The 111865-nt window shown below is 75.5% G+C and carries 110 protein-coding genes, 3 tRNA genes, 3 pseudogenes and 2 riboswitches (2 of these 118 only partly in view); of the genes and pseudogenes, 60 read left to right on the forward strand and 56 right to left on the reverse strand.

The features are described from left to right. Positions 1 to 5908 carry the 5' portion of a MobF family relaxase gene (gene mobF, locus SJY06_RS03920; protein ID WP_380164838.1) on the reverse strand. 458 nt of this gene lie to the left of the window's left edge, so the window shows 5908 of its 6366 coding nt (coding positions 1–5908); it begins with the start codon at positions 5906 to 5908; its stop codon lies off the left edge, out of view. A gap of 660 nt (positions 5909 to 6568) precedes the next feature. Here mobF and SJY06_RS03925 point away from each other — a divergent pair. From SJY06_RS03925 to SJY06_RS03935, 3 genes are read left to right on the forward strand one after another with little or no spacing between them, the layout of a single operon-like run. Continuing rightward, on the forward strand, positions 6569 to 6769 hold the full coding sequence (locus SJY06_RS03925; RefSeq protein ID WP_380164840.1) for a helix-turn-helix domain-containing protein: 201 nt from the start codon (positions 6569 to 6571) through the stop codon (positions 6767 to 6769). Then, on the forward strand, positions 6770 to 7591 hold the full coding sequence (gene xerC / locus SJY06_RS03930; RefSeq protein ID WP_380164842.1) for a tyrosine recombinase XerC: 822 nt from the start codon (positions 6770 to 6772) through the stop codon (positions 7589 to 7591). Beyond that, positions 7554 to 7898 (forward strand): tyrosine-type recombinase/integrase, encoded by a 345-nt coding sequence (locus SJY06_RS03935; RefSeq protein WP_380169668.1) that lies wholly within the window; start codon positions 7554 to 7556, stop codon positions 7896 to 7898. The genes xerC and SJY06_RS03935 overlap by 38 nt, the downstream gene beginning before the upstream one ends. 56 nt (positions 7899 to 7954) lie before the next feature. Here the strand turns inward: SJY06_RS03935 and SJY06_RS03940 are convergent, their stop codons facing one another. The 10 genes from SJY06_RS03940 to SJY06_RS03985 all read right to left on the reverse strand — a co-directional run bounded on the left by SJY06_RS03940 (position 7955) and on the right by SJY06_RS03985 (position 13906). Continuing rightward, positions 7955 to 8305, reverse strand: a complete 351-nt coding sequence (locus SJY06_RS03940) for an ADP-ribosylation/crystallin J1 (protein ID WP_380164844.1) — start codon at positions 8303 to 8305, stop codon at positions 7955 to 7957. Positions 8306 to 8444: 139 nt separating this feature from the next. Beyond that, a tRNA-Phe gene (locus tag SJY06_RS03945) sits at positions 8445 to 8517 on the reverse strand. 26 nt (positions 8518 to 8543) lie between these two features. Next, positions 8544 to 8617, reverse strand: a tRNA-Asp gene (locus SJY06_RS03950). A 24-nt stretch (positions 8618 to 8641) separates the two neighbouring features. After that, positions 8642 to 8714 (reverse strand) — tRNA-Glu (locus SJY06_RS03955). Between the two features lie 106 nt (positions 8715 to 8820). Then, entirely contained in the window at positions 8821 to 9462 is a 642-nt protein-coding gene (locus SJY06_RS03960; protein ID WP_380164846.1) for a response regulator, read from the reverse strand. Beyond that, complete coding sequence (locus tag SJY06_RS03965; RefSeq protein WP_380164848.1) at positions 9453 to 10721, reverse strand: sensor histidine kinase; 1269 nt, start codon at positions 10719 to 10721, stop codon at positions 9453 to 9455. Before SJY06_RS03965 ends, SJY06_RS03960 begins: the two co-directional genes overlap by 10 nt. Before the next feature lie 113 nt (positions 10722 to 10834). Next, positions 10835 to 11191: a metallopeptidase family protein gene (locus SJY06_RS03970; protein WP_380164850.1), complete on the reverse strand. Its 357-nt coding sequence runs from the start codon at positions 11189 to 11191 to the stop codon at positions 10835 to 10837. Continuing rightward, positions 11188 to 11820, reverse strand: a complete 633-nt coding sequence (locus SJY06_RS03975; protein WP_380164852.1) for an antibiotic biosynthesis monooxygenase — start codon at positions 11818 to 11820, stop codon at positions 11188 to 11190. Before SJY06_RS03975 ends, SJY06_RS03970 begins: the two co-directional genes overlap by 4 nt. 57 nt (positions 11821 to 11877) lie before the next feature. Beyond that, entirely contained in the window at positions 11878 to 12414 is a 537-nt protein-coding gene (locus SJY06_RS03980; RefSeq protein WP_380164854.1) for a nucleoside deaminase, read from the reverse strand. Between the two features lie 178 nt (positions 12415 to 12592). Then, positions 12593 to 13906, reverse strand: a complete 1314-nt coding sequence (locus SJY06_RS03985) for a M14 family zinc carboxypeptidase (RefSeq protein WP_380164856.1) — start codon at positions 13904 to 13906, stop codon at positions 12593 to 12595. 273 nt (positions 13907 to 14179) lie between these two features. Here SJY06_RS03985 and SJY06_RS03990 point away from each other — a divergent pair, with 273 nt between their 5' ends. The 6 genes from SJY06_RS03990 (at position 14180) to SJY06_RS04015 (ending at position 20285) form a co-directional block, all read left to right on the forward strand. Then, the gene (locus SJY06_RS03990) at positions 14180 to 14428 is read left to right on the forward strand and encodes a metal-sensitive transcriptional regulator (protein ID WP_380169669.1); all 249 of its coding nucleotides are present in this window, start codon (positions 14180 to 14182) and stop codon (positions 14426 to 14428) included. A gap of 46 nt (positions 14429 to 14474) precedes the next feature. Beyond that, entirely contained in the window at positions 14475 to 14693 is a 219-nt protein-coding gene (locus SJY06_RS03995) for a heavy-metal-associated domain-containing protein (RefSeq protein WP_380164858.1), read from the forward strand. Then, positions 14693 to 17014, forward strand: coding sequence for a heavy metal translocating P-type ATPase (locus tag SJY06_RS04000; RefSeq protein WP_380164860.1), 2322 nt, complete (start codon positions 14693 to 14695; stop codon positions 17012 to 17014). The genes SJY06_RS03995 and SJY06_RS04000 overlap by 1 nt, the downstream gene beginning before the upstream one ends. Next, positions 16982 to 17086, forward strand: a riboswitch (TPP riboswitch). Its footprint overlaps the gene before it by 33 nt. Before the next feature lie 54 nt (positions 17087 to 17140). Further along, on the forward strand, positions 17141 to 17980 hold the full coding sequence (locus SJY06_RS04005; protein ID WP_380164862.1) for an ECF transporter S component: 840 nt from the start codon (positions 17141 to 17143) through the stop codon (positions 17978 to 17980). After that, positions 17902 to 19473 (forward strand): ABC transporter ATP-binding protein, encoded by a 1572-nt coding sequence (locus tag SJY06_RS04010; protein ID WP_380164864.1) that lies wholly within the window; start codon positions 17902 to 17904, stop codon positions 19471 to 19473. The genes SJY06_RS04005 and SJY06_RS04010 overlap by 79 nt, the downstream gene beginning before the upstream one ends. Then, positions 19470 to 20285, forward strand: a complete 816-nt coding sequence (locus tag SJY06_RS04015; RefSeq protein ID WP_380164866.1) for an energy-coupling factor transporter transmembrane component T family protein — start codon at positions 19470 to 19472, stop codon at positions 20283 to 20285. The genes SJY06_RS04010 and SJY06_RS04015 overlap by 4 nt, the downstream gene beginning before the upstream one ends. Positions 20286 to 20358: 73 nt before the next feature. Here SJY06_RS04015 and SJY06_RS04020 read toward each other — a convergent pair. From SJY06_RS04020 to SJY06_RS04030, 3 genes and pseudogenes are all read right to left on the reverse strand, one after another. Next, a pseudogene (locus SJY06_RS04020) lies at positions 20359 to 20865 on the reverse strand (HDOD domain-containing protein); the annotation flags it as partial. Between the two features lie 52 nt (positions 20866 to 20917). Beyond that, positions 20918 to 21340 (reverse strand): annotated as a pseudogene (locus tag SJY06_RS04025) (HDOD domain-containing protein); the annotation flags it as partial. Further along, complete coding sequence (locus SJY06_RS04030; protein ID WP_380164868.1) at positions 21253 to 23454, reverse strand: putative bifunctional diguanylate cyclase/phosphodiesterase; 2202 nt, start codon at positions 23452 to 23454, stop codon at positions 21253 to 21255. The gene SJY06_RS04030 and the pseudogene SJY06_RS04025, both read right to left, overlap by 88 nt. A 140-nt stretch (positions 23455 to 23594) precedes the next feature. Between SJY06_RS04030 and SJY06_RS04035 the strand changes: the two genes are divergently transcribed. Continuing rightward, complete coding sequence (locus SJY06_RS04035) at positions 23595 to 24539, forward strand: aldo/keto reductase (RefSeq protein ID WP_380164870.1); 945 nt, start codon at positions 23595 to 23597, stop codon at positions 24537 to 24539. Here SJY06_RS04035 and SJY06_RS04040 read toward each other — a convergent pair. Beyond that, positions 24448 to 25026, reverse strand: coding sequence for an RDD family protein (locus SJY06_RS04040; protein WP_380164872.1), 579 nt, complete (start codon positions 25024 to 25026; stop codon positions 24448 to 24450). The two genes, SJY06_RS04035 and SJY06_RS04040, sit on opposite strands and share 92 nt — an antisense overlap. 230 nt (positions 25027 to 25256) lie before the next feature. On the opposite strand from SJY06_RS04040, the gene SJY06_RS04045 reads away from it, so the two are divergent. Continuing rightward, the gene (locus SJY06_RS04045) at positions 25257 to 26066 is read left to right on the forward strand and encodes a sigma-70 family RNA polymerase sigma factor (protein WP_380164874.1); all 810 of its coding nucleotides are present in this window, start codon (positions 25257 to 25259) and stop codon (positions 26064 to 26066) included. A gap of 42 nt (positions 26067 to 26108) precedes the next feature. Beyond that, complete coding sequence (locus SJY06_RS04050; RefSeq protein ID WP_380164876.1) at positions 26109 to 26813, forward strand: ANTAR domain-containing protein; 705 nt, start codon at positions 26109 to 26111, stop codon at positions 26811 to 26813. 30 nt (positions 26814 to 26843) lie between these two features. Here the strand turns inward: SJY06_RS04050 and SJY06_RS04055 are convergent, their stop codons facing one another. Further along, positions 26844 to 27890 carry an NAD-dependent epimerase/dehydratase family protein gene (locus tag SJY06_RS04055; protein WP_380164878.1) on the reverse strand — a complete coding sequence of 349 codons (1047 nt, stop codon included), beginning with the start codon at positions 27888 to 27890 and terminating at the stop codon, positions 26844 to 26846. Between the two features lie 162 nt (positions 27891 to 28052). Between SJY06_RS04055 and SJY06_RS04060 the strand changes: the two genes are divergently transcribed. Next, positions 28053 to 28226: a CsbD family protein gene (locus tag SJY06_RS04060; RefSeq protein WP_380164880.1), complete on the forward strand. Its 174-nt coding sequence runs from the start codon at positions 28053 to 28055 to the stop codon at positions 28224 to 28226. Positions 28227 to 28345: 119 nt separating this feature from the next. Here the strand turns inward: SJY06_RS04060 and hppD are convergent, their stop codons facing one another. Continuing rightward, positions 28346 to 29542, reverse strand: a complete 1197-nt coding sequence (gene hppD / locus SJY06_RS04065) for a 4-hydroxyphenylpyruvate dioxygenase (protein WP_380164882.1) — start codon at positions 29540 to 29542, stop codon at positions 28346 to 28348. Positions 29543 to 29714: 172 nt separating this feature from the next. Between hppD and SJY06_RS04070 the strand changes: the two genes are divergently transcribed. From SJY06_RS04070 to SJY06_RS04085, 4 genes are all read left to right on the forward strand, one after another. Further along, positions 29715 to 30209 carry an Lrp/AsnC family transcriptional regulator gene (locus tag SJY06_RS04070; protein ID WP_380164884.1) on the forward strand — a complete coding sequence of 165 codons (495 nt, stop codon included), beginning with the start codon at positions 29715 to 29717 and terminating at the stop codon, positions 30207 to 30209. Positions 30210 to 30391: 182 nt separating this feature from the next. Beyond that, the gene (locus SJY06_RS04075; protein WP_380164886.1) at positions 30392 to 30952 is read left to right on the forward strand and encodes an RNA polymerase sigma factor; all 561 of its coding nucleotides are present in this window, start codon (positions 30392 to 30394) and stop codon (positions 30950 to 30952) included. Next, entirely contained in the window at positions 30939 to 31748 is an 810-nt protein-coding gene (locus SJY06_RS04080; protein WP_380164888.1) for a hypothetical protein, read from the forward strand. Before SJY06_RS04075 ends, SJY06_RS04080 begins: the two co-directional genes overlap by 14 nt. 166 nt (positions 31749 to 31914) lie before the next feature. After that, positions 31915 to 32910, forward strand: a complete 996-nt coding sequence (locus tag SJY06_RS04085) for a LysR family transcriptional regulator (protein WP_380164890.1) — start codon at positions 31915 to 31917, stop codon at positions 32908 to 32910. Here the strand turns inward: SJY06_RS04085 and SJY06_RS04090 are convergent. From SJY06_RS04090 to SJY06_RS04110, 5 genes are all read right to left on the reverse strand, one after another. After that, complete coding sequence (locus tag SJY06_RS04090; protein WP_380164892.1) at positions 32806 to 34164, reverse strand: vanadium-dependent haloperoxidase; 1359 nt, start codon at positions 34162 to 34164, stop codon at positions 32806 to 32808. The genes SJY06_RS04085 and SJY06_RS04090 overlap by 105 nt on opposite strands. Further along, a complete protein-coding gene (locus SJY06_RS04095; RefSeq protein WP_380164894.1) occupies positions 34161 to 35222 on the reverse strand; it encodes a peptidylprolyl isomerase in 1062 nt (353 codons plus the stop codon). Before SJY06_RS04095 ends, SJY06_RS04090 begins: the two co-directional genes overlap by 4 nt. A gap of 112 nt (positions 35223 to 35334) precedes the next feature. After that, a complete protein-coding gene (locus tag SJY06_RS04100; protein WP_380164896.1) occupies positions 35335 to 35889 on the reverse strand; it encodes a hypothetical protein in 555 nt (184 codons plus the stop codon). A gap of 173 nt (positions 35890 to 36062) precedes the next feature. Further along, positions 36063 to 36755, reverse strand: coding sequence for an ANTAR domain-containing protein (locus SJY06_RS04105; RefSeq protein ID WP_380164898.1), 693 nt, complete (start codon positions 36753 to 36755; stop codon positions 36063 to 36065). A 181-nt stretch (positions 36756 to 36936) separates the two neighbouring features. Next, complete coding sequence (locus tag SJY06_RS04110) at positions 36937 to 37212, reverse strand: hypothetical protein (RefSeq protein WP_380164900.1); 276 nt, start codon at positions 37210 to 37212, stop codon at positions 36937 to 36939. A 176-nt stretch (positions 37213 to 37388) separates the two neighbouring features. On the opposite strand from SJY06_RS04110, the gene SJY06_RS04115 reads away from it, so the two are divergent. Continuing rightward, positions 37389 to 38348: a universal stress protein gene (locus SJY06_RS04115; RefSeq protein ID WP_380164902.1), complete on the forward strand. Its 960-nt coding sequence runs from the start codon at positions 37389 to 37391 to the stop codon at positions 38346 to 38348. Positions 38349 to 38387: 39 nt separating this feature from the next. On the opposite strand, the gene SJY06_RS04120 is transcribed toward SJY06_RS04115, so the two are convergent. Both SJY06_RS04120 and SJY06_RS04125 read right to left on the reverse strand, forming a co-directional pair. Further along, entirely contained in the window at positions 38388 to 39251 is an 864-nt protein-coding gene (locus tag SJY06_RS04120; RefSeq protein WP_380164904.1) for a DUF1206 domain-containing protein, read from the reverse strand. Between the two features lie 44 nt (positions 39252 to 39295). Beyond that, entirely contained in the window at positions 39296 to 39979 is a 684-nt protein-coding gene (locus tag SJY06_RS04125; protein ID WP_380164906.1) for a metal-dependent transcriptional regulator, read from the reverse strand. A gap of 108 nt (positions 39980 to 40087) precedes the next feature. Between SJY06_RS04125 and SJY06_RS04130 the strand changes: the two genes are divergently transcribed. The 12 genes from SJY06_RS04130 to SJY06_RS04185 all read left to right on the forward strand — a co-directional run bounded on the left by SJY06_RS04130 (position 40088) and on the right by SJY06_RS04185 (position 55129). Beyond that, positions 40088 to 41155, forward strand: coding sequence for a FecCD family ABC transporter permease (locus tag SJY06_RS04130; protein WP_380164908.1), 1068 nt, complete (start codon positions 40088 to 40090; stop codon positions 41153 to 41155). After that, the gene (locus tag SJY06_RS04135) at positions 41152 to 42276 is read left to right on the forward strand and encodes a FecCD family ABC transporter permease (protein WP_380164910.1); all 1125 of its coding nucleotides are present in this window, start codon (positions 41152 to 41154) and stop codon (positions 42274 to 42276) included. Before SJY06_RS04130 ends, SJY06_RS04135 begins: the two co-directional genes overlap by 4 nt. Further along, positions 42276 to 43145, forward strand: coding sequence for an ABC transporter ATP-binding protein (locus SJY06_RS04140; protein WP_380164912.1), 870 nt, complete (start codon positions 42276 to 42278; stop codon positions 43143 to 43145). Before SJY06_RS04135 ends, SJY06_RS04140 begins: the two co-directional genes overlap by 1 nt. Further along, positions 43142 to 44116, forward strand: a complete 975-nt coding sequence (locus tag SJY06_RS04145) for a hypothetical protein (RefSeq protein WP_380164914.1) — start codon at positions 43142 to 43144, stop codon at positions 44114 to 44116. The genes SJY06_RS04140 and SJY06_RS04145 overlap by 4 nt, the downstream gene beginning before the upstream one ends. A 59-nt stretch (positions 44117 to 44175) precedes the next feature. Further along, complete coding sequence (locus SJY06_RS04150) at positions 44176 to 45183, forward strand: ABC transporter substrate-binding protein (protein WP_380164916.1); 1008 nt, start codon at positions 44176 to 44178, stop codon at positions 45181 to 45183. Between the two features lie 42 nt (positions 45184 to 45225). Then, complete coding sequence (locus SJY06_RS04155; RefSeq protein WP_380164918.1) at positions 45226 to 46044, forward strand: siderophore-interacting protein; 819 nt, start codon at positions 45226 to 45228, stop codon at positions 46042 to 46044. A 101-nt stretch (positions 46045 to 46145) separates the two neighbouring features. Next, positions 46146 to 46547, forward strand: a complete 402-nt coding sequence (locus SJY06_RS04160; RefSeq protein WP_380164920.1) for a pyridoxamine 5'-phosphate oxidase family protein — start codon at positions 46146 to 46148, stop codon at positions 46545 to 46547. Positions 46548 to 46664: 117 nt separating this feature from the next. Next, entirely contained in the window at positions 46665 to 47813 is a 1149-nt protein-coding gene (locus SJY06_RS04165; protein ID WP_380164922.1) for a PP2C family protein-serine/threonine phosphatase, read from the forward strand. Between the two features lie 53 nt (positions 47814 to 47866). Beyond that, a riboswitch (cobalamin riboswitch) is annotated at positions 47867 to 48083 on the forward strand. 134 nt (positions 48084 to 48217) lie between these two features. Continuing rightward, the gene (locus SJY06_RS04170; RefSeq protein ID WP_380164924.1) at positions 48218 to 50803 is read left to right on the forward strand and encodes a ribonucleoside-diphosphate reductase subunit alpha; all 2586 of its coding nucleotides are present in this window, start codon (positions 48218 to 48220) and stop codon (positions 50801 to 50803) included. Then, complete coding sequence (locus SJY06_RS04175) at positions 50800 to 51783, forward strand: ribonucleotide-diphosphate reductase subunit beta (protein WP_380164926.1); 984 nt, start codon at positions 50800 to 50802, stop codon at positions 51781 to 51783. The genes SJY06_RS04170 and SJY06_RS04175 overlap by 4 nt, the downstream gene beginning before the upstream one ends. A 12-nt stretch (positions 51784 to 51795) precedes the next feature. Continuing rightward, a complete protein-coding gene (locus tag SJY06_RS04180) occupies positions 51796 to 52818 on the forward strand; it encodes a hypothetical protein (RefSeq protein ID WP_380164928.1) in 1023 nt (340 codons plus the stop codon). A gap of 49 nt (positions 52819 to 52867) precedes the next feature. Next, positions 52868 to 55129 carry a putative bifunctional diguanylate cyclase/phosphodiesterase gene (locus SJY06_RS04185; RefSeq protein ID WP_380164930.1) on the forward strand — a complete coding sequence of 754 codons (2262 nt, stop codon included), beginning with the start codon at positions 52868 to 52870 and terminating at the stop codon, positions 55127 to 55129. Between the two features lie 15 nt (positions 55130 to 55144). On the opposite strand, the gene SJY06_RS04190 is transcribed toward SJY06_RS04185, so the two are convergent. Next, positions 55145 to 55858, reverse strand: a complete 714-nt coding sequence (locus SJY06_RS04190; protein WP_380164932.1) for a maleylpyruvate isomerase N-terminal domain-containing protein — start codon at positions 55856 to 55858, stop codon at positions 55145 to 55147. Positions 55859 to 55958: 100 nt separating this feature from the next. On the opposite strand from SJY06_RS04190, the gene SJY06_RS04195 reads away from it, so the two are divergent. After that, positions 55959 to 56867: a cation diffusion facilitator family transporter gene (locus tag SJY06_RS04195; RefSeq protein ID WP_380164934.1), complete on the forward strand. Its 909-nt coding sequence runs from the start codon at positions 55959 to 55961 to the stop codon at positions 56865 to 56867. Positions 56868 to 56877: 10 nt separating this feature from the next. On the opposite strand, the gene efeB is transcribed toward SJY06_RS04195, so the two are convergent. The 5 genes and pseudogenes from efeB to SJY06_RS04220 form a co-directional block, all read right to left on the reverse strand. Continuing rightward, on the reverse strand, positions 56878 to 58167 hold the full coding sequence (efeB, locus tag SJY06_RS04200) for an iron uptake transporter deferrochelatase/peroxidase subunit (protein ID WP_380164936.1): 1290 nt from the start codon (positions 58165 to 58167) through the stop codon (positions 56878 to 56880). A gap of 42 nt (positions 58168 to 58209) precedes the next feature. Further along, positions 58210 to 58473, reverse strand: coding sequence for an imelysin family protein (locus tag SJY06_RS04205; protein ID WP_380169670.1), 264 nt, complete (start codon positions 58471 to 58473; stop codon positions 58210 to 58212). A 76-nt stretch (positions 58474 to 58549) separates the two neighbouring features. Continuing rightward, positions 58550 to 59386, reverse strand: a pseudogene (gene efeO, locus SJY06_RS04210) (iron uptake system protein EfeO); the annotation flags it as partial. A gap of 10 nt (positions 59387 to 59396) precedes the next feature. Further along, positions 59397 to 60257: an iron uptake transporter permease EfeU gene (efeU, locus tag SJY06_RS04215; RefSeq protein ID WP_380164938.1), complete on the reverse strand. Its 861-nt coding sequence runs from the start codon at positions 60255 to 60257 to the stop codon at positions 59397 to 59399. A gap of 49 nt (positions 60258 to 60306) precedes the next feature. Then, positions 60307 to 60933: a TMEM165/GDT1 family protein gene (locus SJY06_RS04220; protein WP_380164940.1), complete on the reverse strand. Its 627-nt coding sequence runs from the start codon at positions 60931 to 60933 to the stop codon at positions 60307 to 60309. 335 nt (positions 60934 to 61268) lie between these two features. Between SJY06_RS04220 and SJY06_RS04225 the strand changes: the two genes are divergently transcribed. Next, positions 61269 to 62078, forward strand: a complete 810-nt coding sequence (locus SJY06_RS04225; RefSeq protein WP_380164942.1) for an endonuclease/exonuclease/phosphatase family protein — start codon at positions 61269 to 61271, stop codon at positions 62076 to 62078. A 60-nt stretch (positions 62079 to 62138) separates the two neighbouring features. Here SJY06_RS04225 and SJY06_RS04230 read toward each other — a convergent pair whose 3' ends face one another. The 3 genes from SJY06_RS04230 to SJY06_RS04240 all read right to left on the reverse strand — a co-directional run bounded on the left by SJY06_RS04230 (position 62139) and on the right by SJY06_RS04240 (position 65828). Continuing rightward, a complete protein-coding gene (locus SJY06_RS04230; protein WP_380164944.1) occupies positions 62139 to 63974 on the reverse strand; it encodes an ABC transporter ATP-binding protein in 1836 nt (611 codons plus the stop codon). Between the two features lie 94 nt (positions 63975 to 64068). Next, positions 64069 to 64908: a class F sortase gene (locus tag SJY06_RS04235; protein ID WP_380169671.1), complete on the reverse strand. Its 840-nt coding sequence runs from the start codon at positions 64906 to 64908 to the stop codon at positions 64069 to 64071. Positions 64909 to 64910: 2 nt separating this feature from the next. Then, complete coding sequence (locus tag SJY06_RS04240) at positions 64911 to 65828, reverse strand: DUF4397 domain-containing protein (protein ID WP_380164946.1); 918 nt, start codon at positions 65826 to 65828, stop codon at positions 64911 to 64913. 278 nt (positions 65829 to 66106) lie between these two features. Between SJY06_RS04240 and SJY06_RS04245 the strand changes: the two genes are divergently transcribed. Beyond that, positions 66107 to 66322, forward strand: a complete 216-nt coding sequence (locus SJY06_RS04245) for a hypothetical protein (protein WP_380164950.1) — start codon at positions 66107 to 66109, stop codon at positions 66320 to 66322. After that, on the forward strand, positions 66322 to 66939 hold the full coding sequence (locus SJY06_RS04250) for an OmpA family protein (protein WP_380164952.1): 618 nt from the start codon (positions 66322 to 66324) through the stop codon (positions 66937 to 66939). Before SJY06_RS04245 ends, SJY06_RS04250 begins: the two co-directional genes overlap by 1 nt. A gap of 15 nt (positions 66940 to 66954) precedes the next feature. Here the strand turns inward: SJY06_RS04250 and rpsD are convergent, their stop codons facing one another. Next, on the reverse strand, positions 66955 to 67563 hold the full coding sequence (rpsD, locus tag SJY06_RS04255; RefSeq protein ID WP_380164954.1) for a 30S ribosomal protein S4: 609 nt from the start codon (positions 67561 to 67563) through the stop codon (positions 66955 to 66957). Positions 67564 to 67667: 104 nt separating this feature from the next. Here rpsD and SJY06_RS04260 point away from each other — a divergent pair, with 104 nt between their 5' ends. Continuing rightward, positions 67668 to 68429, forward strand: a complete 762-nt coding sequence (locus SJY06_RS04260; RefSeq protein ID WP_380164956.1) for a hypothetical protein — start codon at positions 67668 to 67670, stop codon at positions 68427 to 68429. A gap of 47 nt (positions 68430 to 68476) precedes the next feature. After that, positions 68477 to 68947, forward strand: coding sequence for an SRPBCC family protein (locus SJY06_RS04265; protein WP_380164958.1), 471 nt, complete (start codon positions 68477 to 68479; stop codon positions 68945 to 68947). A gap of 52 nt (positions 68948 to 68999) precedes the next feature. Here SJY06_RS04265 and SJY06_RS04270 read toward each other — a convergent pair whose 3' ends face one another. After that, the gene (locus tag SJY06_RS04270; RefSeq protein ID WP_380164960.1) at positions 69000 to 69218 is read right to left on the reverse strand and encodes a hypothetical protein; all 219 of its coding nucleotides are present in this window, start codon (positions 69216 to 69218) and stop codon (positions 69000 to 69002) included. Between the two features lie 185 nt (positions 69219 to 69403). Between SJY06_RS04270 and SJY06_RS04275 the strand changes: the two genes are divergently transcribed. Genes SJY06_RS04275 through SJY06_RS04290 form a run of 4 tightly spaced genes read left to right on the forward strand, consistent with a single transcriptional unit; the run spans position 69404 to position 72973 of the window. Then, on the forward strand, positions 69404 to 70615 hold the full coding sequence (locus SJY06_RS04275; RefSeq protein ID WP_380164962.1) for a glycosyltransferase family 4 protein: 1212 nt from the start codon (positions 69404 to 69406) through the stop codon (positions 70613 to 70615). Then, complete coding sequence (locus tag SJY06_RS04280; RefSeq protein WP_380164964.1) at positions 70612 to 71457, forward strand: SigB/SigF/SigG family RNA polymerase sigma factor; 846 nt, start codon at positions 70612 to 70614, stop codon at positions 71455 to 71457. The genes SJY06_RS04275 and SJY06_RS04280 overlap by 4 nt, the downstream gene beginning before the upstream one ends. Further along, entirely contained in the window at positions 71454 to 72119 is a 666-nt protein-coding gene (locus SJY06_RS04285) for a chemotaxis protein CheB (protein WP_380164966.1), read from the forward strand. The genes SJY06_RS04280 and SJY06_RS04285 overlap by 4 nt, the downstream gene beginning before the upstream one ends. Next, entirely contained in the window at positions 72116 to 72973 is an 858-nt protein-coding gene (locus SJY06_RS04290; protein ID WP_380164968.1) for a CheR family methyltransferase, read from the forward strand. The genes SJY06_RS04285 and SJY06_RS04290 overlap by 4 nt, the downstream gene beginning before the upstream one ends. Here the strand turns inward: SJY06_RS04290 and SJY06_RS04295 are convergent. After that, positions 72928 to 74301 carry an ANTAR domain-containing protein gene (locus tag SJY06_RS04295; RefSeq protein ID WP_380164970.1) on the reverse strand — a complete coding sequence of 458 codons (1374 nt, stop codon included), beginning with the start codon at positions 74299 to 74301 and terminating at the stop codon, positions 72928 to 72930. The genes SJY06_RS04290 and SJY06_RS04295 overlap by 46 nt on opposite strands. Before the next feature lie 99 nt (positions 74302 to 74400). Here SJY06_RS04295 and SJY06_RS04300 point away from each other — a divergent pair, with 99 nt between their 5' ends. Further along, positions 74401 to 75573 carry an alcohol dehydrogenase catalytic domain-containing protein gene (locus SJY06_RS04300; RefSeq protein ID WP_380164972.1) on the forward strand — a complete coding sequence of 391 codons (1173 nt, stop codon included), beginning with the start codon at positions 74401 to 74403 and terminating at the stop codon, positions 75571 to 75573. Between the two features lie 539 nt (positions 75574 to 76112). On the opposite strand, the gene SJY06_RS04305 is transcribed toward SJY06_RS04300, so the two are convergent. After that, the gene (locus SJY06_RS04305) at positions 76113 to 77831 is read right to left on the reverse strand and encodes an LVIVD repeat-containing protein (protein WP_380164974.1); all 1719 of its coding nucleotides are present in this window, start codon (positions 77829 to 77831) and stop codon (positions 76113 to 76115) included. Positions 77832 to 78147: 316 nt separating this feature from the next. Here SJY06_RS04305 and SJY06_RS04310 point away from each other — a divergent pair, with 316 nt between their 5' ends. Then, on the forward strand, positions 78148 to 78858 hold the full coding sequence (locus tag SJY06_RS04310; RefSeq protein WP_380164976.1) for a DUF305 domain-containing protein: 711 nt from the start codon (positions 78148 to 78150) through the stop codon (positions 78856 to 78858). A gap of 26 nt (positions 78859 to 78884) precedes the next feature. On the opposite strand, the gene SJY06_RS04315 is transcribed toward SJY06_RS04310, so the two are convergent. Together SJY06_RS04315 and SJY06_RS04320 are read right to left on the reverse strand one after the other, a co-directional pair. Continuing rightward, entirely contained in the window at positions 78885 to 80387 is a 1503-nt protein-coding gene (locus SJY06_RS04315) for a serine hydrolase domain-containing protein (protein ID WP_380164978.1), read from the reverse strand. Beyond that, positions 80384 to 80920 carry a helix-turn-helix domain-containing protein gene (locus SJY06_RS04320; protein ID WP_380164980.1) on the reverse strand — a complete coding sequence of 179 codons (537 nt, stop codon included), beginning with the start codon at positions 80918 to 80920 and terminating at the stop codon, positions 80384 to 80386. The genes SJY06_RS04315 and SJY06_RS04320 overlap by 4 nt, the downstream gene beginning before the upstream one ends. A 155-nt stretch (positions 80921 to 81075) precedes the next feature. On the opposite strand from SJY06_RS04320, the gene SJY06_RS04325 reads away from it, so the two are divergent. From SJY06_RS04325 to SJY06_RS04335, 3 genes are read left to right on the forward strand one after another with little or no spacing between them, the layout of a single operon-like run. Continuing rightward, positions 81076 to 81873 carry a hypothetical protein gene (locus tag SJY06_RS04325; RefSeq protein WP_380164981.1) on the forward strand — a complete coding sequence of 266 codons (798 nt, stop codon included), beginning with the start codon at positions 81076 to 81078 and terminating at the stop codon, positions 81871 to 81873. Then, positions 81860 to 82315 carry a phage holin family protein gene (locus SJY06_RS04330; protein ID WP_380164982.1) on the forward strand — a complete coding sequence of 152 codons (456 nt, stop codon included), beginning with the start codon at positions 81860 to 81862 and terminating at the stop codon, positions 82313 to 82315. Before SJY06_RS04325 ends, SJY06_RS04330 begins: the two co-directional genes overlap by 14 nt. Then, a complete protein-coding gene (locus tag SJY06_RS04335) occupies positions 82279 to 82773 on the forward strand; it encodes a DUF3618 domain-containing protein (RefSeq protein WP_380164983.1) in 495 nt (164 codons plus the stop codon). Before SJY06_RS04330 ends, SJY06_RS04335 begins: the two co-directional genes overlap by 37 nt. Before the next feature lie 106 nt (positions 82774 to 82879). Here the strand turns inward: SJY06_RS04335 and SJY06_RS04340 are convergent, their stop codons facing one another. Beyond that, complete coding sequence (locus SJY06_RS04340) at positions 82880 to 83116, reverse strand: CDGSH iron-sulfur domain-containing protein (RefSeq protein ID WP_380164985.1); 237 nt, start codon at positions 83114 to 83116, stop codon at positions 82880 to 82882. Positions 83117 to 83192: 76 nt separating this feature from the next. Between SJY06_RS04340 and SJY06_RS04345 the strand changes: the two genes are divergently transcribed. Continuing rightward, positions 83193 to 84260, forward strand: coding sequence for an iron-containing redox enzyme family protein (locus SJY06_RS04345; RefSeq protein WP_380164987.1), 1068 nt, complete (start codon positions 83193 to 83195; stop codon positions 84258 to 84260). Here the strand turns inward: SJY06_RS04345 and SJY06_RS04350 are convergent. From SJY06_RS04350 to SJY06_RS04365, 4 genes are read right to left on the reverse strand one after another with little or no spacing between them, the layout of a single operon-like run. Further along, the gene (locus tag SJY06_RS04350) at positions 84251 to 85147 is read right to left on the reverse strand and encodes a sulfite exporter TauE/SafE family protein (protein ID WP_380164989.1); all 897 of its coding nucleotides are present in this window, start codon (positions 85145 to 85147) and stop codon (positions 84251 to 84253) included. The genes SJY06_RS04345 and SJY06_RS04350 overlap by 10 nt on opposite strands. 5 nt (positions 85148 to 85152) lie before the next feature. Then, the gene (locus SJY06_RS04355; RefSeq protein WP_380164991.1) at positions 85153 to 85737 is read right to left on the reverse strand and encodes a rhodanese-like domain-containing protein; all 585 of its coding nucleotides are present in this window, start codon (positions 85735 to 85737) and stop codon (positions 85153 to 85155) included. Further along, positions 85734 to 87194, reverse strand: coding sequence for a rhodanese-like domain-containing protein (locus SJY06_RS04360; protein WP_380164993.1), 1461 nt, complete (start codon positions 87192 to 87194; stop codon positions 85734 to 85736). Before SJY06_RS04360 ends, SJY06_RS04355 begins: the two co-directional genes overlap by 4 nt. Beyond that, positions 87191 to 87508 (reverse strand): rhodanese-like domain-containing protein, encoded by a 318-nt coding sequence (locus tag SJY06_RS04365; RefSeq protein ID WP_380164995.1) that lies wholly within the window; start codon positions 87506 to 87508, stop codon positions 87191 to 87193. The genes SJY06_RS04360 and SJY06_RS04365 overlap by 4 nt, the downstream gene beginning before the upstream one ends. A gap of 216 nt (positions 87509 to 87724) precedes the next feature. Between SJY06_RS04365 and SJY06_RS04370 the strand changes: the two genes are divergently transcribed. After that, the gene (locus SJY06_RS04370; RefSeq protein ID WP_380164997.1) at positions 87725 to 88147 is read left to right on the forward strand and encodes a rhodanese-like domain-containing protein; all 423 of its coding nucleotides are present in this window, start codon (positions 87725 to 87727) and stop codon (positions 88145 to 88147) included. A 113-nt stretch (positions 88148 to 88260) separates the two neighbouring features. Next, positions 88261 to 89133, forward strand: a complete 873-nt coding sequence (locus SJY06_RS04375) for a helix-turn-helix domain-containing protein (protein WP_380164999.1) — start codon at positions 88261 to 88263, stop codon at positions 89131 to 89133. A 50-nt stretch (positions 89134 to 89183) separates the two neighbouring features. On the opposite strand, the gene SJY06_RS04380 is transcribed toward SJY06_RS04375, so the two are convergent. Further along, the gene (locus SJY06_RS04380) at positions 89184 to 89756 is read right to left on the reverse strand and encodes an ArsR/SmtB family transcription factor (RefSeq protein WP_380165001.1); all 573 of its coding nucleotides are present in this window, start codon (positions 89754 to 89756) and stop codon (positions 89184 to 89186) included. Positions 89757 to 89821: 65 nt separating this feature from the next. On the opposite strand from SJY06_RS04380, the gene SJY06_RS04385 reads away from it, so the two are divergent. Beyond that, positions 89822 to 90424, forward strand: a complete 603-nt coding sequence (locus tag SJY06_RS04385; RefSeq protein ID WP_380165003.1) for a dienelactone hydrolase family protein — start codon at positions 89822 to 89824, stop codon at positions 90422 to 90424. Here the strand turns inward: SJY06_RS04385 and SJY06_RS04390 are convergent. Then, the gene (locus tag SJY06_RS04390; RefSeq protein ID WP_380165005.1) at positions 90411 to 91625 is read right to left on the reverse strand and encodes an ANTAR domain-containing protein; all 1215 of its coding nucleotides are present in this window, start codon (positions 91623 to 91625) and stop codon (positions 90411 to 90413) included. The genes SJY06_RS04385 and SJY06_RS04390 overlap by 14 nt on opposite strands. A gap of 240 nt (positions 91626 to 91865) precedes the next feature. On the opposite strand from SJY06_RS04390, the gene SJY06_RS04395 reads away from it, so the two are divergent. Continuing rightward, entirely contained in the window at positions 91866 to 92666 is an 801-nt protein-coding gene (locus SJY06_RS04395) for a GntR family transcriptional regulator (RefSeq protein ID WP_380165007.1), read from the forward strand. A gap of 7 nt (positions 92667 to 92673) precedes the next feature. On the opposite strand, the gene SJY06_RS04400 is transcribed toward SJY06_RS04395, so the two are convergent. Further along, the gene (locus tag SJY06_RS04400; RefSeq protein ID WP_380165009.1) at positions 92674 to 93876 is read right to left on the reverse strand and encodes an FAD-dependent oxidoreductase; all 1203 of its coding nucleotides are present in this window, start codon (positions 93874 to 93876) and stop codon (positions 92674 to 92676) included. Between the two features lie 119 nt (positions 93877 to 93995). Here SJY06_RS04400 and SJY06_RS04405 point away from each other — a divergent pair, with 119 nt between their 5' ends. The 7 genes from SJY06_RS04405 to SJY06_RS04435 all read left to right on the forward strand — a co-directional run bounded on the left by SJY06_RS04405 (position 93996) and on the right by SJY06_RS04435 (position 100175). Next, positions 93996 to 94607 (forward strand): hypothetical protein, encoded by a 612-nt coding sequence (locus SJY06_RS04405; RefSeq protein ID WP_380165011.1) that lies wholly within the window; start codon positions 93996 to 93998, stop codon positions 94605 to 94607. Between the two features lie 111 nt (positions 94608 to 94718). Then, a complete protein-coding gene (locus SJY06_RS04410; protein ID WP_380165013.1) occupies positions 94719 to 95486 on the forward strand; it encodes a YcnI family protein in 768 nt (255 codons plus the stop codon). Beyond that, positions 95483 to 97225, forward strand: a complete 1743-nt coding sequence (locus tag SJY06_RS04415) for a copper resistance protein CopC (protein WP_380165015.1) — start codon at positions 95483 to 95485, stop codon at positions 97223 to 97225. The genes SJY06_RS04410 and SJY06_RS04415 overlap by 4 nt, the downstream gene beginning before the upstream one ends. Beyond that, positions 97222 to 97857, forward strand: coding sequence for a DUF1775 domain-containing protein (locus SJY06_RS04420; RefSeq protein WP_380165017.1), 636 nt, complete (start codon positions 97222 to 97224; stop codon positions 97855 to 97857). The genes SJY06_RS04415 and SJY06_RS04420 overlap by 4 nt, the downstream gene beginning before the upstream one ends. A gap of 43 nt (positions 97858 to 97900) precedes the next feature. Then, a complete protein-coding gene (locus SJY06_RS04425) occupies positions 97901 to 98437 on the forward strand; it encodes a hypothetical protein (protein WP_380165019.1) in 537 nt (178 codons plus the stop codon). Between the two features lie 97 nt (positions 98438 to 98534). After that, positions 98535 to 99347, forward strand: coding sequence for a DsbA family protein (locus SJY06_RS04430; RefSeq protein ID WP_380165021.1), 813 nt, complete (start codon positions 98535 to 98537; stop codon positions 99345 to 99347). 108 nt (positions 99348 to 99455) lie between these two features. After that, positions 99456 to 100175 carry a copper resistance protein CopC gene (locus SJY06_RS04435; protein ID WP_380165023.1) on the forward strand — a complete coding sequence of 240 codons (720 nt, stop codon included), beginning with the start codon at positions 99456 to 99458 and terminating at the stop codon, positions 100173 to 100175. Here SJY06_RS04435 and SJY06_RS04440 read toward each other — a convergent pair. From SJY06_RS04440 to SJY06_RS04460, 5 genes are read right to left on the reverse strand one after another with little or no spacing between them, the layout of a single operon-like run. Then, positions 100157 to 100843 (reverse strand): ABC transporter ATP-binding protein, encoded by a 687-nt coding sequence (locus tag SJY06_RS04440; protein WP_380165025.1) that lies wholly within the window; start codon positions 100841 to 100843, stop codon positions 100157 to 100159. The genes SJY06_RS04435 and SJY06_RS04440 overlap by 19 nt on opposite strands. Continuing rightward, a complete protein-coding gene (locus SJY06_RS04445) occupies positions 100840 to 101853 on the reverse strand; it encodes an oligopeptide/dipeptide ABC transporter ATP-binding protein (protein WP_380165027.1) in 1014 nt (337 codons plus the stop codon). The genes SJY06_RS04440 and SJY06_RS04445 overlap by 4 nt, the downstream gene beginning before the upstream one ends. 59 nt (positions 101854 to 101912) lie before the next feature. Beyond that, positions 101913 to 102761: an ABC transporter permease gene (locus SJY06_RS04450; RefSeq protein WP_380165029.1), complete on the reverse strand. Its 849-nt coding sequence runs from the start codon at positions 102759 to 102761 to the stop codon at positions 101913 to 101915. Continuing rightward, entirely contained in the window at positions 102754 to 103749 is a 996-nt protein-coding gene (locus tag SJY06_RS04455; RefSeq protein ID WP_380165032.1) for an ABC transporter permease, read from the reverse strand. The genes SJY06_RS04450 and SJY06_RS04455 overlap by 8 nt, the downstream gene beginning before the upstream one ends. Next, positions 103746 to 105419 (reverse strand): ABC transporter substrate-binding protein, encoded by a 1674-nt coding sequence (locus SJY06_RS04460; RefSeq protein ID WP_380165034.1) that lies wholly within the window; start codon positions 105417 to 105419, stop codon positions 103746 to 103748. The genes SJY06_RS04455 and SJY06_RS04460 overlap by 4 nt, the downstream gene beginning before the upstream one ends. 110 nt (positions 105420 to 105529) lie before the next feature. On the opposite strand from SJY06_RS04460, the gene SJY06_RS04465 reads away from it, so the two are divergent. Continuing rightward, complete coding sequence (locus tag SJY06_RS04465) at positions 105530 to 106000, forward strand: Fur family transcriptional regulator (protein ID WP_380165036.1); 471 nt, start codon at positions 105530 to 105532, stop codon at positions 105998 to 106000. Here SJY06_RS04465 and SJY06_RS04470 read toward each other — a convergent pair. From SJY06_RS04470 to SJY06_RS04485, 4 genes are all read right to left on the reverse strand, one after another. Next, the gene (locus SJY06_RS04470) at positions 105970 to 106602 is read right to left on the reverse strand and encodes a hypothetical protein (RefSeq protein WP_380165038.1); all 633 of its coding nucleotides are present in this window, start codon (positions 106600 to 106602) and stop codon (positions 105970 to 105972) included. The genes SJY06_RS04465 and SJY06_RS04470 overlap by 31 nt on opposite strands. A gap of 68 nt (positions 106603 to 106670) precedes the next feature. Next, on the reverse strand, positions 106671 to 107585 hold the full coding sequence (locus tag SJY06_RS04475) for a universal stress protein (RefSeq protein WP_380165040.1): 915 nt from the start codon (positions 107583 to 107585) through the stop codon (positions 106671 to 106673). Next, on the reverse strand, positions 107582 to 108604 hold the full coding sequence (locus SJY06_RS04480; protein WP_380165042.1) for a hypothetical protein: 1023 nt from the start codon (positions 108602 to 108604) through the stop codon (positions 107582 to 107584). The genes SJY06_RS04475 and SJY06_RS04480 overlap by 4 nt, the downstream gene beginning before the upstream one ends. A 93-nt stretch (positions 108605 to 108697) precedes the next feature. Further along, positions 108698 to 109222, reverse strand: a complete 525-nt coding sequence (locus SJY06_RS04485; protein WP_380165044.1) for a metallophosphoesterase family protein — start codon at positions 109220 to 109222, stop codon at positions 108698 to 108700. A gap of 54 nt (positions 109223 to 109276) precedes the next feature. On the opposite strand from SJY06_RS04485, the gene SJY06_RS04490 reads away from it, so the two are divergent. Together SJY06_RS04490 and SJY06_RS04495 are read left to right on the forward strand one after the other, a co-directional pair. Further along, positions 109277 to 110905 carry an alpha-amylase family glycosyl hydrolase gene (locus SJY06_RS04490; protein WP_380165046.1) on the forward strand — a complete coding sequence of 543 codons (1629 nt, stop codon included), beginning with the start codon at positions 109277 to 109279 and terminating at the stop codon, positions 110903 to 110905. Next, positions 110902 to 111865: the 5' portion of a DUF2252 domain-containing protein gene (locus tag SJY06_RS04495; protein WP_380165048.1), read on the forward strand. Its footprint extends 461 nt past the window's final position; 964 of the gene's 1425 nt are visible here — the first part of the coding sequence; it begins with the start codon at positions 110902 to 110904; its stop codon lies off the right edge, out of view. Before SJY06_RS04490 ends, SJY06_RS04495 begins: the two co-directional genes overlap by 4 nt.

Genomic DNA, 111865 nt, shown 5'->3' on the forward strand with positions numbered 1-111865 from the left:
CGGTGGCTCGGCGGGGGTCGGTGGTCCAGGCCCGCACTGCGGACAGCAGCCGTCGGTCGATGGCGGGCCGGGGCTGAGCGGTCCGCCGGGTCAGCACGTTGGCGGCTGCGGCCCAATGCTGGGATGGCCGGGCGGCGACAACGGCGACGGCGGCGTCGACGGCCTGCCGCGGGGGGAGATGGGCGAGGCGCTCCTCGACGAGGGTGTCGGCAAGGGGACGTGCACCCTGCAGTGCGTGCTGCAACCGGCGGCCGCCGTCGGCGGCGTAGAGGTCGGCGGGGTCGGCGCCCGGGGGGAGGGCGGCCAGGGCAGGGTCCATGCCGTGCAGGGAGAGGGTCCAGTAGGCGCGTTGCGCGGCGAGGCGGCCGGCGAGGTCCGCGTCGGTCGCCACGGCCGGGTCCACGCCGGTGCGGTGATGGTGCTGGGCGAGCTGGGTGGCCTGCTGGTCGGACAGCGCGGTACCGAGGGGGGCCACACCGACGTGACGGCCACTGCTGGCGAGGCTGACGGCGATGGCGTCCATCGGTCCCTCGACGAGCACCGGGATCGCTCCCCGGTCAAGCAGGGTCGGGTCCGGGACGTACAGCTGGGCGCTCTTGCTGTAGGCGACGGTGGTCGCGGTGTTCAGGTACTTCGGGCCGTGCTGACGATCGTGCTGTCCGCGCTTGGGAGCGTGCTGCCGTTCGGGCTGATCGTCTGATTCGGGGTGGTCGGTGAGGTCGGGGTGTCGGCGTCCGACGAACGCGAGGACGCGTCCGTCGTGGGTCAGGGGGAGGATGGCGCGGTCGCGGAAACGGTCGATGAGGCGTCCGGTGCTGGCGGTGGTCGCGACGCCGGCGGCGAGCATCTCCTCCTCGCCGACACCGGCGTGGCGCAGGTGCCGGACGAGGCCGGTCCACCCGGCAGGCGCGTAGCCCGGGCGGATGGTCGGGTGTCCGGTCAGGTCCTGGTCGAAGCGGCGCTGCAGGTAGGTCTGGGCCCAGGAGCCGGGGAACGCCCGTTGGAAGTAGGCGAGGGCCAGCTGGTTGATGTCGGTCACTCGTTCGGGGGTGACGGGGGAGGTCTCGATGTCGTAGGCGCGCTGCAGCGCGCGTTCGGTGTCCATCGCGCTGGGTTCTGGGGCCCCGATCACTCGTCGCAGCTGGGCCTGGACGGCGAGGTCGGCCGTGACCGTGTCGGGCGCGTCGTCGGCCAGATTGCGGGACGGGTATGGCTGCGCGGCGGCTGCGTCGTCGGTCGCACCGTGGGTCGCAGTGTTAAAAGTCGGAGTGGTGGGGGCGGGGGCCGCGATGATGAGGTGGCGGGTGTCCGGTTCGGCGCCGTCCCACAGGTCGGCTGGTGCGGGGTCTTCCAGGGCGTCGTGGTCGACGTCGGCGGGGGTGGGGTCGGTGAGCACCGACGCCCGCCACACCATGGCCAGGCACTCATCCTCGTCGGGCCCGGCGTCACCGTCATCGCTGCCACCACCAGTTGGCGCCGCTGGGGCGGTGTCGGCGGCGGTCTGAGTCCGGAGGGGAGGGGGTGCCGCGGCGGACAGGAGGGCGTGCGGGTGCCAGCCGCGGCCCACGCCGTGGTCGATGACGGTCACCAGGGCGGGCCACCAGCGGCTGGCCATGACGGTCTGAGCACGGTCGTCGCCGAGAACCTCCTGAAGGTGGGCGGTCCAGGCGGCGGGGAGCGGGTTGCCGTGGCCGTTCCGGGTGCTGTGGCCGGTGAGGGTGGTGGCGACGGCGGGGGAGACGTGGCGGCTGATGCGCCACCACAGGGCGGCCGCGCCGTGATCGTCCGGGAGTGGTCCTGTAGTGGCGGCCTGGGTGAGGTGGGTGCGGGCGTCGACGCCGGCCCGGGACAGCGCTGCCAGGCGGTCGGCGAGGACGGGAGCGAACGGGTCGTGCCGGAGGGCGGGGGACAGGTGGTGCAGCAGAGGCCCCCACTCCGCCACGGCGGGCGTCCGGTCCCCTGCGACGTGCTGGTCGAGGGTGCGTTGCCACGTGTGGGCGGCCTTCTGCAGCTGGGGGGCGCCGGTGGGGCGTCGGTCGGTCGGGGCCACGTTCATGGCGGCCCGCCACACCTGCACCTCGGCCACCACCCGCGTGGGGGGACGTCGTTCCCCCGTGTTCAGCCAGGCCGGGAGGGGGGAACCTTCCCCCGGAACCGGGGGAACGTTCGCGGCCGCCCCGTCGACCGACCCAGCCGCCCCTTCGACGGCCCGGTCGTCTGGGTTTTCGTCGATGGTCTGGTGGCGGACGCGATCGGCGAGGTGGTGGACGAGGTCGGCGCGACCGGTGAGGTACTCACCCCAGGTGGGGTCCTCGGCCAGGGCGGCGGGGACCGCTGGCAGCCACGGCAGGGGCCCGCGTCCGGCCCGGCGGAGGGCCGTGTCGTCCAGGCGCCAGTCCAGGACCGCCGCGACGTCCCGTGCGTCGGTCAACTCACTGGCCGCGGCGGCCTTCTCGAGTTCGTCGATGGGATTGGTGCTGGCGGCGGCGAGCAGCAGCAGGTGCGCCCGCAGCGTGGGCCACGCGGGCGACTGCGACAGCAAAGCGGCGTCCGGCCCGGCCAGCCCGGCGACCACCTGGTCCGCCGCGCTCTCGAGGAGAGCGACGGTGTCGGGTCCGAGGTGGTCTTCGGCGGCGACGTGCAGGGCGTCGACGTACCGCGCGGCGGCGTCACCAAGTCGCAGGGCGGGGTCGTTCTGTTCGCGGGCTGCCGTGGTGGCGGAGGTGGGGGTGTCGTCGCGGGCGAGGATCGCCTCGAGGTGGTCGGTGGCGGTGAGGGGATGGATCAGGTCGGGGCGGATCACCGAGTGGGGGTCCCCGTCGCCGACCACCTCGATGTAGACGTGGTTCGCGAGGCGGCCGCGGGTGAGCATCGTGTACAGCTGCTGCCGCGACAGACCCCCCGCCCCCTGACCCTGCAGTCCGCCGGCGAGGCCGTGCATGGTGTCGACGGAGACGCCCTGGGCGCTGTGGACGGTGGTGGCGTACCCGAGCTCGGTCGAGGCCTGCACGTACGCCGCGGGGAGGACGACGGTGCGTCCGGTGCGGGTGTGGCGGGCGCTCACCGACCCGCCGTCATGGACCCGGGTGAGGATCCAGCGGTCGCCGTTCTTCACCCAGTCCGTCGACGTTGTCCGGAGCGTCCGGTCGTTGGTCCGGGTGATGAGCAGGTCCCCGGCGCTGGCCTCGTTCCCGTCGGCCAACCGCACCACCTCACTGCTCGCGGTCGAGGGGGACTGGCCCCGTGACGCCGGCGCAGTGGGGGTGGTGGCGAGGCGGTGGGCGCGGGCGCGTTGGTTGAGGTCGCTGACGAGGTCGTGGGTGGGAGCCAGCATGATCGAGTCCAGACCGTTGCTGCGGTCGGTGAGCCAGGCGTCGAACACCTCGTCGGTCAGGGTGGTGAGGTCGCCGACGTGGACGCGGTCGTGGTCGAGGTAGAACCCGAGCGCCTCGGGTCGCCCCTCCCGCAACGCCAGCGTCACGGCCCCCTCGGCGGGATCGCGGAAGCGGAGGAGCTCGCTCAGATGGACCGCGCCGTGCGTCGCCTGGATGTCACGCAGGACCCCGCCGGCGCCGATGGCCGCGAGCTGCTGGTCGTCCCCGACCAGCCGGACACTTCCCCCACGGCCGACGACGAAGTTCACGGCCGCGTCCAGGGAGAGGGTGTCGGCCATCCCGGCCTCGTCGATCACCACCAGCGTGGTGGCGTCGATCTGCGCCGCCCACGACGGCAGCTCCCCGTGCGTGAGCGACCACGTCAGCTTCGCCAACGTCTCCGTCTGCACGCCCCCAGCACCACCGGGCTCGTCCCAGCTCCTGTCTGCGATCCCGCTCGCACTGTGGCTGGGGGTGCCGATGTGGTCCCGGAGGGCGGCTGCGGCGGCTGCGGAGGGGGCGAGACCGACGACGGTGCCCCCGCCGTTGGTCCAGGCCGCGGCGAGGGCGGACATGGCGGTGGTTTTCCCGGCTCCGGCCGGCGCGATCGCCAGCTGCAGGCGGGCTCCGGAGGTCGCCATCCGGCGCACCAGCGCGACCTGACCCGCGTTCAGGTCGGTGCCGTTCGCGGTCGCCTCCAGCAACGCCATCTCGACCGCCTGCCCATCGACCACCCGCCCGCCTCGCCGTCCCGCCACGTCCACGAGCCGCTGCTCGGCCGCGAGGACGGAGGCGGAGGTGAACAGGTCAGCCCCGGCGACCTGGTAGACGCTGCTGCCGTCGCGCCGCCGCAGCTGAGCGGGCTCCCGCACCTCGCGCCCGCGGGCATCCCGCTCGCCCGGGGTGAGGGCGACCGAGTGCCGCTGCAGGACCTTGTCGACGAGCGCGTCCACGGCCTGCTGGGTGTCGAGGCGACCGCCTGCGGTGCCGCGGACCTGACGTTGCGCTTCGGCTCGGACGTGCCAGACCTGCCACGTCGAGCGCCGCGCCTGCAACGCTGCCACGGCCCGGGCCGCTGCGACGTCCAGCCAGGCGCCATCGACACCCGGCGCGTGCTCCTGCTGCCGGGGGCGACGGCCGGTAAGCAGGACGCCGCGCAGCATCTGCTGGACCGGTTGCGGGCCACCGAGGACGTGCTCGGCCTGGGCCCGCCAGGTCGCGCGTTGCTCGGCCAGGGTGCGGGGCTCGTGCTTCGCGGCCCGTGTCTCCAAGTTGGCCTGCTGCGCCAGGTGCAGCGTCTCCACCGGCGTCGGCGGCCGGCCGTGGTCACGCTGGAACGTGGCGGCGAGCTCACCGCGGCGGACCTCGATGTCCGCCCGCCGCACCGACCACGCCCGCAGCAGTGCCACTGGCAGGCCCACGATCTCCCGGACGGGCCGCTTCCGGTCCTCAGCTCGCGTCTCACCCTCACGGGCCGCGAACTCCAGTCCCAGGTCGTCCCGGAGTCGGGTCTCCAGGGCCGTGTTGTACGTCTCCGACGCGGCGACGACGGCCTTGAACAGGACCCGCCCGTCGATCGACAACCACCGCCCGGCCCCGCCCACAGGGCTGCCGAGGCTGTCGGACGGGCTGTGGGTCGCGCTGTGGGTCGTGCTGTCGGTGGGGGTGGTGGGGAGGGTCTGGACCTTGTTGGCGATGGCGACGTGGGTGTGCAGGTCCGGGTCCCCAGCCCGGCTGTCCCGGTGCGTGAACGCGGTCCCCACCAGGCCGGTGACGTCGACCTGCCGCACCCCACCCCTACCCGTGCGCGTGTACAGGGCGTGGGTCTCGATGAACCGCAACGCGTCGCCCACCGCGTCCTGGTGAGCCCTCTCGATGCGGGCCGCGATGTCGGGTGGGGCGATCGCCCAGAGGGCGCTGACGGACTTCACGGGGGAGAACGTCAGGTCGTACCCGGCCACCGCCGTCGTCTTCGGCCGGGACTGCCGCGCAATCGCTGCGGCCAGCTCACGGGCGTCACGCGGGACGCGGCCGTGCTCGGCGAAGAAGACCTCCCGCGCCACCTCCGTCCGGACCCGCGCCCGGTCCTCTGCCGGGACGGGCCAGTCCGACGGGAGGCAGGCGTCGGAGTTGACGGCAGCAATACGTCGGGCGACCTCCATGCGGAACGGGCTGACGTCTCCGTCGTAGACGTAGAACGGCGCCCCCAGGCGCGTGACGGCGTGCCGGTCTCTGGCGGTGAGTACGCGAGGGCTGTCGCGGTGCTCGTCCTCGAGGACGGCGATGCGCTCCGCGGCCAAGGGGTGGTGCCCGGACCCGAACAGGGCGTGCATCTGCTGCGAAGTGACCGGGTCCCCGGCGGCGAGGCCCTCGATCCCAGCCAGGCCGGACCCGACCCACTGCCCAGGTGCCTCGCCGCGTTCGGTGTAGTAGCTCGCCAGGCCGGTGTGGCCCTTCTCCGTGGCGTCCAGCGCAGCGACCTGCCGGGTCAGGTAGTCATACCCCGACCCCGCCGTCAGCTTGTGGACGCTCATCACACCCCAACAAGGGCGACCCCGACCACCCTCAGGGTCACCGTCGGGCTACGTACCCCCCCGATGGTGCAAGAGGTGTGTGGCAGATGATCTTGAACGGCCTGGAGGGGGGACGTTGTTCTCCACGTGCCGCTGCAGTTGAGAGCCGGATGGGCCGTGAGTCCGATCACGGCTATCCCCCACCAGGTAGCGCGTGGCCTGACTGTGCCCCTTAGCCACGTCGACCTGACGACTTAGCCCTGAGCAATCGGGTCAAGGGTCGGCCGCCCGCCAGCGTTGAGTCCGCTAGCTGCCAGAAGATCCTTCCGGGGTGGTCGGCGGGACGTCCGGCTGGCGACGACAGGCCTGGCTGACGGCGGCCGAGGCTCGGCGCGGTGGCGTTCTGGTCGCCGGTGTCTCACCGGTTCTGCGGCTGATGGTGGACTTTCCTGCCCAGGGGTGACCACCGGGAGGTTCTCTTCGCCCTTGTAGAAGTGTGAGGCCGTCTGAGGCGAGATGCGCGGTCCCCGGAGGAGGCAGCCATGCGCACCGTCGGCTGGCGTGCAGAGGACCTCGTGGCCGCGGATCGGTGTTCACAGGGCCTGTGTCACAGATGCCACCTGTGGACGACCCGCGCAAGCAGCTGGCCCAGCGGTCAGGCTCGACGGGAGGTGAAAGGACATGGGGACACGTGAGGAGCTGAGCCCGCTGCTGCTGACGCCGGAGGAAGTCGCGGACGTTCTAAGGGTGGGCCGGTCGCGCGTTTACGACCTTATGCGGTCGCACCGGTTGGTGTCGGTGAAGATCGGCGGGTCGCGCAGGGTGCCGATCGCCGCGGTGCGGAAGTTCGTTGACGAGCTCGTCGAGCACGAGGTGGCCTGAATGGGGCGCCGCGGCAACGCCGAGGGGAGCGTCTGGCGCCGGGCCGATGGTCGGTGGTCGGGCTCCTACTTCGTGCCGCAGCCCGGTGGTGGGCGGGTACGACGCTACGTGTACGGAGCGACGCGAGACGAAGTCCACAACAAGCTTGTCGCGCTGATGGCTCACGTTGCGCGGGGCCTGCCCGTGGCCGGCACGCAGGACACAGTGGCGTCGTACCTGCGCGTCTGGCTCGATGACGTCGCGGCGAAGCGGGTGAGGCCGAACACGCTGACGGGGTACCGGACGAACGTCGAGCGGCACATCGTTCCGGTGATCGGCTCGAAGAAGCTCGGCAAACTGTCGGCCCGCGATGTCCGTGCACTTCTGGACGCGTGCGAGGCGTCGGGCTTGAGCGCTCGGTCGTCTCGGTACGTGCACGCCACCCTACGTGCCGCATTGGAGGACGCCATTCGGGAGGACCTGGTGGCTCGCAACGTCGCGAAGCTCGTGAGGCTGTCAACGCCACCCCGCGCGGAGACTCGGATCTTGACTGTGGACGAGGGCAAGATCCTGCTGTCGTCGACGCGGGACGACCGGTTGCACGCGGCCCTGGTGCTGCTGCTCGTGTTGGGGCTACGTCGCTCCGAGGCGCTAGGGCTGCGCTGGTCGGACGTCGACTTCGACACAGGCGTGCTCCACGTGCGGCAGGGGTTGCACTGGTCGGAGGGGCGGCTGCAGTTCCTACCCCCCCAAGACGCGACGGTCGCGGCGGACGGTCCCGCTTCCGCGGCTGTGCGTCGAGGCGCTGGAGCGTCACCGGGACCCGCAAGCGCGGGAGGCTGAGTCGTCGCTGCATCCGTGGCCGCCGGTAGAGCTGGTCTTCACCACGGTGGTGGGGACGCCCGTCGACCCGAACAACTTCTCGCGCACGTTCGCCCGCTGGTGCCGCGCTGCCGAGGTGCCGACGGTCCGGCTGCACGACCTGCGGCACACCTGTGTCTCGATGCTGCTGACGCTAGGGGTCAACCCGCGGGTGGTAATGGAGATCGTCGGCCACGCGGCCTTGGAGATGACCATGAACGTCTACGCGCACGTAGCGGTGGAGGAGCAGCGTTCCGCTCTGGACAAGCTTGACGGGCTGTACCTCTGATGGTTGCGGACCCGCGCCGCGTGGCCGCCCTGGTGTGCTGGGATCCTGCTCGTCGCTCACGCAGCTGGATACGTCCGGGTCACTTCGATGAGACCGACGATGTTGTCGTTCAGCTCGTCCAGGTCCTCCGCAGGGATCCAGTACTCGAGGATGGTCCGTCCACCTGCCTGCTGGACCGGGTACCGGTCGAGGAAGTCGGCTCTGACGTCAAAGCGCGTGACGTAGCCGGCGCCCGAGGCGGGGACGTTCCAGTCTCGAGCGATCTTGATCGCGTACTCCTCGTTGAGCACCGGATAGAAGATGGGCTGCTCGGGGAGGCGGGGCGGCCAGCATCGCCACCCCGATGCCTCTACGAGCCCAAGCTCCTCAGGGCCGGTGGGCCGCCAGAGGGTGACGACGTCAGGCATCGGCTCAGGATGCCTCAACGGGTCCCCGCGCCACGGCTGTTCTCACTCGAACGCCTGGGCAGGAGGCGTTGCTGTCAGATTGTGCTGTCACCTAGTGCACCCTCACCGCCACTCGCGGTGTCCGTGCTGGTCAGGGGTGTGGCCAGAGGCGGGGTCGAACCGCCGACCTTCCGATTTTCAGTCGGACGCTCTACCAACTGAGCTATCTGGCCGTGGGCGGTGTTCGTACCCACCCGAGCGACCCCGACCGGGCTCGAACCGGCGACCTCCGCCGTGACAGGGCGGCGCGCTAACCAACTGCGCTACGGGGCCTTGCTGTGGTGCTGGTCGTACTCGTACCCCCAACGGGATTCGAACCCGTGCTACCGCCTTGAAAGGGCGGCGTCCTAGGCCGCTAGACGATAGGGGCGCGGGACGTTTCCGTCGTGAGCAGTTGGAGCATAGGCGCTGCGGGCCCCGTGCTCCAAACCGGTGCCCCCGCCCGGGTGAGGCGGGGCCCGGGGCGCCGGGGCCGCTCAGGTGCGCAGCCAGGCCAGCACGGCCAGCACCCGACGGGAGTCGGAGCCCGAGGGCGGCAGGTCGAGCTTGGTGAAGATCGAGCCCACGTGCTTCTCCACGGCGCCCTCGCCGACCACCAGGCGGGTCGCGATGGCGGGGTTGGAGCGGCCCTCCGCCATGAGTGCCAGCACCTCGCGCTCGCGGGGGGTGAGGCGCTCCAGCGGGTCCCGGCGGCGGCGGGCGAGCAGCTGGGCCACCACCTCCGGGTCCAGGACCGTGCCGCCCGAGGCGACCCGCTGCAGCGCGTCGGACAGCTGGTCCAGCCGCGCGACCCGGTCCTTGAGCAGGTAGCCGACGCCGCCCTCGCCCGAGGCGACGAGCTCCTCGGCGTAGGCCTGCTCGACGTACTGCGACAGCACGAGCACCGCGGTGCCGGGCACCTCGCGCCGCGCCTGCACGGCCGCCCGCAGACCGTCGTCGGTGAACGTCGGCGGCATCCGGACGTCGACCACGGCCACGTCGGGACGGTGCTGCACCACGGCCGTGACCAGCGACGGCGCGTCACCGACCGCGGCCACCACCTCGCAGCCGGCCTCCTGGAGCAGCCGCACCAGCCCCTCGCGCAGCAGCATGGAGTCCTCGGCCAGCACTACCCGCACGGCAGCACCGCCGTGACGCGGGTGGGGCCGCCGTCGGGGCTGTCGACCACCAGCCGGCCGTCGAGCCCGGCGACCCGGTCGGCCAGCCCGGCCAGGCCGTGGCCCTTGGCCGGGTGCGCGCCGCCGCGCCCGTCGTCGGACACCTCGACCACGACGCTCGCCGGTCCACCGGCGTCGGCCTCCCGGTGCACGGAGACCCGGCACGACCGGGCGGCGCTGTGCTTGGCCACGTTGGTCAACGCCTCGGCGACCACGAAGTAGGCGGCCTCCTCCACGGGCTCGGCCAATCGCTCGCCGTCCGGCAGGGCGACGTCCAGGACGACCTCGACCGTGCAGCGTCCCGCCAGCGAGGCCAGCGCCGCCGGCAGGCCGCGGTCGCTGAGGACGGGCGGCGCGATGCCCCGCGACAGCGCCCGCAGCTCCTGCAGCGCCTCGGTCACCTGCTGCTCGGCGTCCTCGACCAGGTCGTCGGCCTGCGCCGGGTCGTCGGCCAGGCGCCGGCGGACGGTGGCCAGGTCCATCTGCAGCCGCACCAGGCGCTGCTGCGGCCCGTCGTGCAGGTCCCGCTCGAGCCGGCGCAGCGTGCTGGTGCCGGCTTCGACGACGGCGGCCCGGCTCACCGTCAGAGCGTCGACCTCCTGGCGCAGCGACGCCAGCTGGGGGTTGGCCACGAGCAGCCGGGCCAGGCCCGCCTGCAGGGCGGCGCACCCCCGCAGCACGGGCACGAGCGTCACCGCGAACAGCAGGCCCGCGGCCAGGTTGAGGGCGGAGTCGGCCCAGGGCTGAGTCCAGCCGAGCAGGCGGGCCAGGCCCCCGTCGTCCCCGTCCTGCGGCAGGAACCCCTGCCACACCCAGTAGGTCAGCCCGCCCAGCGCGACGGCCCACCAGGTGGTGGCGACGACGAACGTGACGACGGCCACCGGCAGGACCACCAGGGCGTGCAGCACGTCGAGCCAGGACTGGGGATCGCGCAGCCGGGCCAGCAGGCCGCGCCAGCCGCCTGTGCCGGGGCGCCGGTGACCGGGCGGGGGCAGCGGCCGGTCGTCGAGCAGTCGCAGCCGGCCCCGCTCGACGACGGCCAGGCCCCGGGCCAGCAGCAGGGTGCCCACGGCCAGCGGGATGCCGAGCAGGGTCACCAGCAGCCCCAGCGAGGCGGCGAGGCCCGTGACGACGAGGGAGAAGGACAGCACCGCCAGGGGCAGGCCGAGCAGGACGTACAGGGTGTCGCGGCCGAGCCGGCGCAGCGGGGAAGTGGTCATGTCGACGAGCCTGTCCGCAGGAGGGGGGTGCCGTCGGGCCTGTGCACCCACGTCCGGAGGATAGGGCGTACCCCCGGACGCACGCCGTGGTCGCGGTCGTCCCTGGGGGCGGCTCAGCCCCAGCCGAGCTCGTGCAGCCGGTCGTCCTCGATGCCGAAGTGGTGGGCGATCTCGTGCACGACGGTGACGAGCACCTCCTCGACGACCTCGTCCCGGGACGTGCACATGTCGAGCAGGGGGCCCCGGAAGATGGAGATCCGGTCGGGCAGGACGCCGGCGTACCAGCCGTCCCGCTCGGTCAGCGGGGTGCCCTCGTACAGCCCGAGCAGGTCCTGCGGCTCGTGCTCGGGCGGGCGCTCCTCGACCAGCACGACGACGTTGTCCATCAGGTCGGCCAGCTCGGGCGGCACCTGGTCGAGGGCGTCGGAGACCGCGGCCTCGAACTCCTCCAGGCTCAGGTCGACGCTCACCGGCGCCCCCCGGGGGCCCGGCGGCCGGACGACGGCCGGCGGCGCCACGGCGCCCGACGGCCCTCCAGCCACCACTGCAGCCGCCGGGTGACGAAGGGCAGCACCAGGTAGGTCATCACCGGGATCAGGACCGCGGTCAGCGCCAGGACCCGCAGCACCAGCGGCCAGCCCCCGACCAGGGGCAGCAGCAGGGCCTGGGCCAGCAGGTTGGTGGGCAGGAACGCGACGAAGATGACGACGGCCTGCTTCCAGCGGGGCGGGCCGTTCGCCACGCCGTGGCTGACCACCCGGCCGCGGGGCTCGTCGAACCAGCCCTCGATGCCGGTGCGCTTCTCGACCCGGGTCTCCGAGACGATGCCGAGCGCCGAGGCGATCCACCACTCGCGCTCTCCCGAGGACTGCCACGCCGCCAGGGCCGCCTCGTCGGAGAATCGGTACAACATGTGCCAGTCGGTGCTGTCCGCGCCCGGTCGCACGTGCCCGGCGCCCAGGAAGCCGGGGAAGCCGGAGGCGAGGCGCTGGCCGGCCTGGACCCAGGCGGCCATCTCCGACTCGCGGCCGGGCAGCGCCCGGCGGGTGACGGTGACGGTGACCGACTCCGGCGCCGCGGTCGCGGGTTGCGTGCTCACGGGCTCAAGCGTGGCAGGCCCGGCGCGGGTCGACCGACCGGGCCCGGGCTACCGGCCTCAGTACTCGACCCGCCCGGCGGTCCGGGCCCATGCGTCGAACGGCGCGGTGCGCCCGGGCAGGCCGACGGCCCGCACCGGCACCGACCACCGCTCGCGCGGCTGGGCCAGGGCCTCGTAGAAGGCGAGGTCGTCGAAGCCGGCCGCGGCGGCGTCCTCGCGGGAGGCGGCGAACCACATCGAGTCCACCCGGGCCCACAGCCCGGCGGTCAGGCACATCGGGCACGGCTCGCAGCTGGCCAGCAGCACGCAGCCGGACAGGTCGAAGGTCCCCAGCGCCGTGCCGGCCGCCCGCAGCGCGACCACCTCGGCGTGCGCGGTGGGGTCGTTGCTGGACGTCACCTGGTTCGCGCCCTCCGCCACCGGGGTCAGCACGCCGTCGACCGGCCGGGCCACGACCGCGCCGAACGGCCCGCCGCCGCGAGCCACCGAGTCGACCCCGAGCTCGACGGCGCGGGCCAGCAGGGCGTGCGCGCCCGCCGGCGGGTCGACCGGCCCGGTCGCCGGCGTCGTCGTCAGGTACGGCTCGCTCGTCATGCCCTGACCGTAAACCCGGTCCGGGCGGCGCGTCGGCATGATCATCCGGCCGGGCCGGTCGACGTGAGGAGGCCCCCGGCCGCCGCCTGCTGAGGGCTGCGGCCGGGGGCCTCTGGTGCCGGGGCGGGCGGGGCCGCCTCGGCGTGGTGCGTGGTGCGTGGTGCGTGGTGCGTGGGTGTCAGCGGCAGGCCACCGGGGTCGCGTCGACGACGCTGTGGTTGGCCCGCGCGTCCAGCAGGAGCGGGATCACGGTCTTGGCGGGCTGGGCCATGGACACGACCCAGCCGTCGGCGGACTCCCGCACGGCGATGTCGTGCAGGGCCAGGGTCTGCTCCAGCTCGGCGTACTGGTCACCGGTCAGCAGGTAGGAGCAGGGCGGGTCGACCACGCGGGCGGGGTCCGGCTCGTCGTTGTCGGCCCCGTCGAAGTAGATGACGCCGGTACCGGAGCGGCCCTCGGCGGTGGCCCGGGCCTCGGCGGCGCGGGTCTGGGCGACGAGGCGCGCGCGCTGCTCCTGAAGCATGTCGAGCGTGCCCTCGATCCCCGCGACCTGGGAGTCGACGCGCCGGTTGTTGTTGGCGACCGCGCCGACGCCGTCGTAGTCGTTGACGAGCGACTCCACCAGCAGGCCGGCGGTGTGGCGCAGCCCGGTCTGGTTGCGCAGGATGCGCTCGTCCTGGTCGCCGGCGACCTGGCGGACGGGCTCACCGGTCTCGGGGTCGTTGTAGATGCCGTACTCGCCGGTCGTGAACCCCGCCTCGACGACGGCCGTGTCGACGTAGTCCAGGGTCAGGGAGCGGGCCAGGCCGTAGACGTTGTCGTCGACGTTGAGGTTGCGCGGCCACAGGTGGATGAAGTCACGGTTATAGAACGTCCGGTTGCCGCCGTACTCGTGGGCGTCGTGGATGATCTCCGGGTCGTAGTCCCGCGTCAGCTCGGCGATCAGGCGCCCCTCGACCGTCTCCAGGGCGATGTGGTCGCGGTTGATGTCGATGCCGTCGGAGTTGCCCCGCGTGTTGGCCGCCCGACCGTCGGGGTTGGCCGTCGGGACGAACATGACGGTCGACCGGCCGAGCATGCGGAGGTCCGTCGGGTCGGTGGAGAAGGCCAGGTCGCGGATGGACCTCAGGCAGCCCTCGCGTCCGGCGGGCTCGTTGCCGTGCTGCGAGCAGAGGAAGAGGGCGCTGGCCCCCTTCTCGACCTGCACCACGGAGCGCTCGGTCCCGTCGGTGATCGTGACGAGGTGCAGCGGCCGGCCCTCGGCGGTGGTGGCGACCTGCTCGAGCTCGACGCGGTCGCTGAGCGCGGCCACCTCCTCGAGGAACTCGTACTCCTGCTCCAGCGTGGTCCACTCCGCGCCGCCGCTGTCCTCGAACGCGGTGGTCGGGGGGACGACGTCCTGGGCGGCGGCGGGGGCGCTCGTGGCGGCCAGCGAGAGCGGGAGGGCGACGGCGAGCGCGAGACCGGCCGTCAAGGCGGTGGGGCGTCTCATGGGGCTCCTTCGATGGGTGGGGAAGGGGACGAGTACGACCCAACCGGGCGTTCCGGTGGGAGTCAAGGGTGGGGTGACATCCGAGGACACGGCTGGTCTCGGGATGGTCACGACCCGCTCGATGGATACCCCCTGGGGGTAGGGGTATGGTGTAGTGTGACGAACCAGCAGCCCGCCGACCTGACGCCGGACCTGACGACGGACCACGACCCGGACCAGGTGGCTCCGCCCGCCGGCCCGCCGGCCTACGTGGTCAGCGGCGACAAGGCCAAGGTGCTGCAGCGGCTGCGCCGCATCGAGGGCCAGGTCAGGGGCCTGCAGCGGATGGTCGACGAGGACACCTACTGCATCGACGTGCTGACCCAGGTGTCGGCGACCACGGCCGCGCTGCGCTCGGTCGCGCTGCAGCTGCTGGACGAGCACCTGCAGCACTGCGTCAAGCACGCGGTCGAGGACCACGACCAGGCCGACGCCCGGATCGCCGAGGCGTCTGCGGCCGTGGCCCGCCTCGTCCGCTCCTGACCACCAGCACCCACCGCCAGCACCCACCAGCAGGAGGACCACCCGCATGAGCGCCACCACCACCATCGACGTCGTCGGCATGACCTGCGGGCACTGCGTGTCCGCCGTGACCGAGGAGCTGAGCGCCCTGCCGGGGGTCACCGACGTCAGCGTGGACCTCGTCGCCGGGGGCACGTCGCCCGTCACCGTCCGCAGCGAGCAGCCCCTGGACGACGCCGCGGTGGCGGCGGCCGTCGACGAGGCGGGCTACGAGCTGGTGCGCTGATGGCGGCCCCGCCCGAGGTCGGCGCCCCGCCGGTCGTGCTGGAGATCAGCGGCATGACCTGTGCGTCCTGCGCCATGCGGATCGAGAAGAAGCTCAACCGCATGCCGGGCGTGGAGGCGAGCGTCAACTACGCCACCGAGAAGGCCACCGTCCGCCTGCCCGACGGCACCGAGGTGGCCGAGGCGATCGCCACCGTCGAGCGCACCGGGTACGGCGCCGTGCTGCCCGCGCCGCCGCGGCCACCGGCCGACGGGGACGACGCGGCCGCACCGCCCGCGGCGGACGCGGAGACGACCTCGCTGCGCCAACGCGCGCTCGTCAGCTCGGCGCTGGCGCTGCCGACGCTGCTGCTGTCGATGGTCACGCCGCTGCAGTTCGACAACTGGCAGTGGCTCGTCCTGACCCTGGCCTCCCCGGTCGTGGTGTGGGGGGCCTGGCCGTTCCACCGCGCCGCGCTGGTCAACGCTCGCCACGGCGCCGCGACCATGGACACCCTGGTCAGCATCGGCGTCGTCGCGGCGTTCGCGCAGTCCGTCTACGCGCTGTTCTTCGGCATGGCGGGCATGCCCGGCATGACGATGGAGCTGCGCCTGGTGACCGAGCCCGGCGCCGGCGGCAACGAGATCTACCTCGAGGTGGCCGCGGTGGTCACCGCGGCCGTGCTGGTCGGGCGCTGGCTGGAGGCCCGGGCCAAGAACCGGTCCGGGGCGGCGCTGCGCGCCCTGCTCGACCTGGGCGCCAAGGACGTCGCCGTGCTGCCGGACGGGGCCGGCACGACGCGCGAGGAGCGGGTCGCCGTGGACCGGCTGCAGGTCGGGGACCTGTTCGTGGTCCGCCCGGGAGAGACCGTCGCCACCGACGGCGTCGTCGTGGACGGCCGCAGCGCCGTGGACGAGTCCGTGCTGACCGGGGAACCCGTGCCGGTCGAGGTCGGACCCGGTGACCCGGTGACCGGGGCCACGACGAGCACCGACGGCCGCCTGGTCGTGCGGGCTGTGCGGGTCGGGGCCGACACCCGGCTGGCGCAGATGGCCCGCCTGGTCGAGTCGGCCCAGTCCGGCAAGGCCGAGGTGCAGCGGCTGGCCGACCGGGTGTCGGCGGTGTTCGTGCCCGTCGTGCTGGTCGTGGCGCTGCTGACGCTGGTCGGCTGGCTGGTCTGGGGCGACGACCCGACCGCGGCGTTCACGGCCGCGGTCGCCGTGCTGGTCATCGCCTGCCCGTGCGCCCTCGGCCTGGCCACCCCCACGGCGCTGCTGGTGGGTACCGGCCGCGGCGCGCAGCTGGGTGTGCTCATCAAGGGCCCCGAGGTGCTGGAGTCCACCCGCCGCGTCGACACGGTGGTGCTCGACAAGACCGGCACCCTGACCACCGGGCGGATGCGGCTGCACGACGTCGTCCCCGGCCCCGGCGAGGACCGCGACGACGTGCTGCACCTGGCGGCCGCCCTCGAGCTGGGCAGCGAGCACCCCGTGGCCCGGGCCGTGGTGGCCGCGGCGCCGCGGCCGCTGCCCACCGTGAGCGGCTTCGCCTCGCGCCAGGGCCTCGGCGTGGCCGGGACCGTGGACGAGCGTGCCGTCGTCGTCGGCCGTCCCGGGTGGCTGGCGCAGGAGTGGTCGCAGCCCCTGGGGGCGGAGCTGGCGCAGGCGGCCGACACCGCCCAGGCCGAGGGCCGCACGGTCGTGGCGGTCGGCTGGGACGGCCGCGCCCGCGGTCTGCTGGTGCTCGGCGACACCGTCAAGGACACCGCCGCGCAGGCGGTCGCCGAGCTGCGCGGGCTGGGCCTGCGCCCCTACCTGCTGACCGGGGACAACCGGGCCGCGGCCCGGTCCGTGGCCGCCCAGGTGGGCATCGACCCCGACGACGTGCTGGCCGAGGTCATGCCCGAGGACAAGCTCGCCGAGGTCCGCCGGCTGCAGGCGCAGGGCCGGGTCGTGGCCATGGTCGGCGACGGCGTCAACGACGCGGCGGCGCTCGCCGCCGCCGACCTGGGCGTCGCGATGGGCACCGGCACGGACGTGGCGATCCAGGCCAGCGACATCACCCTGGTGCGCGACGACCTGCGCGCCGCCGTCGACGCCGTCCGGCTGTCGCGGGCCACGCTGCGCACCATCAAGGGCAACCTGTTCTGGGCCTTCGCCTACAACACCGCGGGGATCCCGCTCGCGGTGGCCGGCCTGCTCAACCCGCTGCTCGCGGGCGTCGCGATGGCGGCCAGCAGCGTGTTCGTGGTCAGCAACAGCCTGCGGCTGCGGCGGTTCTCCTCCGTCGCCGGGGCAGGCGTACAGTCCTCCCCACGACAGGGGAGCGCCGCCAGGCGCTGAGAGTGCGGGCGACCGCAGACCCTCGAACCTGATCCGGTTAGCACCGGCGGAGGTAGTCGAGTCTCGACCCGTCGACGGCACGGTGCGTCGACGGGTCCCCCTCCTGAGCGATTGGGAGGAGCACGGATGAGCAGCACGAAGGACGACAGGACGACGACCGGCCCGACGAGGACCGACCCGCCCGGCCCGACCACGGGCCGGGTGCCGCTGACCGCCCGGCAGCGCACGCTGCTCGTGGTCGGGGTGCTGGCCAGCCTGCTGGCGGGGGCCGCGGTGCTCGCGGTGGGACTGCCCGCCGACGTCATGGTGGGCGAGGACCCGCTGTCCACCCTGACCCTGCCCGCCGCGCTGGCGGTGACCCTGACCGGCGTCTGCGTGCTCGGCGCCGCCGTGGCCCGGTCGGCCTGGCGCGTGGTCGACATCGTGGTCGCGGCCGTGCTCGGCGTCGCCGGCGGCCTGGCGTTCGTGCTGTGGAACGTCGCGGTGTGGCCCGGCCTGAGCGGGGTCCTGCCGCCGCCGGTGAGCGCCCTGTTCGTCGGGGTGTGGCTGCTGCCCGGCGTTCTGGGCGGGCTGGTGGTGCGCCGGCCCGGGGCAGCCGTGTTCACCGAGCTGGTCGCGGCGTCGCTCAGCGCGATGATCGGCAACGAGTGGGGCTTCGCGACGGTCTGGTACGGCCTGCTGCAGGGCCTGGGCGCCGAGGTCGTGCTGGCGCTGTTCCTGTACCGCTGGTGGCGGCTGCCGGTCGCGCTGCTGGCCGGGGCGGGGACGGGTCTGGTCGGCGGCCTGCTCGACACCACCGTCTACTACCCGGAGCTGGTGCCGGGTGTGCAGCTGACCTACATCGCGTTCGCCGTGCTGTCCGGGGTGGTGATCGCCGGTCTCGGGTCGTGGGCGCTGACGCGCGCGCTGGCCCGGACGGGGGTGCTGGCGCCGTTGGCCTCGGGCCGGGACGGGCGACGGGTCTGAGCGGCGCCGACGGGTTCAGCGCCCGCGGCTGGGGCTGGCGGCACGGCACCCGCCACGCCTGGGCCGTCCGCGGTCTCGACCTGGACGTCGCCGCGGGCGAGCGGGTGCTGCTGCTGGGGCCCAGCGGGGCCGGCAAGTCGACCCTGCTGCAGGGCCTGGCTGGTCTGCTCGACCCCGGCAACGGCGACGAGGAGGGGCGGCTGGCCCTGGCCTGCGTCGAGGTGCGCGAGGCCCGGGCGACCGGGGTCCGGGCCGGCCGGGCCCGCACCGGCCTGCTGCTGCAGGACCCCCTGTCGCAGACGGTGCTCGCCCGCTGCGGCGACGACGTCGCCTTCGGGCTGGAGAACCACGGCGTGCCCCGCGAGCAGATCTGGGACCGGGTCGACTCGGCCCTGGCGGCCGTGGGCTTCCCCTACGGCCGGGACCACCCCACGTCCCGGCTGTCCGGCGGCGAGCGGCAGCGGCTGGCCCTGGCCGGCGTGCTCGCGCTGCGGCCCGGCCTGCTGCTGCTCGACGAGCCGACGGCCATGCTCGACCCGGCCGGTGCGGCCGGGCTGCGGGGCACCGTCGCGGACCTGCTGCAGGACACCGGCGCGGGCTGCGTGCTCGTCGAGCACCGGGTCGCCCCCTGGCTGGACGTCGTCGACCGCGTCGTCGTCCTGTCGCCCGGGGGCGGGGTGCGCGCCGACGGCGCGCCGGCGCAGGTGCTCGGTCGGCACGGGGCCGAGCTCGCCGCCGCCGGGGTGTGGGTCCCGAGCCACCCCCCGGCCGTGCCGCCGCGGCCGAGCGGGGCCGGTGGCGCGCCGCTGCTGCAGGCCGACGACCTGGCCGTCAGCCGTCCGGGGGCCGCCGGGCCGGCCGCCGAGCACGTCGACCTGGTGCTGCGGGCGGGCACCGGCACGGCGGTGCTCGGTCCCAACGGCTCGGGCAAGTCGACCCTGGCCCTGGCGCTGTCCGGCCTGGCCGCGCCCACCACCGGTCGCCTGCGCGCCCACGACGCGCTGGCTCGGGGGGCGGGCGCGTCACCGCACCGGTGGCGGCCGCGGGCCCTGGCCGCGCGCATCGGCACGGTGTTCCAGGAGCCGTCCCACCAGTTCGTCACCTCGACCGTGGCCGACGAGCTCGCGCTCGGCCCGCGGCTGCAGGGGGAGGACCCGGCGGTCACCGCGGCGCGCGTGAGCGGGCTGCTGGAGCGGCTCCGGCTGGCCCACCTGGCGCCCGCCAACCCGTTCACGCTGTCCGGCGGGGAGCAGCGGCGGCTGTCCGTGGCCACCGTCCTCGCCACGCGCCCCGGCCTGCTGGTCCTGGACGAGCCCACGTTCGGGCAGGACTCCCGCACCTGGTCCGAGCTGGTCGGCCTGCTCGCCGAGCTGCGTGACGAGGGCGTGGCCGTGTGCACGGTCACCCACGACGCCGACCTGGTCGCGGCGCTCGCCGACGACGTCGTCCGGCTGCCCGCCCGCACGCCCGTCGCCGGGGCCGGTGACCGGTGAACCTGCCCACGGACGTGCTGTCCGGTCCGACGGGGGTCGACACGTCCGCGCCGCTGGCCCGGGCCAACCCGACGGCCAAGCTGGCCGTGGCCGCCGTCGTGTCCGTCGCGCTGGTGCTCACCACCGACGTCGTGACCGCCGGCGTCGCACTGCTGCTGGTGCTGGCCTGCCTGCCGTGGTGCGGGCTCGGCCCACGCGAGCTGTGGCGGCGCGGCTGGGTGCTCCTCGTGGCGGCGGCTCCCACCGGGGTGTTCACGGCGCTGCTCGGGGTGGACTCCGGGGCGGTGCTGGTCCCGCTGGGCCCGCTGGACGTCACCGAGGGGTCCGCGCTCGCGGCGGTGGCCGTCGTGATGCGGATCCTCGCCATCGGCCTGCCGGGCGTGGTGCTGCTGGCCACGACCGACCCGACCGACCTGGCGGACTCCCTGGCCCAGGACCTGCGGCTGCCGCACCGGTTCGTGCTGTCGGCGCTGGCCGCGATGCGGCTGCTCGGGGTCCTGGCCGAGGAGTGGACGGCGCTCGGCCAGGCCCGACGCGCGCGCGGGCTCGGTGACGAGGGGCTCGTCGGGCGGCTGCGCGGGTTCGCCGGGCAGCTGTTCGCGCTGCTCGTGCTGGCCGTCCGCCGGGCCACGGTGCTGGCCACGGCGATGGAGGCGCGCGGCTTCGGCCTGGTGCGTGAGCGGACCTGGGCCCGGCCCAGCCGGTTCGGGCCCTGGGACGTGGCGGTCGTGCTGGGCGGGCTGCTGCTGGCCGGCACCGCGACCGCCGCGGGGGTCGCGGCCGGGACCTGGCAGCTGGTGCTGGCGGGCTGAGCAGCGGTCGGTCGGACGGTGACGGTGACGGTGACGGTGACGGTCGGTGACGGTGGCGGTCGGTCGGTGGCGGTCAGTCGGTGACGGCGCGGACCAGGTCGGCCGCCATGGCCGGCACCCTGCGGACCAGCGAGGCCACCTCGTCCGGGCCGATCCGGCCGCCGCTGATGTGCAGCACGTCCTGCGCCCGGCCGCCGGGGTCGGCGATCCGCTCGGCGACCTCGCAGGCCAGCAGCAGGCAGACCGCGGCCGTCTCGCCGTTCTCGGTCGGCCGGCTGGCGGGCCAGCGCTCGACCACCCGCAGCGTGGCGGCCATGTCCACCGGGAAGTGCCAGGCCTGCAGGGCGGCGGCGGAGACCGCCACGTGCGACGCGCCGTACCGGCGTCGCTCGGCCGCCAGCAGCGCCTCGCGGTCGACCGCCGTGGCGACCAGCTCGGCGTACTCCTCCTGGTCGGCGTGGTGCAGCAGCGCCTGGCCGATCCCGACCAGCAGGCCCAGGCAGAAGGCGTCGGGGGCGTTGAGGCGAAGCGGCCGCGCCAGCTCGGCCGCGGCCACGGCCGTGCACGCGCTGCGGTGCCAGAAACCCGGGCGGCACGGAGTCGTGGCCGCCCAGCCCCGCCGCGGCGGCGAGGGCCAGGCTGCGGACCGTGGTGAAGCCCAGGACCGTGACGGCGAACGGCACCGTGCGGACCCGGCCGGACAGGCCGTAGTAGGCCGAGTTGGCCAGCCGCATCAGCCGCGCGGTCAGCGCCGCGTCCGCGCTGACCACCCCGGCCAGCCGGCGGGCGGACATGTCGTCGTCCCGGGTCATCCGGACGATCTGGGTGGCCACCGGCCGTTGTGCGGGGACCTGGTCCAGGCGGGCCAGCAGCTCCTCCAGCAGCACCACGCCCCGCCCGGTGTCCCACGAGTCGTCGGCAGCGTGAGCCTGCGCGCCCGGCAGCGTCGTGGCGTCGCGCCAGACGATCACGGCGCGGCCCGCCTGCCGTCGGTGCCGTCGGTGCCGTCGGTGCCGTCGGTCGGGTCGCCCGCGCCGGCCCGGGCGAGCACCCACGCCTGCAGCTCCTCGCCCGTCAGCCCCTTGGACCACAGCCAGCCCTGGGCCAGCTCGCAGCCGAGCTGCTGCAGCCGGGCCGCCTGCACGGGCTCCTCGACGCCCTCGGCGATGGCGGACAGGCCCAGGGCGCGGGCGAGCGAGATGACGGCCGCGGCCACCACGCCGTCTCCGCCCGTGGCCAGCTCCGCGACGAAGGAACGGTCGATCTTGAGGTGGTCGACGGGCAGGTGCTGCAGGTACGCCAGCGAGGAGTAGCCGACCCCGAAGTCGTCGATGGCCACCGAGACGCCGGCCGCGCGCAGCTGCAGCAGCGTCTCCCGGCTGGCCACCGGGTCGGCCATGATCGCCGACTCCGTGATCTCCAGGCACAGCGACGACGCCGGCACGTCGTGACGCTGCAGGGTCCGGGTGACGGTGTCCAGCAGCCGGGGGTCGCCCAGCTGCAGCGGGGACAGGTTGACGTTGAGGCGGCGCGGCGACAGCGGGCCGAGGTCCCGCCGCCAGCGGGCGAGCTGGCCGCAGGCCACGTCGAGCACGTGCGCCGTCAGCGACGTGATGAGCTGGTGGCCCTCGGCCAGCGCGACGAACTCGGCCGGAGGGACCGGGCCCCGCGTCGGGTGGTCCCAGCGGGCCAGCGCCTCCACGCCCGGCAGCGGTCGGGAGTCGGTGGCGGGCCGCGGCTCGCCGTCCGCGTCCTGCGGCGTGATGTGCACGACGGGCTGGTAGACCACCGTCAGCTGGCCGGTGTCGATCGCGACCCGGAGGTCGGCCAGCAGCTGCAGGGTGTCCCGGGCCGTCACGCGCGAGCGCTCGTCGCAGACCGCGAACCGGTTCTTGCCGCGGGCCTTGGCGTCGTACATGGCGATGTCGGCGTCGCGCAGCAGGTCCTGCGCGTCGCCGTGGCCGACGCCGGCGCGGGCCACACCCATGCTGGCCGACGGGTGCACGAGCACCCCGTTGACGGTCAGGGGTCGGGTGCACACCTCCAGCACCCGCTGGGCCAGGACCTCGGCCTCGGCGTCGTCGGCGACGCCGTGGCAGACGACGACGAACTCGTCCCCGCCCATACGGGTGACGACGTCGCCGTCGCGGACGGCCCCGCGCAGGCGGCGGGCCACCTCCACCAGCATCGAGTCCCCGGCGTCGTGGCCCAGCGAGTCGTTGATCGTCTTGAAGTTGTCCAGGTCGAGGAACAGCACCGCCACGGCGGGGTCGAGCTCACCCGGGGCCGGCACGCCGCCCGGAGCGGCCGCCCCCAGCGGCACGGGCCGACCCAGCGACTCCTGCAGCCGCTCGAACAGCGCGGCCCGGTTGGGCAGCCCGGTGAGCGCGTCGTGCCGGGCCTGGTAGGCGAGCTGCTGCTCGAAGGCCAGCCGCTCGGTGACGTCCTCGGCCGTGCCGACGAAGCTGGGGCCGTGGCCCGGGGTGTGGGCCGGGGCCAGGCGCAGGTGGACCAGCCGACGACCGCCGTCGACGGTGGCCACACCGACGACGACGTCGGAGTGCGACCCCTCCAGGGCCTGCTGCGCGCAGTCGGTCACCGCGCCGACGTCCTCCTCGTCGACCAGCCGCAGCCAGCCCGTGCCCAGCAAGGACGCCACCGGCAGCCCGACCAGGCGGGCGAACGCGTCGTTGACGTGGGCCAGCCGCATGCCGACGTCGGACAGCACCGTGGGCACGGGGTTCTGCTCGGTCAGGGCCAGGAAGCGGGCCTCGTAGGCCAGGGCCGCCTCGGCGTGCTGCCGGCCCCGGCCGGCCACGTCGAGCTCCGGCACGGCGGTCACGGCCCACATGGCGTGCCCGGGGACGGGCTGGGCCGTGAGCTCGACGGGGTGGGCGCCGCCGTCGGCGCCGGTCAGCACCCCCGGTCGGCGCTGGACCCGGACCTGGTGCAGCAGCGGGGCCTCCGCGGACCAGGTCAGGACCGAGGACAGGGGTCGGCCGAGGAGGGAGCTGACGTCCCGGGCGAGCAGGTCGGCCGCGGCCGCGTTGGCCCAGGCGATGACCGGCGGCTCGCCGTCACGCACCAGCAGCAGAGCGCTGTCGGACGTCGCGGCCGCGTGCTGCAGCGCGTCCCGGCAGTCCTCCGGTGGGGCGTCGGTCCCGCTCACTGTCAGGCCTCCTGCCTGTCGTCGCCCGTCCGTGGGCAGGTCCCCGAGCGTCGGGGGACCACCCAGATGATCGGCCGGTGCGGGGCGGCGCCGTAGGCCCGTCAGCCGTCCGGCCTACGCGCGGCTGCCAGGATGGGGCGGTGACCACGCCGACCGTCCCCGCCCTCCGTCGCCTCGGTGACCGCCAGGTCCACCCGGTCGGTCTGGGGGCCATGCCGCTGTCGTTCGCGGCGATGCTCCCCGAGCGCGACCGTGCCCTGCAGGCCGTCCACGCCGCCCTCGACGCCGGCGTCACGCACGTCGACACGGCCAACATCTACGCGCCGTCCTGGGACGCGATGGGTCACAACGAGGCCCTGGTCGCCGAGGCGCTGCGCACCTGGTCCGGGGACGCGTCGCAGGTCGTGGTGGCCAGCAAGGCCGGCATCGTGCTGACCGAGGACGGCGGCGTCCGCGACGCCAGCGCCGACGGGCTCCGCCGCGCCTGCGAGGCCAGCCTCACCGCGCTCGGGCGCGACGTCGTGGACGTCTACTACCTGCACCGCGCGGAGCCCGGCCGGCCCTACGCCGAGCAGGTGGCGAACCTGCTGGCGCTGCGCGACGCCGGGCTGGTGCGGCAGGTGGCCGTGTCCAACGTGACGCCCGCCATGCTCGACGTGGCCCTCGACGTCGCCGGCGGGCCCGACGACGGCGGGCTGGTCGCGGTGCAGAACGAGTTCTCGCCCCGCTTCCGTGAGCACGCCGAGGTCGTCGGCACCTGCGCGCGGCTGGGGATCGCGTTCGTCCCGTGGTCGCCGTTCGGCGGGGCGGACCGGGCCTCGCAGGTCGGCTCGCGCTACGCCGACTTCGCCGCGGTGGCCGCGGCCCACGACGCCAGCGCCCACCAGGTCGCCCTGGCGTGGCTGCTGTCGCTGTCGCCCACGGTCGTGCCCATCCCCGGCAGCTCGCGCCCGGCCACCATCCGGGACTCGGTGGCGGCGGCGGCCCTGTCGCTCAGCGACGAGGAGCTGGCCCGGCTGCAGGCCACGGCGCCCGAGGGGTCGTCGCAGTACCCGGACGACGAGCCGGCGCCCCCGCTGCGCTGAGGTCGCGCACCACCTGGGTGCCGGCGGCCAGGTCGCCCAGACGGCGCCGGTCCGGGCGCAGCAGCACCAGCGCCGGACCGAGGAGCAGGTCCAGCGGCAGCAGCAGCGCCCGCACGGCCAGCGCCCGGTGCGAGGGCGGTGCGCCCCGCTCGTCCACCACCCGCAGCCCGGCCCAGCGCATGCCCGCGGTACGGCCGCCGTCGTGGTGCGGCCAGGTGACCAGCGCCCCGCCGAGCGCGACCAGGACGGCGGCGGTCCCGGCCAGCAACGGCACCGCGGGCGGTACCCGGACCAGCAGGTCGGCGAGCATGGCCACCAGCGCGGGCAGCGCCAGGACCAGGGTCAGCACGACAGCGTCCACCGCCACGTGCAGGGCTCGCTCCGGCAGCACGTCGGCGTCGAGCCGGGCCAGGCGCAGCCGGGCGGCCCCACCCAGCGGGTCGCTGCCCGCGGGGGCACCCGTCATCACGTCACCTGCCGTCCTCACCCCTCGACGGTAGGCAGCGGCGGGTGCGGGGGAGGGGGCTTCGGGGCAGGCGGCGCCAGGTCGGTCCGAACGGTGGAGCCCGGGTCGGCCCCATCTGGGCCGAAGGTCTCGACTGGTACCCCCCGGGGGGCCCCGGTAGTTTCGGGGCCAACGGTTCAGACAGCAGCCGGGCGGCCTTCGGGTCGGTCCCGGTGGTCCCGGTCGGTCGCCCTCGTCCCGAGGGAGACCCGGTGCACCCCACAGGCACCCGCACCACCACCGGTCGCGCGACCGCCCGCGCGCCGGGTGACGCCTCGCCGGTGGCGCCCGGGCGGTCCCGGCCCGACGACGCGGTCGGCGAGGGCCTGGCCCAGGCCGTCGCCGCGCTCGCCCCGGAGCACCCGGCACGCGCCGCGGCCGTGGCCGCCGCGGTGGCGCACTGGGCCCCCATGGCCGGGCGCATCGCCGGGTCGTTCCGGCGGCGCACCCGCGAGCCGGAGGACCTGCGTCAGGTCGCGATGCCGGCGCTGGTTCAGGCGCTGCTGCGCTACGAGCCGGGCGTGGGGGCCTTCCCGGCCTACGCCGTGCCCTGCATCACCGGCGAGATCCGGCGCTGGCTGCGCGACTTCCGTGGCCTGGTGCACGTGCCGCGGCGGGTGGTCGAGCTGGACGTGCGGGCCGTCGCGGTGGAGGAGCACCTGCTGCAGCAGCTGGGTCGCAGCCCGAGCAGCAGCGAGGTGGGGCTGGCCCTCGGGGTGGACCGGGAGGCGGTCCGGCGGGCCCGGGCCGGGCGGGCGGCCCGCCACACCGACCCGGTGGACGCCGTGGCGTGGCACCCGGCCACCGGCTTCCACGACCCCGGGCTCGAGCTGGTGGACGACCGCGCCGCGGTCGAGCCGCTGCTGGAGCGGCTCGACGAGCGCAGCCGCACCGTGCTGGTGATGCGCTACTTCGGCGAGCGCACCCAGTCGGAGATCGCCACCGAGGTCGGCCTGTCGCAGGTACAGGTCTCGCGCATCATCCGGCGCTCCCTGGACCGGCTGCGGCAGCTCGCCGGCTGACGCGCCGAGCCGGCCCGGCCGGGCCGGGCCAGGATGTGGGTCGTGGCCGAGCTCGACGACATCGTCTCCTCCCTGCTGAGCGCCGTGATGGCCGCGTTCCGGCGCGACGCCGCCGACGCGGTCGGGGTCGGCGTGCTGGTCTGGCACGAGGACGGGACGCTCGACGAGGTGCTGTCGGTGCTGACCGACGAGGGCCCCGACGTGGTCCGCGCCCTGGCCGGGGTGGCGCAGGCGCCCCACCTGGTGGCCCGCCGGCAGCGGCGGGTGGTGCGGGGCCCGCTGGCGGCCGAGGCCCGCGCGGCCCTCGACGACGCGGGCCTGGACCGGGTGCGCGGCGCGGTCGCGCTGCCCACGGAGTGGGGCCGGGACGGGGACTGCGTCCTGGTGGTGTGGCTCGACCGCGAACCGGCCGAGGGCGACGTCGACCTGCTGGCCCGTTGGGAGCCCATGGTCGTCTCCAGCGCCGTGACCGCCGTGACCTGCCGCAGCGCGGCCGAGCAGGTGGACGAGCTGGTGGACGTGCTGCGGGCGCGGGTGGTCATCGAGCAGGCCAAGGGCATGGTGATGGCCCGGCACCGGCTCCCCGCGGAGGACGCCTTCGAGCTGCTGCGGGAGGTCAGCCAGCGCAGCAACACCCCGGTCCGGCGCCTGGCCCGGGCGGTCGTGGCCACGGCGACGGACGCGCGGTCGGACGGGGACGTGGCCGGGGACCCGGCCGGTCGGCTGGCGCAGCGGCTGCTGGGCTGACCGCCGCGGTCGGTCAGGCCGGTCAGGCGGTCAGGGCAGGGTGACGGCCGGTGGGTCGGTGGCGGTCGCCGCCCGGTCGGAGGCGTCCGCGGCGGCCTCGGGGTCGCGCACGCACCGGTCGAGCCCGGCGGCCAGCCCGACCCGGGGCGAGAACCGGGACGGCCGGAGCGGGGCGTCGGGCCCGTCACCGCCGCGACGCGCGGGACCGTCGTCGGCCGTGGTGAGCCGCAGACCCTCCGGCAGCCCCGGGCCTTGGGCGGCCACCCCCGACACCGCGGGGCCACCGGCCACGGCGGCGAGCGGGGCGAGCCCCACCACGCGCAGGTCGGCCCCCGTGGCCCGGCACACCTGCTCGGCCAGCTCGGCGGTGCTGAACCCGTCGGCGCCCACCAGCTCGACCGGGGCGCCGCCCGGGGGAGCGGTGCGGTCCAGGGCGACCCGGAGCAGCCCGTCCACGACGTCGTCGACGAAGCACGGGTGGTGGCGGCGCTCGTCGCGGCCGTCGACCACGACCCGCCCGGTCGTCCGCGCCTGCGTCAGCATCCGGGCCACCACGCCGCTGCCGCCCGGAGTGCCCGGGCCGTAGCACTCACCCACCCGCACCAGCACGGTGTCGACGTCGTGCGCGGAGCGGTAGCCGGCGAGCAGCCCCTCCAGGGTCGCCGCGACCAGGTCGTCGTCGGTGGGGCAGGTCATGACCAGCCGGGCCCCGTTGGTCTCGGCCACGCGCAGCGCGAACAGCGCGTCCAGGGTGGTGGTGCCGCGCCGGGCCCGTCCGTCCACGGGGGCGACGGGGGTCGCGCCCTCGGCCACGTGCAGGACCAGGTCGACGCCCGCGGCCAGGGCCGCCGGCACGTCCGGGTCCTCGGGGTCGTGCTCCACCACCTCCGGCCCGCCGGGCTGCGACCAGCCCCGGGCCCGCAGGGCGCTCAGCCCGGGCAGCAGGGGCGGGGCGGGCACGACCACGCGGTGCCCGGACCGCAGCAGCCGCCGCACCAGGGCGGGCGCGACCGGGTCGTGCGTGCCCGTGACCACGACGGTCGTCCCCGACGTCTCGTGCTGCGCCTCGACGGCCACCTCGCCACCCCCTCGTCCACCCGCCCGGCCCGCCCGTCGCGACGGTGCGCCGGGTTCGTCGTGGGCGCGGCGTTAACGCGCCCCGTTGCTGGGTACCCCTGTCGTGTCCCCCGTAGACGCCGATCCATGCGTCGACGGACCCACGACTCCCCTGGAGGCACCATGTCGGACGCCGACAAGACCGAGAACACCGTCGACAAGCTGGCCGGCAAGGCCAAGGAGTCCGTCGGCGGCGCCACCGGCGACGAGTCGCTGGAGCGCCAGGGCAAGAACGACCAGTCCAAGGCCGACGTCAAGCAGGCCGGCGAGAAGGTCAAGGACGCCTTCAAGCGCTGAGCAGGCCTCTCACGCGTTCCGACGCAACGGCACACCGCGTCGGTCTCGTTACGACGCAACGGCACACTCCGTCGATCTAGCCGACGGTGTGTGCCGTTGTGTCGTGTCGGCGGGGGCGGTCAGAAGTTGCCGCGCAGAGCCTGCTCGCGCTCGATGGCCTCGAACAGGGCGCGGAAGTTGCCCTTGCCGAAGCCCAGGGACCCGTGGCGCTCGATGATCTCGAAGAACACGGTCGGCCGGTCGCCCAGCGGCTTGGTGAAGATCTGCAGCAGGTACCCGTCCTCGTCGCGGTCGACGAGGATGCCGCGGCTCTGCAGCTCCTTGATCGGGACGCGGACCTCGCCGATGCGGGCCCGCAGCTCCGGGTCGGTGTAGTAGCTGTCGGGCGTGGCGAGGAACTGCACGCCCGCGCCGCGCAGCCGGTCGACGGCGGCGAGGATGTCGTCGGTGGCCAGGGCGAGGTGCTGCGCGCCGGGGCCGCGGTAGAAGTCCAGGTACTCGTCGATCTGGCTGCGCTTCTTGCCCACGGCCGGCTCGTTGAGCGGGAACTTGACGCGGTGGTCTCCGCTGGCCACGACCTTGCTCATCAGCGCGGAGTACTCGGTGGCGATGTCGTCGCCGATGAACTCGGCCATGTTGGTGAAGCCCAGGATCCGGTTGTAGAAGTCGACCCAGGTGTCCATCCTGCCGATCTCGACGTTGCCGACCACGTGGTCGAGGGCCTGGAACACCTCCGGCGCCGGGTCGGCGAGGCCGCCGGCGCGCGCGACGTAGCCCGGCAGGTACGGCCCGGCGTAGCGGGACCGGTCCACCAGGGTGTGCACGGTGTCGCCGTAGGTGGCGATGGTCGCCGTGCGGACCGTGCCGTCGGCGTCGGACACGTCGTGCGGCTCCACGACGACACGGGCGCCCTGGGCCCGGGCGTGGGTGATGCAGCGGTCGACGTCGGGCACCTCGAGGGCGATGTCGACGACGCCGTCGCCGTGGACGCGGTGGTGGTCGGCCACGGGGCTGTCGGGGTCGACGGCGCCCTTGAGCACGAACCGGACCGCGCCGGTGGTCAGCACGTAGGCGTGGTGGTCGCGGTTGCCGGTCTCCGGGCCCGAGTAGGCCACCAGCCGCATCCCGAACACGTGCTGGTAGTACGCCGCGGCCTGGGTGGCGTTGCCGCAGGCCCAGACCACGGCGTCCCAGCCGGTCAGCGGGAACGGGTCGCCGGCCGCGTCGTACTCCACCAGGCCGACCAGCTGCTTGAGGCTGTCGGCGTCCAGGTGGGCCAGGCGCTCGGCGTCGGTGAGGGTCTGCTCGATGGTCATTGGGGGCTCCTTCGCTCCGGGGACGACGTGCCGGTCGTGCTGCCGGCCCTCAGGACAGCGTCTGCCCGTGGTGGTGCACAAGCAGGACCGTGGTGGGTGGTCCGGGCGTACAGTCCGAGCAGCAGAAAGCCATATCCGGTGGTCGATCTGCCTAGGTGGAGCGGGAGGTCCCATGCAGCTGGACGGGTTGGACGTGGCGCTGCTGGCCGGGCTGCGCGAGAACCCCCGGGCGGGGGTGCTGGAGCTGTCGCGGACGTCGGGGGTGGCCCGGGCCACCGTGCAGGCCCGGGTGCAGCGGATGGAGGCCGAGGGCGTGGTCACCGGCTACGGCCCGGACGTCGACGTCGCGGCGGCCGGGTTCGGTGTGCGGGCGTTCATCACCCTCGAGATCGCCCAGGGCGGCCTGGCCCGGGCGACCGAGGACCTGACCGCGGTCCCGGGGATCCTCGAGGCCTACGCGGTGACGGGGTCCGGGGACGTCATGTGCACCGTGGCGGCCGAGTCGCACGAGGGGCTGCAGGAGACGCTGCTGGCGATCAGCCGGTCCGCGGTCGTGGCCCGGACCACCAGCGTCGTCGTGCTGTCGACGGTGGTCGCGCCCCGCGTGCTGCCGCTGCTGCGCTCGGTGCCGCGGGAGTGGCCTACCCGGGCCAACCCGCCCCGCTGAGCCCAGCCGCCTGGATCGCTCGCCGGGACCGCCCACCAGGACCGTCTGCCGGTGAACGGTCGGTGCCGCCCCGACGTATCCCCCGGTATGGACCGACGCGACACGCCCGTGACGCCCCGTGAGCGTCCGGTGTCTCGTAGTGTCCGCGGGAGGTGGGTCGTCCGAGCGGGAGGCGGAGAGACGTGTCGGTCGTGCCGGAGGGGTCAGGCCCGGTCGCTGCGGCCGGGGACGCGGGGTTCGACGTCGAGGCCGCGTACCGCGCGCACGCCGGGGAGCTGTTCGGCTTCGCGCTCAACGCCGTCGGGGACCGGGGCTCCGCCGAGGACCTGGTGCAGGACGTCTTCGCCCGGGCGTGGCGGGCGGGCGGGCGCTACTCCGAGGGGCGGGGCTCGGTCCGGACGTGGCTGTTCGGCATCGCCCGCAACCTGGTGGTGGACGTGCACCGCGCCCGCAGCCGCCGGGTCCGCCTGGTGCCGGTCGGCGAGGACGGGCCCGAGCCGGTCTGCGACCCCCCTGACGAGGAGGTGCACGCCCGGGTGCAGGTGGTGGCGGCGCTGGCCCGGCTGACGCCGGAGCACCGCGAGGTGGTGGTGGCGGTCCACCTCGCCGGACGCACGTACCAGGACCTGTCCGCCGAGACCGGGTGCAGCGTGGCCACGCTGCGGACCCGGATGCACTACGGCCTCAAGGCCATGCGGACGGTCATGAACGACGACGAGAGGAGCCCCGGTGGACGAGCGTGAGGCCAGGCTGAGCGAGCTCATGGGAGCGGCGCTCGGGGACGACCTGACGTCGACCGAGCGGGCCGAGCTGGACGAGCTGCTCCGTTCGGACCCGGTGGCCCCGGCGGAGCTGGAGGAGCTGAGCGGCCTCGGGGCGGCGCTGCGTCGGCACGGGCCGGCCGGGTGGGACGAGTCCCCGCCCTCCGAGGACCTCCGGCGGCGGGTCCTCGCCGGGCCGGAGCTCGCCGGGCCGGAGTTCGCCGGGCCGGAGCTCGCCGGGCCCGTGCGGCCAGGGCGGTCGGCGGCGCGGCAGTCCGGGCACGGGCGGTCCGCGGCGGCGGTGTGGTCGACCCGGCTGCTGGTCGCGGCCGCCCTGCTCGCCGTGGGCGCCGCGGGGGGTGCCGCCCTGGCCGGCGAGCCGGCTCCGCCGACGGGTCCGCCCGGCACGCTCGGGGCCGTGGAGGACCTGGCGTTGCGGCCCCCGACCGGGGGTGAGGGCGGGACCGGCCTCGAGGTGGACGCGGCGCTCGTCGCCCACACCTGGGGGACGGAGGCCGTGCTGGAGGTGGCGGGCCTGCCCGCCGGGCAGACGTACACCGTGCTGTTCGTGGACGAGGCGGGCGACGAGGTGGAGGCGGGCTCGTTCGTCGGCGTGACGGGCGCCGTGTCCTGCCGCATGACCGCGGGCACGGTGCGCGAGGACGTGACCCAGGTGCGCGTCGTGGACGCCTCGGGCGCGGCGGTGCTCAGCGGGGAGGTCCCCGACGTCGGGCCCGCCGTGGCCGGCGGGCCGACGGGGGAGGCGCCCCTGTCGTGAGCCGGGCGGGCCGTCCGGGTGACGCCGCGGGGCCCACCAGCACGGGACGGCTGCTGCGGTTGCACGCCGGGCCCACAATTGCCACGCTTTGCGACGAGTCCGACACCCAGCGTGCGTCATCCCCGCAGGCGGGGCCCGGGCCTGAGCCAGAGGTGAGCGGTGGGCTGTGGACCTCGAAGTTCGGCATGCGCGTCTGGTCGTGGCGGTCGCGCAGGCGGGCAGCATCTCCGCCGGCGCCGTGGTGCTCGGGCTGCCCCAGCCCGGGGTCACCGCCCAGCTGCGCCGCATCGAGCGCGCCTGCGGCGGGCCGCTGTTCGTCCGCAGCCGACGTAGGGTGAGCCCGACCCCGCTCGGTGAGCGCGTCCTGCCGCTCATGGTGCGGCTCTGCCGGGTGGTGGAGGCCGTCGCGTCGGAGGCCTCGGGCGCGGCCTCGACCAGCCTGGTCCTGGGCATCGCCGACCGCGCGTCCCCGGGACTGGTCCGGGCGCTGCGCACGGCGCTGCCCGACCTCGACCTCGCCACGGTCACCGTGGCGGGCGACGGTCGTGCCCTGCTCCGCGACGGCGGGGTGGACGCCCTGGTGGAGGAGGCGGTCGCGGGTGCCGCGGTGGTGCTGTCCGCCGACCACGACCGGGTGGTCCTGCGTCAGCACCGGGTCCGTCTCCTGCTGCCGCCCGCCCACCGGCTGCTGGGCGACGAGGTCGACCCGTCGGCCCTGGAGCGGGAGCACTGGGTGCTCCGCAGCCCGGAGGCCGCCTGGGCGCCCGTCGAGCGGGCCGTGCTGCGCAGCCTGCAGGTGCCAGCCCCCCGGTGCGTCCACCGGGCGCTGACCCACGGCGAGGTGGCGGAGTGGGTGGTCGCCACCCGGGCGGTGGCCGTCGTCCCCGAGTGGTTCCGGCCCGCGGGCTGCCACCGCGCGTCCATGCGGCGTGACGTCACCGTCGAGCTGGCGCTGGTGCACCGCTGCGACAGCCTGACCGTGCTGACCCGGCGACGGCTCGTCGAGGTCCTGTCCCTGCACCTGGCCGGGGGCTGGGACCACCCCGCGGGCCCGTCCTCAGCCGAGCAGGGGCAGGTCGGCGACCTGGCGCCCCACCTCCGCGCCGACGAGCAGGCCCGCCTCGTTGGAGTCCCGGAAGTGGATGCCGCCGAACAGGCGTGAGGCGGCCGCCTCCTCGGCCGCCGCCCGGTAGGAGGGGAACCGGCGCGCCGGCAGGTGCGCCACGGTCCGGTCGGTGAACGCGCGGTCCCCGAGCTCCACGGTGAGCACCGTGGCGGCGGCCGCCGACTGCGTGGCGTGCCCGGAGGTGTACTCGGGGAAGCAGGGCGTCACCACCGGCGGCAGCCAGTCCCGCTCGCCCATCACCTCCTGCACGTACGTGACCGGGCGCATCACGTCGTGGTGGTACTTGCTCCACCAGCACGAGACGAACGAGTCGTGCTGCGACAGCCCGAGCCGCAGCAGGGTGCGGGCCGCGGTACGCAGGTCGGCGTCGTCGTCGGCGAGGTGGGTCCCGGCCAGCCGGGCCCAGTGCCCCGGCGGGGTGACGCTCCACTTGCCGTCCGCCCAGTGCCGGGCGGCGGCCTCCTGGTCGCCGTCCAGGTCCGCGACCGTCCGCACGACCTCCTCCGCCTGCTGCCGGAACCGGCTGCCGGGGGCCGCCGAGAACGGTGGTGGTGGCGGTGGTTGGACCTGCTGCGGGTCGGCGAGCACCAGGGTCCGGCTGCTGCCCCAGTACGGCAGCACCGCCTGCTCGTGGTCCGGCGGGGTGCTGCGCCACGTGCCCGGCCCCGCGGGCACGGCCCGCGGCACGGGGGTCAGCTGGCCGGGGAGCAGAACCTGCAGGTACCAGGCGTGGACCGCGTCGGCCAGCCGCTGCCCGACCTGCTCCGCGCGGCCCCTCGTGCGGGGTGGCAGGGCGTCCAGGCGGGTGCGGGCCGCCCGGACGGCGGACACCAGCGCGGGACCGGTGGCGTCGACGTAGCGGCGCGGCACGAGCCGCTCGAACGCGGCGTCGACCACGGCGGCCGGGTCGGCGCCCGCATCGGGTCGCGGCAGGTCCAGCTCGCGCAGCGCCCCCTCGCCGAGCTCGCGCAGGGGCGGGTCGTCGCGACCGGAGCAGGCCGCGTGCAGCACCACCCCCAGCTCGGCGAGCATCTCGGCCACCACGGGGGGCGGCGTCCCCGCGGCCTCGACGACGCCCAGGTAGGAGTCGAGCCACCGCAGCGCGGCCCCGGCGGGGAGCTCGTCGGCCGGTGCGGCCCCGCCCCCGCCGGTCCGCCCCCGGCCGACGGCCTCGGCCACCACGTCGACGGGGTCGCGGCCGACGGCCACCGCACCGACGGCTCCCGCCGCCCCCACCGCGCCGACGGCCGCCGCGGCCCGCAGCACCTGGCGGCGGCTCGGGGCCGTCACGGCTGCACCCGGCCCGTGGCCGCGTCCCACCGGCCCAGGGCGGGGTCGAGCTCGACGTCGTGACTGTCCCGCAGGTCGGTGACCCAGGCGTCGAACGCCTCGTCCTGCGCCCGCTCCGCCAGGGAGGCCTCGATGCCGGGCCCGGCGGCCTCGGCGGAGGCGGGGGCCGACACCTCGATGACGTGCCAGCCGAAGGGTGACGCGACCGGGTCCAACAGACCGGGCTCGGGATGCCGCTCCACCGCCTCGTCGAAGGACGCGACGTACTGGCCCTTGGTCCACGGACCCAGCTCGCCGCCCTGGGCGGCCGACGCCGTGTCCAGGCTCAGGGCCGGCGCGATCTCCGCCATCGGCTCCCCGCCCGCCAGCCGCGCGTGCACCTCCTCGGCCTGCTCCTGCTCGGCGAGGAGCACGTGGGCGACCAGCGGCCGGTCCCGCCAGCCCTCGTCGTAGGCCCTCGCCACGTCCGCGGGGTCGGGGCGGGGGGCGGGCAGGAGCGCGTCCTCGACCCGCTCCCTCAGGTGGTCCTCGGCCAGCTGCTGGCGCACCTCCTCCTCTTTGTAGCCGCTGCTGGCCAGGAACGTCTGCCAGGCGTCCGGGTCGTCGCCCAGGGCGTCGGCGGCCACCTGGTCCAGGTGACGGTCCACGTCGGCCTCGCTGACCCGCACGTCCAGGTCCGCTGCGGCCAGGTCCACCAGGCGCGCCTGGACCAGCTGGGCGAGCGTGTCGGCGGCGAGCCGCTCGGCGACCCCGTCGTCCTGCGCCATCGCGGCCGCGACGTCGGGGTCCGCCTCCAGCGTGGCCAGCCGGCGCTGCAGGTCCTCGTGGGTGACGACCAGGTGCACCCCGGCGGGGTCACCGACCCGTGCGGCGGCACCGGCGGCGGGGTCGACGGCGGTTCCGACGGCTGGGCCGACGGCGCTGCAACCGGCCAGGACGGGTACCAGCAGAGCGCCCGCACCGAGCAGGAGCGGACGGAGGTGGGGCCGCCGTGGTGCGGCGGTGGGGAGCACCGGCCCCGGTACGGGGGCACGGTGCCGGGGGCGCGTGGGGGACATGCCGGTCGCTCCTGTCTGCTCGGACGGGGTGGGTGCCTTCGCGGGGTGGCCGACCGGGCCGGGACGTCGAGGACGTCCCGGCCCGGCCGCCGGGGCCAGGGGGCGCCGGGGGTCAGGAGACCCGGTCGACGACCTGCCCGCAGGAACGGATCTGGAACACCTGCGGGCGGATGTCGCCCGGCTGCGGCAGCACCGGGACGTTGGCCCGCCGGATGGACACCGTGTTGATCTGGTCGAGCGTCGTGGTCGGCTGCACCCCGGCCAGGACGCGGTTGCTGCCCAGCACCGGCAGCCACGCCCCGATGAACATGCGCAGCGTGGAGGTGTTGGGGTCGCCCAGCGTCCCGTCGTCGGCGCAGGGCGGGATGTTGCCGGTCTGCACCGGCACGGAGTTGACGCCGTAGCCGAGCGAGACGTACTGGCTCAGCGGGTTGAAGCCGGACCCCGTGCCGCTCGCGGTGTAGCCGAGCCCGCCGGGGTTGGCGCTGAGGTCGACGTCGGCGACCTCGGTGGCACCCGGCGCGACCGGGACGATGTCGACCCGGGCGTCGGTCGTCGGTCCGGGGGTGGAGCCCGCAGCCGCCGGTCCGGCGGTGAGGGCGAGCGGCAGGGCGAGGGCGGCGACGGCGGCCAGGGCGAGGCGCCGGGTCCGGTTGGCGTTGCGCATGGTTCGTTCCTCTCGGTTGACGGTGGGTGGTTCACGCACCCCGCCGGTGGTCACCGGTGGGGCGTTTCCGGTGCCGGGCGCGGGTGCGGCGCCGAGAGGCGGTGTCGACCGTCCGCGATAGGGCGGAGGAGCCGGTCGGGGCGGGCGGGCGACGTGCGCCCGCCCGGGTCCTGTCAGGCGCTGACGCGCGCCGGGGGCAGCAGCGGGCAGGCGCCGTCGAGCACGGCGGCCGCGGCGGCGGCCACGGTGATGCGGTGCCGTCGGGCGTAGCCGCGCAGCAGGGCGAAGGCCTCGCCCGCGGGCAGGCCGAGGCCGGCCATGAGGGCGCCCTTGGCCTGCTCGACCTGGGAACGGCTCTCCATGGCGACGCTCAACCGGACGACCAGCGCCGCGGAGCGGCTGTACAGCCGCGCGCCGGCCAGTCCCGTGGCCAGCACGCTGACGACGGGCGCCGCCACGGCCAGCAGCGCGTCGACGTCACCGTCCGCGGGCGGGCCCAGCTCGACGTGGCCCAGCCGGAGACCGTCGTGGGTCAGCGCCAGCACGGCGACCGGCTCGGACGGGGCGGTGGCCGCGGTCGCCGGGGTCGAGGCGGCCGCGCCGCAGACGGTGAGGCCCTCCTGGTGCTCGGCGGGGTCCAGCACCACGCGGACGTGGGAGCAGTGCAGCGCCGTCCCGGCCTCGATGCAGACGGCCGTCAGCGTGTCGGGGTGGTCCAGCACGGTCAGGGGCGTGGTTCCGATGGTCGTCAGCAGCTCCGCGAGCGCCGACGGCCCGGACGTGGGTTCCGCGGCACCGAGGGTGCGCGCGGTCGGAGCGGGTCGCGAGGACGAGGTGTCGGTGGCGTTGCTCGGGACGGGATGCACGGCTCGGTCTCCGGGGGCTCGACGCGGCTGCTGACGGGAGCAAGCATGCTCGTCATCGGCCGAAACGTGACATATCACCCGTGAGCGGGAGGCCGGCCGTCGAGTTATGGCACACGGCTGCCCCCGGCCGGTCCAAGACCGGTCGGGGGCAGTGCGGGTCGCTCGGTCGCCGTCGTCGGGGTCAGCCCCCGAGCAGGCCCCGCAGGCCGCCGCGCAGCAGGCCGTCGAGCAGGTCGGCGGTGCCGGGCGCGTAACCGGGCTGGAAGGGCGTCTGGTCGGGCTGCGGGTCGAAGTTGCCGTAGTCCGGGCCGGGCTGGAAGTTGGTGTAGTCCGGGCCCGGCTGCCACTCGGGGCCGTAGTCGACCTCCGAGGCGGACGAGGGGGAGGCCAGGGTCATCGCGGCGACGGCCGTGAGGGCGGCGGCGGCCAGGGCGGCGGGTCGTGTCGTGGCGCGCATGTCATGTCTCCTGTCATGAGTGGTTTCGGACACCGGGGGATACGTCGGAGCCCCCCGGTGCGTTCATCGGTCCCCCGGTCGGGTTGCCGGCGGGGCCCGTGACGTAGGTCCCGGCCGCGGTCCGGCCCCGGTGGCCAGGATGGGACGACGGTCCGGACGAGCCCGAGGGAGTGGACGTGGTGGTCAGCAGGGACAGGACGAAGGGCCCGGTCGTGGTCGGGGTGGACGGCTCGCCGGAGGCGGCCCGGGCCGTGGGATGGGCCCTGTCCTACGCCCGGGACGCGGGGCTGGGCCTGCACCTGGTGCACGCCTACGGCGGGGGTGGTGCGGCCGCGCTGCGGCAGGAGCTGGCGGCCCAGGGGGCGGCGGCCGGTCACGCGGCGGTGGCGCGCCGCACCTTGGACGAGGCGCTGGCCGACGCCCGCGCCCAGGCCGGACCCGCTGGGTCGACCGGGCCGGCGGCGGACGGCGAGGCCGGCACGGCGGAGGGCTCCGGTCACGAGGTCCCGGTGGACGGGGCGTTGCACCTGGGCTCCGCGGCCGGGGCGCTGCGCGAGGCCTCGCGCACGGCCGCGCTGGTGGTGGTGGGCTCGCGCGGCCACGGCGGGCTGACCGGGCTGCTGCTCGGTTCGGTGGCCGTACCGGTCAGCGCGCACGCCGCCTGCCCGGTCGTGGTCGTGCGCGGCACCGAACCGCTCACCGCGGCGGCCGCCGCCCCCGTCGTGGTCGGGGTCGACGGCTCGGGCGAGTCCACGCAGGCCGTGGGCTTCGCCCTGGCCGAGGCCCAGCGGCACGGCTGCCCGCTGCACGTCGTCATGGCCTGGGACGAGCTGTGGATCGGCGCCCCCGAGCTGCAGGCGCCGATCCCGACCGCCGCCGAGCTGCAGGAGGACGCGGTGCGGATGGTCTCGGAGACCCTGGCCGGCTGGTCCGACGTCTACCCGGACGTGCGGGTCACCCGGGTCGTCGAGCGCGGCCGCGCCGCCCCGGTGCTGCTGCGCGAGGCCGTGGGGGCCCGGCTGGTGGTCGTGGGCTCGCGCGGGCGGGGCGGCTTCGGCGGGCTGCTGCTCGGCTCGACCAGCCAGACCCTGCTGCACCGCAGCCCGGTCGACGTCGCCGTGGTGCGCCGTTCCTGAACGGCCCGCCCTGTTGGCGACCGTCCTGTCAGCCCCCCGTCAGCGCCCGGCGAAGCCCGTGAAGTCGCCGGCGCTGCGGGCGCGAGCCAGGCAGTAGACCCCGAACAGGGCGAAGCCGAGCCCGACGGCGACGATGACGACGGTCCCGAACGGGCCCTCGCGCAGCGTGGCCAGGCCCTCGTCCATGCCGCCGGCCTCCTCGCTGCTGCCGCGCAGCGCGGCCAGGGCGAACAGCACCCCGATGGCGCCGAACGCGACGCCCTTGGCCGGGTACCCCACCAGGCCGGACCACTCGACGATGCGGCGGCCCCGGGCGGACAGGTCGGCGGTCTCCACGTCCTCGAAGAACTTGCGGGACAGCCCCTTGTGCACGTGGTAGCCGGCGACGACCAGGATGCCGACGGCGACCGCGCCCACCAGGACCTGGCCGAGCGGCAGGGCGAGCAGCCGCTGGGTCAGGGACTCCTCGGCGCTGCCACCGCCCCCGCCGCCGCCGCCGCCGGACATCGCGACGCCGAACGCACCCGCGGCGACGACCCCGTAGGCGACGGCCTTGCCGGCGCCCTTGACGCGGCCCTTGGCGCCCTCGTCGTCAGGGTCGAGGACGGCCTCCAGCAGCTGCCACAGCACCAGCGCGGCCATGCCCACCGCGATGGCCCAGATCAGCACGATGCCGAACGGCTGCTGGGCCAGTGTCTCCATGGCCCCGGTGGTGGAGGCGTTCTCGCTGCTCCCGCCGAAGGCGAGGCTGACCGCGAGCGCGCCCAGCACGAGGTGGACCACGCCGTAGACCACGTAGCCGTAGCGGCCGACCCGCTGGAGGGTGTCGACCTCCTCGCTGTCCTTGACGTCGTCGTGGACGTCCTTGGCCTGGTCCTGCAGGTCCTTGCCGTCCGCTGCCATGGCGGTGACCCTAGGCCCGCCGGGCCTCGGGCGCACCGCGCCGCTCAGGCGAGCAGGCGCACCAGGACGTGGCGGGTCGTCGGCTCCTCCAGCCGGACCGGGTTGCGGCCGGGGCGGCCGACGAGCCGGGCACCGTCGTCGGTCACGGAGACCTCCACCTCGGCGCCGGCGACCACGCCGGCGCCGACCAGCGCCACCAGCAGGGCGTGCGGGCTCTGCGCCGGCTCGCCGAGGCGGACCACGGTGGCCCGCACCGTGGTCGTCACCTCGCTGATGGCCACCTGGTCGAGCATGAGCCCGCCGGGGTGGCTGCCGTCGGCCCGCTCGGGGATCCGGTTGCCGAACGGGGACGTCGTGGGGGCGCCCAGCAGCTCCACCAGGCGGTCCTCCACCCGGTCGGAGACCACGTGCTCCCAGCGGCAAGCCTCCTCGTGGGCGTGGTCCAGCTCGAGGCCGATGACGTCGACGAGGAGCCGCTCGACCAGGCGGTGCTTGCGCAGCACGGCGGTCGCGATCCGGCGGCCCTCCTCGGTGAGCTGCAGCCGCCGGTCGTCGGTCACGTCGACCAGGCCGTCGCGGTGCATCCGGGCCACGGTCTGCGAGACCGTGGGCCCCGAGTGCCCGAGCGCCTCGACGATGCGGGCCCGCATCGGGACGACCCCGTCCTCCTCCATCTCGAGCACGGTCCGCAGGTACATCTCCGTCGTGTCGATCAGGTCATGGCTCACGGGCCTCATTGTGCCGGTTGCCTGCACGTTCGCCACCCTCCCAGGGTTAGGTTAGCCTCACCAAGTAAGGCCGTCAGGGCCAGGGGTATTCCGACCGGAGGAGCTGTGGTGAGCGGTACGGCGACGGCTGCGGGCCCGCTCGTCGTGGCCCCCACGCGCCGGGCGGGCCTGCTGCCGTCGGTCCGGGGACGACTCCTGGGCCTGGTCGGCGCCGTGATGCTGCTGGCCCTGCTGCTGGCCGCCAGCCTGGCCGTGGGGTCCAAGCCCATCGCGCTCGGCGACGTGCTCGCGTCGTTCACGGCCTTCGACGACACCCTCGAGGACCACCTCATCGTGCAGTCGCTGCGGCTGCCCCGCACCGTGGTCGCCGTCCTGGTCGGGGCGGCGCTGGGGCTGGCCGGGGCCCTGGTGCAGGGCCTGACCCGCAACCCGCTGGCCGACCCGGGGATCCTGGGGGTGAGCGCCGGGGCCGCCCTGGCGGTCGTCGTGGGCATCTTCTTCTTCGGGGTGGGCTCGCTCACCGGCTACGTCTGGTTCGCGTTCCTGGGGGCGGCGGTGACCTCGGTCGGGGTGTACGCGCTGGGGGCCGTCGGGCGGGACGGGCTGACCCCGGTCAAGCTCGCGCTGGCGGGGGCGGCCGTCACCGCGTTCCTCACCTCGCTGACCACGACGGTCCTGCTGGTGGACGTGGCCACCCTGGACCAGTACCGGTTCTGGGCCGTGGGCTCCGTCGCCGGGCGCGACATGACGGTGGTGGCGCAGGTCGCCCCGTTCCTGGCCGTGGGCATCGTCATGGCGCTGCTGGCCGGGCGCTCGTTGAACGCGCTGGCCCTCGGTGACGACGTCGCCCGCTCGCTCGGGGCCCGCGTCGGCGCCTCGCGCGTGTTCTCCGCCGTGGCGATCGTCCTGCTCGTGGGCGGGGCCACCGCGGCCGCCGGGCCGATCGGGTTCGTCGGGCTGACCGTGCCGCACGTCGCCCGGGCCCTCACCGGCCCCGACTACCGCTGGGTGCTCGCGTACTCCGCCGTGCTGGCCCCGGTGCTGCTGCTGGCCGCCGACGTGCTCGGCCGGGTCGTGGCCCGTCCCGGAGAGGTGCAGGTCGGCATCGTCACCGCCGTCATCGGCGCCCCGGTGTTCATCGCCCTCGTCCGCCGTCGCACGCTGGCGCAGGTGTGAGCGCCGTGGGTGTGCTCAGCCCCGACCGCCCGGCCCCCGGCGGGCGTGCGGTCGCGTCCGGCGGCCCCGTCGTCGACCGGGCCGTGCGGGACCGGGTCGCGCGAGGCCGGACCACCGGTCGCCGCCGCGCCGCCGTCGTGTCGCTGCTGCTGGGTCTGGGCTGCGTCGTCACGTTCGCCCTCTCGCTCACGGTCGGCGAGTTCGCCCTGCCGCTGCGCGACGTGCTGCCCGCCCTGGTCGGGCAGGGCAGCCCGGACGCGGACTTCATCGTGTCCACCCTGCGCCTGCCCCGCGCCCTGACCGCGGTCGCCGTCGGGGTGGCCTTCGCCCTGTCCGGCGTCATCTTCCAGAGCCTGGCCCGCAACCCCCTGGCCAGCCCGGACATCATCGGCATCACCGCCGGGGCCAGCACGGCCGCCGTCCTGGTCGTCGTGGCCGGCAGCGCGCTGGGCGTCGCCACCACCGGGGTCTCGCTGCCGCTGGCGGCCCTGCTCGGCGGGCTGGCCACGACCACCGCGGTGTACCTGCTGGCCTACCGCAACGGCCTGTCCGCCTACCGGCTGGTCCTGGTCGGCATCGGCCTGGCTGCCGTGCTCACCTCTGTCACGCAGTACCTCCTCACCCGGGCCGACATCAACGACGTCCAGCGGGCCATGGTGTGGCTGACCGGGTCGCTCAACGGCCGGGGCTGGGACGACCTGCTCCCGCTGGCCCTGGCGCTGACCGTGCTCGTCCCGGCCGTGCTCCTGCTGGCGCGCCCGCTGCGGGCCCTGCAGCTGGGCGACGACACCGCGCGCGGTGTCGGGGTCCCCGTCGAGCGCTCCCGCGCGGTCCTGGTCGTGCTGGCCGTGGCCTGCGCGTCGGTCGCCACCGCCACGGCCGGCCCGGTGGCCTTCGTCGCATTCGTGGCCGGCCCCGTCGCCCGCCGCCTGGTCGGCGCCCCGCTGACCCTGGTCCCGGCCGCGCTGGTCGGGGCCCTGCTCGTGCTGCTGGCCGACCTGGTCGCCCGCACCGTCCTGTCGCCGACCGAGCTCCCCGTCGGCATCGTCACCGGCCTGGTCGGTGCCCCCTACCTGCTGTGGTTGCTGGCTCGGGCCAACCGCGTCGGAAGGACCGGCTGATGACCCTCGTGGAACGCGCACGCACCACCACGTCCCCGGGCGGGGCCGACACCCCCGGCCCCCGGCTGCTCGCCGAGGACCTGCGCCTGGGCTACGACGGCCACGAGGTGGTCCGCGGGCTGACCGTGGCCGTGCCCACGGGCCGGGTCACCTGCGTGGTCGGGGCCAACGCCTGCGGCAAGTCCACGCTGCTGCGGGGCCTGGCCCGGCTGCTGCAGCCCACGGCGGGACGGGTCGTGCTCGACGGCGCCGACATCCGCCGGCTGCGCACCCGCGAGGTGGCCACCCGGCTCGGCATCCTGCCGCAGTCCCCGTCGGCCCCCGACGGCATCACGGTCGCCGACCTCGTGGCCCGCGGCCGCTACCCGCACCAGACCTGGCTGCGGCAGTGGGGCTCCGACGACGAGGCCGCGGTCGCCGCGGCCATGGTGGCCACCGACACCGTCGACCTGGCCGAGCGCTGCGTCGACGAGCTGTCCGGCGGGCAGCGGCAGCGGGTCTGGATCGCCATGACCCTGGCCCAGGACACGGACCTGATGCTGCTGGACGAGCCGACCACGTTCCTCGACCTGGCCCACCAGGTCGAGGTGCTCGACCTTCTCGCCGACCTCAACGAGCAGCAGGGCCGCACGGTGGTGCTGGTGCTGCACGACCTCAACCAGGCCGCGCGCTACTCCGACCACCTCGTCGCCATGAAGGACGGCGCGGTGGTGGCCGAGGGCCCGCCGGCCGAGGTGGTGACCGAGGACCTGGTCCGCGAGGTCTTCGGCCTCGACTGCCGGGTCGTGCCCGACCCCGTCACCGGCACGCCGATGGTGGTCCCCGTCGGGCGCCGGGGCCGCCGCGCCGTCGCCGGGGGTGCCGCATGACCGTCACCGCCGCGCGCCGCGCCGTCAGCCCCGCCGCGCGCCCCGCCGTCGGCCCCGCCGTCAGCCTGCCCCCGTTGCTGGCCGGGACCCCGGCCGCCTGGTTGGCCACGCACCTGGAGGGGCATCTCGCCCGGCACGAGACCGAGCCGGTCGACGCGGCCGAGCGCACCTGGGTGCAGGCCCCGGCCGTCCTTGCCGACGACGCGGCCTTCCTGCGGGCCGCGCACCGGCGCATCCTCGCCGACGACGGCGGCACGGCCCAGATGGCGGCCAAGTGGCTGGTCGGCTGGACCGCCGGGACCGTGGCCGACGCGGTCGGCTTCGTGCTGGCCACCGGGGGCGCCGGCGTGCTGGCCGACACGGCGCCGCTGCGCTGGCGGCTGCACCCCGACGGCTGGGTCGACCGGGTGTCGCTCGACGGCTGCCGGGTGCTGGTCGCGCCCGGGCACCCGTGGGCCGGGCGGGACGACGTAGAGGTGGTGGCCGACGAGGCCGAGCTGGTCGCCCGAACCGTGGACTCGCTCGTGCGGGCGGTCCGCCCGGTGGTGGACGCCCTGCGGGGCGTCGCCCGGGTGGGGGCCCGCAGCCTGTGGGCCGAGGTGGCCGACGGCATCGGGATGAGCCCGACGTACCAGCCGGACCTGCCGGTGCGCGACGACGTGGTGGCGCGGCTGCGGGCGGCGCTGACCGCGCCGGGGGCGCCGTGGCGGGTCAGCCCGACCGTCCGCACCGCGTCGGCTCCCTGGGGCCCGGTCTACCTGGGCCAGAAGGGTGGCTGCTGCCTGGCCTACCAGCGGCCGCAGCCCGACGTCGTCCTGCCGGACGAGGCCGAGCTCAGCGACGAGCTGCGCGAGTACTACGCCCGGTTCCCGCCCGAGACCGGCGCGAAGCGGGTTTGCACGACCTGCTCGCTGCGCGACCCGCAGGGCTGCGCGGACCGGCAGCTGTGGTGGCTCGGTCAGAACCGGTGAGGCGAGCCCTCGGCTACCGGGTTAGGTGACCCTTACCGCAATAGGCTAGGTTATGCTTCTTGAAGTCGAACCTGATCGTGCCCAGTCGTCGTGCCCTGCTCGCCGGGCTGGCCGGCCTGGGTGGCGCGGGCCTCCTGTCGGCCTGCGGCAGCAGCGCCTCCGTGGCCGGCTCCGTCCCATCCCCGTCGGCCGGGGGCTCCGGCGCCGCGCAACCCGGGGCCTCGGCCCGGCCCGCCGACCTGCCCACCGACCCGGAGCGCGTGGTGGCGATGTACGCCACGGACGCCGACTACTGCCTGGTCCTGGGCCTGCCGCTCGTCGGCTCCTACAGCACCTCGGCCACCGACTTCCCGCCCTACCAGGCGGACCGGCTCTCCGGGGTGCAGCCGCTCGTCACGTTCCCCGAGCCCAGCTACGAGCAGATCGCCGCGCTGCGCCCGGACCTCGTCTTCCACGGCGCGGCGTCGTACTCGCCGGACCAGGTCGAGCCGCTGCAGGCGATCGCCCCCCTGTTCGCCTTCGACGACCGCTACGTCGACAGCCCCGACTGGCGGGCCACGCTGCGCGAGGCCGCCGCGGTCTTCGACCGGGTGGGGGAGGCGGAGGAGTTCGTCGCCGCTCACGACGCCCGGGCCGAGGAGCTGCGGGCCCGCACGGCCGAGCGGTGGGACGGGGCCAGCTTCGCCTACATGGGGCCGATCGAGCCCGGCGTCTTCTACGTGGCCCAGGCGAACATGCAGACCAACCTGACCCTGGTCGAGGACCTGGGGCTGACCCTGGCCGACGCGGTGCCGGCCACGGTCGAGGAGCGCCGCACGGACATCTCCTACGAAGAGATGTCGATGCTGGCCGACGCCGACATCATCATCGTGCGCACCAACCCGCGCGAGGGCACGGTCGACGTCGACACCGAGGCCACGGAGCAGATCACGGGCTCGCCGCTGTGGCCCGGGCTGCCGGCCGTGCAGGCCGGCAACGTGCGCACCATCAGCGGTGACCTCTTCTACACGTCACCCTTGACGGCGCAGGCCAACCTCGACTGGGCCGAGCAGCAGCTGCTGGCCTGAGCCCTCCCCCGATCCTCGTCCCGACCCCCTTCAGGAGCCCACGTGCACGGCATCGTCCGGACCGTCGACCGACTGACCCCCCACTTGACCCGGGTCGTGCTGGGCGGTGAGGGCCTGGCCGACTTCGAGCCCAGCCCGTTCAGCGACTCCTACGTCAACCTCGCCCTCGCCCCGCCCGGGGCGCCGTACGACATGCCCTGCGACCTGGACGAGGTCCGGCTCGCCGTGGCGCCCGAGCACCGGCCCGTCCGACGGCGCTACACCGTGCGGGCCTGGGACCCCGTGGCCCGCACCCTGACCATCGACTTCGTGCTGCACGGGCACGGCGGGCCGGGGGAGGGCGACCCCGGCGTCGCCGCGGCGTGGGCGGCCGCGGCCGCCCCGGGCGACGTGCTCCAGCTGACCGGACCCGGAGGTTCCTACGCCCCGGACCCGGAGGCCGACTGCCACCTGATGGTCGGCGACGAGTCCGCGCTGCCGGCCGTCGCCGCCTCGCTGGAGCGGGTGCCGGCCGGTGCGCCGGTGCACGTCGTCGTCGAGGTGGACGGGCCCGACGACGAGCTGGAGCTGACGAGCCCCGGCCGCCTGGCCGTCACCTGGCTGCACCGCAACGACCACCCGGGTGCGGTCGACCTGCTGGTCGCGGCCGTGCGCGCCCTCGAGCTCCCGCCCGGCCGGGTGCACGCGTTCGTCCACGGCGAGGCCGGTGACGTCCGCGCCGTCCGCCGGCACCTGCTGCTCGAGCGCGGCGTGGACCGGTCGACGTTGTCGGCCTCCGGGTACTGGCGCCGTTCCATGACCGACGAGGCCTGGCGCGCGGTCAAGCGCGAGTGGCAGGCCGCGGTCGCGGCCGAGGCGTGACCCGGGCGCACGACCGGCGCTCCCTGGGCTGAGCGCGGCCCGCGCCCCGACCGGGACCTTGGGCCCTGGTGGGCCACGGTGTCGCCCGGCACCGTGGCGGCATGGCCGAGGACCGGAGCGTCGAGGATCTGCCCCCCGCCACGTGCTGGGCCCTGCTGGCCGGGGCGGAGGTGGCGAGGCTGGCCGTGGTCGTCGACTCCGCGCCCGAGGTGTTCCCCGTCAACCACGCCGTGCTGGGCAGCCGGGTGCTGATCCGGACCGCGGCGGGCACCAAGCTGTTCGCGGCCGTCGACCGTGACGTCGCCGTCGAGGTGGACGGCGTGGCCGAGGGCCGGGCCTGGTCCGTGGTGGCCAAGGGGACCGCGGTCGAGGTGGAGGACCAGGCGGGCCTGGACGCCGCCGACGAGCGGCTCGACGTCTGGCTGACCAGCCGCACGCAGCACGTACTCGCGGTCGACGTGACGTCGCTGACGGGTCGGCGGTTCGCGCTTCGGCCCCGCTGAGGCCGCCCGCGTCACCCGGTCGCCGCACGGACTGGTCCTGGCCGCGGGCAGGTGCGACCATCGACGACCGGCCCGGTCGAGCGACCGGTGTGTGCGGTCTTTGGTGTGGGGAGCGGTGTGCGAGCAGGTCGGTGGACCCGGGTCGAGCGGCCGTGGACCGCCGTCGCCCTGCCGCTGGCCCTGGTCGTCGCCATCCTGGCCGCCGACGTGGCCGAGGGCCCGAAGACCGCGTTCGTCGGGGTCCTGGTCGTCGCCCCGATGCTGTCGGCCGTCTTCGGCACCCCCGTGACCGTCGCCCTGGTAGGTGTGCTCACGCTGACCGCGGCGGGCCTGTTCGGCCTGCAGGCGGACGACGGCCAGGTCGGGGCCCAGCTGACCCGGCTGGCCATCATCGCGGTGTTCACCGTGGTCGCGGTCCTGGTCGCCGCGGCCCGGGTGCGGGGCGAGGTGGCCCTGGCCCGGGCCGACCGGATCGTCAACGCCGTCACCGAGGCCATCATCCGGCCGCTGCCGGCCCGGGTGGGCGGGGTCCCGGTGGCCTCGCGCTACCTGGGGGCCGACGCCGAGGCGCACGTGGGCGGCGACTTCTACGAGGTGCTCGACACCCCGCACGGGGTGCGCGTGGTGGTCGGGGACGTCCGGGGCAAGGGTCTGTCGGCCGTCCGCATGGCCAACTACGTGCTGGGGGCGTTCCGTGACGCCGCCCGCCGCGAGCACAGGCTGGAAGACGTGGCCGCCGCCCTCGACGGGATGGTGGCGACCGAGGGCGAGGACGAGGACTTCGTCACGGCACTGCTCCTGGAGGTCCGCGACGGCCGGGTCCGCGGGGTCAGCTGCGGCCACCCCCAGCCGCAGTGCGTGCAGGACGGCGTGTTCGTGGAGGCCGACGTCCCGGTCGACCTGCCGCTGGGCCTCGGTGCCGGCGGGGTCGCCCCGGGGGCGCTGCCGCCCGGTACGGGCGCGATGCTGCTGCACAGCGACGGCCTCACCGAGGCGCGTTCGCCGTCGGGGGTGTTCCTGGACGTGCCCGGCGCGCTCGCGCCGCTGGCCGGCACCCACGGCGAGCAGCTGCTGGCCGGGGTCGTCGCCGCGGTCCGCACCCACGTCGGCGGTCGGCTGCGCGACGACGTGGCCCTGCTGTGGCTCGACGTCGCGGCGCTCCCCGAGGCCCCCGGTCTCGCGGTCCGCCCGGCCGTGCGGGACCTGCTGGTCCGGCAGGCGGGTGGTCCGGCGACGCTCCGGGCCTCGACCACCGAGGACGCCTGAGTCGGACAAGCTTCTACCCCTTGGGTAATTGCATCTGTGTAACTACCAGATGTAGTGTCTGAGGCGCAGCAGGTTCATCGGCCCACGCCAGGGTCGGTGTCGCAAGAGGGAACCCGGTGAGACTCCGGGACTGCCCCGCAGCGGTGAACGGGAACGACAGCCGTCAACAAGCACTGGGTCGACACGACCTGGGAAGCGACGGCCGGTAGGTGGGCGCTCCGGCGCCCGTGCCCGTGAGTCCGAAGACCTGCCCGCTGCGCCGCGCGCACCGTGCGCGCGGCTCGTCCGGCGCCCCGTGGGAGGGCCAAGGCGGTCAGGTGCCCTCGCGACCCCTCGGGGTCCGTGCCGCGTCCCCGTCCTGCTCTCCCCGCGCCGGAGCCAGGCATCGCGGGAGGACTGCAGGCATGAGCACGGACACACCCATCACCGTCGTCAAGCGCGACGGGTCGGTCGAGCCGTACGACGGCTACAAGATCGCACGCGCCATCGAGGACGCCAGCCGGGGCCTGGACCCCGAGGTCGTCCGCACCACCCAGCTGCTGTCGGAGCTGGAGATCACGCTCTTCGACGGCATCACCAGCCAGCAGCTCGACGAGTCGGTGATCCAGGTGGCGGTGCAGAACGTCAAGGACGACCCCGGCTACGACACCGTCGCGGCGCGGCTGCTGCTCAAGACCATCTACAAGCGCGTGCTGGGCGACTACGACGGCGAGGCCGACCTGCTCGCGCTGCACCGGGCCCGCTTCGCCGACCACGTGCGTGGCCTCGTGGCCGACGGGTCCCTGGACCCGCGCATGGCCGAGCTGTTCGACCTTGACGCGCTGGCCGCGGTCGTGGCCCCGGAGCGCGACGACCTGCTGCGCTACATCGGCGTGGTCACCCTGACCAACCGGTACGCGATCCACGGTCCCGACCGGCGCCCGGTCGAGGTGCCGCAGTACGTCTGGCTGCGGGCCGCGATGGGGTTGAGCCTGACCGAGGCCGACCCGACGGCGAGGGCGCTGGAGTACTACGACTCGATCTCGCGCCTGGCCTACCTGCCGGCCGGCTCGACGCTGGTCAACGTCGGCACCCGCTACGCGCAGCTGTCCAACTGCTTCGTCATGCAGATGGACGACGACATCGAGCACATCGCCAAGTCCGTCCGGGACGTGATGTGGCTGACCAAGGGCACCGGCGGGATCGGCCTGTCGGTCACCAAGCTCCGGGCCGAGGGCTCGCCGATCCGCAGCAACAACACCGCCTCGACCGGGCCGATCCCGTTCATGCACACCATCGACTCCACGCTGCGGGCGGTGTCGCGCGGCGGCAAGAAGTTCGGCGCGCTGTGCTTCTACCTGGAGAACTGGCACCTGGACGTCGACGAGTTCCTCGACCTGCGCCAGAACTCCGGCGACCCCTACCGGCGGACCCGCACCGCCAACACCGCGGTCTGGATCAGCGACGAGTTCATGAAGCGGGTCGAGGCCGACGCCGACTGGTACCTGTTCGACCCCGCGGAGACCCCCGACCTGGTCGAGCTCACCGGGTCGGCCTTCTCGGCCCGGTACGCCGAGTACGTGGCGTTGGCCGAGGCGGGCCGGCTGCGCGTGCACCGCAAAGTCCGCGCCCGCGAGCAGATGCGGGCGATCCTGGTCAGCCTGCAGACCACCTCGCACCCGTGGCTGACCTGGAAGGACACCATCAACACCCGGGCGCTGAACGACAACACCGGGACGATCCACCTGTCCAACCTGTGCACCGAGATCACGTTGCCGCAGGACCGCGAGGAGACCGCGGTGTGCAACCTGGCCTCGGTCAACCTGGCCCGGCACCTGCTGGCGGACCAGTCGGGTCTGCGCGGCGCCGGCCCCGCGGCCCGCGTCGACTGGGACGCGCTCGCGGTCACGGTCCGCCGGGCGGTGCGGCACCTGGACAACCTGATCGACGTCACCCGGTCCTCGGTGCCGGAGGCGGACCGTTCCAACGAGCGCAACCGCGCCGTGGGGCTCGGGCTGATGGGGTTCACCGACCTGGTCGAGCGGCTGGGCCTGGGCTACGAGAGCGAGGAGTCCTACGACCTCGTCGACCGGGTCACGGAGTTCATCAGCTTCCACGCCATCTCGGCCAGCGCCGACCTGGCCGAGGAGCGTGGCGCCTACCCGGCCTTCGAGGGCTCGGGCTGGAGCCGGGGCCTGCTGCCGATCGACACCGTCGACGTGCTGCAGGCCGACCGCGGCGTCTCCGTCGAGGTCGACAGCACCCGGCGCCTGGACTGGGAGTCGCTGCGCGCCCGCACCCGCCGGGGCGTGCGCAACGCCACCGTGATGGCCATCGCCCCGACGGCGTCCATCGGCCTGGTCGCCGGCGTCACGCCGGGCCTGGACCCGCAGTTCACGCAGCTGTTCGCCCGCTCGACCAGCTCGGGCAAGTTCCTCGAGGTCAACCGCAACCTGGTCGCCGACCTCAAGGCGCGCGGGCTGTGGCAGTCCGTCCGTGGCCCCCTGCTGGCCGCGCGCGGCGACCTGTCCGCGGTCGCCCAGGTGCCGGCGGACCTGCAACGCGTCTACCGCACGTCGTTCCAGCTGTCGCCGTACGCGTTCCTCGAGGTCGCGGCCCGGGCGCAGAAGTGGGTCGACCAGGCCATCAGCCGCAACATGTACCTGAGCAGCCGCGACGTCGGCGACATGGTCGACGTCTACACCGCGGCGTGGCGGCGGGGCGTCAAGACGACCTACTACCTGCACATGCTGCCGCGGCACAACGCCGAGCAGAGCACCGTGCGGGTCAACAAGGCCGAGACGCCGCCGGGGACCACCCCGACGGCTGGGGACGGTGCGGCCGGCGGCCCCGCTCCCCGTCGGCGCGGCTTCGGTGCGGCGCAGGCGGCCCCTGCGCCCGTGGTCGCCCCGGCCCCGGCCCCGGCCCCGGCCCCGGCCCCGGTGGAGGTGGTCGCCGACACCTGCCCGGTCGACCCGCAGGAGCGGCTGGACTGCGAGGCCTGCCAGTGAGCATCCTCGGGACCGGCATCACGGAGGGCCTGCTCCTCAAGCCCGTGCGCTACCAGTGGGCGGCCGACCTGTACGACCAGGCCGTCGCCAACACCTGGTTCCCCCACGAGGTCCAGCTGGGCGAGGACCTGGCGGACTTCAAGCGGATGAGTGACGAGGAACGGCACGCGCTCACGTTCCTCATGAGCTACTTCAACCCCAACGAGCTGCTGGTCAACAAGGCGCTCGCCTTCGGGGTCTACCCCTACGTCAACGCGGCCGAGGCGCACCTGTACCTGGCCAAGCAGATGTGGGAGGAGGCCAACCACGTCATGGCCTTCGAGTACGTCCTGGAGACGTTCCCGATCGACCGCGAGCAGGCCTACGCGGCCCACGTCGAGATCCCGTCGATGGCGGCCAAGGAGGAGTTCGAGGTCCGCTACATCCGGCGGATGGCCACCCAGACCCTTGACATCACGACGCTGGCCGGCAAGCAGGACTTCGTCCGCAACCTGGTCGCCTACAACGTGGTGCTGGAGGGGATCTGGTTCTACTCCGGGTTCATGGTCGCGCTGTCGTTCCGGCAGCGGAACCTGCTGCGCAACTTCGGGGCGCTCATCGACTGGGTGGTGCGCGACGAGTCCCTGCACCTGAAGTTCGGCATCAACCTGGTGCTGACGGTGCTGGAGGAGAACCCCGAGCTGCAGACGCCGGAGTTCGCCGACGAGATCCGCCGGATGGTGATCGACGGCGTCGCGATGGAGGAGGCCTACAACCGGGACCTGCTGCCCACCGGCATCCTGGGGATGAACGCCGACTACATCAACGCCTACGTCCGCTACCTGGCCGACCGGCGGCTGGAGGAGCTCGGGTTCGAGCCGCACTTCGGCGACGCCAACCCGGCCAAGTGGATGGCCACGGCCAACGACACCCTGCAGCTGGTCAACTTCTTCGAGTCGATCAACACCAGCTACGAGGTCGACGCGCGGGCCGGCTCGTGAGCGGCGGTCCGGGTGCGTAGCGTCCTGGTCGGCGTCGGGCTCAGCCACCTCGTGCTCGTCGTCGTCGTGGCTGCAACCGTGCTGCAGGCGGTCGGGGCAGCGGGGTCGCCGTCCGGCCTCGGGGCGGGCGCGTGGCCGCTGCTGGCCGGGTGCGCGCTGGCCTGGCTCTGGGGGCTGCAGCACGGCCTGGCCGCCGACCACGTGGCGGCCATCGACGACGTGACCCGGATGCGCGTCGGGGCCGGCGCCGCCTCGACCGGCACCCACTTCGCCGTGGGCCACGGGCTGGCCGTGTGCGCCGGGGTGCTCGCCGTGTCGGGCGCCTGGTCGGCGGTCGTGGCCGTCGAGCTGCCCGCCCGCGTGCTGGTGGCCGTCGTGCTGGCCGGGCTGTGCGTGTGGAACGTGCGGCTGCTGCGCGCGGGCCGGGAGTCGTCCACGGCGGGTCCGGCAGGCGGTCCGGCCGGGGCACCCCGCAGCCTGCTGCTCGGGTTGCTGCTGCGGGTGGGGCGTCGGCGGGGTGGCGACGTGCCCGCCGGGGCCGTCACCGTCTGGTGTCAGGTGGTCGGGCTCGGGGTGCTGTTCGGTCTGGTGTCCGTCGGCGAGGTGCTCGTCATGGCGCTCGCGGTCGGCCCGAGCGAGGGCGGCGCGCTGGCGCTGCTCGCCGTGGCGGTCTGCTTCTCGGCCGGGATGGTGCTCACGGACTCCGCGGACTCGGTGCTGCTGGGCCGGATGTACGCCTGGTCCCGCGCGGACCCCGGCCGGGGTGGGGTCCTGGCCCGCCGTGCGACCTTGCTCACCGCGGTGGTGTCCGGGGTGGTCGCGACGACGATCGTCGTCGGCGTGCTGGCCCAGGTCGGGGCCCTCCGTTCCGGCCCGCTGCTGGTGCTGGCGCGCCTGGGCGACAGGTACGTGCTGGTGGGCGTGGTCGTGGTGGCCGGGTTCGGGCTGCTGTGGACGGCGTCGTGGCTGCGGTCGCGGCGCCGGGCGGCGACCGTCCGGGTGGCCTCACGCGTCCCGGCCCCGGCAGGGGGGTGACGGGACCGGGGCGCTCTCAAGGCCCCGGTCCCGCCGCCGATGGCACCTCGTGCCGACCCTGCCGCGTGTCGACTCCCGCAACGCCTGGCTCGTCGCCCTGGCCGGGACCCTCGCCCTCACCGTCGCCGCCGCGCTGGTTCCCGGGTGGCGCGCACCGTTGGTGGTCGTCGCCGAGCTGGGCGCCGTCGTCCTCGTGCTCGTCGGGGTGCGCCTGCACCGGCCCCGGGCTCGGGGACTGTGGCTGGCCGCCTCGCTCATGCTGGTCTGCTGGAGCGCGGGGGCTCTGCTGGTCCACGTGCGAGGGGACAACTCGACCGCGTCGGACGTGGCCGTGTGGGCCGGGCAGGCGGTCGCGGTGGTCATCGTCGTCCGGATGGCGGTGTCCCGCCGGCGCCGCGGACGGGGTCTGGCGGCGCAGGCCCGCAGCTCCCTGGACCTGGTGGTCGTCACCACCGTGCTGGCCCTCGTCGGGGCGCAGCTGGTGGCGGCCAGCGCCACCAGCGGACGGGCGTTCTCCGCCCTCGTGGTGCCCACGGTGGACGTGGCCATCATCGGGGCGATCCTCGTGGTGGCGGTGTCCCAGCGGCTGTCCGTGGCGGCCCACCTGATGGTCGCCGCGGCCTCGCTGTCCACCCTGTACGACCTGCTCGGTGCGGTGCAGGGGCAGCGGCTGGCCCTGTCGGGTGAGCCCGAGCAGGTCCTCGGCTGCCTGTGCGTCCTGCTGTTCGGGGTGGCGGCGCTGCACCCGGGCATGGACGAGGCCACCGACCCCACCCGGTTGCCGCCCCGACGTCCGGAGTCCGCGGCCCTGCTGAGGCTGCTGCCCCTGGTGGCCGTCCCGCTGGCCCTGTGGTGGGTGGCCCGGGCCACCGGGCAACCCGCCCTGAGCAGCTGGGTGCTGCTGCTGGCGGGCATGGTCGTCGCCGGGCTGTCGCTGCTGCGTGCGGTGGGCGCGCTGCGGGCCAGCGAGCACCTGGCCGGGCACGACCCGCTCACCGACCTGGCCAACCGGCGGGGCCTGGCCGAGGGCTTCGAGCGCACCGCGGCCGACGGGGCCTGGCTGCTGCTGGTCGACGTCGACCAGTTCAAGCAGGTGAACGACACCTACGGCCACGACACGGGGGACGCGCTGCTGCTGCAGGTGCGCGACCGGCTGCTGCCCGCGGTCGACGAGCACGACCTGGTGGCGCGGCTCGGTGGCGACGAGTTCGTGGTGCTGGCCCCCGCCCTGGCCCGGGTCGAGGACGCCGAGGCGCTGGCCCAGGCCGTCCTGCACGCGCTGCGGGAGCCGGTCGTCGTCGGCGCCGTCACCCTCCAGACCAGCGTCAGCATCGGCATCGCCCACGCCGGTCCGGGTGAGCCCCTGGGTGAGCTGCTGACCCGCGCCGACGTCGCCATGTACGCGGCCAAGGCCGACGGGCGGGACACCACCGCCGTATACGACCCCCGGATGCGGGTCGAGGCCGCCCGGCGGTTCGCCCTGACGGCGCAGGTCCGCCGCCTGCTCGGCGGCCAGGAGACGACCGACGGTCGGCTCGAGGTCCTGTACCAACCGCTGGTGCGGCTGGACACGGGCGACGTGGTGGGCGCCGAGGCCCTGGTCCGCTGGCGCCACCCGGAGCACGGGCTGATGGCGCCCGACGCGTTCCTCGGCATCGTCACCAGCACCGGGCTGGACCTGCAGCTGGACCGGGCCGTCCTGGCAGAGGTGCTCGGCCAGCAGGCCCGCTGGCGCTCGCAGGGTCACCAGGTGCTCCCGGTCAGCGTCAACCTGACGCGCGACAGCCTCACCGACCCCGGCCTCGCCGCGCACGTGCTCTCCGCCCTGGAACGGACCGGGGTCCCGTCGCAGCTGCTGACCCTGGAGATCACGGAGCACGAGGAGCTGCCCGAGATGGGGGCCGCGGCGCAGACGCTGCAGGAGCTGAGGGATGCGGGCGTGGACACCCACCTCGACGACTACGGCACCGGGTTCACGTCGCTGGACTACCTTCGCCGGTTCCCGATCAGCGTGCTCAAGGTCGACGGGTCGATCGTCGGGGCGATGGCCGAGGGCTCGCAGCTGGTCGCGGGCATCGCCGCGATGGCCGCCGCCCTGGACCTCGACCTGCTCGCGGAGGGCGTCGAGACGGAGCAGCAGCACCGGCAGCTCGTCGACCTCGGGGTGCGGTTCGGCCAGGGCTACCTGTTCTCGCGTCCGCTGAGCGCGGAGCAGTTCCGCCAGGACGTGCTCGTCCCGACGGACGGGGACGAGCGCGTCGGCGTCCCGCGGCCGCGCGAGGAGGCGCCGCTCGGGCTCGGGACCACCTGAGGCCTCCCGCCCTCGTCAGGCCAGCAACGGCAGGGCGTCCACCAGGGCGCCCAGCTCGTCGCGGTCGGCGGGCTCGAGGGCCTCGCGCCCCGTGCCGCGGCGCACGGCGGTGGTGTCGTCCCACCGTGACGGCAGCGGTCGGCCCAGCAGGGCGGTGAGGACCTCGCGGACGCGGCGCAGGGCGGCGGCGTCCGGGGCGGGACGGTCGAGGTGCGCCACCAGGTCGAGGTGGTGGACCGTCGCCTCCACGGCGAGGGTGTCCAGCAGGTCGGCCACCCGCAGCACGTGGCCCTGCGTGGCCACCCGCGACCCGGGGTCCACCCGTGAGGCCGACTCCAGCACCGCCGCCGCGAGCTCGACGTGCACCGCGACCAGCGCCCCCGGGCCGCCCGCGACCGAGGCCACCACCCGGGTCCGCCAGCGGTCCGCGTCGGCCTCGGTCGGACTCTGGTCCCACTGCCGCCAGTAGTCGACGGCGTCGGTGGTGGTCGGACCGGCCGCCGGGGTGGCCAGCGCCACCAGACCGCGACGCAGGTCGAACACCTGGTGCTGGACCAGGTCGAGGACGCTCCAGCCGGCGCAGCCGGTCGGCTGGTCCCACTCCGGCTCGTCCAGCCCCCTCAGCAGCCCGGTCGCGCCGGTGAGGACGGTGCCGAGCAGTCCGGCGGCGTCGGTCGGGTCGGTCGGGTCGGTCGGGTCGGTCGGGCTCGTCGTCGGGGAGTCGGTCACCCTCGACACCCTGCTCCGTCGGGGTGACAGCGGCACGTCCTCGGCGGGCGCACGGAAAGGGACGTAGACAGACATGCGCATATCCGCATACCTTGACGGGGTGCACACCCACGACCACGGCACCGCGACCGGCCGCAACCGCGGCCGGCTGCTGGTCGCGCTGGCGGTCACCGCGTCCGTGGCCCTGGTGCAGGTGGTGGGCGGGGTGCTGTCCGGCTCGCTGGCCCTGCTGGCCGACGCGGGGCACATGGCCGTGGACTCGCTCGGCCTCACCGTGGCCCTGGGTGCGGCCGTGCTGGCGGCCCGCCCGGCCACCGCGCTGCGGTCCTACGGCTGGCAGCGGGCCGAGGTGCTGGCCGCCCTGGTCAACGGCCTGCTGCTGCTGGGCGTCGCGGTCTGGGTGGTCGTCGAGGCGGTCCGGCGCTGGGACGCCCCGCCCGAGGTCGCCACCGGGCTGATGCTCGGTACGGCGGTGCTCGGCGGCCTGGCCAACCTCCTCGCGCTGCTCGTGCTCCGCCCGGCCCACCAGCAGAGCCTCAACCTGCGCGGGGCCTACCTCGAGGTCCTGGCGGACCTGGTGGGGTCGGTCCTGGTGGTGGTCGCGGCGCTGGTCATCTGGGCCACGGGCTGGACCCGGGCCGACGTCGTCGCGTCGCTGCTGGTGGCGGCCCTCGTGCTGCCGCGCGCGTGGTCGCTGCTGGGCGAGGTGGTCCACGTGCTGCTGGAGGCCACCCCGCGCGGCCTCGACCTCGACGTGGTCCGTGAGCACCTGCGCGAGGTGCCCGCCGTCGTGGACGTGCACGACCTGCACGCCTGGACCATCACCAGCGGGTCGCCGGCGCTGTCCGCGCACGTGGTGGTGGACCCGACCTGCGTGGCTCGTGGCGACGTCGGGCAGGTGCTGGACGCGCTGGCCCGCTGCGTGGCCGAGCACTTCGACGTCGAGCACTCGACGTTCCAGCTGGAGCCGGTCGGGCACCGCGAGCACGAGGCGGTCGGGCACGCCTGAGGGGAGGCGCTCAGGCCAGCAGCGCCTGGCCCAGGTGCTCGCCCTCGGCCAGGCCGGGGGGCACGGCCCACAGCCCGGACCCGGTGTGCTGCAGGTACTCCATCAGGCCGTCCTGCTGCGACAGCCGGGTCTGCATCGGCACGTAGTGCGTGCGGGGGTCGCGGACGTAGGCCAGGAAGAACAGCCCCGCGTGCAGGCGGCCGAGCGAGGTGGTCCCGTCGGTGTAGTTGTAGCCGCGCCGCAGCATCCTGACCCCGCCGTTGCTGCTGGGGTGGGCCAGCCGGACGTGGGCGTCCAGGCCCACCAGGGGCTCCTCGCCCCGGCCGGTGGCGGCCAGGTCGACGTCGTCGTGCTCCTGCCCGCCCGACAGCGGCGCCCCGGTGCCCTTGGTCCGCCCGACCAGCGCCTCCTGCTCGCGCAGCGACGTCCGGTCCCAGGTCTCGATGCCCATGGCGATGCGGCGCGCCACCAGGTACGAGCCGCCGTCCAGCCACGCCTCGGGCGAGCCGGCCGGGGCCGGCGGCACCCAGACGTGCTCGCTCAGGTCGTCCGCGTGCTCCGCGGTGACGTTGGCGGTGCCGTCCTTGAACCCGAACAGGTTGCGCGGCGTGACCTGGGCGTCCGAGGTCGAGGACGTCCGCCCGAACCCCAGCTGCGACCACCGCACCGCGGCCGTGCCGAAGGCGATGCGTGCCAGGTTGCGCACCGCGTGCACGGCCACCTGCGGGTCGTCGGCGCAGGCCTGGACGCACAGGTCGCCGTCGCTGCGGGCCGGGTCGAGGGCGTCGGCGGGGAAGTGGGGCAGTCGCTCCAGCGCCTCGGGTCGACGGTCGGCCAGTCCGAACCGGTCCCGGCCCTGCTCGTCGACGAACAGCGTGGGGCCGAACCCGAACGTGATGGTCAGCCCGGCGGGCGGCAGGTCCATGGCCTCGCCGGTGTCGTCGGGTGGGGCGTCGTAGGCGCCGGACACCGGTCCGTCGGGGCCGGCGCCCTGCCCCTGCGTCATCCGCTCCGCCGCCGCGGTCCAGGCCACCAGCAGGTCGAGCAGGTCCTCGCGGCGGTCGGAGGTCAGGTCGAAGGCCGCGAAGTGCAGGTGGTCCTGGGCCGGGGTCACGATGCCCGCCTGGTGGGCGCCGCGGAACGGGTGCACCGCCGGCCGCCGGTCCGCCGCACCGGTACCCGGTCTCGTGAGATCCGGTCCGAGGGCGGCCACGGCGGCCGCACCGGCGACCCCGCCGGCGCCCAGCGCGACCCCGGCCCCGGCGAGACCGAGCAGCCCCCGGCGGCTGATGCCGCTCACGCCCGCACCGCCGTCACGCCGGTACCTCGACCACGCCGGACGTCACGCCAGCACGGCTGCGGTCAGCCGGGACAGCGGCTCGGCCAGGGCGTTGACGGCGTCGGACAGCTCCCGCACCTCCGCCTGCTCCAGGTCGGAGTACAGCACGAACCCGTCGCCGGAGCGCTGCGCGTCCAGCAGCACCTGCAGCTCGGCGAACCGGTCGTCCAGCTCGTCGGCCAACGCCACGTCCTTCGTCCGCAGCAGCGGCTCGACCCCGTCGAAGGCGACCTTCGCCCCGTCGACGTTGGCCTGGAAGTCCCACAGGTCCGTGTGCGACCAGAAACTCCTCCTCCCCGGTGACCTTGCCCGTCGCGACCTCGTCGAGCAGGCCCTTGGACCCGTTGCTGATCTGGTCGACCGTGAACGTCATGTCCCTGGTCCGGTCGTACAGCTCGGTGGTGTCGGCCACCAGCAGGTCGGCGACCTCGGTCCGGCCGGCGACGTCGAGGGCCGTGTAGGCCTCGGCCTGCTCGGGCCACAGGTCCTTCTCGATCCGGTGCCACCCCGTGAACGCCTCGCCCTCGACCAGGTCGGCCTCGCGGGCGTCCATCCGCGGGTCCAGGTCGCCGAAGGACTCCGCGACGGTCTCGATCCGCTCCCAGTGGGTGCGGGCCTGCGGGTACAGGGCCCGCGCGGCGTCGTCGTCGCCGGCGACGTACAGGTCGCGGAACTCGGTCGTGGCCGTGAGCAGCTGCTCGGTCTGGTCCTTGACGTAGGCGGCGTACAGCGTGGCGGCCGCCTCGACCAGCTCCTCGTCGTCGCCCGACGGCGACAGGTCCGCCCCGGAGTCGGTGACGGTGAAGTCGGCCCGCAGCCCGTCGCCGACCATGCCGGGCTTGCAGGCCGTGACGTACTCACCGGGGGGTGCGGCCAGGACGAGGTCGCGGGACAGGCCGGGGGCGATGTTCTCGACCTCGCCGACGATGCGCAGGCCGTCCTCGGCCAGCAGGTAGAACTCGGTCACCTGGTCCCCGGAGTTCGTCACGGTGAACCGGAGCGTCCCCGACGGCGCCTCGCCGGCCGACACCTCGCAGGCGGAGTCGGACGCGGCCACGGTCAGGGCGCCCGCGGCCCCGGTCGCGGTGTCGGAGGGGGAGTTGTCGGTGCAAGCGCTCAGGGGCAGCAGGGCCAGGGCGGTACCGCCCAGCACGAGCAGGTGGCGTGGGGTCGTGGTCATCGATCGTCCTTCAGGCGGAGGTGGCGGCCGGCGTCACCGGGGCCGTGGGGCGGGGTGCGCGGCGGCGCGAGCGCAGCAGGAACAGCGTCATCACCGGCACGAGGTAGGCCACCCAGACGACTGCCTCCAGGACGGTCGTGGCGGGGGAGAAGTTGAGGACGCCCTTGAGCAGCGTCCCGTACCAGGAGGTCGGCGGCACGTAAGCGGAGACGTCGAACGCGAGGGTGTCGAGACCGGGCAGGACGCCGGCCTCCTGCAGGTCGTGCACGCCGTAGGCGAGGACTCCCGCGGCGATGACGACCAGGAACGCGCCGGTCCAGGTGAAGAAGCGGGACAGGTCGATTGTGAGCGTGCCGCGGTAGAACAACCAGCCGAGGACGACGGCGGTGAGGATGCCGAGCAGGGCGGCCAGCAGCGGCGCGGCCGACGGGTCGGCGTCGCGCGCGGTGGCCCGGGTGGCAGCCCACAGGAACAGGGCCGTCTCCAGCCCTTCGCGGCCGACGGCGAGCGCGGCCACGCCGGCCAGGCTGCCCCGGCCCAGCTCGGCCGCGCGGTCGACCTGCTCGCGCAGCCCGCCGGACAGGGAGCGGGCGGCCGAGGCCATCCAGAAGATCATCCAGGTCACGAGCGCGACGGCGACGATAGAGAGGGTCCCGCCGATGACCTCCTGCGCCTCGAAGGTGAGCCCACGCGGGCCGAACGTCAGCGCGAAGCCGAAACCGAGCGAGACCACGGCGGCGAACCCGACCCCGGCCCAGACGGACCCCAGCAGGTGCCGGCGGCCCGAACGGACCAGGTAGGCCACGAGGATGCTGACGACGAGCGCCGCCTCGAGTCCCTCGCGCAGGCCGATCAGGTATGTGGCGAACATCCATCCCTCTATTCGGTGAGCCTCACCTAAGTAGGGACGGTACACCCGCTCACAGCGGGACCGGGACCCCCGCGGCCTGCAGGCCGGCGAGGACCGCGAGCACGACGCAGACCCCGGCGCCGGTCAGCCGCACCGCGCGCAGCGGCAGCCGCTTCGCCAGCGTCGCGCCGAGCGTCGCGGCGAGCCCGGCCACCAGCAGCAGCGCGGCCCACGCCCCGACGAAGATCGACACCGGGTCGGCGCTGCGGGCGGCCAGGCCCGCGGTGAACAGCTGCGACAGGTCGCCCCACTCGGCGATGAACAGCACGGCGAAGCTCGTCGCGGCCGCCCGCAGGAACGGGGTCCGGCGCTCGTCCGCGGCGGCGTCGCCGTCGGTGTCCATGGCCTCGCTCGAGCGGCTGTCGCGGTAGAGGATCACCGCGCCGACGGCGAAGAGGACGGCTGCCGCCCCGGCCACGAGCGCCTCGGGCAGCCGGGACAGCAGGCCGCCGGCGGCGACCGCGATCGCGGTCTGGACGCCGAAGGCCAGGCCGACCCCTACCCAGGCGGCCAGCGGACGGAACCGGCTCGACAGCACCAGGGTGGCGATGAAGGTCTTGTCGGGCAGCTCGAGCAGCAGCAGCGGGACGAAGGCGCTGACGGCGACGGCGAGGTCGAACGGGGGCAGACCGAACACGGGGGCTTCTCTCACGGCTCGGGACCGGGGCGCGTCGACCTCGGCACCGAGTCAGGTCGTGCCGGGCGGACCGGCGTGGCTGACGGTGCCGAAGGTCTCGCCCACCTCGTTGCCGAGGCCCACCGACCGGGCACCGGAACGGTTCCCGGGGCCAGCATGTCGACCGGTGACGTGAGGGCTACTCCCCTTCGCTGGTGGCAACGGTAGCCGACGTCGGGCTCCGGCCGAGGCCGCGGCGTGCCCGCACCCGGTGGCCACCCGACGTTCGCCCGATGTCAGTCGATCTGTCATGTCGTGTTCGATCGCTGGTCGACGCCGGTGGTTACGGTCCGGGCATGCGCGACCGTCTGCTCCTGGTGACCTGCGTCCTGCTGACCCTGCTCGGTCTGGGGGTGCCCGCGGCGTCGGCGTCGGTCCCGGTCCCGCCGACCCGGCCGGTGGAGTACTCGCTGCTGCAGCTCAACCTGTGCCTGTCCGGTCTGGCGGGCTGCTTCGAGGGCACCCGGTACCCCTCCGGCGTGGAGGAGGCCATCGAGGTCATCCGCGCCGAGCGGCCGGACGCCGTCACGATCAACGAGGCCTGCAGCGCCGACGTGGAGCAGATCGCCGAGCAGGTGGGGATGGAGCACCGGTTCTCCACGGTGATCTACGGGGGTGCGCCGTTGCCCTGCCGCAACCCGGGGGAACGGGGGGTGTTCGGCAACGCGGTCCTCACCTCGGCCGGGATCACCTCGGCCACGGACCAGGCCTACGAGGCGCAGCTGGGCGCGGAGGAGCGTCGCGTCCTGTGCGTCGTGACCACCGACGGCGTCCGCACCTGCACCACCCACCTGAGCGTGGCCGGCACCGCGGCCCAGGCCGCGACGAACCAGGCGCAGTGCCGGGAGCTGGCCGCCGTGCTGACCGACGGACCGGGGCGCGGGGCGACCATCGCGGGCGGTGACGTCAACCGGCTGACCAGCTGCGCGCCCCAGGGGTTCTGGACCCTTCGTGACGACCAGGCGACGCAGGCCGTGGGCATCCAGCACGTCTACGGCTCCCGCGGGGTGTGGCTGCGGCCGCAGGCCGAGATCGTCCCGCTGTCGTACACCGACCACGACGGCCTGCTCGTGCACGCCCTGCTGCGGCCGGGCGCCGGTCGCTGACCCCGGCGGGCGTCGCGGTCATCCCGGGCCCACCCGGGTCACGGGCGACGATCCAGTACCTCACGACGTCGCCCCTGCCCCGGTCCCGCCGGTGCCGGCGGTGACCCGCGCGTGCCCGGCGCCCGTCTGCACCGACCACATCGCGGCGTACGAGCCCCCCGCGGCCACCAGCTCGTCGTGCGTGCCGGACTCCGCGACCTCCCCGGCGTCCAGGACCCAGATCCGGTCGGCGTCCCGGACGGTGGACAGCCGGTGGGCGACCATCAGCGCGCTGCGCCCGGCCGTGACCCGCGCGAGCGACCGCTGGATGGCGGCCTCGGTCTCGTTGTCGACGGCCGAGGTGGCCTCGTCCAGGACCAGCAGCGCCGGGTCGCGCAGGATCGCCCGGGCCAGCGCGAGCCGCTGCCGCTGGCCGCCCGACAGGGTGACGCCGCGCTCGCCGACCAGCGTCTGGTACCCGTCGGGCAGCCCGACCACGAACTCGTGCGCCTCGGCCGCCCGGGCCGCGTCGTGCACCTGCGCGTCGGTGGCGTCGGGGCGGCCGTAGGCGATGTTGTCGCGCACGCTGCCGCGGAACAGGAACACGTCCTGGCTGACGTAGCCGATCGCTCCGCGCAGGGCCTGCCAGTCCAGCTCCCGCACGTCGACGCCGTCCAGCAGCACCTGCCCGCCGCGGGGGTCCTGGAACCGCAGCACCAGGCGCAGCAGGGTGGACTTGCCCGCCCCGGTGGCCCCGACCACGGCGTGCACCTCGCCGGGCGGCAGCACCAGGTCCACGCCGCGCAGCACGTCCGGGCCGTCGTCGTAGCCGGCGGTCACGGCCCGCAGCTCGACCCCGCCCGCGGCCGGGCCGGGCAGCACCCCGGTCCCGGGCACGACGTGGGCGCGCTCGTGCAGCAGCGCCAGCACGCGGCGGGCCGAGGCCATGCCCCGCTGGTACAGGTCGAGCGTCTCGCCGACGTCGGTCAGCGGCCACAGCAGCCGCTGCGTCATGAACACCAGCACCGAGTACAGGCCGATCTCGATCTCGCCGTTGAGGGCCGCCCAGCCGCCCAGCAGCAGCGTCGTGGTGAAGCCGGCCAGGATGGCCATCCGGATCAGCGGGACGAACGCGGCCGAGGAGCGGATCGCGCGGGTGTTGGCGGCCCGGTAGTCCAGCGACGCGGTCGTCACCCGGTCCAGCTCGCGCTGCTCGGCGGTGAACGCCTTGATGGTGGGCAGCCCGCCCAGGTTGGCGGCCAGGGTCCCGTTGAGCACCGACACGGACTCCCGGACCCGGGCGTACAGCGGCTCGAGGCGGCGCTGGAACCACAGCGAGCCGATGACGATGACGGGGATCGGGGCGAAGGCCAGCAGGGTCAGCTGCAGCGAGCTCACGGCGAACACCGCGCCGACCAGCACGATGTTGACGGTCGTGGCGATGATCGTGGGGGCCCCGACGTCCAGGAACCGCTCCAGCTGGTTGACGTCGTCGTTGAGCACCGCCAGCGTGCCGCCGGTGGTGCGCGCCTCGTGCCAGCCGACGTCCAGGGTCTGCACGTGCCCGTACGCCTCGACGCGCAGGTCGTGCTCCACGGCCTGGGCCAGGCCCCGCCACAGCACCGAGGCCGCGTAGTCGCTGGCGGACTCCCCGACCCACACCACCACGTTCAGGACGGCCAGCCAGCCCAGCTGAGCGAACCGGTCCTCGACGCCCAGCACGGAGGCGACGAACGACCCGTCGCCGCGCACCACGACGTCGATCGCGGCGCCGATGATCAGCTCGGGCATGACGTCGAGCACCTTGTTGACCACCGACATCGTCACGGCCAGCACCAGCCGGGGCCGGTAGGCGCGGTAGCGCGACCACAGCGCCCGCAGCGGGTGGGGGACGAGGGCGGTGGGGGTGTCGCTCACCCGGCCAGGGTCCCAGCCGGGGCGCCGGACGGGCACCGGCGGTCCACCCCGCGCGCCGCGGGACGGCCGGAGCGAGGTCCCGGCCGGCCGGGACTCAGCCGGCCAGGACGGCGTAGACGACGACGTTGTCCACGTAGCTGGACTCCGCGCGGTCGAAGTCCCCGCCGCAGGTGATCAGGCGCAGCACCGGGGCGGGCGCGGGGCCGTACACCCGCTCGGTCGGGAACTCGTCCTTGGGGTAGGTCTCCGACCCCGTGACGACGTAGGTGACCGTGCTGCCGTCCGCCAGGCCCACGGTGACCTGGTCGCCCTCGGCCAGCTCCGACAACCGTGAGAAGACCGCCGGACCGTCGCGGCTGTCGACGTGCCCGGCGATGACGGCAGGACCGGTGGTGCCGGGCGGCGGGCCGGCAGTGAGCCACCCCGCGTCGTCGGGGTCCTCGGGCACCTCGATGGTGCCGTCGTCGGCCAGCCCCAGCGGGACCAGCGAGGTCAGGTCGACGTCGATGGCGGGCACCTGCAGGGACACGGGGGCCGGGGCGTCGGTCGAGGCGGTGGCCGCCGTCGCGGGGCCCGGGACGGCGCCGGCGGCCGTGGTCCCGGCGTCACCCGGCTCCTCGGAGCCCGTCGCGCCCGGCGTCGCGGCGGTCGGTGCCGGGGCGGTGGAGGTGCCCGCGGCCCTGCCCGCCTCCGACGGGGGCGCGACCGGTGCCCGGGAGGAGGCCGGTCCGGACCCGACGGGCGCCGGTGTCCGCGAGTCGACCGCGGTACCGGCAGGGGCGTCTTCACCGACGAGGGAGGCGATCCCGCCCGCGCCGAGGACCACGGCCAGCACGGCCAGCACCACGAGGACCCCGCGGCCGGTGGCCCGCCGGGGGCGTGCCCGGTGCCGGGCCCGACCCGGCTCGGGCCGCGCCTCGTCGGCCCCCGGCATGCTCACCCCGCGACGTGGCGGGCGGTGGAACGGGCCCACGGCCGGGAGCGGACGACCGCCCCGGCGCCGAGCGCGCCCGCCCCGAGCAGCAGCAGGGCACCGGCCCACAGCCAGGGCGCCGTGCCGGAGCCCTCGACCGCCTGGCCGCCGAACCCGGTGGCCGCGCCGCCCTGCGGCATCGTGCCGGCCCCGACCGCGTCCACGACCGGCCGGACGACCAGCTCGTCGTCGTCACCGTCCAGGACCAGCAGGGTGTAGACGCTGCCGCGCTCCAGGACGAGGTCCGTCCCGCCGCTCACGCCGCCGCCGCTGGCCACGACCCGCCACGGCCCGGCCGGGGCGTCCTCGTAGCGGGTGGGCTCGCCGAGCCGCACGTCGGTGCCCAGGACGGGACCGTCGAGAGCCTCGACCAGCACCGTCGGCGCCGTGGCGGAGGCACCGAGCAGGCGGACCCGGCTCTGCCCGTCGGCGGGCGGGGTCAGGTCGTCCTCGAGCAGCTCGAGGCTGGGCTCGTCCTTGCTGCCCAGACCGGCCGCGGTGTAGGCGGCGCCCGCCTCCAGGTCCACCGTGAGGCTCAGCAGCGGCGGCTCGGAGACCGGCGCCCCCTCGGGACGCAGCGTCACGGCGTAGCGGCCGGGCGGCATCGCGCCGTACTCACCGACGTCGCCGTACCCGGCGGTGGTCTCCAGCAGCGGACGGTCCTCGGCGGCGGTGTCCCCGCCCTCGTCGCTGAACGGCGCCAGCCGGACGTCCATCAAGCCGAGCCCCGGCACCAGGTGCGCGGGGCGCAGGTAGGCCGGCTCGGCCCCGGACGAGGCCGTGGCCGGCACGCCGACGAGCCCCAGCAGGCCGACGGCGAGGGCGGCCACGCCAGCGAGCAGGGCCGCCCGGGGGCGGGGGGAGGTGGTCGTGGCAGTCATCGGGGCTCCGTCGCGTCCGCAGGGTCGGTGTCACCGAACGTGGGCGAGCGGTCCGGCGGCACGGTCGGTCGTGACCGTACGTGGTGCACGGCCGACCCGCACGGGGTACCCAGGAACCCGTCGCGTCAACCTCCCGGACCGGTCGTCACGCCCTGTGCGCGGGCCGTGACCTGCGGTCGAGGATGCGTGGCGGGTCCAGGCCGTATCGTCCGCACCTGGTGGCGCTGCGGCGCTGAGCGCGTCATCATCACCGTGAGTCACCCGACGAAGGAGATGCTGTGGGAGTCGACGTGCTGCCGGTGGTGCTGACCCTGGCCGCGTTCGCCGCCGGGGTCCTCGTCGGCTGGATGTGGTGGGGGCGCCGGTTCTTCACCGCGCGGCTGACGCGGGACGAGGCGCTGTCCCTGGTGCAGGGCCGGATCGAGCTGGACCTCCTCGCCAAGGACGCCGAGATCGCCCGGCTGCGGGACCAGCTGTCGCAGCGGTCGTCGTGATGGCGCTGCTCGGGACCGCGCCCCGTGGCCACGCCGACGAGGACGGCCAGGACCTGGGGGTGCGCTACCACGCGCCCCGCCGTCGCGAACCCGGTCCCGTGGTGGGCGTGGCGGCCAGCCTGCTCATCGTGCTGGTCGGGGCCCAGCTCGCCCTGACCTGGGACGGCGACGAGGGCGGTGACGCCGAGGACGTGGGGGCGCTCGGTGCGGTCAGCACCGCTGGCACCGCCGGCAGCGGCGGCGCCGGCGCGGCCGACCCTCCCGGCACCGCGTCGTCGGGGCCGCCGCGCGCCGCCGTGCCCTCGCGGGTGGAGGTGCCGTTCGGGGCCGGTCAGGACGCGCCGGAGCCCGGTACGGCGGACCTGCTCGACGACGTCGCCGTGCTCGTCCTGGCGGACCCGGCGGCCACGGTCACCGTGGTCGGCCACGCCGAGGCCAGCAACGACCCCGACCTGGAGAAGCAGCTGTCGCTGCAGCGGGCACTGCGCGTGGTCGACCTGCTGGGCCGTCGCGGGGTACCGGCCGAACGGGTGCAGGTGGTCGCGGCGGGGGCCACGCGGGCCGGGGAGGCGGCGGCGGGCAACCGCCGCGTCACGGTGGAGGTCGCCCCGGGCTGATCCGGGTCGGTGGTCTCAGCGGGAGTAGTACTCCACGACCAGCTGCTCGTCGCACTGCACCGGCAGCTCCGCCCGGCGGGGGTCGGCCTGCATGCCGACCGTCAGCGCGGGCAGCACCACGTCCAGGTGCGACGGCACCCGGTCGGGGGCGTTGGCGCCGGCCGCGGCCACGACGAACGGCGTCAGGTGGCGCCGCCGCGGGTCCACGCGGACGACGTCGTGCACCGTGACCCGGAACGAGGGCCGGTCCACCCGGCGCCCGTTGACCTGGATGTGGCCGTGGCCCACGAACTGGCGCGCCTGGTGGATCGTGCGCGCGATCCCCGAACGCATGACGACCGCGTCCAGCCGGCGCTCGAGCTCCTCCACCAGCACCTCGCCGGTCTTGGCGCCGGACCGGGACGCCCGGGCCAGGACCCGGCGCAGCTGCGCCTCGCTCACGGCGTACTGCGCCCGCAGCCGCTGCTTCTCGATCAGGCGCAGCCGGTAGTCGCTCTCCTTGCGCCGACCCCGGCCGTGCTCACCGGGCGGGTAGGGCCGGCGCTCCAGGTACGGCAGCGCCTTGGCGGACAGGGCGATGCCCAGGGCTCGCGAGAGCCGGATCTTGGGGCCGTTCGTGCGCACGTTCCTCCTCGGGACGGTCCGACGCGGGTCGTCGGGGCGTTGGGCGGATTGATTACCAGCCATATGCATTGTGCTTATGGGTGAGGCTAGCCTAACCTCAATTCATGACCAGCCCCAGCTACCGACCGGCCCCGTCCGTCACGCAGGTCCCGGACGCCGTGCGCGCCCGGTCCGCGGTCGAGTCCGCCCAGTCGGTGGACGTCGTGTGGGACGGCGGCTCGTGCGCGGTCGTCGAGGGTCTGGCCGCGCTGGCCGACGGGGGGCTGGCGTGGGACGTGCCCGACGGCACGGCGCTGCACCGCCGCCTGGCGAGCTCGCTGCGGGCCGACGACGACCTCGGGGTCTGCGTCGGGGTCACCGACCTGGCCCCCCTGGCCGTCCCCGGGCGGGTGCGCGGACGGCTGGCGCTCGCCGGCTGGCTCGCGGTGGCACCCGGCGGCGGGGCCAGCGCCGGGCTGCGCGTCCGGCTGGACCCGGTGGAGGTCGTCTGGCACGGCGGCGCCGGCCCGGCCGTGACGCTCGACGAGGAGGAGTACCGGGGCTCGGCGCCGGACCCGTTGGCCGCCTGGGAGGCGGACCTGCTGCTGGCCGTGGACCACGACCGCCCGCTGGCGGACCGGCTCGAGCGCCTGGCGCTCGCCGGGCCGGGCGGGGGAGGCGGGGGCACGGCACGGCTGCTGTGGCTGGACCGGGCCGGCCTGGTGGTCCGGGTGCTCGACGGCGGCAGGGACGGTCGCGCCGCCTCGCCGGTGCGGGACGTCCGGCTGCGCCTCGGCCACGACGCCACCACGGTCGAGCTGGCGTGGGAGGGCCTGGAGGGCCTGGCCCAGCACGTGCGGCGGGGGCCCGGTTTGCCCCCGACCTGACCGGGTACCCCGCCCTCGTCCGCGCCGCAGACGAGAGGAAGCTGATCATGGACACCATCACCAGCGTCATCGAGGTCGACGTCCCGCTCCGGACCGCCTACGACCAGTGGACCCAGTTCGAGGACTTCCCCCGGTTCATGGGCGGGGTCGAGAAGATCGAGCAGCTGGACGACACGCGCACCCGCTGGGTGACGTCCATCGGCGGCGTCACCCGCGAGTTCGACGCGGAGGTCCTGGTCCAGCGGCCCGACCAGGGCGTCTCGTGGCGCAGCCTCGACGGCCCCACGCACGCGGGGCGGGTGACGTTCACCCCGCTCGACGACGACCGCACCGAGGTGATCCTGGCCATGGACTGGGAGCCGGAGGGGCTGCTGGAGAAGGCGGGAGACGCCATCGGCCTGGTCGAGGCCCGGGCGAAGAAGGACCTGGCGAGCTTCAAGCAGTTCATCGAGGAGCGCGGCAGCGCCACGGGCTCCTGGCGCGGCTCTGTCGACACGGGCAGCACCACCCCGCTCTGAGACCTCGCGCCCGGCGCCCCGGACCAGCGTCGTCCGGGGCGCCGTCGGTGCGTCACGTCGGCCCGTCGTCCTCGGGGAACACGTCCTGGCGGTGGGCGGGGGACACCTGCTCGCCGGGGACCACGACCGGCGCGGTGTCGTCGTCGGGCTCGGGCGCGGCCTCCCGGGGGTAGCCGGCCAAGGCCGGGTGGGGCGCCTCGGGCGGTACGTCCGCGCTGCCCTCCGCGCCTCGGTCCTGCGGCTCGGCGTCGTGCTGCGGGTGCTCAGTCATCCCCTGGGTGTTCCCCCTCGTCCGGGTCTCAACCACCGACGGCGTGTCGCGCCTGGTACCCGCCTCCGGGTTAGACATGCGTGCCCGATGGGGATAGACAGGTCAGGTGTGACGCCCCCCGGGGCCCGTCACCCGGCGCTCAAGAAGACGGCGCCTTCGTCCAGCCACCCTTGGAGCTGGATCACATGACCACCACCATCCTGATCGGCCCGGCCGACCGCCGGGCCCGTGCCGTGGCGTCCTACCTGCTCGCCGACGCCGCCGCCCTGCGCCGCCGCCTGCGTGACCGGGGCGTCGACGTCCAGCTCGTGTCCGCGTTCGACCCCGGTGTCGTCGGCTCCGACACCGACGCAGACCTGCGCCCGGACGTCGTCCTCGACGTGCCCGTGCGCAGCCGGGACCAGCGGGCCGACGGCATCGCCTCCGCCGGGCTGCTCGCCCGGGAGCTCGCCGCCGTCGCCGCCGACGGCGTCGTGCACGCCGTCGGCTGGCGCGCCACGGCCGTCGCCGTCACCGCCCGGGCCGAGACCGGCGTCCCCGTGGTCGCCCACGCCGACCAGCTGCCGTCGTGGCCGGGCGACGACCGCGCCGACGGCACCGTGATGGCCCGGCTGGGCTGGGCGGCGCTCGGTGCGGCCGACAAGGTCGTCGTGGAGTCCACCTGGGCCCGTGACGTCGCCGTCCGTCGCGGCGTCGTCCCCGACCGGCTGCACGTGGTCGGTCCCGCCCTGACCCGGCTGCCCGCCGAGGCCGCGACCGCCCCGGCGGCGGACGAGCCGCTGGTGCTGTCGGTGGGCGACCCCGGTGACGTCGGCAGCCTCCGGCCGGTGGCCGAGGCCGTGCTGCACCACCCCGGAGCGCGTCTGGTCGTGGCGGGGGGTGCGGGCCTCGACCCCGCTGCTGTGGCGGCCGTCAAGGAGCGGCTGCGCGAGCTGCCCGTCGTGCGTCGGCTCGGTACGCGCTGCCGGGTGGCCCCGGAGCCGGCGGCCTCGCTGTGCCGGCGTGCGGACCTGGTGGTCGACGTGTCGAGCACGCCGGGTCGGGGCCTGGGGGTCCTCGCGGCGATGTTCGAGGCCAGGCCGCTCGTGGCCGCCGCCGTCGGCGGCGCCGACGAGCTCGTCGTCGACCGCGTGACCGGTCTGCTGGTGGAGCCGCGTGACCGGGTGCACACCCGGGACGCCGTGGCGGACCTGCTGGCCGACCCGTTCCGGCTGGAGGCCTACGGCCTGGCCGGTCGGGACCGGGCCCAGGCCGTCTTCGACCCCGAGCAGCTGACCGACGCCCTGGTCGCCGTCCACGAACGCGCCGCCGGTCGCTCCGAGCGGGACGCCGACGAGGTCGAGACCGTCGACGTCCGTGACGTCGACGGCGCCTCCTCCTCGGTCGTGCCCGCGTGACCCGGGTGGCGGAGACGACGTCGACGACCAGTGAACCCGCCCACGAGGCCCCCGGCCCGCAGGCGGCCCGCTCGGGTGAGCGGCAGGCGGTCGCCGACACCACGGCCGCCCTGCTCACCCGGCTGTCGCAGCAGACGGACCCCACCGAGCGGCAGCGGCTGGTCGACGAGGTCGTGCTGCTCAACCTGCCCGTGGCGCGTTCGCTGGCCATGCGGTACCGCGAACGGGGGGTGCCGGCCGAGGACCTGGTCCAGGTCGCGTCCCTCGGTCTGGTCAAGGCCGTCCACGGCTTCGACGCCGAGCGCGGCCGCGACTTCCTGGCCTACGCGGCGCCCACCATGACCGGCGAGATCAAGCGGTACTTCCGGGACACGGGCTGGGCGGTCCGGCCGCCGCGCCGGCTGCAGGAGCTGCGGGCCCGGATGGCCCAGGTCACCCAGACCCTGTCGCAGGACACCGGTCGGGCCCCGACCGTCAACGAGCTGGCGAGCGCGCTGCAGGTCGACGCCGACGACGTCATCGAGGCGATGGTCTCCGGCAACGGCTACGCGACCTCGTCGCTGGACGCCCCGCCGGACGGCGAGAGCGGCTCGTGGGCGGACACGGTCGCGGACGAGGACACGTCGCTGGCCTCGACCCCCGACCGGCTGGCCCTGGAGGGCATGCTCGCGCGGCTGCCGGAGCGGGAGCGACGCATCCTGGCCATGCGCTTCTTCGCCGACAAGACGCAGTCGGAGATCGGCGCCGAGATCGGGGTCACCCAGATGCAGGTGTCCCGCCTGCTCAGCCGGGCCCTGCGGCGGCTGCGGGACGAGCTCGAGGCCGACAGCGGCGCGGCGTGAGCACGGCCGTGACCAGCGCGCCGTCCGCAGCGGTGCCGCAGCCCGAGGTCACGCGCCTGACCGCGGCGCGGGGGCCGGAGGGGGTCCCGGCCGTCGTCCTGGTGGGGGCGTCGGCGGGTGGGCTGACGGTGCTGCGGGGTCTGCTGGCCGGGCTGCCCTCCGACCTGCAGGCCGCGGTCGTCGCGGTCGTGCACCAGCCGAGCCGACCCCAGCAGGCGCTGGCCGCCCTGCTCGCCCCCGTCTGCCCGCTGCCGGTGCGGGAGGCCGGCCCCGTCGAGCGGCTGGTGGCCGGCCAGGTGCTGCTCGCCCCGCCGGACCACCACCTCGAGGTGGTCGACGGCGAGCTCCGGCGCAGCGACGGGCCCCGGTGCAACGGGGTCCGGCCGTCCGTCGACGTGCTCTTCGCGTCCGCCGCGGCCGTCTTCCGACGTAGGGTCGTGGCCGTGGTCCTCTCCGGAGCGATGCGGGACGGCGCCCACGGGGCGGCCGTGGTCGAGCGCGCGGGCGGCCAGGTGCTGGTGCAGGACCCCGACGACGCCTGCGTCAGCGGCATGCCCCGCAGCGCGCTCGCGGCCACCACCCACCACGAGGTGGCGCCGGCGGCGCGCCTGCCCGACGTGCTGGCCCGGCTGGTGGCGCACGTCGTGCGGCAGGACGCGTGACGGGACCCGACCCCCGACCGGTGGACCCGGCGGTGCTGGAGCGGCTGCTGCGGCTGCTGCAGGAGCGGACCGGGTTCGACCTGACCGGCTACCGGTTGGCCGGGCTCACGCGTCGGGCCTGCCAGCGGGCGGCGGTCCGGGGCCACACCGACCTCGACGCCTACCTGGCCCTGGTCGCCGCGGACCGCGACGAGGCCGAGGCGCTGCTCTACCACCTGCTCGTCCAGGTCTCCGGCTGGTTCCGCGACGAGCACGTCTGGCGGACGCTGCGGCACGGCGTCCTGCCCGCCCTCACCGGCCACGGCCCGGACGGGCGGGTGCGCGCCTGGGTGGCGGGCTGCGGCGAGGGGCAGGAGGTCTGGTCCCTGGCGGCGTGCCTGGCCGAGGCCGAGCAGGCCGGGCACCTGCCGTCGTGGTCGGTGCTGGCCACCGACGTCGACGCCCAGGCGCTGCGGCAGCTGCACGCCGGGCGGTACCCGGTGAGCCCGCTCGCCGACGAGGCCGCCGCGGTGCTGTCGCCCCACCTGCTCGAGCGGGCCGGCGGCTGGCAGGTCTCGGCCGGGCTGGCCGACCACGTGTCGATGGGGCGGCACGACGTGCGCGACGCCCCGCCCGAAGACGCGGCCCGACCGTTCGACCTGGTGCTGTGCCGCAACGTGCTGATGTACCTCGACGACGGGGTGCAGTCGCACGTGCTCGACGGGCTGCTGGCCTCGCTGCGCCCGGGCGGGGTGCTGGTGCTGGGCCAGGCCGAGCTGCCCATCGACCACCGCTCGGCGCTGGTGCCGGTCGACCTGGCGGCCCGGGTCTACCGGTCGATCGCCGCGCCGCTGCCGTCCGCCACGGGGGCCTGAGGGTCCTGCCGGCGGCTGGCGTCGTCCACCACCAGCTGGGCGATGTCGCGCACCTTGACGTTGCTGCGGCGGCTGGCCGCGACCAGCTGGGCGAAGGCGGCGTCCGGGCCGTGGCGACCCCGGCTCATGAGGATCCCCTTGGCCTGGTCGATGACGGCCCGGGACTCCAGCGCGGAGCGCAGCTGCCGGCTGAGGTCGGTCAGCTCCTGCCGGTCGCGGGTCTCCTGCACCACGGCCAGCACCGCCTGCACCAGCAGGTCGGCCACGTAGCGGTCGCGGTCGTCGAAGACGTCGGGCTCGCGGGAGTAGATGTTGAGCACGCCCAGGGAGTGCTTGTCGGTCCGGATCGGGCAGCCCAGCACGGCGGCCACCCCGACCGGCACGGCCAGCGGGGCCAGCCGCTGCCACCGGGGGTCCTCGCGCAGGTCCTGGCAGACCATCAGCTGACCGGTGGTGTACGCGGACAGGCACGGCCCCTCACCGGCCTGCAGCTGGGCCCCGTCGACGGCCTGGGCCAGCGCGTTGTCGGTGGCCTGCGCCTCGGGCTCGGCGGGCGGGCCGAGGGTGATGCTGACCCCGTCGCTGTGGGGCAGGGCCTTCTCCACGAGCAGGGCGGCCCGGGCCAGCACCTCACGGGTGTCCGCGCCCGCCTGCAGGGGCAGACGGCACATCTCGGCGAACGCCTCCGCGGCGCGCAGCCCGGCCGCCGGGTGGTCGGTGTCGGCCGGGTCCCCGCCCACGCCGTCCGTGGCCACCCAGGTGATCAGGGCGCCGGGGGCGTCGGGGGTGTCGGAGCCGGCCACCAGCTCCACCGGGCGCTCGCCCTGGCCCCGGGTGCGCAGCACCAGGCGGACGGCGGACATCGCGGAGTCGGAGGTGACCGAGTCCAGCGCGCGCTCCAGCTGCGCGTGGTGGCTGTCGGCGACCAGGTCCCGCAGCGGTCGGCCGAGGATCTCGTCCCGGCGGCAGCCGAACAGCGCCCACGCGGCGGCATTGACCTCGAGCACCTGCCCCGACAGGTCGGTGACCAGCGCCGCGACCGGCAGCGTGCCGATCAGGCCGCGGCGCCAGGCGCGGGGGTCCGAGCGCTCGGCGAGCAGGTCGTCCAGCCGGCGCTGCTGGGCCCGCAGCGCCTCCTCGGCGACGCGCAGCTCCTCGTGGGCGATGTCGATCTCGCCGAGGATGGTGCCGACCCCGGCGTCGTCGATCAGGTCCGAGCCGGACAGGGCCTCGACGCGCAGCCGCTGCTCGGCCAGCGCGCTGGCGAGCTCCTCGGCGGTCTGCTCGGCGGACGGGCCGTGGGTGGCCCGCATCTCCTCGGTGGACACGCCCGAATGGTCGCACCGCCCCCTCGGGCTGTCGAGGCGAGAAGAGGCGAGGCGGGGGCGCACCGTTTCGGCCCCGCACGCCCGGGTAGCAGCATGCGCATGAAGGCACTCACCTGGCACGGCACCCGCGACGTCCGCGTGGAGGAGGTCCCCGACCCCGTCCTGCAGGACCCCACCGACGCGGTCGTCCGCATCACCAGCACCGGTCTGTGCGGCTCCGACCTGCACCTGTACGAGCCGCTCGGCGCGTTCCTGACCCCGGGCGACGTGCTGGGCCACGAGCCGATGGGCGTCGTGGAGGAGGTGGGGGCCGGCGTGCACGACCTGAAGGTCGGCCAGCGCGTGGTGGTCCCCTTCAACGTGTCCTGCGGGACCTGCTTCACCTGCTCGGCCGGTCTGCACTCGCAGTGCGAGACGACGCAGAACCGCGAGCACGGCACCGGGGCCTCGCTGTTCGGCTACACCAAGCTCTACGGCCAGGTGCCGGGTGGTCAGGCCGAGTACCTGCGGGTGCCGTTCGCCGACACCCTGCCCGTGCCCGTCCCGGACGGGCCCGCCGACGACCGCTTCGTCTACCTGTCCGACGTGCTGCCCACCGCCTGGCAGGCCGTGGAGTACGCGGGGGTGCAGCCCGGGGACACGCTCGTCGTGGTCGGGCTGGGTCCCATCGGGGACATGGCGGCCCGGATCGCCCTGCACCGCGGCGTCGAGGTCATCGGCATCGACCTCGAGCCGGCCCGGCTCGCCCGGGCCCGCGGTCGGGGGGTCACCGCGCTGATGCTGGACGACGACGTCGTCGAGACGGTGCAGGGCCTCACGGACGGGCGCGGGCCGCACGCCGTGGTCGACGCCGTGGGCCTGGAGGCGCACGGCTCGCCTGCCGCGGGGGTGGCGCAGAAGGCGTCACGCCTGCTGCCCGACGCCCTCGCCGAGAAGATGATGCGCAAGGCGGGCGTCGACAAGCTGCACGCCCTGCAGCTGGCCATCGACCTGGTCCGCCGCGGCGGCACGCTGTCGCTGTCCGGCGTGTACGCAGGTGCCGCCGACCCGCTGCCGCTGTTCACCATGTTCGACAAGCAGCTGACCGTGCGGATGGGCCAGGCCAACGTCCACCGCTGGGTCGACGACATCCTCCCGCTGCTGACCGACGAGGACCCGCTGGGCGTCGACGACTTCGCCACCCACCACCTGCCGCTGGCCGACGCCCCCCAGGCCTACGCCGACTTCCAGGCCAAGGACGACGGCATGGTCAAGGTCCTCTTCCGCCCCTGACCCACCCCGCCGTTTCGACGCAACGGCACTCAGCGTCGGTCTAACCGACGCCGTGTGCCGTTGCGTCGTCCGGGTTCCGACGCCGTGTGCCGTTGCGTCGTCCGGGTTCCGACGGCGTGTGCCGTTGCGTCGGTTCCGGGCACCGGTCTCGGCGCGCGCCCCGGCCCGGCGTACCCCACGGGCGGTCTCGCGTCGGCGTCGCCCGGACTAAGGCGTGAGATCGGTCAGCTGACGGAGCGGGTCGGCGTGTCGCCGTCGCCAGGCCGATCTCACTGGGTCACACGGGCGGCGCGGACGAGGGCGGCGCGGGCCGCAGGCCTCGGCGGCCGGCCCTCCGGGGTCGTCCGCGGCCAGAGGTCAGGTCGGTCTGATGACGGTTCCCGGCCGGCGTGTCGACGTCGTCGGGCCGATCTCGCGCGGTCGCGCGGGCGCGTCGCGGCGGCCCGGGACGCCCGGCAGGCCCGGGACGCCCCCACGCAACGAGGGAAGGCCCCCACCGGGTGGTGGGGGCCTTCCTCGTGGTGCGGGTGCGGGGTGGGTCAGCCGAGCTCGTCGGCCAGCTCGAGCAGGGCGGCCTCGAGGCCGTCCTCCACGTCGCTGTCACCGAGCTGGCGCGCGGTGGCGCGCAGGTTGTTCGCCGCGGCACGGGACTGCGGGCCCGTGCTGAAGCGCTCGGCGCGGTCGATGAACTTGGTCAGGTTGGCGTCGACGTTCGGTGCCAGCTCGTCCTGACGGTTGGCGGCGGACTGCCAGGCGCGCACCGTGGTGAAGGTGGCGGGCCAGGTCAGCTCCTCCTGGGCCTGGGCGTTGCTCTCGCCCGTGAGGACCTGCTTGGCCGCGGCGATCTCGACCTCGTTCAGGTGCTCGCTCTCGACGACGTCGAAGGAGTCGAAGCCCCGGCCGATCTCGTTGCCGTAGATGAAGCCGTCGTACCAGTAGATCGACCAGAAGCCGGCCAGCTGCAGGTTGGTGGCGCTCAGCGGGCCGCGGTCGAAGAAGGCGATCTCGGTCGGGTTGGCCGAGTCGGTGAAGTCGAACACGGACGCGCCGCCCTGGTACCAGGCCTGGACCATGATGTCGCGGCCCGGGACGGGGATCAGGTTGCCGTTGTGCGCGACGCAGTTCTCCAGCGTCGACTGCGGGGCCGGCAGCTTGTAGTAGCTGGCGAGCTCCATCGACGGACCGTCGTCGGTCTGCACGATGTCGAAGATGGCGTTGGCGCCCCACTCCGGCCGGTCGGTGGACAGGCAGCGGGCCGCGCCGCCGCCGCCCCACTCGTCGGTGAAGACGACCTTGGTGCCGTCGTTGTTGAACGTGGCCGAGTGCCAGTAGGCGAAGTTCGGGTCGGCGACCTCGTCCACGCGCTCCGGGTTCGCCGGGTCGGTGATGTCGATGAGGATGCCGTTGCCCTCGCAGGCGCCGGCCGCCAGGCCGATGGCCGGGTAGGCGGTGATGTCGTGGCAGGCGTCGGTGACCGGCGCCGGCGACCAGCTGCCGCCCGAGGGGTGGGTCGGCGCCGGCGGCGTGTTCTGCAGGCCGTCGACACGGCCGGTGGTCTCGTCGGCGAAGATCCGCGGGCCCCCGACGACCGCGCTGGTCTCCGGTGCGGCGATGGGCACCTTGATGACGTCGATGCGCCAGCGCGAGGGGTTCGCGCCGTCGGCGAGGCTGTTCTCGCAGCCGGCGAGCTCGGCGGCCGAGCGGACGCCGGCCGTGCCGGACACGTAGACGTACAGGTTCTCGGCGTCGTCCGGGTCCTCGACCAGGGTGTGGGTGTGCGAGCCGCGGCAGGTCTGCACGTTGGCGACCAGCTCGGGGGCGTCCAGGTCGCTGATGTCGAAGATGCGCACGCCGCGGAAGCGGTTCTCCGAGGTCACGCCGCCCGTGGTGCAGTCCAGCTTGGCGGCGGTGGTCTCGACCGACAGGAACAGCAGGTCGCCGAAGACGGACACGTCGTTCTGGCTGCCGGGGCAGAGCACGGACGTGGTCAGCGCGGGGGCGGCCGGGTCCGACACGTCGTAGACGTTGAAGCCGTTGTAGTTGCCGGACACGGCGTAGTCGTCGAAGAACGCGAGGTCGCTGTTGAAGTTCTCGAAGCCGGCCGGGCGGGGCTGGCTCGAGAGCTTCTCCAGGTTGGAGATCGCCTGGCCGGCGGTCTCGCCGGCCCCGGGGGCGAGGCCGACGCGCGGGTCGTCGTCGACCGAGGCGTTGGCGGCGGCGGGGAGCATGGCGGCGGCGATGACGCCGGCCCCCAGCATCGCGAGCGGACGGAGGCGGGGGAGTCGGGGACGGGAGACGGGGGATCGGGGTGGCCGGGCGGTGCCGTGGGCCATGAGGGTGCCCTCCTTCGGCGGTGCGGGGTCTGCACCGCTGTCGTCGAGGCGGTGCCGACCGGGGCACGGCGCGCGCCTGTGCACGCCGTCGGGCGGACCGCTGGTGGTGGGCCAAACGTATGTCGCGCGCCCCGCCAGCACCAGACCTTCCGTTCGGCCGGTTTCTGTGTGCACGATGGTCGCTCCTGAGCCCTCTCGACCGACAGATCGCCCATCTCCCCACGAATGGACCCTGACCCCGATGTCGCCCCGCCTCCTCCGCCCCGTGGTCGCTGCGGCCCTGGCCGTGTCCGTGCTCGCGCTGTCCGCCTGCTCCGACGGTGACGACGCCGCGGCCGCCCCGTCCCCGGAGCGCGCGCCCAACGTCGTGCAGCCCGGAGCACCCGGGGAGGACAGCGTGCGCCTGGACGCGACCGTCATGCCGAGCATCGCCCCCGTCGAGGCCACCGAGGCGGACGTGGCGTTCATGCAGGAGATGATCGGCCACCACGCGCAGGCCATCGTGATGACGGCGATGGTCGCCGACCGCTCCGACAACGAGCAGCTCGAGCTGTTCGTCGAGCGGATGGACATCACCCAGGTGTCGGAGATCGAGCAGATGCAGCAGTGGCTGGAGGACCAGGGGGCCGATGTCCCGGCCTGGGACCCGGTCTTCGGTGCCCAGGGCGGCCACTCCGACGGCATGATGATGATGGACGGCGACCTGATGCCGGGCATGGCCAGCGAGGCCGACATGGCCGAGCTCGAGGCCGCGTCGGGCGAGGAGTTCGACCGCCTGTTCATCGAGCTGATGACCCGCCACCACCAGGGGGCGATCACGATGGTGCAGGACCTGTTCGCCCAAGGGGGCGGCGAGGAGACCAAGGTCTTCCAGCTCGCCGGGCACATCGAGTCCGACCAGAACATCGAGATCGACCGGATGCAGGGGATGCTCGCCGAGCTGGACGCCTGAGCGGCCCCGGACGGAGCGCCTGACGCTCAGGCGAGGAGCAGCAGCACCGCCACCGCGGCCACCAGCCAGGTGGCCGCGCCCGCCCGCTCCAGGCGCGGGCGGCGGGCCACGGGCCGCAGCCGGCGCCAGCGCGCCGCCAGCACGACCGTGCCGAGGCACAGCAGCCACGCGGCCAGCCACCACAGCAGCACCGGCACCGTCCCCCACGGCGTGGTGAACGTGCCCAGCGTCAGCCCCAGGACGGCCTGGGCCAGCGCCGAGACCCCCGCCGTGCGGGTGGGGGCGGGACGGTCGTGGCCCGGACGCAGGTCGGCCACCACCAGCCACAGCAGCGCCAGGGGGAACGCGAGCGCCACCAGCAGCGGGCCCGCGACCCCCAGCAGCTCCAGGGCGCCGCTCACCGGTCGCCCTGCTCCCGGGCCAGCTCGGCGAGCAGGTCCAGGGCGCCCTCCGTCGTCGGGGTGTCGGTGTCGCTGAGCACGACCAGCCCCACGCCGGCCTCGCGGTCGACCCCGACGAACGCCGTCGAACCGCCCGTGGCGCCGTTGTGCCAGGTCAGGGTGCGTCCGTCGTGCTCGCTGGTGATCCAGAAACAGGCCGATCCGGTCGCCGTCCAGGTCGGCCCGGGGCTCCGTCGCCGCCACCCCGGGGGCGGTGCCGTCGAGCACGCCGCTCGCCAGCCGGGCCAGGTCGGGAGCCGTGGACCACGTGCCCACGCCGGCGGGCTGCCAGGCCTCGGCCAGCCACGGGGCCCGCGGCAGGCCCGAAGCCGCCCCGGGGTCGGCGCGGGGCGTGGGCAGGTCCTCGGCCCGGTCGACGACCACGGTGTCCGTCATGCCCAGCGGGGTCAGCACCCTGTCCTGGACCAGATCGGCGTAGCTGCGGCCCTGCGACGCGGCCAATGCGTGGCCCAGCAGCGCGGCCCCGTAGTTGGAGTAGGTGGGCTCGGCCCCGCCGGGCACGCCGTCCTCGCCCGCGCGCTCCAGCAGCCAGGGGGCCGAGCCGGTGTACGGGTCGCCGCCGAAGGGCACGACGAACGACCGGGCCAGCTGCCCGGGTGAGGTCACGAGCCGGGGCAGCCCGGAGCGGTGCGTCGCCAGCTCCTCCAGCGTGGCCGCACCCGTGCGGGCGAGCGGTCCGTCGGGGACCAGGTCGCCGACGGCGGAGTCGAGGTCCACCCGGCCGTCGGCGGCCAGGTCGGCGAGCAGGTGGCCGGTCAGCGGCTTCATCACCGAGCCGGTCTCGAACGAGGTGCCGGCCTCGACCGGGCGGCCGGAGCCCCGCGCCGTCCCCGCGGCGCCGGTCGTCACGGTGCTGCCGCCCGCCCCGTCCGGGGTGACGACGGCCACCGAGACGCCGTTCAGCCGGTCGCTGCCGACGGCGTCCACCAGCCGGTCCACCAGGGCGGCGTCGCCGCTGCGGGCCTCGCCCAGCCGGGCCGGTCGCGGGCCCAGGGTGACGGCGAGCACGACGGTCAGCGCGGTGGCGGCGGCCAGGGCCGCGACGACGAGCAGGAGGGGGCGGTTCACCGGGTGCACGCTCCGATCACGACGAGGAGGGGGACGACGCGTTCGGCCGGGACCTCGTGCCGGCCCCGGCCGCCCTGCCGGACCCAGCCGGTCGCGACCAGCTGGCGCAGGTGGTGGTAGGTCTGGCCGCTGCTGCCGGTGCCGGCGGCCTCGGTCAGCTCGGCGGCGCTGGAGCGGCCCCGGAGCAGCTCCTGCAGCAGCCGCAGCCGGACCGGGTGGCCCAGGGCCGCGACGACGGCCGCGGGGCCGTCCCAGTCCTGGGCGAGCAGGGCGTCGGCGTCCGCGGTCTGCTGCCACTGGGCGGCGGCGCCGTCCGGCAGGGTGACGTCACCGGTCCACAGCACGTGCGAGGCGCCGTCGCTGCGGGCCCGGGTGCCCTCCAGGGCCCAGAACGTCTCGGCCCAGCGGTCCTGGCCCGGCGCGTCGTCACCGGAGGCCACGTCGGGCGGCCCGGTGCGGGCGACCAGCCCCGCCACCTGCTCCTCGAGCACGGCGACCCGGCGTTCCAGCGCGGTGGGGGACGGCTCGGGCACGATGGCCTCCTGTTGGGAGATTACGTAGTTGCGGAATTACGCAGCAACCGTAGCAGGGGCGCGAGGGCAGGTGCCCGGCATGCGCATGGTGTCCGGTTCGTCGGGTACTGCGCCCTCGACCGCACGTGACGCACCATCCAGCAGGAGGTAGCCCCGTGAACCAGACGGTGCACGACACCACAGAGACTGCGAAGGACAAGGCCCGCGACGTCGGGTCGCAGGTGCAGGACCAGGCCCGCAGCCAGGTCGACGACCGCAGCACCCAGGCGGGCGAGCAGCTGCAGGGCAAGGCCGACGACCTGCACGCCGTGGGCGACCAGATGCGTGAGCGGGGCGACGACACGTTCGCCCAGGTCGCCGACCGGGTCGCGGGCTGGACCGAGGACGCCGCCCGCTACCTGCGCGAGGCCGACGCCGACCGGATGCTCGGCGACGTCGAGTCGTTCGCCCGGCGCCAGCCCTGGGCCGTCGCGGCGGGTGGGGCCCTGATCGGTTTCGCCGCGTCCCGGATCGTGCGGGCGGGCAGCGACCGGCGGCAGCAGTCGTCCTCGCTCGGCTACGGCTCCAGCTACGAGCCGCTGGAGCGCGACGTGGACCTGCGGGGCACGGACAGCGTGTCCGACGGCCGCTCCGCCGGGTTCGCCACGACGGGCGCCGCCACCGGGGCCGGCTACCTCACCGCCGACCCGCTGGGCTCCGACGTGCCGGCCACGGACCCGCTGACCGACGACCTGTCGGCCGGCGACAACGGCTTCGGCACCCCCGGCTACGGCACGCGTGCGTCGATCGCGCCGGAGCCGGGCCACGACACGCCGCCGGTGCCCGACGTCTCCCCGGTCCCGGACGTGGACCCGGTGCCCTCCAGTGACCCGTCGCCGCTGGGCGACCCGGTCCCCGACAGCCGGCCGGAGCCGTCCACCGGCTTCTACCGGCCCGCCGATGTCGACCGCTGACCCCTACGGCGGCCCGGTCGGGGCGACCGGCAACACCCGGGAGGAGCTGCACCAGGAGTCGTTCGGTGATCTGCTGAGCGGCCTGGCCACCGACATGTCGACCCTGGTCAAGCAGGAGATCGAGCTGGCCAAGGTCGAGACCACCGCCAAGGCCAAGGGCCTGGGCAAGGGTGTCGGCATGCTCGTCGGTGCCGGTGTCGTCGGCCTGCTGGCCCTGATGACCCTGACCACCCTGCTCGTCGTCGTCCTGGACGCGTTCCTCGAGCTGTGGCTCGCGGTGCTGATCGTCCTGGTGCTGTGGTCCGTCGTGGCCGCGGTGCTGGGTCTGCAGGGCAGGAAGAAGCTCCAGGACGCGGCCCCGCCCGTCCCCACCGAGACCGTCGAGACCGTGAAGGAGGACGTCGCATGGGCGAAGCACCCGACCAGCTCCGCGAGGACATAGAGGAGACCCGCGCCCGGATGGGCGAACGGGCCGAGGCGCTGGCCTACAAGGCCGACGTCCCCGCGCGCAGCAAGGACAAGGTCCACGACATGACCGACCGCATCAAGGAGAAGGTGACAGGCATGGGGCACAGCGTCTCCGGCACGAGCCACGACGCCGCCGGGTCCGTCAAGGACCGGGCGCACGTCGCCGGCGACAAGGTGGGCGACACCGCCCACCGGGCCAGGGGGCTCGCCGAGTCCAACCCGCTCGGCCTGGCCATCGGGGCCATCGCCGCCGGGTTCCTGGCCGGGCTGGCCGTACCGACCACCCGCGTCGAGCAGGAGAAGCTGGGCCCGATGGCCGAGCAGGCCCGGTCCATGGCCCAGCAGGTCGGCGAGGAGGTGGCCGACCGCGCGAAGAGCGCGGCCCACGCCGCCGAGGACGCCGTCAAGGAGGACGTCAGCGCCACCAGCTGACCTGTCCCGCACCACTTCAGGACCGCCCGTGACCCGACCAGGGTCACGGGCGGTCCTGCGTGGTCCTGGCAGGCACGGCGGGCCCCGGCGGCGGCCAGGGGCGTCGTCAGGTGCTGGTGCCGTCGCGGCCGGGTCGTGGGGACCGGTCGGCGGGACGGGTCAGCAGCTTGTGCGAGCCGTCGCACCAGGGCGCCCGCGCGGAGCGGCCGCAGCGGCACACCGCCACCGTCCGCCGTTCGGCCGTCACCTCACGACCGTCCTCGGTCACGACGACGACGTCGCCGCTCAGCAGCATCGGGCCGTCGGCGCACAGGCGGACACGGGTCGGGGGAGGTGTGCTCACCCCTGCCGGGTACCCGGTCCCGGCCGGAGCACGCCCACCCAGGTTTGCGACGGTCTCGGGCGGGCAGAGGCAGACCATGGACGTCACCCCCCGCGGGCCGCTGTCGGCCGCCCTGATCGACGCGCTGCACGGGCCGCTGGAGCCTCTCCCCGACCTGGTCCCGGCGGCCCACGACGCCGTCGCGGCCGTCGAGCCCGTCGGCGACGACCCGGCCGGGACCGGTTCGGCCCCGGGCGGTGACGTCGTCGGGTCCGAGGACGTCCAGCTGGCGCTGTACCTGATGTACGAGCTGCACTACGGCCTGGCCGGTGCCGACCCGCGCTGGGAGTGGGCGCCGGAGCTGCTGGCGGCCAGGGCGGTGCTGGAGGCCGCGTTCGAGGCGGACCTCCGCCGCCGCTTCGCCGGTCCCGTCCCCGACCGGCCCGTGGCGGAGGTGCTCTTCGAGCTGACCGCCGACGCCGCCCGGCCGGGGCCGGACAGCCTGGCCGTCCACGTCGCCCGCCGGGCCACGCGGGAGCAGGTCGCCGAGCTGCTGGTGCAGCGGTCGGTCTACCAGCTCAAGGAGGCCGACCCGCACACCTGGGGCATCCCGCGGCTGCGCGGCCGGCCCAAGGCGGCCCTGGTGGACATCCAGACCGACGAGTACGGCCAGGGCCGGGTCGAGCGGATGCACGCCACGCTGTTCGCCACCACGATGCGGGCCCTGGGGCTCGACGACCGTCCCAACGCCTACCTCGACGTGGTCGCGGCGCCGTCGCTGGCGTCGGTCAACGCCATCTCGATGTTCGGGCTGCACCGCCGCCTGGTCGGGGCGCTGTGCGGGCACCTGGCCGCGTTCGAGATGACGTCGTCGCTGCCCGCCGCGCGGTGGGCGCAGGGGCTGCGCCGGCTCGGGGTGGACGAGTCGGCCGTGGTGTTCTTCGACGAGCACGTCGAGGCCGACGCCGTCCACGAGCAGGTCGCCGCCCACGACCTGTGCGGCGGTCTGGTCGAGCAGGACCCGCTGACCCACGCCGACGTGCTGTGGGGGGCGGCGGCGTGCCTCGGGCTGGACGAGCTGGTCGGGGCCCGGGCCAGGGCGGCCTGGGCGGCGGACCGGAGCGCCCTGCGGACGGGCACCCCGGTCCCGGCGGGTCAGGCCTGAGCGCCGACCGGGGTCGGGTGCTCGTCCGGCCGTGACCGCCGTCGCGGCAGCAGGGCCACCACGACCGTGACGACCCCGACGGCGGCGGCGATGACGAGCGAGCCGACCGTTCCGGTCCCGAGCACCTGACCGGACTGCTGGGCCAGCACGAACACGCCCATGACGACGACGAACCAGCCGAAGCCGCGGCGCAGGGTGTCCGCCGGGATCCGCCCGGTCAGCGTGCCGCCGACCACGGAGCCCAGCACCGCGGCCGCGGTGACGGCGGCGGCCAGGGCCCAGTCGATCTGCACGCTGGCCAGGTACCCGCCCAGGCCCGCGAACGACTTGAGCCCGATGACCAGCAGCGAGGTGCCGACCGCGGCGCTCATCGGCAGCCCGCCCAGCAGCACCAGGGCCGGGACGACGAGGAACCCGCCGCCGGCGCCGACCATGCCGGTGACCAGGCCGACGACCCCGCCCTCGGCCAGGACGAGGCCGACACGCATGCCGCCCTCGCGCTCGGCCACGGCGCGGCGGCCGCGGATCATGGCGACGGCGGTGGCGAGCATCATGAGCGAGAACGCGATCAGCAGGACGGTGCCGGGGACGAACTCGGCCAGCCGGCCGCCGAGGTAGGCGCCGACCATGGCGGCGGCGCCGAACACCAGCCCGGTGCGCCAGCGGACCCGGTGGGCCAGGGCGTGCGGGACGAGCGCGGCGAGGCTGGTGACGCCGACGACCAGCAGCGAGGTGGCGATGGCTTCCTTGCTGTCCAGGCCGGCCACGTAGACCAGCAGGGGGACGGCCAGGATCGAGCCGCCGCCGCCGAGCAGGCCCAGCGACACCCCGACCGCCACGGCCAGCAGCAGCACCAGCCACAGGTTGCCGCCGAGCAGCTCCGCCACGGGGATCAGCCCCCGGTCGGGGCGGCGACCTGCCCCATGACGTCGCGGACGTCGTAGGTCCGCGACCGGTTGTAGGGCAGCTTCATGAGGACCGAGCCCATGAGGCAGCTGTTGGACAGCGCCGCGAACGTGAGCCCGGCGCCGACCGCACCGGCCAGCAGCTGGGCCCGCCGGACGAACAGGGACGTCACGACCGACGACAGGACCAGCGAGCCCGCGACGAGGCGGACCTGCCGCTCGAGCTCCCAGCGCTGGGCGCCGCGGCGGACCTCGCCGCCGGCCTGCTCCCAGGCCAGGACCCCACCGGACAGGACGCGGAGGTTGGGCAGGCCGACGCCGGCCAGGGCCTGCTCGGCCTGGGTGGCGCGGACCCCGGAGCGGCAGACCAGGACGACGTCCTCGTCCAGGTGCGCGCTCAGCTCCTCGCGGTGCTCCTTGAGGGTGTCCAGCGGCACGTTGTAGGCGCCGGGGATGTGCACGGTCTCGAACTCCGCGGGGGTGCGGACGTCCAGGACCCGGACCCGGCCGGCGGCGACGGCCTCCTTGAGTGCGACGGCGTCGGTGGTCCGGGTGGCGGTGGGGGTGCTCATGCGGTGGTCGTGCCCTTCGTGATCTGCAGGCCGGCGGCCTGCGCGTCGTCGTAGCTGTCGTCGATCAGCACCACGTCCCGGCCGGCGCGGTCGAGGACGCCCGCGGCGATCGAGGCGCGGTAGCCCGCGGCGCAGTGCACCCAGACCGGCTGGTCGGCGGGCACCTCGTCGAGGCGCCCCAGCAGGGCGTGCAGCGGGACGTGCTGCGACCCGGCCACCCAGCCGCCGGCCCGCTCGTCGTCGCGCCTGACGTCCAGGACCAGCGGGCCCCCGCCGTCGGCCGCGTCCCGGCGCCGGGCGGCGAGGTCGTCGAAGGTGACCCGCTCGAACGAGGCGAGGTCGTCGCCGCCGGCCCAGTCCTGCACCGTGCCGGTGGCGGCGGCGGCGGGTCGATCGATGCCGATCCGGACCAGGTCGCGCTGCGCCTCCTGGACGTCCTCGACAGTGGCCGCGAGCAGGGTCACCGGGGTGCCCCAGGGGATCAGCCAGCCCAGGTAGGTGATGAACGACCCGTCGGTGCCGAAGCTGAACGTGCCGCGGACGTGGCCGGCGGCGTAGGCGGTCCGGTCGCGCAGGTCGACGACCCACTCCCCGGCCTCGACCCGGCAACGCAGGTCGGCGGCGTCGGCGGGCACCGGGTGCGACAGGTCGACCGGGCCGGGAACGGCGGCGTTCGCCGGGCCCATGTGGGCGTAGTACGCCGGGTGCGCCGTCAGGGCGGCCAGCGTGGCCTCCACCCACTCGTCGACACCCTGCAGCAGGGCCGGGTTGTCGGTGCGCTGGCTGCCGATGGTCGCGGAGTCGCCCGACGTGGGCGTGGCCGCGCAGAAGCTGCCGAACCCGTGCGTGGGGTAGATGGCCGTGGCGTCGGGCAGCTCGTCCACCAGCCGGTGGGCCGAGGCGTGCTGGTGCCGGGCCAGGGTCTCCGCGTGCTCCTGACCGAGCAGGTCCGGGCGGCCGGTCGAGCCGTACAGCAGGGACCCGCCCGTGAACACCACCGACTGCTCATCCGGGGCGTCCGCGGCGGACACCGCGAACGACAGGTGGGTGAAGGTGTGCCCCGGGGTGGCCAGGACGCGGACGAGGAGGCCACCGGTACGGATCTCGTCACCGTCGCGCACCGGCGTGCGCTCGTAGGCGACCTCGTCCTCGGCGTTGACGCAGTACGCCGCGCCGGTCTGCTGCGCCAGGGCGTACCCGCCGGTGACGTAGTCGTTGTGGATGTGGGTCTCCAGGACGTGCGTCAGCCGCAGCCCCCGCTCGTCGAGCAGGGCGGTGACGCGGTCGGTGTCGCGCTGGGGGTCGACCACCACCGCGACCGAGCCGTCGGTCACGAGGTAGCTGCGGTCCCCGAGCGAGGGGGTGTCGATGGTGACGACGTCGAGCACGGGCGCTCCTGGGCTGGTGGGGGCGGACCCGCGGCTGCCGGCGCCGCGGCTGGTGGTGGGCGCGCTCACGGCCGGGCCCCGGTGGTCACGGGGTGGCCGGCCTCGCGCCACGCCCGGGTGCCGCCGCGCACCGACACGGCGTCCAGGCCGGCGGCGCGCAGGGTGTCGGTGGCGCCCTTGCTGCGGTTGCCGCTGGCGCAGACCACGTACACACGGGCGTCGGACGGGACCTCGGCGCTCCGTCCCCGCACCTGGGCCAGGGGGATGTTGACGGCGCCGGGCACGTGGCCGCCGACGTACTCGTCGGGCTCTCGGACGTCCACGACCACGGCGCCGGCGGTGTGCGCGGCGGCCAGGTCGGCCAGGTCGGTCTCGATGGTCATCGCTCGCTCCTCGGGGGCGGGGTGGGTTGCTGTCGACCAGGGTAACCTAGGTGTCCGTACATTTCATTCCCCGTCCTCGTCCGTACCGTGGGCCGGACGGGAGGACGCGTCGAGCAGAGCTGGAGGAGACCGGTGGCGGGATCAGAGCGAGGCGTCGAGCGACACGCGGACCGTCGGTCGCGGCGGGGGCCGGCGGCAAGGTCATGGCCGGGTGCGGTGCTGCTCGCCGGGCTGCTGCTCGGCGCCTGCGGCACGACCGGCCCGGACGCCGCCGACGGCGCCGGGGCGGAGGTCGCGCCCCCGACGGCCGAGGCCGGTGCGGCGGTGGGGGGCGCCGTCGGGCCGGAGCAGGCGATCGACCTGGCGTCGGACGGTGCCACCCTCGTGGACGTCCGCACGCCGGAGGAGTTCGCGGCCGGCCACGTCGACGGGGCGCTCAACGTCGACCTGCAGGCGCCCGACTTCCTCGAGCAGGTCCGGGCGCTGGACCCCGACGAGCCGTACGTCGTCTACTGCGCCACCGGCAACCGCTCGGCGCAGGCCGTGACCGCCATGACCGGGGAGGGCCTCGGCGAGCTGTACGACGCGGGCGGTTTCCAGGCGCTGGCCGACCCCGGGGCGCCGGTCGCGACCGGCTGAGTCGCGACCACGCTCGGGCCGCGGCGGGCCCCTACCGTTCCGGCACCGTCGCGGTCGGGTCGGCGGCCACCACCCGGCCCGACGCTGGTGACGTCATCAGGAAGGAGACCCCCGTGCTGGACCGGTTCAACGCCGCGCTCGACCTGCTCGAGCAGGCCGTCGCCACCGGTGGGCCCGTGGACGTCGCGGTGCTCGCCGGCCGTGCGGGGACCAGCGAGCACCACTTCCGGCGCACGTTCTCGGCGCTGGCGGGCATGCCGGTGGGGCACTACGCCCGACGCCGGCGCATGACCGTCGCGGCGGCCGACGTCCTGGCCGGCGAGGCGAGCCTGCTCGACGTGGCGGTCAGGCACGGCTACTCCTCCACCGAGGCGTTCAGCCGGGCCTTCCAGGCCGTGCACGGCGTCGGCGCCGGCGAGGCCCGCCGCACCAGGCCCCGCCTGGTGTCGCAGCCGCGGGTCTCCTTCCACCTCACCGTCGAAGGGAGCAGCAGCATCCACTACCGAATCGTCGACAGGCCGGCGTTCCGGGTCGTGGGCCTCAGGGCGCGCGTCCCCCTGGTCCACCTGGGCCGCAACCAGGTCATGGAGGACTTCGTCCGGGGTATCGCCCCCGCCGTCAGCGAGCAGGTCGGTGCCCTGTCCGACCAGGAGCCCCGGGGCGTCGTGTCCGTGACGGACGCCCTGGACGGCTCGCGCGCCGAGGGCACCGAGCTGGACTACTGGCACGCGGCGGTCACGTCGCAGCCGGCGCCGGACGGCCTCGACGAGCTCCACGTCCCGGCCGGGGAGTGGCTGGTGCTGACCAGCACCGGCGTCCCCTACCCCGAGGGCCTGCAGCTGATGTGGCGCGACGCCTACGCCGAGTGGTTCCCGGCCAACCCCTGGCGCACCCGGCCGGGGCCCGAGCTGCTGCGCACGCAGTGGCACGACGACGGCACGGCGGACGGGGAGCTGTGGCTCCCGGTCGAGCCCGAGGTCGACTGAGCAGCAGCGACCAGGCCCGCCTGGGTGCGGTGCACCGGGCGGGCCGCCGCTCAGTCCGCGACGTCGGGCAGGTGGGGCTGGTCGGTGGGGTAGATGCCGACCGCGAAGCCGTACACGGTGTCCCCGGAGCGGGGCAGGGCGTCGAACTCGCCCACCAGGGCCGCCATGCGCTCCCAGAACTCCCCGGCCTGCTCCTCGGACAACCGGGCGTGCCGGATGAAGCCCCACAGCCTGCGCTCGCGGAAGGCGGTGGCCGACTCCTGGGCGGCCACGTCGAAGTCGTTGAAGTCGGGCGGCAGGCCGTCCTGGCCGCCGTCCGCCCCGGCGGGCAGGTAGAACAGGCGGGCGGTCCGGCCGTAGAACCGCTCCTCGATCGCGCGGACGCGCCGGGTGCGCACGACCCGCAGCAGCCCGGCCCGGGTCAGCACCGTGACGTGGTGGGCGACGGTGCTCTTGGGGCGCCCGAGCGTGGCGGCCAGCTCGGTCACCGTGGCCGCGCGCTCGTGCAGCAGGCCGAGGAGCGTGGTGCGCAACGGGTTGCTGATGGCCCGGACCTGGTCCGCCGTGGTGAGCGCGAGCCGGTCCGCCAGCTCGTAGTCGGGGGGCGGGGGGTTGCTCGGCATGGCGCCGTCATACTACTGTCCCGGAACGTTCCATTTTGTTGGATCAATCCGAGGGGGTCTCGACCATGACCGACGTCGTGCTGTTCCACCACGTGCAGGGCCTCACCGAGGGCGTGGCGTCCTTCGCCGAGCGGCTGCGGGGGGCCGGGCACACCGTGACCACGCCGGACCTGTTCGACGGCCGCACCTTCGCCACCATCGAGGACGGCATGGCCCACGCCCGCGAGGTGGGCTTCGGGGTGCTGCTCGACCGCGGGGTGGCCGCGGCGCAGGACGTGACGTCCCCGGGCGTGGTCTACGCCGGCTTCTCGATGGGGGCGATGCCGGCCCAGCAGCTGGCCCAGACCCGGCCGGAGGCCGGCGGCGCCCTGCTGCTGCACGCCTGCCTGCCGGTGTCCGAGTTCGGTGCGTCGTGGCCCGCCGGGGTCCCGGTCCAGGTGCACGGCATGGCCGACGACCCGTTCTTCGCCGAGGAGGACGGCGACCTGGGGGCCGCCCGCGCCCTGGTCGCGTCGACCGCGGACGCGGAGCTGTTCCTGTACCCGGGGGAGCAGCACCTGTTCGCGGACTCGTCCCTGCCGTCCTACGTGCCGGAGGCGGCCGACCTCCTGCTGGAGCGGGTGCTCCGGTTCCTCGGCCAGGTGGCGGGGCCCGCTACCGGTCGGTGAGCACCAGCAGCACGCCGTCCCACAGCGACACCACGCGCGCGCAGCCCTCCGGCCCGCCGAACGGCGACGCCGCCACCGGGACCGTCACGGGAGGGACGACGGCGTGCAGGTGGCGCTCCACCTCGTGCCACAGCGCGGTGCCCACCAGGTCGGGGGCCACCTCGCTCAGCCGGCGGCCGACCTGCCGATAGGCGTCGGCGTGGGCGGCCGCCGCGTCGTTCAGGTGGGCCAGCACCGGCTCCACCGCGACGGACCCGTCGGGCCCCGGCCCCGCGAGGTCGACGAGCCACGCCGCGGGCTGGTCGAAGGCGTCCAGCACCGTCTGCACCGTCCCCGGCCCGGGGCCGGCGGCCGGCTGCCCGTCCGGCAGGGCGGCGTGGGCCAGCTCGCGCAGCCGGGGCCGGACCAGGTCGGCCCACTCGCGCAGGTGGCGGCGCTCGTCGTTGGTCAGCACCCCGCCCAGCGGCCAGGCCGCCGCGACCAGCAGCTGCGGGTCGTCGCCCGGCAGCGGCAGCACCACGAACGTGTCGTCGTAGCCGGCGGCGGCCAGGTCGGGCCACCGGTCGACCACGTCCTCGGCCTCGCCCGAGAACACCGGACGGGCCTGCTCCAGCGACTCCACCACCGGCAGCCGGCTGCCGCCGCGCAGCCGTCGCCACCGGGCCACCGTGGCGCCGTCGAGCCCCGCGTGGGACACCAGGTGCACATCGCCGCCGCGGTCGGCCACGTAGACGGCCACCCGTTCCGGCGGGGCCGTCGTCGGGCAGTACGCGGCGAGCACCGAGGCGGCGTCGCGGAGTGCGTGGGTGTGGGCCAGCGCCGGCCCGACCAGCAGCAGCTGCCGGCGCCGGTCCGGGCCCGCCCCGGGCTCCCGCGGCAGCTCCGCCCGGCCGGGCAGCGAGCCCGTCGGGGCCGTCGCAGACGTGCCCGGGGTCACCCGCTGGACCCGGTGGACCTCGTCGGCCGCGACCTCGACCAGGCGTCGGTTGCTCTCGCGGCTGGCGCTGCGCATCTGCTCGAAGGCCCGCTCGGCGGCGATGCCGTGCCGTTGCATCAGGATGCCCTTGGCCTGCTCGATGACCGCACGGTGCCGCATACCGGCCCGCAGCTGGTCGAGCTCCTGCCGGAGCGAGGTGACCGTGCGGCCGAGCACGGCGACCGCGCGCTGCGCGTCGGCCGGGCCGTCTGGAACAGGCGCCAACTGTGCGTCCCCACCAAGAGCCGCCGCCCCGGCGGCGGGCGTCGTGCGGTCCCGGTTGCTTGAGGACGTCGACGCGGCGGGCAGGACTGTACTGGACCCCGCGGCCCGGGCCCGCGTCCGGGTCCGCCGGCGGCGGGGTGACCGCGCGCGGATCACGTACCGTTGTGCGGGCCGGTCGCGGGAGCGGTCCACGCGCGCGACCGGTCCCGGTCGCACGGGCACGGGCGGGAGGTGGTGCGCATGAGCGGTTCGTCGGTACCCCGCACGCGGACGCCGCCCGGTGACGGCCCGCTGTGGTCGCGGGTCGAGGCCGACCTGCGCGCCCGGATCGAGGCGCGCGAGTTCCCGGACGTGTTCCCCGGGGAGCACGCGTTGGCCGCCGAGTACGGCATCAGCCGCCACACCGTGCGGGAGGCGCTGCGACGGCTCCGGCAGGAGGGCCTGGTGCTCGCCGAGCGGGGCCGACCGCCGCGGGTGGCCTCCGACGGCGTGATCCACCAGCCGCTGGGCGCGCTGTACAGCCTGTTCCGCTCGGTCGAGAACAGCGGCCGCACCCAGCGCAGCGTGGTGCGCGCCCTGGAGGTGCGGCGCGACCCCGAGGTGGCCGGGCTGCTGGGGCTGCCGGCGGACACCCTGCTGACCTACCTGGACCGGGTGCGGCTGGCCGACGACGAGCCCCTGGCCCTGGACCAGGTGTGGCTGCCGGCCGCCCGGACCCGGGGCCTGCTGGCGGCCGACCTCACCCACACCGCCCTGTACGACGAGCTGTGGACCCGGTGCGGGGTCGTGGTCGCGGGCAGCACCGAGGACATCCGCGCCGTCCTGGTCGACGACGACCGGGCCCACCTGCTGGGTGTCGACCTGCCGGCCGCGGCGCTGCTGGTCACCCGGACCGGGCTGGTGGCCGACGAGCCCTTCGAGCACCGCCGCACCCTGGTGCGCAGCGACGCGTTCGCGCTGACCGCGGAGTTCTCGGCCCGGGACGGCTACCAGCTGCTGCGCTCTGACCGGCGAGGCCGTCCGGCGGGCCCGCCCGGCTGAGGCCGCCTCAGGCGCGCCCGGTCAGCATCAGGTTCCAGTACATGGCCGGCAGGCCGCGGCGCTTGAACAGGCCCAGGTCGCGGACCACCCGGGTGGTGTCGGGGAAGCGGAAGGTCGGGGTCGGCGTCATCGTGTAGTCGAACTCCGCCAGCAGCAGCTTGTCGCGGGCCACCGTCAGCGGGCACGAGGCGTAGCCGTCGTAGCGGGCGCCCGGGGGTCGTCCGGCCCGGTGGTCGAGCACGTTGGCGGCCGTCACGGGCGCCTGCTTGCGGATCGCGGCGCCCGTCTTGGAGTTGGGCGTGCTGCCCGCGTCCCCCAGGGCGAAGACGTCGGGGAAGCGGGTGTGCTGCATGGTGTGCTTGTCGACCTGGACGTACCCGCCGGGGTTGTCCGGGTCGGCCAGCGGGGACGCCTTGACCCAGTCCGGTGCGCTCTGCGGCGGCACCACGTGGAGCATGTCGTAGGCCACCGTCTCGCGGGTGCCCGCGGCGTTGTCGGCGACGACCACCCGGCGTCCGTCGGGGTCGACCTCCACCACCTCGCTGCTGGTGCGTACCTCGATGCCGTAGTCGTCGGCCACCTGCTGCAGCTGGTCGGAGAACACCTTGATGCCGAACATCGCCGGGGTGGGCAGGACGAGCACGACCCGGATCCGGTCGAGGACCCCCTGACGACGCCAGTGGTCCGCAGCCAGGTAGGCGATCTTCTGCGGGGCTCCCGCGCACTTGATGGGCCCGGCGGGCATGGTGAACACCGCCGTCCCCGAGCGCATGCCGCGGATCAGCTCCCATGTCCGTGGAGCCAGCTCGTAGGCGAAGTTGCTCGAGGCCCAGGGCGAGGCCAGCGCCTCGCTCGTGCCCGGCACCCGGTCCCAGTCGAGCTGGATGCCGGGGGCCACGACCAGGGTGTCGTACGTCAGGGTGGTGCCCGTGGACAGGGTGACCTGCTTGGCGTCCGGGTCGACGGTCTCGACGGCCGAGTCGACCCACGTGGCGCCCTTCGGGACCACGGTGGCCATGGGACGCGCGCTGGCGGCCGGCGGGGCCAGGCCGCCGCCGACCAGCGTCCACAGCGGCTGGTAGTAGTGCGTGCGGGCCGGGTCGATGACGGCGACGCTGCGCACGCCCGCGCGGCGCAGCCGTGCCGCGACCGAGATGCCGGCCGTCCCGCCGCCGACCACGGCGACCTCGAAGTGGGTGGATGCGACCATGACGGCTCCCTCGACGTGTCCGGACATTGATGTCCGTACATTACACCGCGACCTGACTTCTGACGATGCGCCGGCAGAACCCCTGTCCACGGCGGCACATCCGCCCTACGCTGCGGGCCATGGCCCCCCCGACGACCGGAGCGTGGCGCGCCCTGCGCGCCGGTCTCGTCGTCGCGGTCGTCACCGGCCTGTCGACGGCGGGCCACCTGGCCGGCGGGGGTCACGTGGCCTCCGCGCGGGCGGCCGTGCTGGCCCTGCTGCTGGTGTCGGTCGCCGCGGCGGCCCTGACGGCCGTCCGGCTGACCCCGGTCCGGCTGCTCGCGGCTCTGGCCGCCGGGCAGGTCGTCGTCCACCACGCGCTGGCCTGGACCCCGGGCGGGCACTGCGCCGCCCCCGCGTCGTCCCCGCTGTTCGAGTCGACCGTCGTGGCCGGCTGCGGACCGGCCGGGCCCCACGAGGCGATGTGGTCCGACCCCGCCATGCTGCTGGGTCACCTGGTGGCGACCGTGCTGGCCGCGGCCGTGCTGGGCCACGGCGAGCAGCTGCTGTGGACCGCGCGCGACCTGCTGGCCCTGCGTCTCCTGGTCCTGCCCGACGCCGTGCCCGCCCAGGCGGCCCCGGCGCTGGCGTTCCCGCCGGTGCCGGCCCCGGTGCCGTCGACCCCGGTCGAACGGTGCGACCCCGTGCGCGGCCCACCGGCGACGCCCTCCGCGTCGCCGGTCCCCGTCTGAGACGTCCACCCCCCGCCCCCTGGCGGTCGAGGTGCCTCGGGCGACGGGTCCGGTGCGACGCACGCGCGTCCACCCACCCATGAGCACCACCTCCAGACGAGGAACCCAGTCATGTCCCGAACCACCACGTCCCGGACCACCGTCTCCCGCCCGTCCCGCCCCGGCCTGGCCCGCGCCTCGCGCGCCGGCCTGGCCACCCTGCTCGTCGGGGCGGTGGCGCTGGCCACCGCGCCCAGTGCGTCGGCCCACGTCGGCGTCTCCGCCACCACCACCGAGGCCGGCGCCTACACCGTGGTCACCGTCTCCGTGCCGCACGGCTGCGAGGACTCCGCCACGCACACCGTCACCATCCAGGTGCCCGAGCAGATCCTGTCCGTCACGCCGACCGTCAACCCGTCCTGGGACGTCGAGAAGGTCATGGTGACCCTGGACGAGCCGGTCGACGACGGCCACGGCGGTGAGTACACCGAGCGCGTCGGCGAGGTGGTCTACACGACCGACACCCCGCTGCCCTCGGACCTGCGCGACTCCTTCGAGCTGTCGCTCAAGCTGCCGGACCTGCCGGGCGAGACCCTGGCCTTCCCCACGGTCCAGACCTGCGAGGAGGGTGAGGCCGCCTGGGTGCAGCTGTCCGACGACCCCGAGGCCGAGCTCGACTTCCCGGCGCCGTCGCTCACCCTGACGGGTGCCGAGGAGGCCGAGGAGGCCGCCACGGACACCGAGGCCGAGGTCGAGCTGGCCTCGACGTCGGAGGAGGCCGCGGACGCCGGCACCGCCTCGGGCCCCGCGACCGGTCTGCTGGTCGCGGCGCTGGTGCTCGGCGGGGCCGGGGCCGTCATGGGTGGGGTCGCGCTCACGCGCAGCCGCACCCGGGCGTGACCGGCGCCCCGCGAGGGGCCTGCCCGTCGGCACCCGCCGGCCGGCCCGGGGCACGTCCCCGGGCCGGACGGCGCCGTCCGGCCCGCCGGCCCGGCCGGGCGACGCTCGGCCTGCTGCTGGCCGGGCTGCTCACCCTCCTCCTGGCCCCCTCGGCGTCGGCGCACGCCCAGCTGCTCAGCACCGACCCCGCCGACGGCACCGTCCTGGCCGAGGCGCCCGAGCAGCTCACCCTCACCTTCGACGAGCCCGTCGGCCTGCGCGAGGACGCCGTCCAGCTGCTCGACAGCACCGGGGAACCCGTCGCCGTGCAGGCCCGCGCCGTCGACGCGACCGTCGTCGTCGACGTCGAGGGCGACCTGGCCGACGGCACCTACGTGCTGACCTACCGGGTGGTCTCGGCCGACTCCCACCCGGTGGCGGGCGGGTCGACGTTCTCCGTCGGCGCGCCCAGCGCCGGGTTCGTGGCCGACACCGCGCTCGGCAGCGACCCCGGTGCGGTGGCCGTGCTGGTCGCCGTGCAGGCGCTGGCCTACGGCGGCCTGCTGGTCGGGGCCGGGCTCGCGCTGTTCGTCGTGGTGGTGCTGCGCGACGCCCTGCCGGGGGAGGGGCCGCGGCGGGTGCTGCGGACCGCGCGGTGGGCCGGGGTCGGCGCCGTGGTCGGCCACGTCCTGCTGCTGCCGGCCACCGCGGTGCGCCAGGCCGGGGCCACGGCCGCGGACCTGCTCGTGCCGGTGAGCTGGACCCAGGCCGACCCCGCCGGGTGGTGGAGTGCCGCAGCCGTGCTGGTCGGGGCGGTCCTGGTCGCTGCGGTCCTGCCGCGGCTGCTCCCGGGGGCTACGTCCGGGGCCGTGCCCGGGGCGGCGCCGGCGGCGCTCGCGCTGGCGGGGGCCGGGGTCGCGCTGGGCTCGCTGGTCGCCGTGGGCCACACCCGCAGCGCCGGACCGGCGTGGCTGGTGCTGGGCGCCGACCTCGCCCACGTGGTCACCGCCGCGGCCTGGGTCGGCGGCTTGGTAGGCCTGGTGCTGGTGGCCGGGCCGACGGGTGCGGCCGGGTTCGCCGCCGTGCTGTCCCGGTTCTCGGCCCTGGCCGCCTGGACCGTCGCCGTCCTGACCGTCTCCGGCGTGGTGCTGGCCTGGCGGGTCAACGGCGCCCCGGCGGGCCTGCTGAGCACGGACCACGGCCGGGTGCTGCTGGTCAAGGTGGCCGTGGTCGCCCTCGTGCTGGCCGTGGCCGGCTGGAACCGGTGGCGGCTGCTGCCCGCGGTGCGCCGCGACCCCGACCGCGCCGCGCCCCGGGTCCGGCGCACCGTGGCCGCCGAGACCACCGGCGTCGGGCTGGCCGTCGCGGTCACCGGGCTGCTGGTCATCAGCTCCCCGGCCGGGGCGGAGACCGCGCCGGCGCCGCCCGGCCCGACCGAGGCGGTCGTGCTCACCGAGCCCCTGCCCGACGGCCTGCTCACCATCACCCTCACCCCGGGCTCGGTCGGGGTGAACGCGCTGGAGCTGGAGCTGACCGACGACGAGGGTCGCCCGTTCGAGCCCGTCGACGCGCCCACGGTGTCACTGACGCTGCCCGAGGTGGGGGTCGGACCCTTGGAGCGCCCCGTCTCCCGCACCGGCTCCGGGGCGTACCTGGCCACGGTCGACGCCCCGCTGCCCGGCACCTGGCAGATCGAGGTCTCGGTCCGGACCTCCACCTTCGACAACCCCGTCCTGATTGTCCCCGTGGAGATCTCGTGAGCCCGACCGACCCGCCCGCCCCCTGGCCCCGTCGGACGCGCAGGCGTCGGGCGGCCGTCGCGGCCACGTCGGCGCTGCTCGGCGCGCTGGCCTGGTTCGGTGCCGTCCCGCCGGCCTCGGCCCACGTCAGCCTGGTGCAGGCGGTGCCGCTCGGGGACGGCAGCACCGGGCTGACGTTCGAGCTCGACCACGGCTGCGAGCAGGGCGAGGGGACGACCGGGCTCGACCTGACCGCGGCGGCCGGCGTCACCTACCTGAGCGCCGACGGCCCCGACGGCTGGGCCGCGGTGGTGTCGCCGACGTCGGTCCGCTGGGACGGGCCCGCGGTGCCGGACGGGGAGCGGGTCCGCTTCGACCTGCGGGCCGAGGTGGTCGGCGTGCCCGGTGACACCGTGCACCTGCCCGTGGTCCAGCGCTGCGAGCAGGACGCGGCCTACGCGTGGGTCGACACCGACCCCGCGTCGTCGACCCCCGCGCCCAGCCTGGTCCTGACCGGGGCCGTCATCAGCGGGGCGACGCAGCCCGAGCCGACGGGCGCCGGCCCGCTGGGGGTCGCGCTGACGGTCGCGGTCGCCGGTCTCGGCCTGGGCGCGGTGGGGGCCGTCGCGGCCTCCGGGCGCCGGTCGGGCTAGGTGGGCGCGCCGCCCGCCCGGCCGCTCCGGTTACCGTGGGTGGGTGCAGCAGACGCGGCAGCGGACGACGGGCACCGGAGCGGGTGCCTGCCGTGCCGTGCTGCTCGCCGCCACCGTGGTCGGTCTGGCCGCCGGCGGCCACCTGCTGGCGGGCGGGGCCGCGCCGTCCTGGCAGGCGGTCGTGCTGTCGCTGCTGGTGGTGGCCGTGCTGTCCACCGCCGCCGCCTCGCGCCGGGTGCCGGTGTGGCGCCTGGTGGCCGTGGTCGGCGGGGGCCAGGCGGTCCTGCACCACGCCCTGACGTCGGGGACGGCCGAGCACCACGCCGTCGCCCCGGACCCGGGCATGGTCGCGGCCCACGCCGTGGCCACGCTGGTCACGGTGCTCGCCGTCCGCTGGGGCGAGGCCGTCCTGCGCACCCTGCTCGCCTGGGCCCTGCGCACCCCGCTGCGGGTGCCGGGTCCCGTGCTTCGACCCGCGGGACCGACGCTGTCGCGGGTGCCGGGCCCGGTCCCGTCCTGCTCGCCGCCGGGCACCGACCCGGCCCGTGGTCCGCCACGGGGGTTCGCGCTCGCCGCCTGAGTCCCACCCGGGCGGACGGAGCGCGCCCGGTCCCGCGTCGACTCCTCGGCGTCGGACCCCCGCCCCCGTCGAGACCCCCAGAGCAGGACCGGTGACCATGAGCAGCAAGAAGCCCGACCCCACGAACCCGCGTACCCCCGGGCCCAGACCTGGCAGCGCGCGCGAGCAGCTGCGCAACGCCCGTCCCGTCGGCGACGCCCGGCGTGGCAGCCGCGTGGTGCTGGCCGTGACCGCCGCCGTCGTCGCGGTCCTGGTGGGCGTCACCGTCACCGCCGTCGTGCTGGCCTCCCGGCAGCAGGCCGAGCTGGCCAGCAACGACCCCGAGGTCGTGCAGCTGCAGGAGTTCGCCGGTACCCCGGCCGAGGGCCAGGACGAGACCGGTGGCGTCGTCGTGGGCGAGGAGGGCCCCGTGCTGCTCACGCTGTACGAGGACTTCCTGTGCCCCGCCTGCCGGCAGCTGGAGGAGACCAGCGGGGCCTACCTGGCCGAGCTCGAGGCCGGTGGTGACGTCACGGTCGAGTACCGGCCCATCGCCATCCTCGACCGGCTGAGCGCGGGCACCGAGTACTCGACGCGCTCGGCGGCCGCGGCCATGTGCGTGGCCGAGAACGACGGCGACGACACGTTCCGGGACTACGTCGCGGCCCTGTTCGCCGCGCAGCCCGGCGAGGGCGGCCCCGGCCCGGACGACGCGGCGCTGGCCGAGCTGGCCGGCTCGGTCGGTGCCGGCGAGCAGACCGCGGACTGCATCACCGCCGGCACCTTCGCCGGCTGGGTCGCCCGCAGCACGCAGCAGGCCCAGGAGCTCGGCGTCGGCGGCACGCCGACGGTGTGGCTGGACGGGGAGCCCACCGAGGCCCGGACGCCCGAGCAGCTGGCCGCCGCCGTGGCGGAGGCGGCCGGGTCGTGACCGCACCTCCGTGACCGCACCTCCAAGACCGCACACCCCGGACCGCAGCCCGGAGGGCCTCGGGCCCGCAGGACCGACCACCGCACCGCACGAGGCAGGGAGAGCCGCATGACCGCACCACGGACCGAGACCACCGCAGGGACCCGACCGGCCGGCCGCTGGCCGGGGGCGGTGGCGGCCACGCTGCTGCTGGCCCTCGTGGCGGTGGTCGCCGGCGCGGCCCCGGCGTCGGCGCACGCCCGGTTCCTGGGCTCCGACCCGGAGGAGGACACGACCGTGACGGCGCTGCCCGACGTCGTCACGATGTCCTACAACGAGGAGATCGCCCCGCAGTTCGTCGACACCGCGGTGGTCCCGCCCGGGGGCGAGCCGATCGTCACCGGGTCCGCCGCCGAGGGCACCGACGTGCTCATCGACCTGGCCGCCTCGGCCGACCTGGCCGACCTGGCGACCACGTCCGGGGAGTGGCAGGTCGTGGCCCGCGTGGTGAGCGTCGACGGGCACCCGGTCGAGCACACCACGTCGTTCGTGCTCGACGCCCCCGAGCCCTCGGTCGCCCCCGAGCCGTCCCCGGCCGCGGAGCCGACCCCGGAGCCCAGCCCGGCCGCCGAGAGCGCGCCGGTCGCCGAGGCCACCCCCGAGGCCGCCGCGACGAGCGCGGCGCCCAGCCCCCCGTCGCCGGAGGCCACGACCATCGCGGCGGACACCACCGCCGGCACCTCCGACGGCCTGCCCACCTGGGTGACCGTGGCGGGCGTGGTCGTGCTCGCCCTGCTGGCCGCCGTCGGCGTCGTCGTCTACCGGCGTCGTCAGGGCGCCTCGGACTGACGGACGCGGCCGGCGTCCAGCACCACCAGCCGGTCCGCCCAGCGTCGCAGCAGCGCCGCGTCGTGGGACACCGCCACGACCGCGGCGCCGCTGCGCGCCTGCCAGGACCGCACCTCGCCCACCAGCCGGGCCGTGCTGGAGGCGTCGAGCATGGCCGTCATCTCGTCGCACACCAGCACCGCCGGGTCGGTCGAGACGGCCCGGGCCAGGCAGGCCCGCTGCAGCTGGCCGTCGCTGACCTGGTGCGGCCGCCGGTCCAGCAGCGCCTCGGCCAGCCCCACCGAGGCGGCCAGCTCCGAGACGCGCGCGGCCACGTCGGGCACCCGCTCCCCTCGCGGGGCCAGCAGCAGCGGCTCGGCGACCACCGCCCGCAGGTCCTGGCGCGGGTCGACCGAAGCCCGTGGTGACTGGAACACCACCCCGGTGCGACGCCGCAGCCGGGCCGGGGCCCGCAGCCCCCACCGCACGGCGTCCGTCCCGTCGACCGCCACGGTGCCGGCCGCGGGTTCGTGCAGCAGCGCCAGCACCCGGGCCAGGGTGCTCTTGCCCGAGCCGCTCGGCCCGCACACGCCGACCGTCTCGCCGCCGGCCGCGTCCAGGTCCACGCCCTGCAGCACCAGCGGGCCCCGGCCGTAGCGGGCGTCGACCCCCCGCACCCGCAGGCTCACGAGCCCGTCCCCGTCGGCGTCCCCGCCGGGGCGGCGGCGAAGGGCCGGTGGCAGGCCACGAGCCTGGCCGGGTCCGTCCGGTCGGGTGCGAGCGGCGCGACCTCGGCGGTCGGCGCGACCTCGGCCAACGCCGGGACCGTCAGGCAGCGCTGCACCGCGTGGGCGCAGCGGGGACGGAACGCGCACCCGCCCACCTGCTCCCCGGGGGCCGGCGGGTCGCCCGGCACCGACCGGAACGCGCGGTCGGGCAGCGCGTCGAGCAGCCCCGCGGAGTACGGGTGCGCCGGTCTGCCGACGAACGCGGCCGTGGTGGCCCGCTCCACCACGCGGCCGGCGTACAGCACGACCACCTCGTCGGCGACCCGCTCGGCCGCCGCCAGGTCGTGGCTGACCACCAGCACGGCCGCCCCGTCGTCGGCCTCGGCGCGCAGCTGCCCCATCGCCAGGCCGGCCAGCCCCGGGTCCAGACCGGTGGTCGGCTCGTCGGCCAGCAGCACCCGGGCCCCGCCGACCAGCGCCAGGGCCAGGGCGGCCCGCTGCAGCTGCCCGCCCGACACCTCGTGCGGGTACCGGTCGAGCAGGTCCTCCGGCAGCTGGGCCCTTCCGACGGCGGTCCGGACGGCGTCGGCGACGGCCGGGCGCGTGACGCTGCGGTCGCGCACCGCCCGCGCCGCCTCGTGCAGCTGCGAGCCCAGGGTCCGGACGGGCGTGATCCACGTCGCGGGGCTCTGCGGCACCAGCGACACCCGCCGACCGCGGACCTGCCGGGCCAGGATGGTGCGGTCGCCGAGGTCGACGTCGAGCGCCCCGGCCCCGTCGTCGGGCAGGCGCATCCTGCCGCTGACCTGCGCCGAACGGGGGAGCAGACCCAGCAGCGCCGCGACGACCACGGACTTGCCGGCGCCGCTCTCGCCGACCACGGCCGTCAGCCGGCCCGGGGCCAGGTCGAGGTCGACGCCGTGCACGGTGGGCAGCCCCGGGAAGGTCACGGTCAGGCCCCGGACGGTCACGACCGCCCGGCCGGTCGGGTCCGTCGGTCGCGTCGGTCGCGTCGGTCGCGTGAGTCCCCTCACCATCGCTCCTCGCTCGCCGGCCGGACGGACCAGCGCCGGCGCAGCCGCCCCGTGGCCGCGATCGTGCTCAGCCCCAGGGCGACGACGAAGGCGCCGGGGACGACGGCGGGCCACCACTGGCCGGCCAGCAGGGCGCCCTGCCCGCTGGCGATCATCGTGCCCAGGCTGGGCAGGTGCGGGGGCAGCCCCAGCCCCAGGAAGCTCAGCGCCGACTCGTGCATGATCGCGTGCGGCACCATCAGCGACCACGCCAGCAGGGCGTGCGGGGCCACGGCCGGCACGTGGTGGCGCCGGGCCAGCGACCAGCGGCTCGCCCCGGCCAGCACGGCGGCGTCGACGTAGTCGCGCTCGCGCACCGACAGCACGACCGCGCGCACCACGCGGGCGGTGGACACCCAGTGCGTGAGGGCGACGCTCGCGACGACCGCCCCGAGCGACGGCCGGAACAAGGCTACGACGAAGACGCCGAGCAGCAGGTGGGGGACGGCGGCGATCGCGTCGACGACCCGCATGGTCACGCGGTCGACCCAGCCGCCCAGCGTCCCGGCGAGCACCCCGACCACGGTCCCGACCAGGCCCGCGGCCAGGGCGGCGACCAGGCCGACGACCAGCGACACGCGCAGACCGGACAGCGACCGCTGCAGCACGTCGCGACCGGACGCGTCGGTGCCTAGCGGGTGCTCCCGTGACGGCGGCTCGAGGACGGCGGACAGGTCGACGTCGCGGGGGTCGGCACCGGCCAGGGCCGGACCGAGGACCGCCGCGGCCACCAGCAGCCCCAGGCCGGCCACGGGCACCCAGCCCAGCGCGGTCTCGTCGCGGGTCGTCGTCGTCAGCTCAGCCATCGGTGGCCACCCGGGGGTCCAGGAGCGCCGCGAGCGCGTCCGCGAGCAGGGTCCCGAGCAGGACCGCCGCGGTGCCGAGCACCGTGAGCGCCGCCAGCAGCGACACGTCCACCGCCAGCGCCGCCCGCACCGACGCGGCGCCCACCCCGGGCCACGAGAAGACCGTCTCGATGAGCACGGCCCCGGTCACCAGCTCGGGCAGCCGCGCCCCGAGCAGGGCCAGGAACCCCGGCGCGGCCGCCGGGGCGGCGTGGGTGAGCACGACCCGGCGGGGGCTCACGCCGCGGGCCAGCGCCCCGGCCACGTAGTCCTCGGCGAGGGCCTGTCGCAGGGACTGGCGGGCGAACAGCACGAGCCACGGCGTCGACAGCACCGCGAGGACCCCGGCGGGCAGCCACAGGTGGCGCAGGACCTGCTCCGCGGTCGCGAGCCGGCCGGGATCGGTCAGGCCGCCGGCCGGGGCGAGGCCGAGCACGACCGCGAACAGCCACAGGGCGAGCAGGCCGAGGAAGAACGCGGGCACCGACTCCACCGTGGCGGCCGTGGTCGAGACGACACGGTCGAGGAGGCCGTCGGGCCGGACCGCGGCCAGGGTCCCCAGCACCAGGGCGAGCACCAGGGCGAGCACCAGGCCGACCCCCAGGCCGGTGCCGGACAGCAGGAGCGACCAGCCGAGCCGGTCGGACACCACGTCCGCGACGGGCTGGCGGAACACCAGCGACGTGCCGAGGTCGCCGGACGCCGTGGCCTGGACCCAGGTGACCCAGCGCTCGCCGAAGCCCGCGTCGGTGCCCAGCCGCTCGGCCAGGGCGCTGCGGGTCTCCTGCGACGTGACCACCGCCCGGTCGCCGAGGTAGGCCCGCACGGGGTCGAAGGGCGACACCGCGACCAGCCCGAACAACCCGACCGACACCACGAGCAGCACGGGGACGGCCAGGGCCAGGCGGCGGGCGACGAGCGCGCCGACCGCCCGCCAGCGGGGCCTCATGCCCGCCGCGACCAGTCCTCGATGTTCCACCAGGGACCCGCGTTGAAGCCGTGGTCGTGCGGCTCGACCTGCTCCACGTCGCTGCCCTGCCAGCCGTCGGACACGACGTAGACGTGCTCCAGGTAGGTGAGGAACAGCCACGGCGGGTCGGCGGCCAGCTCGGTCTGCAGCCGCGTGTAGGCCTCCTGCCGCTCGGCGTCCTCGACGGCGGTGCGGCCGTCGTCCAGGGCTTCGTCGACGGCGGGGTTGTCGTAGGAGCCGGGGTTGAAGAACCCCTGCCCCGCGTAGGAGGAGTGGAACAGCTGGTAGCTGATGAAGTCCGGGTCGTACGGGCTGCCGTAGCCCATGACGAGCGCGTCGGTGCCCAGCCGCGGCTCGATGGCCTCCCATGACAGACCGTCCACCGTCACGTCGACGCCGACCGCGCGGGCGTCGGTGGCCACGGCCAGGGCCAGCTGCTCGCGCACGGTGTCGCCGGCCGGGTACATCACGGTCAGCTCCGCCCGCACCCCGTCCCGGCTGCGGACGCCGTCGTCGCCGAGCACCCAGCCCGTGTCGTCGAGCAGCTGCTCGGCCGCGGCCGGGTCGTGGCTGCGCTCGGCGGCGGGGGAGTAGTAGTCGTCCAGCGACGGGGCCACCGGGCCGTACGCGGGTTCGCCGGCGCCGGCCAGCACGCCGTCCACCATGGCCTCGCGGTCCACGGCCAGGTCCAGCGCGCGGCGGATCGCCAGGTCGCCGGTGACCGGGTGCTCCTGCGGCAGCATGACGCCGCGGTAGTCGGCCGTGGCGCGGCGCTGCACCTGCAGCCCGTCGGTGTCCTCGAACTGCTCGGCCAGTCGGGCCGGCAGCACGGCGGCGTCCAACTCGCCCGCGGACATGCGGGCCGCGCGGGCCTGGTCGTCGGTCGTGGTCGCGAACGTCACCGGGGACACCTCCGGCACCCCGTCCCAGTACTGCTCGTTCGCCTCGAGCACCATGGCGTCGCCGGCGCTCCAGGACGTCAGCCGGTATGGCCCGGACCCGACGGGCTCGCGGTTGAACGCGACGCCCTCCCAGTCGGTCGTGCCGGTGAGGACGTGCTCGGGCACGATGCCGAGGGTCAGCCGTCCGGGGAACGGCGCGTAGGGCTGCTCGAGCCGGAACTCCACCGTGCCCTCGTCGAGGGCGACGACCTCGGCCAGCGCCGCCAGGTCGCCGGCCAGCGGGCTCGCCACGGCCGGGTCCAGGACGGTCTCGTACGTGAACACCACGTCCTCGGCGGTCAGCGGCTCGCCGTCGTGGAACACCACGTCGTCGCGCAGCTCGACGGTCCAGGTGAGCCCGTCCGGCGACGGCTCGGGCAGCGAGGTGGCCAGGGACGGTGCCAACGACAGGTCGGCCTCGCGCACCAGCAGGGAGTCGAACAGCCTGGACGCGCCGTCGGGGGCGTAGCCCAGGACCGGGTTCAGGTGGTCGGGCTCGCTGCCCACCCCGATGACGATCCCGCCGTCCGCGGCGGGAGCACTGCCGGCGACCGCCGTCGCGTCGGGGTCGGTGGCGCTGCACCCCGCCAGCAGCAGGCCGGCCAGCGGCAGGACCAGCGGTCGGACCACGGCGCGCGGGCCCTCGGGGCGCCGGGCGGTCGACGCCGGGCCGGGCGCGGCGGGGAGGTGGAGGCTGTGTTGCGACATGGTCGCATTAGTAGCAGAACCAGCCGACGGGAGTCCACGTGGCCCTGCCCGGGTCCGGACCGGCGGCGTCGCGGTGCCGTCGGGTGGTCGGGGCCCGGCACACTGGGGCGGTGGTCGAGCCGTCGGACGTCGAGGTCGAGGTGGCCCGCCTGCTCCACGCCCGCGGGGAGCGGATGACGGCGCCGCGGCGCGCGGTGATCCGGGTGCTGGCCGCCGAGTCGGGCCACGCCGGGGCCGAGGACGTGGTGCGTGCCGTGGCCGGGCTCGACGCCGCCGTGCACCGGGCCAGCGTCTACCGGACCCTCGAGGCGCTGAGCGACCTCGGGGTGGTGCAGCACGTCCACGTCGGGCACGGCGCGACGGCCTACCACCTGCTGCGCTCGGGCCCGCCCCACCTGCACGCGTCGTGCCGTCGCTGCGGCGCGGTGCGCGACCTGCCGGCCGCCCTGCTCGACGGCGTGGCGGCCCGGGTCCACGACGAGGCGGACTTCGACCTGGACGCGACCCACGTGGCGCTGTCGGGGACGTGCGGCGACTGCCGCCGGGCCGCTCAGGCGCGCGAGGACGGCTCGGCGGGCTGAGCCGGGGCCACAGCGCGGGCGGCGGCGTGCGCGTCCTCGTGGGTGCCGGTGGGCACCCGGGGGGCCAGGTCCGTCAGCCGTCGCCACAGCTCGCGGCCGGCCTCGTCGGCGGTGCCCGCGGCGGCCCGGACCGCGGGGTCGCGCCGGGCGAGCTCGGCCAGGTGGCGCACGGCGTGGGCGACCACGTGGTGGCCGTGGAGCAGGTCCGGCGCGGGTCGGAGCGGGTCGCCGGAGCTCACCACCGCCGGGTCGACGAGCGTGGTGCCGGGCGCGGTGGGGTCGGGGTCGGGCAGGGCGGCGTAGGTCAGCACGACGCCGCGGCCCGGCTCGTACCGCCACGACGTCGAGTGCAGCACCTGCACGTCGGCCCCGTCGGCCCCGTCGGCCCCGTCGGCCCGCTCGGCCCCGGAAGCCCGGGCGGCCCGGTACGACGCCGTCGCGACCTCGTCGGGCGAGGACCGGCCGGTCAGCGCGGCCCGGAGCACCCGGTACCCCAGGCCGTCGACCCCGGCCGGTCGCAGCAGCAGCACCTCGACCTCGACGGCCGGCGGCCCGGCGAGGTCACCGGCCGGTCCGACCCGGCCCTGCTGCTGCGACGTCATCGCAGCAACGGTAGCGCTGGGGCGAGGGCCCGGGCGCCCCGGCCGTCACCGGGTGACCGGCCGCGGCGTCACCCGGTGCCCGACTGCGCCGGCACCAGGTCGTCCGCCCCCAGGTCCAGCGCGGCCACCGGCACCGGTCGGACGACGAGAACCGGGCAGGGCGCGTGGTGCAGCACCGCCCGGCTCACCGAGCCCAGCAGCAGGCGTCGCAGCGCCCCGTGACCCCGGGTGCCCACCACCAGCAACCGCGCCCCCCGCGCGTGGCGGACCAGGACGTCGGCGGCGGTGTCGGCCTCCACCCGCAGGTCCACCGACGGCAGCCGGTCGACGTCGGCGGCCTCGATCATGGTGGCCAGCCGGAGCCGGGCGCGGTCCGCCCGAGCCCGTTCGGCCTCGTGCACCCGCACGGTGTCGGCCACGGTGCTGGGCAGGGGCGGGACCGCCGCGACGACCGTCAGCGTGGCCCCCAGCGCCGCGGCCTCGTCGCGGGCGGTGCCCAGCACGCGTGCGGCGGCCGGTGAGCCGTCGAGGCCGACCACGACCGGTCCGTCGGGGGTCCCGGGTCCTGGCACCACCAGCACCGGGCAGGGGGCGTTCGCCGCCACCGCCGTGCTGGTGGACCCGAGCAGCAGCCGTCCGCCCGGGCCGTGACCGCGGCTGCCCACCACCAGCAGGTCGTCGGGCCGGGCCACGTGCAGCAGCACGTCGGCCGCCGAGCCGGAGGCCACGTGGCGCAGCACGTGCTCCGCGGGCAGGGTGGTGCGGGCCACGCGCTCGGCCTCCTCGGCGTGCAGCTGCGCGGTCTCGCCGAGCTCGTCGACCAGCTCGGGGGCGAAGGCCATCGCCTCCGCCGCCGTGACGACGACCAGCGGCAGCCCCCGGAGGCCCGCCCGGCGGACCGCCTCGTCCAGGGCGTGACGGGCAGGCTCGGAGCCGTCGTAGGCGACGACGACACGGCGGGTGCGGATCGCGGCGGTGCTCATGATGGCGTCCTCTCGTGGGTGCGGGTCAGGTCGATGACGGTCGGGGCGGCCGGACGGTCCGGTGGGTCCAGCACGTCGTGCAGCGGGCGCCGGGGCGGCACGCGCACGTCGACCAGCGCCCGTCCCAGCTGCAGCACGAGCTGGGCCTGGCCGGGGCGGGCGAGCAGGGCCGAGACCTGGTCCCGGGTGCCCGGCACCTCGGTGGCCTGGTCCGCGTACGTGGCCACCAGGTCGAGGGCGCTCAGGTGCAGCAGCAGGCGCTGCAGCGCGATCCCCGCCACCACGTGGTCGCGCCGGGTGTCGCCCAGCGTGGACAGGGCCACGACCGTCCGCCCCAGGGGCAGGGGGTCCAGGGGCCCGCGAGCGCGGTCGAGGACCGGTGCCCCCACTCCCCGGGGGACGGTCAGGACCGAGGACCTCAGCATGCCGTCGACGGCCTCGTGACGGTGCGGCCGCTGCGGTCCGCGAAGCCAGGCCCGGGTCTCCAGCACCAGCTCGGGGCGCTGCTGCTGCTGCCGGACCGCCCGCGCGAGCAGCTTCGACAGCACCCCCCGGGCGGCCGGGTCGAGCACGGTCAGCGCGGCGCCCTCGTCGGCCACGGTCTCGCCGACCTCGACCAGCACGGCGGTCGGCACCGGGTCGTCCGGACGCAGGGCGCGGTGGGTGCGGCGTCGGGACATCTGTGCCGCGAGGCGCTGCTCGGCCGCGCTCGCGGCCCGCGGGCCGACCACCACCAGCCGGGCCACCGCGGTGCCGCGCGGGCCGTCCGGCAGCAGCCGGACCCGGGTGCCCAGCCCCCGGGCCCGCGCGGCCAGCGCGGCGTTGGCGACCGCGGCGCCGCAGCTGATGGTCCGCAGCCGCCCCGTGGGGTCGAGGGCCGGCAGGGCCCGCGTCTCGTCGACGGCGACGACCAGGCCGTCCGGCCGGCCCAGCAGCAGCCACGGCTGGGTGTTGTGCACCGACGGTGCCTGCCTCGCCGCCTCCGCCATGGCGACCACGTCCGCACGGTCCACGTCCACCAGGCACCTCCCTCGGGATCCGTCACGTCCCCCTCGGACCGAGCCTGCTCCCACCCGTCGACCCGGGCCAGGGACGTAGGTCCCGGCGGCGCGCTACCGCGGGCGGCGCAGCGGCAGGGCGTGCAGGGTGACGTCGGCCAGGCCGCCGGCCCCGACGGTGGCCGTCAGGTAGGTGCAGCGGGGCTGGCGGCGTCGGTCGGTCGGTGAGCCCGGGTTGAGCAGCCGCACCCCGCCGGGCGTCGTGCTGTCCCACGGGATGTGGCTGTGGCCGAACACCAGCACGTCGACCGGGTCCGGCGATCCGGGGCCGAACCGCTCGTCGCAGCGTCGTTCGCGCCCCGTCGCGGCCCCGGTCTCGTGCACCACGGCCAGCCGCAGCCCGGCGAGGTCGACCCGGGCCACCTCGGGCAGGCGCCGGCGCAGCTCGTCCCCGTCGTTGTTGCCGTGCACCCCGACCAGCCTGGCTGCGCGCTCCTCGAGCCGGTCGAGCAGCCCGGGTTCCACCCAGTCGCCGGCGTGCACGACGACGTCGACCGCGTCGACCTGGTCCCACACCGGTCCCGGCAGGTCGCGGGCGCGGGCGGGCAGGTGGGTGTCGGCGAGGACGAGCAGGCGCACGCCACCACTGTGGCGTCCGTGCGCCGGGGCCGCGATACCGCGAGGATCAGGCGCATGACCCACCCCGCCGCCACCCCCGCCCGGACCAGCTGGCTCGACGACGCCGTCGTGTACGAGATCTACCCGCAGTCCTTCGCCGACTCCGACGGCGACGGCGTCGGCGACCTGCGGGGCGTCATCGCCCACCTGGACCACCTGCAGTGGCTCGGGGTCGACGCGATCTGGTTCAACCCGTGCTTCGCCTCGCCGTTCCGGGACGCGGGCTACGACGTGGCGGACTACCTGCGCATCGCCCCCCGCTACGGCAGCAACGACGACATGGTCGAGCTGGTGGAGCAGGCCCGGGCGCGCGGCATCCGCGTGCTGCTCGACCTGGTCGTCGGCCACACCTCCGACGAGCACCCGTGGTTCCAGGCCGAGCTGGCCGCCGACGGGCCCGCGCCCGAGGGCGACCGGTACGTCTGGCGCACCGAGGAGCCCGCCCGCGGCTGGCAGGAGGAGACCCCCGGCATCCCGGCCTGGGTGCCCTCGCCCGGCCCTCGGCCCGGCTGGTACCTGAAGAACTTCTACGACTCCCAGCCCGCGCTGAACTTCGGCTGGCTGGCGGCCGACGACGAGCCGTGGCGGGACCCCGTCGACGCCCCGGGGCCGCGGCGCAACCGGGACGCCCTGGTCGAGATCATGGACTTCTGGCTATCGCGCGGTGTGGCCGGGTTCCGGGTCGACATGGCGTTCTCGCTGGTCAAGGACTACGACACCGAGCGGGCCCGGGCCGCCTCGACGCAGGTGTGGCGCGAGGTCCGGGACTGGCTCGACCGCACCCACCCCGACGCGGTGCTGATCCCCGAGGGCGACGAGCCCCGCACGGGCGAGCCGCTGGCCTACGACGCGGACTTCGCGCTCGTCATCCACCCGATGCACGCGTCGCTGCTGAACAACGGCGGTGCGGGCACGCTGCCCTGGTACCCGGCCACGGACTGCTGGTTCGACGCCGACGGCGGTGGGTCGCTCGAGCTGTTCCTGGCCGGCTGGGACGAGCACCAGCGGCAGACCCCCGGCCGTCCGATGCTGCTCGCGTCCTCCGACCACGACTTCTCGCGGCTGGTCAGCGGCCCCCGCACCGCGGCCGAGCTCGGCGCGGTGTTCACGTTCCTGCTGACCTGGGGCACGGTGCCGTCGATCTACTACGGCGACGAGATCGGCATGCGGTACCTGCCGGGCCTGCCCGACGTCGAGGGCAGCATCTGCCACCCCACCTACAACCGGGCCGGGGCCCGCACCCCGATGCAGTGGGACCGCTCGGCCGGCGCCGGGTTCTCCACCGCCGCGCCCGACCGGCTCTACCTGCCCGTGGACCCGGACCCGGACCGGCCCGACGTGGCCACCCAGCGCGGCGACGAGGGCTCGCTGCTGCACCTGGTCCGCCGGCTGCTGGCGCTGCGGCGCGAGGTGCCGGCGTTGCGGGTCGGCCCGACCACCGAGGTGCTGCACACCGGTCACCCGCTGGTCTACCGCCGCGGCGGCAGCCATCTGGTGGCGCTCAACCCCACCCGCGAGCCGGTCGAGGTCGACCTGGCGTCGGTGGCGGGCGCGCGGCTGCTGCTGGGCCAGGGGGCCGAGGTCGACGGCACGACGGTGCGGGTCGACGGCTTCGGCCACGGCGTCTGGGAGCTGGGCTCGTGACCGCGCCGGGCCGCGGCGCGCCCGCGACGAGCCGGGGTGACGCCGCCGGCCGGGACGGCGCGACCCTCGGCCGGGCGCTGCGGGGGACGCTGCGTCGCTCCGAGCACGGCGACCTGCGGCTGCCCGAGCGGGACCCGGTGGCCGTGCTGGAGCAGCAGAACGCCGACCGGCTGCCCGACCTGGTGGGCGTGCGGATCGGGCGGATGCTGGAGTCGCCGTTCGCGCTGTACCGGGGCAGCGCCGCGGTCATGGCCCACGACCTCGCCGCCGGTCCGGACACGGGCCGCCGGGTGGTGGCCTGCGGTGACGCCCACGTGGCCAACTTCGGCCTGTTCGCCTCGCCGGAGCGGCGGCTGCTGTTCGACCTCAACGACTTCGACGAGGCCTGGACGGCGCCGTGGGAGTGGGACGTCAAGCGGCTGGCCGCGAGCGTCGTCGTCGGCGCCCGCGACGCCGGCCTGCCCGAGGCCGTGGCCCGGGAGTCGGCCCGCACGGCCGTGCGCACGTACCGCGAGATCCTGCGGACCCTGGCCCGGCGCAGCGTCGTCGAGCGGTTCTGGTTCCGGGTCGAGGCGGACTGGCTGGTCGAGCGGGCCCGCGGCGACGGCCGTCGGCTGCTGCGCGCGCAGGCCGCCCGGGCCCGGCGCCGCACGTCGGAGCAGGTGCTCGGCCGGCTCGGCACCGTCGACGACCACGGCCGCACCCGGATCCGGGAGGACCCGCCGCTGACCCGCCGGCTGCCCGCCGTCAGCGACGAGGACGTGGCCGAGAGCTTCCTGCGCTACCGGCGCACCACCCGCGAGGACGTGCAGCTGCTGCTGACCCAGCTGCACCCGGTCGACCACGTGCTGCGGGTGGTGGGCGTCGGCTCGGTCGGCACCCGCTGCCTGCTGGTCCTGTGCCAGGGCCCGGCCGACGAGCCGCTGTTCCTGCAGGTCAAGCAGGCCCAGCCGTCGGTGC

Source organism: Jannaschia sp. R86511, assembly GCF_042466345.1.
In the GTDB taxonomy this organism is placed as follows: Bacteria; Actinomycetota; Actinomycetes; order Actinomycetales; family JBBAYJ01; genus Aquipuribacter.

Excerpts from the sequence above, each read along its gene's own strand:
- SJY06_RS03925 (WP_380164840.1), top strand. The coding sequence starts at position 6,569 with ATGGGGACACGTGAGGAGCTGAGCCCGCTGCTGCTGACGCCGGAGGAA.
- xerC (WP_380164842.1), top strand. The coding sequence starts at position 6,770 with ATGGGGCGCCGCGGCAACGCCGAGGGGAGCGTCTGGCGCCGGGCCGAT.
- SJY06_RS03940 (WP_380164844.1), bottom strand. The coding sequence starts at position 8,305 with ATGCCTGACGTCGTCACCCTCTGGCGGCCCACCGGCCCTGAGGAGCTT.
- SJY06_RS03965 (WP_380164848.1), bottom strand. The coding sequence starts at position 10,721 with ATGACCACTTCCCCGCTGCGCCGGCTCGGCCGCGACACCCTGTACGTC.
- SJY06_RS03980 (WP_380164854.1), bottom strand. The coding sequence starts at position 12,414 with ATGACGAGCGAGCCGTACCTGACGACGACGCCGGCGACCGGGCCGGTC.
- SJY06_RS03985 (WP_380164856.1), bottom strand. The coding sequence starts at position 13,906 with ATGAGACGCCCCACCGCCTTGACGGCCGGTCTCGCGCTCGCCGTCGCC.
- SJY06_RS03995 (WP_380164858.1), top strand. The coding sequence starts at position 14,475 with ATGAGCGCCACCACCACCATCGACGTCGTCGGCATGACCTGCGGGCAC.
- SJY06_RS04000 (WP_380164860.1), top strand. The coding sequence starts at position 14,693 with ATGGCGGCCCCGCCCGAGGTCGGCGCCCCGCCGGTCGTGCTGGAGATC.
- SJY06_RS04005 (WP_380164862.1), top strand. The coding sequence starts at position 17,141 with ATGAGCAGCACGAAGGACGACAGGACGACGACCGGCCCGACGAGGACC.
- SJY06_RS04060 (WP_380164880.1), top strand. The coding sequence starts at position 28,053 with ATGTCGGACGCCGACAAGACCGAGAACACCGTCGACAAGCTGGCCGGC.
- hppD (WP_380164882.1), bottom strand. The coding sequence starts at position 29,542 with ATGACCATCGAGCAGACCCTCACCGACGCCGAGCGCCTGGCCCACCTG.
- SJY06_RS04070 (WP_380164884.1), top strand. The coding sequence starts at position 29,715 with ATGCAGCTGGACGGGTTGGACGTGGCGCTGCTGGCCGGGCTGCGCGAG.
- SJY06_RS04095 (WP_380164894.1), bottom strand. The coding sequence starts at position 35,222 with ATGTCCCCCACGCGCCCCCGGCACCGTGCCCCCGTACCGGGGCCGGTG.
- SJY06_RS04100 (WP_380164896.1), bottom strand. The coding sequence starts at position 35,889 with ATGCGCAACGCCAACCGGACCCGGCGCCTCGCCCTGGCCGCCGTCGCC.
- SJY06_RS04110 (WP_380164900.1), bottom strand. The coding sequence starts at position 37,212 with ATGCGCGCCACGACACGACCCGCCGCCCTGGCCGCCGCCGCCCTCACG.
- SJY06_RS04120 (WP_380164904.1), bottom strand. The coding sequence starts at position 39,251 with ATGGCAGCGGACGGCAAGGACCTGCAGGACCAGGCCAAGGACGTCCAC.
- SJY06_RS04140 (WP_380164912.1), top strand. The coding sequence starts at position 42,276 with ATGACCCTCGTGGAACGCGCACGCACCACCACGTCCCCGGGCGGGGCC.
- SJY06_RS04145 (WP_380164914.1), top strand. The coding sequence starts at position 43,142 with ATGACCGTCACCGCCGCGCGCCGCGCCGTCAGCCCCGCCGCGCGCCCC.
- SJY06_RS04160 (WP_380164920.1), top strand. The coding sequence starts at position 46,146 with ATGGCCGAGGACCGGAGCGTCGAGGATCTGCCCCCCGCCACGTGCTGG.
- SJY06_RS04170 (WP_380164924.1), top strand. The coding sequence starts at position 48,218 with ATGAGCACGGACACACCCATCACCGTCGTCAAGCGCGACGGGTCGGTC.
- efeU (WP_380164938.1), bottom strand. The coding sequence starts at position 60,257 with ATGTTCGCCACATACCTGATCGGCCTGCGCGAGGGACTCGAGGCGGCG.
- SJY06_RS04225 (WP_380164942.1), top strand. The coding sequence starts at position 61,269 with ATGCGCGACCGTCTGCTCCTGGTGACCTGCGTCCTGCTGACCCTGCTC.
- SJY06_RS04235 (WP_380169671.1), bottom strand. The coding sequence starts at position 64,908 with ATGCCGGGGGCCGACGAGGCGCGGCCCGAGCCGGGTCGGGCCCGGCAC.
- SJY06_RS04240 (WP_380164946.1), bottom strand. The coding sequence starts at position 65,828 with ATGACTGCCACGACCACCTCCCCCCGCCCCCGGGCGGCCCTGCTCGCT.
- SJY06_RS04250 (WP_380164952.1), top strand. The coding sequence starts at position 66,322 with ATGGCGCTGCTCGGGACCGCGCCCCGTGGCCACGCCGACGAGGACGGC.
- SJY06_RS04260 (WP_380164956.1), top strand. The coding sequence starts at position 67,668 with ATGACCAGCCCCAGCTACCGACCGGCCCCGTCCGTCACGCAGGTCCCG.
- SJY06_RS04265 (WP_380164958.1), top strand. The coding sequence starts at position 68,477 with ATGGACACCATCACCAGCGTCATCGAGGTCGACGTCCCGCTCCGGACC.
- SJY06_RS04270 (WP_380164960.1), bottom strand. The coding sequence starts at position 69,218 with ATGACTGAGCACCCGCAGCACGACGCCGAGCCGCAGGACCGAGGCGCG.
- SJY06_RS04275 (WP_380164962.1), top strand. The coding sequence starts at position 69,404 with ATGACCACCACCATCCTGATCGGCCCGGCCGACCGCCGGGCCCGTGCC.
- SJY06_RS04300 (WP_380164972.1), top strand. The coding sequence starts at position 74,401 with ATGAAGGCACTCACCTGGCACGGCACCCGCGACGTCCGCGTGGAGGAG.
- SJY06_RS04305 (WP_380164974.1), bottom strand. The coding sequence starts at position 77,831 with ATGCTGGGGGCCGGCGTCATCGCCGCCGCCATGCTCCCCGCCGCCGCC.
- SJY06_RS04310 (WP_380164976.1), top strand. The coding sequence starts at position 78,148 with ATGTCGCCCCGCCTCCTCCGCCCCGTGGTCGCTGCGGCCCTGGCCGTG.
- SJY06_RS04330 (WP_380164982.1), top strand. The coding sequence starts at position 81,860 with ATGTCGACCGCTGACCCCTACGGCGGCCCGGTCGGGGCGACCGGCAAC.
- SJY06_RS04335 (WP_380164983.1), top strand. The coding sequence starts at position 82,279 with ATGGGCGAAGCACCCGACCAGCTCCGCGAGGACATAGAGGAGACCCGC.
- SJY06_RS04345 (WP_380164987.1), top strand. The coding sequence starts at position 83,193 with ATGGACGTCACCCCCCGCGGGCCGCTGTCGGCCGCCCTGATCGACGCG.
- SJY06_RS04355 (WP_380164991.1), bottom strand. The coding sequence starts at position 85,737 with ATGAGCACCCCCACCGCCACCCGGACCACCGACGCCGTCGCACTCAAG.
- SJY06_RS04365 (WP_380164995.1), bottom strand. The coding sequence starts at position 87,508 with ATGACCATCGAGACCGACCTGGCCGACCTGGCCGCCGCGCACACCGCC.
- SJY06_RS04380 (WP_380165001.1), bottom strand. The coding sequence starts at position 89,756 with ATGCCGAGCAACCCCCCGCCCCCCGACTACGAGCTGGCGGACCGGCTC.
- SJY06_RS04385 (WP_380165003.1), top strand. The coding sequence starts at position 89,822 with ATGACCGACGTCGTGCTGTTCCACCACGTGCAGGGCCTCACCGAGGGC.
- SJY06_RS04395 (WP_380165007.1), top strand. The coding sequence starts at position 91,866 with ATGAGCGGTTCGTCGGTACCCCGCACGCGGACGCCGCCCGGTGACGGC.
- SJY06_RS04400 (WP_380165009.1), bottom strand. The coding sequence starts at position 93,876 with ATGGTCGCATCCACCCACTTCGAGGTCGCCGTGGTCGGCGGCGGGACG.
- SJY06_RS04405 (WP_380165011.1), top strand. The coding sequence starts at position 93,996 with ATGGCCCCCCCGACGACCGGAGCGTGGCGCGCCCTGCGCGCCGGTCTC.
- SJY06_RS04410 (WP_380165013.1), top strand. The coding sequence starts at position 94,719 with ATGTCCCGAACCACCACGTCCCGGACCACCGTCTCCCGCCCGTCCCGC.
- SJY06_RS04430 (WP_380165021.1), top strand. The coding sequence starts at position 98,535 with ATGAGCAGCAAGAAGCCCGACCCCACGAACCCGCGTACCCCCGGGCCC.
- SJY06_RS04435 (WP_380165023.1), top strand. The coding sequence starts at position 99,456 with ATGACCGCACCACGGACCGAGACCACCGCAGGGACCCGACCGGCCGGC.
- SJY06_RS04450 (WP_380165029.1), bottom strand. The coding sequence starts at position 102,761 with ATGGCTGAGCTGACGACGACGACCCGCGACGAGACCGCGCTGGGCTGG.
- SJY06_RS04455 (WP_380165032.1), bottom strand. The coding sequence starts at position 103,749 with ATGAGGCCCCGCTGGCGGGCGGTCGGCGCGCTCGTCGCCCGCCGCCTG.
- SJY06_RS04460 (WP_380165034.1), bottom strand. The coding sequence starts at position 105,419 with ATGTCGCAACACAGCCTCCACCTCCCCGCCGCGCCCGGCCCGGCGTCG.
- SJY06_RS04470 (WP_380165038.1), bottom strand. The coding sequence starts at position 106,602 with ATGACGTCGCAGCAGCAGGGCCGGGTCGGACCGGCCGGTGACCTCGCC.
- SJY06_RS04475 (WP_380165040.1), bottom strand. The coding sequence starts at position 107,585 with ATGAGCACCGCCGCGATCCGCACCCGCCGTGTCGTCGTCGCCTACGAC.
- SJY06_RS04490 (WP_380165046.1), top strand. The coding sequence starts at position 109,277 with ATGACCCACCCCGCCGCCACCCCCGCCCGGACCAGCTGGCTCGACGAC.